This window comes from Streptomyces sp. NPDC025651, from assembly GCF_055558735.1.
Genome location: NZ_JBVHLZ010000005.1, coordinates 170,301 through 282,761, shown reverse-complemented (window position 1 = coordinate 282,761; position 112,461 = coordinate 170,301). Strand labels below are relative to the sequence as shown.

Annotated in this window: 104 protein-coding genes, 2 tRNA genes, 1 pseudogene and 1 riboswitch (2 of these 108 running past the window's edge); of the genes and pseudogenes, 51 read left to right on the top strand and 56 right to left on the bottom strand. The window is 71.1% G+C overall.

Annotated features, from left to right (window positions below; translation table 11 throughout):
- Both ACZ4D5_RS20660 and ACZ4D5_RS20655 read left to right on the top strand, forming a co-directional pair.
- Positions 1-2,130, top strand: the 3' portion of a protein-coding gene (locus tag ACZ4D5_RS20660) for a multifunctional oxoglutarate decarboxylase/oxoglutarate dehydrogenase thiamine pyrophosphate-binding subunit/dihydrolipoyllysine-residue succinyltransferase subunit (protein ID WP_467773816.1). The gene continues 1,677 nt to the left of window position 1, outside the view; the window shows 2,130 of its 3,807 coding nt (coding positions 1,678-3,807); its start codon lies beyond the left edge, outside the window; the stop codon is at positions 2,128-2,130.
- Positions 2,131-2,258: 128 nt separating this feature from the next.
- Complete coding sequence (locus tag ACZ4D5_RS20655; RefSeq protein WP_003961784.1) at positions 2,259-2,441, top strand: DUF6104 family protein; 183 nt, start codon at positions 2,259-2,261, stop codon at positions 2,439-2,441.
- On the opposite strand, the gene ACZ4D5_RS20650 is transcribed toward ACZ4D5_RS20655, so the two are convergent.
- Positions 2,442-3,365, bottom strand: coding sequence for a TIGR03620 family F420-dependent LLM class oxidoreductase (locus ACZ4D5_RS20650; protein ID WP_467773815.1), 924 nt, complete (start codon positions 3,363-3,365; stop codon positions 2,442-2,444).
- A gap of 490 nt (positions 3,366-3,855) precedes the next feature.
- Here ACZ4D5_RS20650 and ACZ4D5_RS20645 point away from each other — a divergent pair.
- Positions 3,856-4,419 (top strand): annotated as a pseudogene (locus ACZ4D5_RS20645) (TetR/AcrR family transcriptional regulator); the annotation flags it as partial.
- Positions 4,420-4,442: 23 nt separating this feature from the next.
- On the opposite strand, the gene ACZ4D5_RS20640 reads toward ACZ4D5_RS20645, so the two are convergent.
- Positions 4,443-5,267, bottom strand: a complete 825-nt coding sequence (locus ACZ4D5_RS20640) for a hypothetical protein (RefSeq protein ID WP_467773814.1) — start codon at positions 5,265-5,267, stop codon at positions 4,443-4,445.
- A gap of 170 nt (positions 5,268-5,437) precedes the next feature.
- Here ACZ4D5_RS20640 and ACZ4D5_RS20635 point away from each other — a divergent pair, with 170 nt between their 5' ends.
- Both ACZ4D5_RS20635 and ACZ4D5_RS20630 read left to right on the top strand, forming a co-directional pair.
- A complete protein-coding gene (locus ACZ4D5_RS20635; protein WP_467773813.1) occupies positions 5,438-6,424 on the top strand; it encodes a DUF4097 family beta strand repeat-containing protein in 987 nt (328 codons plus the stop codon).
- Position 6,425: 1 nt separating this feature from the next.
- A complete protein-coding gene (locus tag ACZ4D5_RS20630) occupies positions 6,426-7,616 on the top strand; it encodes a PadR family transcriptional regulator (protein ID WP_467773812.1) in 1,191 nt (396 codons plus the stop codon).
- A 197-nt stretch (positions 7,617-7,813) separates the two neighbouring features.
- On the opposite strand, the gene ACZ4D5_RS20625 is transcribed toward ACZ4D5_RS20630, so the two are convergent.
- The 4 genes from ACZ4D5_RS20625 to ACZ4D5_RS20610 form a co-directional block, all read right to left on the bottom strand.
- On the bottom strand, positions 7,814-8,410 hold the full coding sequence (locus ACZ4D5_RS20625) for a Clp protease N-terminal domain-containing protein (RefSeq protein ID WP_467773811.1): 597 nt from the start codon (positions 8,408-8,410) through the stop codon (positions 7,814-7,816).
- Entirely contained in the window at positions 8,410-8,619 is a 210-nt protein-coding gene (locus ACZ4D5_RS20620; RefSeq protein ID WP_135334012.1) for a helix-turn-helix domain-containing protein, read from the bottom strand. The genes ACZ4D5_RS20625 and ACZ4D5_RS20620 overlap by 1 nt, the downstream gene beginning before the upstream one ends.
- Positions 8,620-8,745: 126 nt before the next feature.
- A complete protein-coding gene (locus ACZ4D5_RS20615; RefSeq protein ID WP_467773810.1) occupies positions 8,746-9,708 on the bottom strand; it encodes a zinc-binding dehydrogenase in 963 nt (320 codons plus the stop codon).
- 208 nt (positions 9,709-9,916) lie between these two features.
- Entirely contained in the window at positions 9,917-11,131 is a 1,215-nt protein-coding gene (locus ACZ4D5_RS20610; RefSeq protein ID WP_467773809.1) for an NAD(P)-dependent malic enzyme, read from the bottom strand.
- A gap of 555 nt (positions 11,132-11,686) precedes the next feature.
- Between ACZ4D5_RS20610 and ACZ4D5_RS20605 the strand changes: the two genes are divergently transcribed.
- From ACZ4D5_RS20605 to ACZ4D5_RS20595, 3 genes are read left to right on the top strand one after another with little or no spacing between them, the layout of a single operon-like run.
- Positions 11,687-12,643 (top strand): ABC transporter substrate-binding protein, encoded by a 957-nt coding sequence (locus ACZ4D5_RS20605; protein WP_467773808.1) that lies wholly within the window; start codon positions 11,687-11,689, stop codon positions 12,641-12,643.
- Between the two features lie 34 nt (positions 12,644-12,677).
- Positions 12,678-13,619, top strand: coding sequence for an amino acid ABC transporter permease (locus ACZ4D5_RS20600; RefSeq protein ID WP_467773807.1), 942 nt, complete (start codon positions 12,678-12,680; stop codon positions 13,617-13,619).
- Positions 13,619-14,380 (top strand): amino acid ABC transporter ATP-binding protein, encoded by a 762-nt coding sequence (locus ACZ4D5_RS20595; protein WP_467773806.1) that lies wholly within the window; start codon positions 13,619-13,621, stop codon positions 14,378-14,380. The genes ACZ4D5_RS20600 and ACZ4D5_RS20595 overlap by 1 nt, the downstream gene beginning before the upstream one ends.
- Before the next feature lie 148 nt (positions 14,381-14,528).
- Here ACZ4D5_RS20595 and ACZ4D5_RS20590 read toward each other — a convergent pair whose 3' ends face one another.
- Positions 14,529-15,314, bottom strand: coding sequence for a methyltransferase domain-containing protein (locus ACZ4D5_RS20590; protein WP_467773805.1), 786 nt, complete (start codon positions 15,312-15,314; stop codon positions 14,529-14,531).
- Between the two features lie 91 nt (positions 15,315-15,405).
- Here ACZ4D5_RS20590 and ACZ4D5_RS20585 point away from each other — a divergent pair, with 91 nt between their 5' ends.
- Complete coding sequence (locus tag ACZ4D5_RS20585; protein ID WP_362328664.1) at positions 15,406-16,056, top strand: CGNR zinc finger domain-containing protein; 651 nt, start codon at positions 15,406-15,408, stop codon at positions 16,054-16,056.
- On the opposite strand, the gene sodX is transcribed toward ACZ4D5_RS20585, so the two are convergent.
- Positions 15,939-16,373: a nickel-type superoxide dismutase maturation protease gene (gene sodX, locus ACZ4D5_RS20580; RefSeq protein ID WP_467774041.1), complete on the bottom strand. Its 435-nt coding sequence runs from the start codon at positions 16,371-16,373 to the stop codon at positions 15,939-15,941. The two genes, ACZ4D5_RS20585 and sodX, sit on opposite strands and share 118 nt — an antisense overlap.
- Positions 16,374-16,517: 144 nt before the next feature.
- On the opposite strand from sodX, the gene sodN reads away from it, so the two are divergent.
- The 3 genes from sodN (at position 16,518) to ACZ4D5_RS20565 (ending at position 18,602) form a co-directional block, all read left to right on the top strand.
- The gene (gene sodN, locus ACZ4D5_RS20575; RefSeq protein WP_187811750.1) at positions 16,518-16,913 is read left to right on the top strand and encodes a superoxide dismutase, Ni; all 396 of its coding nucleotides are present in this window, start codon (positions 16,518-16,520) and stop codon (positions 16,911-16,913) included.
- A 231-nt stretch (positions 16,914-17,144) separates the two neighbouring features.
- A complete protein-coding gene (locus ACZ4D5_RS20570) occupies positions 17,145-17,699 on the top strand; it encodes a response regulator (protein ID WP_467773804.1) in 555 nt (184 codons plus the stop codon).
- Between the two features lie 375 nt (positions 17,700-18,074).
- Entirely contained in the window at positions 18,075-18,602 is a 528-nt protein-coding gene (locus ACZ4D5_RS20565; protein WP_467773803.1) for a response regulator, read from the top strand.
- On the opposite strand, the gene ACZ4D5_RS20560 is transcribed toward ACZ4D5_RS20565, so the two are convergent.
- On the bottom strand, positions 18,534-19,178 hold the full coding sequence (locus ACZ4D5_RS20560; protein ID WP_467773802.1) for a response regulator: 645 nt from the start codon (positions 19,176-19,178) through the stop codon (positions 18,534-18,536). The genes ACZ4D5_RS20565 and ACZ4D5_RS20560 overlap by 69 nt on opposite strands.
- Positions 19,178-21,628 (bottom strand): sensor histidine kinase, encoded by a 2,451-nt coding sequence (locus ACZ4D5_RS20555; protein ID WP_467773801.1) that lies wholly within the window; start codon positions 21,626-21,628, stop codon positions 19,178-19,180. The genes ACZ4D5_RS20560 and ACZ4D5_RS20555 overlap by 1 nt, the downstream gene beginning before the upstream one ends.
- 175 nt (positions 21,629-21,803) lie before the next feature.
- Between ACZ4D5_RS20555 and ACZ4D5_RS20550 the strand changes: the two genes are divergently transcribed.
- The 3 genes from ACZ4D5_RS20550 to ACZ4D5_RS20540 all read left to right on the top strand — a co-directional run bounded on the left by ACZ4D5_RS20550 (position 21,804) and on the right by ACZ4D5_RS20540 (position 25,957).
- Entirely contained in the window at positions 21,804-23,246 is a 1,443-nt protein-coding gene (locus ACZ4D5_RS20550) for a lysostaphin resistance A-like protein (protein ID WP_467773800.1), read from the top strand.
- On the top strand, positions 23,243-23,689 hold the full coding sequence (locus tag ACZ4D5_RS20545; protein ID WP_467773799.1) for a hypothetical protein: 447 nt from the start codon (positions 23,243-23,245) through the stop codon (positions 23,687-23,689). The genes ACZ4D5_RS20550 and ACZ4D5_RS20545 overlap by 4 nt, the downstream gene beginning before the upstream one ends.
- A 144-nt stretch (positions 23,690-23,833) precedes the next feature.
- On the top strand, positions 23,834-25,957 hold the full coding sequence (locus tag ACZ4D5_RS20540; RefSeq protein WP_467773798.1) for a GTP-binding protein: 2,124 nt from the start codon (positions 23,834-23,836) through the stop codon (positions 25,955-25,957).
- A gap of 108 nt (positions 25,958-26,065) precedes the next feature.
- Here ACZ4D5_RS20540 and ACZ4D5_RS20535 read toward each other — a convergent pair whose 3' ends face one another.
- Positions 26,066-27,136 (bottom strand): sigma factor, encoded by a 1,071-nt coding sequence (locus ACZ4D5_RS20535; protein WP_467773797.1) that lies wholly within the window; start codon positions 27,134-27,136, stop codon positions 26,066-26,068.
- 72 nt (positions 27,137-27,208) lie between these two features.
- On the opposite strand from ACZ4D5_RS20535, the gene ACZ4D5_RS20530 reads away from it, so the two are divergent.
- Complete coding sequence (locus tag ACZ4D5_RS20530; RefSeq protein WP_467773796.1) at positions 27,209-28,117, top strand: aminoglycoside phosphotransferase family protein; 909 nt, start codon at positions 27,209-27,211, stop codon at positions 28,115-28,117.
- Positions 28,118-28,289: 172 nt separating this feature from the next.
- On the opposite strand, the gene ACZ4D5_RS20525 is transcribed toward ACZ4D5_RS20530, so the two are convergent.
- Positions 28,290-28,928, bottom strand: coding sequence for an HAD-IA family hydrolase (locus tag ACZ4D5_RS20525; RefSeq protein WP_467773795.1), 639 nt, complete (start codon positions 28,926-28,928; stop codon positions 28,290-28,292).
- Between the two features lie 75 nt (positions 28,929-29,003).
- Here ACZ4D5_RS20525 and ACZ4D5_RS20520 point away from each other — a divergent pair, with 75 nt between their 5' ends.
- Complete coding sequence (locus ACZ4D5_RS20520; RefSeq protein ID WP_467773794.1) at positions 29,004-29,819, top strand: tyrosine-protein phosphatase; 816 nt, start codon at positions 29,004-29,006, stop codon at positions 29,817-29,819.
- A gap of 369 nt (positions 29,820-30,188) precedes the next feature.
- Here the strand turns inward: ACZ4D5_RS20520 and ACZ4D5_RS20515 are convergent, their stop codons facing one another.
- On the bottom strand, positions 30,189-31,046 hold the full coding sequence (locus ACZ4D5_RS20515; protein WP_467773793.1) for an EamA family transporter: 858 nt from the start codon (positions 31,044-31,046) through the stop codon (positions 30,189-30,191).
- A 25-nt stretch (positions 31,047-31,071) separates the two neighbouring features.
- On the opposite strand from ACZ4D5_RS20515, the gene ACZ4D5_RS20510 reads away from it, so the two are divergent.
- Positions 31,072-31,617 carry a CGNR zinc finger domain-containing protein gene (locus ACZ4D5_RS20510; protein ID WP_467773792.1) on the top strand — a complete coding sequence of 182 codons (546 nt, stop codon included), beginning with the start codon at positions 31,072-31,074 and terminating at the stop codon, positions 31,615-31,617.
- A 49-nt stretch (positions 31,618-31,666) separates the two neighbouring features.
- On the opposite strand, the gene ACZ4D5_RS20505 is transcribed toward ACZ4D5_RS20510, so the two are convergent.
- The 7 genes from ACZ4D5_RS20505 to ACZ4D5_RS20475 all read right to left on the bottom strand — a co-directional run bounded on the left by ACZ4D5_RS20505 (position 31,667) and on the right by ACZ4D5_RS20475 (position 38,008).
- Positions 31,667-32,539, bottom strand: a complete 873-nt coding sequence (locus tag ACZ4D5_RS20505) for a hypothetical protein (protein ID WP_467773791.1) — start codon at positions 32,537-32,539, stop codon at positions 31,667-31,669.
- A gap of 234 nt (positions 32,540-32,773) precedes the next feature.
- A complete protein-coding gene (locus ACZ4D5_RS20500; protein WP_467773790.1) occupies positions 32,774-33,043 on the bottom strand; it encodes a hypothetical protein in 270 nt (89 codons plus the stop codon).
- Positions 33,044-33,226: 183 nt separating this feature from the next.
- Positions 33,227-33,967, bottom strand: a complete 741-nt coding sequence (locus ACZ4D5_RS20495; RefSeq protein ID WP_467773789.1) for an ANTAR domain-containing protein — start codon at positions 33,965-33,967, stop codon at positions 33,227-33,229.
- Positions 33,968-34,029: 62 nt separating this feature from the next.
- A complete protein-coding gene (locus tag ACZ4D5_RS20490) occupies positions 34,030-34,689 on the bottom strand; it encodes a GNAT family N-acetyltransferase (RefSeq protein ID WP_467773788.1) in 660 nt (219 codons plus the stop codon).
- A 166-nt stretch (positions 34,690-34,855) separates the two neighbouring features.
- The gene (locus ACZ4D5_RS20485; protein ID WP_467773787.1) at positions 34,856-35,101 is read right to left on the bottom strand and encodes a hypothetical protein; all 246 of its coding nucleotides are present in this window, start codon (positions 35,099-35,101) and stop codon (positions 34,856-34,858) included.
- Positions 35,102-35,437: 336 nt separating this feature from the next.
- On the bottom strand, positions 35,438-36,499 hold the full coding sequence (locus ACZ4D5_RS20480; RefSeq protein ID WP_467773786.1) for a family 2 encapsulin nanocompartment cargo protein polyprenyl transferase: 1,062 nt from the start codon (positions 36,497-36,499) through the stop codon (positions 35,438-35,440).
- A 102-nt stretch (positions 36,500-36,601) separates the two neighbouring features.
- Positions 36,602-38,008 (bottom strand): family 2B encapsulin nanocompartment shell protein, encoded by a 1,407-nt coding sequence (locus ACZ4D5_RS20475; protein ID WP_467773785.1) that lies wholly within the window; start codon positions 38,006-38,008, stop codon positions 36,602-36,604.
- A 182-nt stretch (positions 38,009-38,190) separates the two neighbouring features.
- On the opposite strand from ACZ4D5_RS20475, the gene ACZ4D5_RS20470 reads away from it, so the two are divergent.
- From ACZ4D5_RS20470 to ACZ4D5_RS20455, 4 genes are all read left to right on the top strand, one after another.
- On the top strand, positions 38,191-40,791 hold the full coding sequence (locus ACZ4D5_RS20470) for a bifunctional lysylphosphatidylglycerol flippase/synthetase MprF (RefSeq protein WP_467773784.1): 2,601 nt from the start codon (positions 38,191-38,193) through the stop codon (positions 40,789-40,791).
- A 118-nt stretch (positions 40,792-40,909) separates the two neighbouring features.
- A complete protein-coding gene (locus ACZ4D5_RS20465) occupies positions 40,910-41,146 on the top strand; it encodes a hypothetical protein (RefSeq protein ID WP_467773783.1) in 237 nt (78 codons plus the stop codon).
- Positions 41,147-41,285: 139 nt separating this feature from the next.
- Positions 41,286-41,876, top strand: coding sequence for an N-acetylmuramoyl-L-alanine amidase (locus tag ACZ4D5_RS20460; protein WP_467773782.1), 591 nt, complete (start codon positions 41,286-41,288; stop codon positions 41,874-41,876).
- 10 nt (positions 41,877-41,886) lie between these two features.
- A complete protein-coding gene (locus ACZ4D5_RS20455) occupies positions 41,887-42,849 on the top strand; it encodes a 1-aminocyclopropane-1-carboxylate deaminase/D-cysteine desulfhydrase (RefSeq protein WP_467773781.1) in 963 nt (320 codons plus the stop codon).
- Here ACZ4D5_RS20455 and ACZ4D5_RS20450 read toward each other — a convergent pair.
- On the bottom strand, positions 42,828-44,426 hold the full coding sequence (locus ACZ4D5_RS20450) for a Na+/H+ antiporter (RefSeq protein WP_467773780.1): 1,599 nt from the start codon (positions 44,424-44,426) through the stop codon (positions 42,828-42,830). The two genes, ACZ4D5_RS20455 and ACZ4D5_RS20450, sit on opposite strands and share 22 nt — an antisense overlap.
- A 46-nt stretch (positions 44,427-44,472) precedes the next feature.
- Here ACZ4D5_RS20450 and ACZ4D5_RS20445 point away from each other — a divergent pair, with 46 nt between their 5' ends.
- The 3 genes from ACZ4D5_RS20445 to ACZ4D5_RS20435 all read left to right on the top strand — a co-directional run bounded on the left by ACZ4D5_RS20445 (position 44,473) and on the right by ACZ4D5_RS20435 (position 46,444).
- Positions 44,473-44,733, top strand: coding sequence for a UBP-type zinc finger domain-containing protein (locus ACZ4D5_RS20445; protein ID WP_467773779.1), 261 nt, complete (start codon positions 44,473-44,475; stop codon positions 44,731-44,733).
- A gap of 269 nt (positions 44,734-45,002) precedes the next feature.
- Positions 45,003-45,416, top strand: a complete 414-nt coding sequence (locus ACZ4D5_RS20440; RefSeq protein WP_062782207.1) for an ATP-binding protein — start codon at positions 45,003-45,005, stop codon at positions 45,414-45,416.
- The gene (locus tag ACZ4D5_RS20435) at positions 45,413-46,444 is read left to right on the top strand and encodes an RNA polymerase sigma factor SigF (protein ID WP_467773778.1); all 1,032 of its coding nucleotides are present in this window, start codon (positions 45,413-45,415) and stop codon (positions 46,442-46,444) included. The genes ACZ4D5_RS20440 and ACZ4D5_RS20435 overlap by 4 nt, the downstream gene beginning before the upstream one ends.
- 89 nt (positions 46,445-46,533) lie before the next feature.
- Here the strand turns inward: ACZ4D5_RS20435 and ACZ4D5_RS20430 are convergent, their stop codons facing one another.
- Positions 46,534-46,992 carry a hypothetical protein gene (locus ACZ4D5_RS20430; RefSeq protein ID WP_467773777.1) on the bottom strand — a complete coding sequence of 153 codons (459 nt, stop codon included), beginning with the start codon at positions 46,990-46,992 and terminating at the stop codon, positions 46,534-46,536.
- Between the two features lie 80 nt (positions 46,993-47,072).
- Here ACZ4D5_RS20430 and ACZ4D5_RS20425 point away from each other — a divergent pair, with 80 nt between their 5' ends.
- Together ACZ4D5_RS20425 and ACZ4D5_RS20420 are read left to right on the top strand one after the other, a co-directional pair.
- On the top strand, positions 47,073-48,041 hold the full coding sequence (locus ACZ4D5_RS20425) for a diacylglycerol/lipid kinase family protein (protein ID WP_467773776.1): 969 nt from the start codon (positions 47,073-47,075) through the stop codon (positions 48,039-48,041).
- A gap of 317 nt (positions 48,042-48,358) precedes the next feature.
- Positions 48,359-48,616 (top strand): WhiB family transcriptional regulator, encoded by a 258-nt coding sequence (locus ACZ4D5_RS20420; protein ID WP_016639615.1) that lies wholly within the window; start codon positions 48,359-48,361, stop codon positions 48,614-48,616.
- Between the two features lie 181 nt (positions 48,617-48,797).
- On the opposite strand, the gene ACZ4D5_RS20415 is transcribed toward ACZ4D5_RS20420, so the two are convergent.
- The gene (locus ACZ4D5_RS20415) at positions 48,798-50,264 is read right to left on the bottom strand and encodes a sensor histidine kinase (RefSeq protein WP_467774040.1); all 1,467 of its coding nucleotides are present in this window, start codon (positions 50,262-50,264) and stop codon (positions 48,798-48,800) included.
- Between the two features lie 355 nt (positions 50,265-50,619).
- Positions 50,620-51,237 (bottom strand): TetR/AcrR family transcriptional regulator, encoded by a 618-nt coding sequence (locus ACZ4D5_RS20410; RefSeq protein ID WP_467773775.1) that lies wholly within the window; start codon positions 51,235-51,237, stop codon positions 50,620-50,622.
- 93 nt (positions 51,238-51,330) lie between these two features.
- Here ACZ4D5_RS20410 and ACZ4D5_RS20405 point away from each other — a divergent pair, with 93 nt between their 5' ends.
- Entirely contained in the window at positions 51,331-52,113 is a 783-nt protein-coding gene (locus ACZ4D5_RS20405) for an SDR family oxidoreductase (protein WP_467773774.1), read from the top strand.
- 79 nt (positions 52,114-52,192) lie between these two features.
- Here the strand turns inward: ACZ4D5_RS20405 and ACZ4D5_RS20400 are convergent, their stop codons facing one another.
- Positions 52,193-53,293, bottom strand: a complete 1,101-nt coding sequence (locus ACZ4D5_RS20400; RefSeq protein ID WP_467773773.1) for an SIS domain-containing protein — start codon at positions 53,291-53,293, stop codon at positions 52,193-52,195.
- A 218-nt stretch (positions 53,294-53,511) separates the two neighbouring features.
- Here ACZ4D5_RS20400 and nagB point away from each other — a divergent pair, with 218 nt between their 5' ends.
- Positions 53,512-54,297 (top strand): glucosamine-6-phosphate deaminase, encoded by a 786-nt coding sequence (gene nagB / locus ACZ4D5_RS20395; RefSeq protein WP_467773772.1) that lies wholly within the window; start codon positions 53,512-53,514, stop codon positions 54,295-54,297.
- 83 nt (positions 54,298-54,380) lie between these two features.
- Here the strand turns inward: nagB and ACZ4D5_RS20390 are convergent, their stop codons facing one another.
- The 4 genes from ACZ4D5_RS20390 to ACZ4D5_RS20375 all read right to left on the bottom strand — a co-directional run bounded on the left by ACZ4D5_RS20390 (position 54,381) and on the right by ACZ4D5_RS20375 (position 59,159).
- Positions 54,381-55,895: a glycoside hydrolase family 3 protein gene (locus tag ACZ4D5_RS20390; protein WP_467773771.1), complete on the bottom strand. Its 1,515-nt coding sequence runs from the start codon at positions 55,893-55,895 to the stop codon at positions 54,381-54,383.
- A gap of 6 nt (positions 55,896-55,901) precedes the next feature.
- A complete protein-coding gene (locus ACZ4D5_RS20385; protein ID WP_467773770.1) occupies positions 55,902-56,732 on the bottom strand; it encodes a carbohydrate ABC transporter permease in 831 nt (276 codons plus the stop codon).
- Positions 56,729-57,718, bottom strand: coding sequence for a carbohydrate ABC transporter permease (locus ACZ4D5_RS20380; protein WP_467773769.1), 990 nt, complete (start codon positions 57,716-57,718; stop codon positions 56,729-56,731). The genes ACZ4D5_RS20385 and ACZ4D5_RS20380 overlap by 4 nt, the downstream gene beginning before the upstream one ends.
- A gap of 169 nt (positions 57,719-57,887) precedes the next feature.
- On the bottom strand, positions 57,888-59,159 hold the full coding sequence (locus tag ACZ4D5_RS20375; RefSeq protein ID WP_467773768.1) for an extracellular solute-binding protein: 1,272 nt from the start codon (positions 59,157-59,159) through the stop codon (positions 57,888-57,890).
- A gap of 286 nt (positions 59,160-59,445) precedes the next feature.
- On the opposite strand from ACZ4D5_RS20375, the gene ACZ4D5_RS20370 reads away from it, so the two are divergent.
- The 7 genes from ACZ4D5_RS20370 (at position 59,446) to ACZ4D5_RS20340 (ending at position 68,535) form a co-directional block, all read left to right on the top strand.
- Positions 59,446-60,228 carry a GntR family transcriptional regulator gene (locus ACZ4D5_RS20370; RefSeq protein ID WP_467773767.1) on the top strand — a complete coding sequence of 261 codons (783 nt, stop codon included), beginning with the start codon at positions 59,446-59,448 and terminating at the stop codon, positions 60,226-60,228.
- A gap of 143 nt (positions 60,229-60,371) precedes the next feature.
- Positions 60,372-62,522: a carbon starvation CstA family protein gene (locus tag ACZ4D5_RS20365; protein WP_467773766.1), complete on the top strand. Its 2,151-nt coding sequence runs from the start codon at positions 60,372-60,374 to the stop codon at positions 62,520-62,522.
- The gene (locus ACZ4D5_RS20360; protein WP_467773765.1) at positions 62,519-62,716 is read left to right on the top strand and encodes a CstA-like transporter-associated (seleno)protein; all 198 of its coding nucleotides are present in this window, start codon (positions 62,519-62,521) and stop codon (positions 62,714-62,716) included. The genes ACZ4D5_RS20365 and ACZ4D5_RS20360 overlap by 4 nt, the downstream gene beginning before the upstream one ends.
- Before the next feature lie 120 nt (positions 62,717-62,836).
- Positions 62,837-63,091, top strand: a complete 255-nt coding sequence (locus ACZ4D5_RS20355) for a DUF3311 domain-containing protein (RefSeq protein ID WP_467773764.1) — start codon at positions 62,837-62,839, stop codon at positions 63,089-63,091.
- On the top strand, positions 63,088-64,716 hold the full coding sequence (gene mctP, locus ACZ4D5_RS20350) for a monocarboxylate uptake permease MctP (RefSeq protein WP_467773763.1): 1,629 nt from the start codon (positions 63,088-63,090) through the stop codon (positions 64,714-64,716). Before ACZ4D5_RS20355 ends, mctP begins: the two co-directional genes overlap by 4 nt.
- 150 nt (positions 64,717-64,866) lie before the next feature.
- Positions 64,867-64,990, top strand: a riboswitch (cobalamin riboswitch).
- A gap of 129 nt (positions 64,991-65,119) precedes the next feature.
- Positions 65,120-67,513 carry a ribonucleoside-diphosphate reductase subunit alpha gene (locus tag ACZ4D5_RS20345; protein WP_467773762.1) on the top strand — a complete coding sequence of 798 codons (2,394 nt, stop codon included), beginning with the start codon at positions 65,120-65,122 and terminating at the stop codon, positions 67,511-67,513.
- A complete protein-coding gene (locus ACZ4D5_RS20340) occupies positions 67,513-68,535 on the top strand; it encodes a ribonucleotide-diphosphate reductase subunit beta (RefSeq protein WP_467773761.1) in 1,023 nt (340 codons plus the stop codon). Before ACZ4D5_RS20345 ends, ACZ4D5_RS20340 begins: the two co-directional genes overlap by 1 nt.
- 67 nt (positions 68,536-68,602) lie before the next feature.
- Here the strand turns inward: ACZ4D5_RS20340 and ACZ4D5_RS20335 are convergent, their stop codons facing one another.
- From ACZ4D5_RS20335 to ACZ4D5_RS20290, 10 genes are all read right to left on the bottom strand, one after another.
- Positions 68,603-69,979 carry a bifunctional albaflavenone monooxygenase/terpene synthase gene (locus ACZ4D5_RS20335; RefSeq protein WP_467773760.1) on the bottom strand — a complete coding sequence of 459 codons (1,377 nt, stop codon included), beginning with the start codon at positions 69,977-69,979 and terminating at the stop codon, positions 68,603-68,605.
- Complete coding sequence (gene cyc1, locus ACZ4D5_RS20330; RefSeq protein WP_467773759.1) at positions 69,976-71,100, bottom strand: epi-isozizaene synthase; 1,125 nt, start codon at positions 71,098-71,100, stop codon at positions 69,976-69,978. The genes ACZ4D5_RS20335 and cyc1 overlap by 4 nt, the downstream gene beginning before the upstream one ends.
- 302 nt (positions 71,101-71,402) lie before the next feature.
- Positions 71,403-72,053, bottom strand: a complete 651-nt coding sequence (gene def, locus ACZ4D5_RS20325) for a peptide deformylase (RefSeq protein WP_467773758.1) — start codon at positions 72,051-72,053, stop codon at positions 71,403-71,405.
- Between the two features lie 81 nt (positions 72,054-72,134).
- Positions 72,135-73,115 (bottom strand): tetratricopeptide repeat protein, encoded by a 981-nt coding sequence (locus tag ACZ4D5_RS20320; RefSeq protein ID WP_362328578.1) that lies wholly within the window; start codon positions 73,113-73,115, stop codon positions 72,135-72,137.
- A 148-nt stretch (positions 73,116-73,263) separates the two neighbouring features.
- The gene (locus ACZ4D5_RS20315; protein ID WP_467774039.1) at positions 73,264-74,499 is read right to left on the bottom strand and encodes an HD-GYP domain-containing protein; all 1,236 of its coding nucleotides are present in this window, start codon (positions 74,497-74,499) and stop codon (positions 73,264-73,266) included.
- A 53-nt stretch (positions 74,500-74,552) separates the two neighbouring features.
- The gene (locus ACZ4D5_RS20310) at positions 74,553-75,896 is read right to left on the bottom strand and encodes an HD-GYP domain-containing protein (protein ID WP_467773757.1); all 1,344 of its coding nucleotides are present in this window, start codon (positions 75,894-75,896) and stop codon (positions 74,553-74,555) included.
- Positions 75,897-76,117: 221 nt separating this feature from the next.
- Positions 76,118-76,426 carry a mycothiol system anti-sigma-R factor gene (gene rsrA, locus ACZ4D5_RS20305; RefSeq protein WP_467773756.1) on the bottom strand — a complete coding sequence of 103 codons (309 nt, stop codon included), beginning with the start codon at positions 76,424-76,426 and terminating at the stop codon, positions 76,118-76,120.
- A complete protein-coding gene (locus tag ACZ4D5_RS20300; protein ID WP_467773755.1) occupies positions 76,423-77,106 on the bottom strand; it encodes a sigma-70 family RNA polymerase sigma factor in 684 nt (227 codons plus the stop codon). Before ACZ4D5_RS20300 ends, rsrA begins: the two co-directional genes overlap by 4 nt.
- A 231-nt stretch (positions 77,107-77,337) precedes the next feature.
- Positions 77,338-77,973: an alpha/beta hydrolase family protein gene (locus tag ACZ4D5_RS20295; protein ID WP_467773754.1), complete on the bottom strand. Its 636-nt coding sequence runs from the start codon at positions 77,971-77,973 to the stop codon at positions 77,338-77,340.
- Between the two features lies 1 nt (position 77,974).
- Positions 77,975-78,790, bottom strand: a complete 816-nt coding sequence (locus tag ACZ4D5_RS20290) for an SOS response-associated peptidase (protein WP_467773753.1) — start codon at positions 78,788-78,790, stop codon at positions 77,975-77,977.
- 49 nt (positions 78,791-78,839) lie between these two features.
- Between ACZ4D5_RS20290 and ACZ4D5_RS20285 the strand changes: the two genes are divergently transcribed.
- From ACZ4D5_RS20285 to ACZ4D5_RS20270, 4 genes are all read left to right on the top strand, one after another.
- Positions 78,840-79,562, top strand: coding sequence for a M50 family metallopeptidase (locus ACZ4D5_RS20285; protein WP_467773752.1), 723 nt, complete (start codon positions 78,840-78,842; stop codon positions 79,560-79,562).
- A gap of 115 nt (positions 79,563-79,677) precedes the next feature.
- Positions 79,678-81,003 (top strand): 3-phosphoshikimate 1-carboxyvinyltransferase, encoded by a 1,326-nt coding sequence (gene aroA / locus ACZ4D5_RS20280; protein ID WP_467773751.1) that lies wholly within the window; start codon positions 79,678-79,680, stop codon positions 81,001-81,003.
- 17 nt (positions 81,004-81,020) lie between these two features.
- On the top strand, positions 81,021-82,031 hold the full coding sequence (gene rsgA, locus ACZ4D5_RS20275) for a ribosome small subunit-dependent GTPase A (protein ID WP_467773750.1): 1,011 nt from the start codon (positions 81,021-81,023) through the stop codon (positions 82,029-82,031).
- A 114-nt stretch (positions 82,032-82,145) separates the two neighbouring features.
- The gene (locus tag ACZ4D5_RS20270) at positions 82,146-82,469 is read left to right on the top strand and encodes a DMT family transporter (protein WP_055700431.1); all 324 of its coding nucleotides are present in this window, start codon (positions 82,146-82,148) and stop codon (positions 82,467-82,469) included.
- Between the two features lie 24 nt (positions 82,470-82,493).
- On the opposite strand, the gene ACZ4D5_RS20265 is transcribed toward ACZ4D5_RS20270, so the two are convergent.
- Genes ACZ4D5_RS20265 through ACZ4D5_RS20255 form a run of 3 tightly spaced genes read right to left on the bottom strand, consistent with a single transcriptional unit; the run spans position 82,494 to position 86,444 of the window.
- Positions 82,494-84,539, bottom strand: a complete 2,046-nt coding sequence (locus ACZ4D5_RS20265) for a dipeptide ABC transporter ATP-binding protein (RefSeq protein WP_467773749.1) — start codon at positions 84,537-84,539, stop codon at positions 82,494-82,496.
- The gene (locus tag ACZ4D5_RS20260) at positions 84,536-85,429 is read right to left on the bottom strand and encodes an ABC transporter permease (RefSeq protein ID WP_467773748.1); all 894 of its coding nucleotides are present in this window, start codon (positions 85,427-85,429) and stop codon (positions 84,536-84,538) included. The genes ACZ4D5_RS20265 and ACZ4D5_RS20260 overlap by 4 nt, the downstream gene beginning before the upstream one ends.
- Positions 85,430-85,460: 31 nt before the next feature.
- Positions 85,461-86,444, bottom strand: a complete 984-nt coding sequence (locus tag ACZ4D5_RS20255) for an ABC transporter permease (protein ID WP_467773747.1) — start codon at positions 86,442-86,444, stop codon at positions 85,461-85,463.
- 214 nt (positions 86,445-86,658) lie between these two features.
- On the opposite strand from ACZ4D5_RS20255, the gene ACZ4D5_RS20250 reads away from it, so the two are divergent.
- Positions 86,659-88,338 carry an ABC transporter family substrate-binding protein gene (locus tag ACZ4D5_RS20250; RefSeq protein WP_467773746.1) on the top strand — a complete coding sequence of 560 codons (1,680 nt, stop codon included), beginning with the start codon at positions 86,659-86,661 and terminating at the stop codon, positions 88,336-88,338.
- 49 nt (positions 88,339-88,387) lie between these two features.
- Here ACZ4D5_RS20250 and ACZ4D5_RS20245 read toward each other — a convergent pair whose 3' ends face one another.
- A complete protein-coding gene (locus ACZ4D5_RS20245) occupies positions 88,388-88,993 on the bottom strand; it encodes a TetR/AcrR family transcriptional regulator (protein ID WP_467773745.1) in 606 nt (201 codons plus the stop codon).
- Between the two features lie 143 nt (positions 88,994-89,136).
- Here ACZ4D5_RS20245 and hisN point away from each other — a divergent pair, with 143 nt between their 5' ends.
- Together hisN and ACZ4D5_RS20235 are read left to right on the top strand one after the other, a co-directional pair.
- On the top strand, positions 89,137-89,937 hold the full coding sequence (gene hisN, locus ACZ4D5_RS20240) for a histidinol-phosphatase (RefSeq protein ID WP_467773744.1): 801 nt from the start codon (positions 89,137-89,139) through the stop codon (positions 89,935-89,937).
- 210 nt (positions 89,938-90,147) lie between these two features.
- The gene (locus ACZ4D5_RS20235) at positions 90,148-90,555 is read left to right on the top strand and encodes a CBS domain-containing protein (protein WP_467773743.1); all 408 of its coding nucleotides are present in this window, start codon (positions 90,148-90,150) and stop codon (positions 90,553-90,555) included.
- A 65-nt stretch (positions 90,556-90,620) separates the two neighbouring features.
- On the opposite strand, the gene ACZ4D5_RS20230 is transcribed toward ACZ4D5_RS20235, so the two are convergent.
- Entirely contained in the window at positions 90,621-92,090 is a 1,470-nt protein-coding gene (locus tag ACZ4D5_RS20230; protein WP_467774038.1) for a catalase, read from the bottom strand.
- Between the two features lie 127 nt (positions 92,091-92,217).
- On the opposite strand from ACZ4D5_RS20230, the gene ACZ4D5_RS20225 reads away from it, so the two are divergent.
- The 4 genes from ACZ4D5_RS20225 (at position 92,218) to ACZ4D5_RS20210 (ending at position 95,700) form a co-directional block, all read left to right on the top strand.
- The gene (locus tag ACZ4D5_RS20225) at positions 92,218-92,634 is read left to right on the top strand and encodes a Fur family transcriptional regulator (protein WP_467773742.1); all 417 of its coding nucleotides are present in this window, start codon (positions 92,218-92,220) and stop codon (positions 92,632-92,634) included.
- A gap of 212 nt (positions 92,635-92,846) precedes the next feature.
- Complete coding sequence (locus tag ACZ4D5_RS20220; RefSeq protein ID WP_467773741.1) at positions 92,847-93,632, top strand: ABC transporter ATP-binding protein; 786 nt, start codon at positions 92,847-92,849, stop codon at positions 93,630-93,632.
- Positions 93,629-94,510 (top strand): ABC transporter permease, encoded by an 882-nt coding sequence (locus ACZ4D5_RS20215; RefSeq protein WP_467773740.1) that lies wholly within the window; start codon positions 93,629-93,631, stop codon positions 94,508-94,510. The genes ACZ4D5_RS20220 and ACZ4D5_RS20215 overlap by 4 nt, the downstream gene beginning before the upstream one ends.
- Positions 94,511-94,566: 56 nt before the next feature.
- On the top strand, positions 94,567-95,700 hold the full coding sequence (locus tag ACZ4D5_RS20210; RefSeq protein WP_467773739.1) for an ABC transporter substrate-binding protein: 1,134 nt from the start codon (positions 94,567-94,569) through the stop codon (positions 95,698-95,700).
- 44 nt (positions 95,701-95,744) lie between these two features.
- On the opposite strand, the gene ACZ4D5_RS20205 is transcribed toward ACZ4D5_RS20210, so the two are convergent.
- The 4 genes from ACZ4D5_RS20205 to ACZ4D5_RS20190 form a co-directional block, all read right to left on the bottom strand.
- Positions 95,745-95,818 (bottom strand) — tRNA-Met (locus ACZ4D5_RS20205).
- Positions 95,819-96,025: 207 nt separating this feature from the next.
- Positions 96,026-97,849 carry a tetratricopeptide repeat protein gene (locus ACZ4D5_RS20200; RefSeq protein ID WP_467773738.1) on the bottom strand — a complete coding sequence of 608 codons (1,824 nt, stop codon included), beginning with the start codon at positions 97,847-97,849 and terminating at the stop codon, positions 96,026-96,028.
- Positions 97,850-98,075: 226 nt separating this feature from the next.
- Positions 98,076-98,149, bottom strand: a tRNA-Met gene (locus tag ACZ4D5_RS20195).
- 51 nt (positions 98,150-98,200) lie between these two features.
- Positions 98,201-101,125, bottom strand: coding sequence for a UPF0182 family membrane protein (locus ACZ4D5_RS20190; protein ID WP_467774037.1), 2,925 nt, complete (start codon positions 101,123-101,125; stop codon positions 98,201-98,203).
- 148 nt (positions 101,126-101,273) lie between these two features.
- Here ACZ4D5_RS20190 and ACZ4D5_RS20185 point away from each other — a divergent pair, with 148 nt between their 5' ends.
- Positions 101,274-101,813, top strand: coding sequence for a PPA1309 family protein (locus tag ACZ4D5_RS20185; RefSeq protein WP_467773737.1), 540 nt, complete (start codon positions 101,274-101,276; stop codon positions 101,811-101,813).
- An 80-nt stretch (positions 101,814-101,893) separates the two neighbouring features.
- Here ACZ4D5_RS20185 and ACZ4D5_RS20180 read toward each other — a convergent pair whose 3' ends face one another.
- From ACZ4D5_RS20180 to ACZ4D5_RS20165, 4 genes are all read right to left on the bottom strand, one after another.
- On the bottom strand, positions 101,894-102,985 hold the full coding sequence (locus ACZ4D5_RS20180) for a YlbL family protein (RefSeq protein WP_467773736.1): 1,092 nt from the start codon (positions 102,983-102,985) through the stop codon (positions 101,894-101,896).
- A gap of 82 nt (positions 102,986-103,067) precedes the next feature.
- Positions 103,068-103,274 carry a hypothetical protein gene (locus tag ACZ4D5_RS20175; protein WP_467773735.1) on the bottom strand — a complete coding sequence of 69 codons (207 nt, stop codon included), beginning with the start codon at positions 103,272-103,274 and terminating at the stop codon, positions 103,068-103,070.
- A gap of 140 nt (positions 103,275-103,414) precedes the next feature.
- Complete coding sequence (locus ACZ4D5_RS20170; protein WP_467773734.1) at positions 103,415-103,879, bottom strand: molybdenum cofactor biosynthesis protein MoaE; 465 nt, start codon at positions 103,877-103,879, stop codon at positions 103,415-103,417.
- Between the two features lie 129 nt (positions 103,880-104,008).
- Positions 104,009-105,121 (bottom strand): SDR family oxidoreductase, encoded by a 1,113-nt coding sequence (locus tag ACZ4D5_RS20165; RefSeq protein WP_467773733.1) that lies wholly within the window; start codon positions 105,119-105,121, stop codon positions 104,009-104,011.
- 188 nt (positions 105,122-105,309) lie between these two features.
- Here ACZ4D5_RS20165 and ACZ4D5_RS20160 point away from each other — a divergent pair, with 188 nt between their 5' ends.
- Both ACZ4D5_RS20160 and ACZ4D5_RS20155 read left to right on the top strand, forming a co-directional pair.
- The gene (locus tag ACZ4D5_RS20160; RefSeq protein ID WP_467773732.1) at positions 105,310-106,758 is read left to right on the top strand and encodes a zinc-dependent metalloprotease; all 1,449 of its coding nucleotides are present in this window, start codon (positions 105,310-105,312) and stop codon (positions 106,756-106,758) included.
- Complete coding sequence (locus ACZ4D5_RS20155) at positions 106,755-107,279, top strand: NUDIX hydrolase (protein WP_467773731.1); 525 nt, start codon at positions 106,755-106,757, stop codon at positions 107,277-107,279. Before ACZ4D5_RS20160 ends, ACZ4D5_RS20155 begins: the two co-directional genes overlap by 4 nt.
- A 113-nt stretch (positions 107,280-107,392) precedes the next feature.
- Here the strand turns inward: ACZ4D5_RS20155 and ACZ4D5_RS20150 are convergent, their stop codons facing one another.
- From ACZ4D5_RS20150 to ACZ4D5_RS20135, 4 genes are all read right to left on the bottom strand, one after another.
- A complete protein-coding gene (locus tag ACZ4D5_RS20150; protein ID WP_467773730.1) occupies positions 107,393-108,148 on the bottom strand; it encodes an AIM24 family protein in 756 nt (251 codons plus the stop codon).
- Between the two features lie 16 nt (positions 108,149-108,164).
- Positions 108,165-108,845, bottom strand: a complete 681-nt coding sequence (locus tag ACZ4D5_RS20145; protein ID WP_362328532.1) for an AIM24 family protein — start codon at positions 108,843-108,845, stop codon at positions 108,165-108,167.
- Between the two features lie 11 nt (positions 108,846-108,856).
- Entirely contained in the window at positions 108,857-110,581 is a 1,725-nt protein-coding gene (locus ACZ4D5_RS20140) for a TerD family protein (RefSeq protein WP_467773729.1), read from the bottom strand.
- Positions 110,582-110,698: 117 nt separating this feature from the next.
- Positions 110,699-111,322: a M48 metallopeptidase family protein gene (locus ACZ4D5_RS20135; RefSeq protein ID WP_467773728.1), complete on the bottom strand. Its 624-nt coding sequence runs from the start codon at positions 111,320-111,322 to the stop codon at positions 110,699-110,701.
- Between the two features lie 203 nt (positions 111,323-111,525).
- On the opposite strand from ACZ4D5_RS20135, the gene ACZ4D5_RS20130 reads away from it, so the two are divergent.
- Positions 111,526-112,461, top strand: the 5' portion of a protein-coding gene (locus ACZ4D5_RS20130; protein ID WP_467773727.1) for a TOMM precursor leader peptide-binding protein. Its footprint extends 198 nt past the window's final position; the window shows 936 of its 1,134 coding nt (coding positions 1-936); its start codon is at positions 111,526-111,528; the stop codon falls past the right edge of the window.

Here is a 112,461-nt window from a genome sequence, read left to right as displayed (position 1 = left end):
GGCGGCGAGTCCGTCATCCCGCTGCTCGACGCCGTGCTCGACAGCGCCGCCGAGTCGCGCCTGGACGAGGTCGTCATCGGCATGGCCCACCGCGGCCGCCTGAACGTCCTCGCCAACATCGTCGGCAAGTCGTACGCCCAGATCTTCCGCGAGTTCGAGGGCAACATGGACCCCAAGTCCATGCACGGCTCCGGCGACGTGAAGTACCACCTGGGCGCCGAGGGCACCTTCACCGGCCTGGACGGCGAGCAGATCAAGGTCTCGCTGGCCGCCAACCCCTCCCACCTGGAGACGGTCGACCCGGTCATCGAGGGCATCGTCCGCGCCAAGCAGGACATCATCAACAAGGGCGGCACGGACTTCACGGTCCTGCCCGTCGCCCTGCACGGTGACGCGGCCTTCGCGGGCCAGGGTGTGGTCGCCGAGACGCTCAACATGTCGCAGCTGCGCGGCTACCGCACGGGCGGCACGGTCCACATCGTCATCAACAACCAGGTCGGCTTCACCGCCGCCCCGGAGTCGTCGCGCTCCTCCATGTACGCCACCGACGTGGCCCGCATGATCGAGGCGCCGATCTTCCACGTGAACGGCGACGACCCCGAGGCCGTCGTCCGCGTCGCCCGCCTCGCCTTCGAGTTCCGCCAGGCGTTCAACAAGGATGTGGTCATCGACCTCATCTGCTACCGCCGCCGCGGGCACAACGAGTCGGACAACCCGGCGTTCACGCAGCCGCTGATGTACGACCTGATCGACAAGAAGCGCTCGGTGCGCAAGCTCTACACCGAGTCCCTCATCGGTCGCGGCGACATCACCCTGGAAGAGGCCGAGCAGGCGCTGCAGGACTTCCAGGGCCAGCTGGAGAAGGTCTTCACCGAGGTCCGCGAGGCCGTCTCGCAGCCCGCGCAGGCCGAAGTGCCCTCGCCGCAGGCCGAGTTCCCGGTGCACGTGGACACCGCGATCTCCCAGGAGGTCGTCAAGCGGATCGCCGAGTCCCAGGTCAACATCCCCGACCGGGTCACCGTCCACCCGCGTCTGCTGCCGCAGCTGCAGCGCCGCGCGACGATGGTCGAAGAGGGCACGATCGACTGGGGCATGGGCGAGACCCTCGCCATCGGCTCGCTGCTCCTGGAGGGCACCCCGGTCCGCCTGTCGGGCCAGGACTCCCGCCGCGGCACGTTCGGCCAGCGCCACGCGGTCCTCATCGACCGCGCGACGGGCGAGGACTACACGCCGCTGATGTACCTCTCCGAGGACCAGGCGCGCTACAACGTCTACGACTCGCTCCTGTCGGAGTACGCGGTCATGGGCTTCGAGTACGGCTACTCGCTGGCCCGTCCCGAGTCCCTCGTCATGTGGGAAGCGCAGTTCGGTGACTTCGTCAACGGCGCGCAGACGGTGGTGGACGAGTACATCTCCGCCGCCGAGCAGAAGTGGAACCAGCACTCCGGTGTCACGCTGCTCCTGCCGCACGGTTACGAGGGCCAGGGCCCGGACCACTCCTCGGCCCGCATCGAGCGGTTCCTGCAGCTGTGCGCGCAGAACAACATGACGGTCGCCATGCCGACCCTGCCGTCGAACTACTTCCACCTCCTGCGGTGGCAGGTGCACAACCCGCACCACAAGCCGCTGGTGGTCTTCACCCCGAAGTCGATGCTGCGCCTCAAGGCGGCGGCCTCGAAGACGGAGGAGTTCACGACGGGCGGCTTCCGTCCGGTCATCGGTGACAGCCACGTCGACCCGTCGGCGGTCCGCAAGGTCGTCTTCTGCGCGGGCAAGCTGTACTACGACCTGGAGGCCGAGCGTCAGAAGCGCGGCGCCACGGACACCGCGATCATCCGCATCGAGCGCCTGTACCCGCTGCCGGGTGCCGAGCTCCAGGCGGAGATCGCCAAGTTCCCGAACGCCGAGAAGTACCTGTGGGCGCAGGAGGAGCCGGCGAACCAGGGCGCGTGGCCCTTCATCGCCCTCAACCTCATCGACCACCTGGACCTGGCGGTCGGCGCGGACATCCCGCACGACGAGCGCCTGCGCCGCATCTCGCGCCCGCACAGCTCGTCCCCGGCGGTCGGTTCGGCCAAGCGTCACCAGGCCGAGCAGGACCAGCTGATCAGCGAGGTCTTCGAGGCGTAGTCCTCGACGGCCCCACGTGCGGTGGGCCCGGCCCCGAGTCTTGACTCGGGGCCGGGCCCACCGGCGTATCGGGACCCGACCTGCGCCTACCATGAGGCGGAACGAACCGTCCGCATCAGGAGCATGAGTTGTACTTCACCGACCGTGGCATCGAGGAGCTGGAGAAGCGGCGCGGCGAGGAGGAGGTCACCTTCGAGTGGCTCGCCGAGCAGCTCCGCACCTTCGTGGATCTCAACCCGGACTTCGAGGTCCCGGTGGAGCGCCTGGCGACCTGGCTGGCGCGCCTCGACGACGAGGACGAGGACGAGTAGTCACCCGTCGAGCAGGGCGGGGGCCAGCTCCCGCCACTGCGGCAGCGGCAGGGCGGCCGGATCACCGGTGAGCACCTGTACGCAGACGTGGTCGGCGCCCGCGTCGAGGTGTTCGCGCACGCGCGCGTGGAGGGCGTCCACGTCTCCGTAGGCGACGATCGCGTCGACGAGGCGGCGGCTGGGCCGTCCGCCCGCGATGTCCTCGTCGCCGAACCCCAGGCGACGTACGTTCGCCGCCTGATGGGGTGCGCCCGTGACGTAGAAGCCGACGTGCCGGGCGGCCACCTCGCGGGCGCGGTCGACGTCCGTGTCGAGGACGACGGCCTGCTCGACGCCGAGGAACGCGTCCGGCCCCATGATCTTCCGTGCCCGCGCGGTGTGCTCGACGGAGACGAAGTACGGGTGGGCGCCCCAGGTGCGCTCGGCTGCCAGCTCCAGCATCTTCGGGCCGAGCGCGGCCAGGACGCGGCGCGGGGCGGGGTCGGGGGCGGGCCCGTGCGCCGGGGCGGCGTCCATGGAGTCCAGATAGCGGCGCATGGTCGAAAGCGCCTTCCCGCGCGTGGGAACGGCGTACCCGTCGACCTCGGAGACGGTGTCGTCGACGCGGTGCCCGCCGAGGCCGAGCAGATAGCGCCCGGGGAAGGCATCGCCGAGCGTGCGCTCGGCTGCGGCGAGCGTCAGGGGCTCGCGGAAGGCGATGTTGGCGATGCCGGACGCGACGACCATGCGGCGCGTGGCGGACAGCAACAACCAGGCCTGCCCGACGGCATCGCGCCCGTAGGCCTCCCCGTACCAGAGGGCCCCGTACCCCAACTCCTCGATCTCGGCCGCAGCTTCCCGCACCGCCCCCGCGGGGTGCCCCTCAAAGGCGAAGGTCCAGACTCCGACGTCGCCGAGCGCACCCTTCTCCGGCACTCCACGCATGCCGCCACCCCTTCCACTTTCCGGAGAACCTCTCCGCTTACCTGGCGGAGACACGATACGGAGAACCTCTCCGCATAGCTAGCCCCCGGCGCCCGGGGGAGGCGAGGATGACCCGGTGACGACATCCCAGGAGCGCGGCGGAGACGGAGAGAGCCCGACGGGCACGGGCGAGGCGGGCCACGCCGACCGGGCCCCCGCCGACCGGACCCGCCCGGCCACGGCGAGCGCCGACCGCCGCCCCGGCGGCGGCGAGACGTCCGCGGACCACGGGGCCCGCACCGGCGAGACGTCCGCGGACCACGGGGCCCGCACCGGCGAGGCGTCCGCGGGCCACGGGGCCCGTACCAACGAGGCATCCGCGGGCCATCGGGCCCGCACCGACGAGGCACCCACGGACCACCAGACCCGTACCAACGAGGCGTCCGCCGGGTGCCGTCGTGGCGCGCGCGACGCGTCCGCCGGGCGCCGGACCGGCGCCGACGAGGCGGTCGCCCCCCGGCAGCCCCGTGCGGACGCCCGGCGCAATCGGGAGCGCATCGTCGACGCGGCGCGTGAGGCGTTCGCGGAGGCGGGGCCCGAGGCGTCGCTCAACGAGATCGCCCGACGTGCGGGCGTCGGGCCCGGCACGCTCTACCGGCACTTTCCCAGTCGGCCCGCGCTCCTGACCGCGGTGCTCCGGGACCGCATCGACACGCTGTGCGGCCGCACGGACGAGCTGCTCGGGGCCGACTCACCCGACGACGCGCTGGCCGAGTGGCTGCGCGCCCTCCTCGCCCACGCGCGCGTGAACCAGGGCCTCGGCGGCGCCCTGCTGATCGAGGAGCTGGAGCGGCCCGACGCCCTCGGCTTCGACTGCCATCAGCGCATCGAGGAAACGGCCCGGCTCCTCCTGACCCGCGCCCAGCGCTCCGGCTCGGCCCGCCCCGACCTCACCGCCGCCGACCTGGTCCAGCTGGTGGTCGGCATCGCCCTGTCGACGGCACACGCGACGGCGGACCCGGACCAGCCGGACCGCCTCCTCGCCCTGGTCCTGGACGCCGTGCGCCGGCGCTGAGCCGCGGGAAGGGCGTCGCCGACTCAGTCGCGCGCCCTCATGCGGTCGTACGCGAGGCCCACCGCCCCCTGCACGAGGAGCAGCGCGGCCGCCGCGGCCCATCCCCCGCTGCGCCTGCGCACCGCCCACACCGCGAGCGGCAGCCCCGCCGCCACCTGCGCGGCGGCCAGCGCCCGCGCCTTGGGTCCGCGCACCCAGGGGCCGAGCGGCCCCTTCTCGACCACGTCGAACTCCGCGCGCACGGCGTCCCGCCACCCGGACCACTCGACCTGTCGCACACCCCGCTGGACCCGGGCCACCTCGCGCAGCCGGTCGGCCGGTTCGCCGGGGGCGAGGCCCGGCGGCAGGGCGAGGCCCGTACGCGTCAGGACCGCGAGGAGACCCCGCATCCTCGCCCGCGCGTCGGCCTCCGTGTCGGGCCGGGCGAGCGCCTCCAGGGACTGCATGTCCAGAACGGGGTCGAGGCCCAGGCGCGCCGCGAACGTCCGCATCGCCTCGTCCTCGCCGACGGGTGTCCCGTTCGCCAGCCATACGTAGCCGACGGTGCGCCGGAAGCCCGCCGCGAGGGTGTAGCCGGACCGGTCGGCGTCCCACCACAGGGCGAGCACGGGCCAGCCGGAGCCGACGGCCAGCGCGGTCGCCCACCCGGTGAGCACCCGGTCCACCGGCTCCTCGCCGTGCAGCCAGGGCTTCCCCTCGGGCACCAGCACGCTCCAGCCGGGCCCGGCCTCCGCGAGCAGCATCCGCTCGCGGAGCAGCTGGGCCACGGGCTCGACGGAATCGGACTCGGCGCGGCAGAGCAGCAGCGCGCCGGGAGGCACGTCAGGCGAAGAAGCATCGGACGACATGGCCCCACGCTAGGACAGATCGCAGCATTCGGCGCATAAACCCCGACGTACGGCAGCCCGTACGAGGGGTTCGTCCCGCAACTGTCTTGACTTCCGCGATCCGCGATATATCGTGAATGTCAGAGACGCGATATGGCGCGTCGCGTCCGGCCCGTCAAGGAGGTCAGGTCATGTCAGAGTGGTCCGTCACCGCGCCTCGGAAGCTCACGTTCGACACCCCCGTGACAGCACTCCACGTACGGATCGTCAGCGGCAGGGTGAACGTGGTGGGCACGGACGAAAGTTCCGCCCGCCTGGAGGTCTCCGAGATCGAGGGCCCTCCCCTGACGGTCACCCACGAGGACGGCACCCTCACCGTCGCCTATGACGACCTGCCCTGGAAGGGCTTCCTGAAGTGGCTCGACCGCAAGGGCTGGCGCCGCAGCGCGGTGGTCTCCCTGGCGGTGCCCGCGGGGACGGACGTCGAGGTCGGCGTGGTCGGCGCCGGCGCCGTGGTCTCCGGCACGCAGGGGCGCGCGGCGGTCAAGGGCGTCACCGGCGACACGACCCTGCTCGGCCTCGCGGGCCCGGTCCGCGCGGACACCGTCTCGGGGAACGTGGAGGCGCAGGGCGTCACCGGCGACCTGAAGTTCAACTCGGTGTCGGGCAACCTCACCGTCGTCGAGGCCGCGGGCTCCTCCGTCCGGGCCGAGTCGGTGAGCGGCGCGATGATCGTGGACCTCGACCCGGCGGGCCGCACGGCCGACGTCGCCCTGACGAGCGTCTCCGGCGAGATAGCGATCCGACTGCCGCACCCCGCGGACGCGGAGGTCGAGGTGGACACCGCGAGCGGCGCCGTGTCGAACGCCTTCGAGGACCTGCGGGTGGGCGGGCAGTGGGGGGCCAAGCGGATCACGGGCAGGCTGGGCTCGGGCACGGGAAAGCTCAGGGCGACGACGGTCACGGGGTCCATCGCGCTCCTGCGCAGGCCACCGATGGAGGAAGATCCATACGACGACGTCCCCTTGGACGTCGCCCCGGCGGACACCGCCGAGCCCGCCGCGAGCGCCCCTCCGACGGACACCCCACCGGCGGACGCCGAGTCCGCCGGCGCCGCCACCGCCCCGACCGACGCCCCCGCGCCGACCGACGGCCCGACCGACAAGAAGGTGCTCTGAGATGCCCCCGGTGTTCGCCCACGGCCGCCTGCGCCTGTACCTGCTCAAGCTGCTGGACGAGGCCCCGCGCCACGGCTATGAAGTGATCCGCCTCCTCGAAGAGCGCTTCCAGGGCCTGTACGCGCCATCGGCGGGCACGGTCTACCCCCGCCTCGCGAAGCTGGAGGCCGAGGGCCTGGTCACGCACACCACCGAGGGCGGCCGGAAGGTGTACGCCATCACGGACGCCGGCCGCGCCGAACTGGCCGACCGCAGCGGCGAGCTGGCCGACCTGGAGCTGGAGATCCGCGAGTCGGTCGCCGAGCTGGCCGCCGAGATCCGTGACGGCGTCCAGGGCGCGGCGGGTGAGCTGCGCCGCGAGATGCGGGCGGCGGTCCGAGAGGCGCGCGCCTCGGGCGGGGCGGGCACGGGCAAGTCCTTCCCCGACCCGGCCGACTTCTTCGAGGGCGCCTGGGGCGACAAGGAGGGCTGGCGCCAGGCGAAGGAGGAGTTCAAGCGGGCCAAGCAGGAGTGGAAGGAGCAGGCGCGGCGCGCGAAGGACGAGAGCCGCCGGGCCCGCGAGGAGGCCCAGCGGGCCCGCCGCATGGCCAAGGACGCCCAGGAGCAGGCGCGGGCCCAAGCCCAGGAAGAGGTCCAGCGCATCGCGCGGCGCGTGCAGGAGCAGGTCCAGGACCACTTCACGCGGGGTGACTGGCCGACGGGCGTGCGGGAGGGACTCACCGAACTGGCCAAGGAGTTCGGCGAGTTCGGCAAGGACTTCGGCAAGGCGTTCGGCTCGTGGCCCGAGGCGGGAAGCGGAGCCGGACGGGACTCGGCATCCGGGCGCGCGGACTGCGGCCCGGCGGGCGCGAAGAGCGCCCCGACCTCCAAGGACGCGGGATCCGAGGCGCCGCGCACCGCAGCCGCGGGGGCCGCATCGACCCCGGAATCCACGCAAGCGGCAGGCGCCGGGCCCCAGTTCAGCGCCGCCCCCGAGGATCTCCCCGTGGAACACACCCCCGAGTGGGCCCACGAGGACTCGACGGGTAACCCCGCCCGCGACCTGGACCGCCTCCTGGACCGCTTCCGGGACGACATCCGCGACGCGGCCCGCGACCACGGCGTGACGGAGGACCAACTGCGCGACGCCCGCCGCCACTTGTCCCAGGCAGCGGCACACATCGGCGCCGCACTGCGCACGCCGGGACCCTGACACCCACAAGGCACAGCCCCCCCCACTCACCCGAGGCACACCCGCGCCACAACACCCATGGGCACCACCCAGCACACACCAAGGCCTGAACACCCACGCGACGCGGCCAACGCGCCCCCTGCCCAGCCGGGGGGCGCGCGCTCGCCGTGCTGTGAGGTGGCGCTCCGGGCGGCGCGCCCGGTCGCGTGCGCCGTGCCTCAGGGTGCCTTCGTGAAGAGAGTCCGTTCCAGTTCCGCGTAGGTCACCCCGTGGTCCGCGAGGACCTCGGAGACCACGCCGGGGCGGACGGTGAGGGCCAGGAGCATGTGCTGGCCGCCGATCGTCCGGTCGCGGCGCGCTGTCGCGATGCGCAGGGACTTCGTCAGGACCTGCTTGGCGTCCCGCGTGAAGGGCAGATGGCCGGCCCGGGCCAACAGACCCCTGCGCCCCCGGCCCGCACCGCCTCCCCCGGCGGCGCCCGAACCGGCCAACACCCCGGCCCCGTGCGCCTCTTCGACCCGGGAGACGATCTCGTCGACGTCGATGCCGAGGCCGGCCAGAGCATCGGACTCGGCCTGGGAGAGGCCGCCCCTGCGCCGCGCCTCGGCGAGGGCCCGCTCGATCGACGCGCGGCGGTCCGCGGCCCCCAGGGCCGTCAGCGCGAAGGCGGCACGACTGCCGGTCCCCTGGTCGAGCTGCGCCAGCAGGGAGAGCAGCAGATGGCCGTCGTCGACCGACGCGGCACCCGCCCGCTCCGCCTGCCCGACCGCGCCCTCGACCACGGCGCGGGCGTCCTCGGTGAACCGTTCGAACATCACTGCCTCCCGTACTTCTTGTGCACGGCCTGCCTGCTCACTCCGAGCTCCGCGGCGATCTCCTGCCACGACCAGCCCTGCCGGCGCGCACTGCGCACCTGCACGGCCTCCAGCTGCTCCACCAGCTTCCGCAGCGCGGTCACGGCTCGCAGCCCGACCCGGGGGTCGCGATCACCCGCGCGCTCGGCGAGATCCGTTGCTTCGGTCATGGTGTCAACTTAGGTTGACAGAGCGGGGATGTCAACCATGGTTGACGTGAAGTGGGAAGCGAACACGCAAGAGGGGCGGCGGCCCCTTCGGCCGCCGCCCCTCCACTCCGTCCCGCACGAAGCCCCTCAGACCTCCAGCACGATCTTGCCGAACTGCTCGCCGGACTCCAGGCGCTCGAAGCCCTCGCGCGCCCGGTCCAGGGGCAGCACCTCGTCGACCACCGGTCGCACACCCGTGGCCGCGCAGAAGGCGAGCAGGTCCTCCAGCTCGTCCTTGGTGCCCATGGTCGAGCCGACGACCTTCAGCTCCAGGAAGAAGATCCGGGTGAGCTCGGCGTGCGAGGGACGGTCACCGCTGGTCGCCCCCGAGATCACCAGAGTGCCGCCCGGCTTCAGCGACTTGACCGAGTGCGACCAGGTCGCCGCGCCCACCGTCTCGATGACGGCGTCCACGCGCTGCGGGAGCCGCGCGCCCGCCTCCACCGCCTCCACCGCGCCCAGTTCGAGGGCCCGCTTGCGCTTGGCCCCGTCCCGGCTCGTGGCGAAGACCCGCAGGCCCGCCGCCTTGCCGAGCACGATCGCGGCCGTGGCGACGCCGCCGCCCGCACCCTGCACGAGGACCGAATCCCCGGGCCGCACACCGGCGTTGGTGAAGAGCATGCGGTACGCGGTCAGCCACGCGGTCGGCAGACAGGCCGCCTCAGCGAAGGACAGCTCCTTCGGCTTGGGCAGCACGTTCCAGGTGGGGACCGCGACACTCTCGGCGAACGTGCCCTGGTACTTCTCCGTCAGGATGGAGCGCCCCTCACGGGGCCCGACGCCGTGCCCCGACTGCCCGATGACGGAGTGGAGGACCACCTCGTTCCCGTCCTCGTCGATCCCTGCGGCGTCACAGCCGAGGATCATCGGCAGCTTGTCCTCGGCCAGGCCGACCCCGCGCAGCGACCACAGATCGTGGTGGTTGAGGGAGGCGGCCCTGACCTTCACGGTCGACCAGCCCGGGCGGGCCTCGGGAGCGGGTCGCTCCCCCAACTCGAGGCCGTTGAGCGGCTGGTCACGGTCGATACGGGCGGCGTAGGCAGCGAACATGAGCCGACCCTAGGCGCGATGCGGGCCCGCGCGGAACCACGTACGCCTGTGACACGCGCCGCTGCGGACGCCGCCGTACGCGGCGCCACCGGACACCTCCGTACGCAGCACCGCCGGGCGACCCCGAACGCACCGCGCCCCCTGCCGCGCCGACGAGGCACGACAGGGGGCGCGGCACACACCAGACGTGGGCACCAACCGGACGGCGTCAGCGGCGGGCGACACCCTCCGCGCGGGCGGCAGCGGCGACCGCCGCCGTCACGGCCGGGGCGACCCGCTCGTCGAACGGCGAGGGGATCACGTAGTCGGCGGAGAGCTCGTCCCCGACGACGTCCGCGAGCGCGTTGGCCGCCGCGATCTTCATGCCCTCGGTGATCCGGGAGGCCCGCACCTGCAGCGCGCCCGCGAAGATGCCGGGGAACGCGAGCACGTTGTTGATCTGGTTCGGGAAGTCCGAACGACCGGTCGCCACCACGGCCGCGTACTTGTGCGCGACGTCCGGGTGGACCTCGGGGTTCGGGTTGGCCATGGCGAACACGAAGGAGTTCGGCGCCATGGAGGCGACCGCGGGCTCGGGAACGGTGCCGCCCGAGACGCCGATGAACACGTCGGCTCCGGCCAGCGCGGCCTCCAGCGAGCCGCTGATCCCGGCCTTGTTGGTGATCTCCGCGAGCTCGCGCTTGACCGGGGTGAGGTCGTCCCGGTCACGGCTCACGACGCCCTTGCGGTCCGCGACCGCCACATCGCCGAGGCCCGCCTCGAGCAGGAACTTGGCGATGGCGACACCGGCCGCGCCCGCCCCGGAGATGACGGCCCGCAGGTCGCCGAGCGTGCGCCCGGTCAGCTTCGCCGCGTTCCGCAGCGCCGCCAGCGTCACGACGGCCGTGCCGTGCTGGTCGTCGTGGAAGACGGGGATGTCGAGCCGCTCCTGGAGCTTGCGCTCGATCTCGAAGCACCGGGGCGCCGAGATGTCCTCGAGGTTCACGCCGCCGAAGGACGGGGCGAGCCGCACCACGGTGTCGACGATCTCGTCGGCGTCCGTCGTCGCGAGCGCGATCGGCACCGCGTCCACGCCGCCGAACTGCTTGAACAGAATCGCCTTGCCCTCCATGACGGGGAGGGAGGCCTCGGCGCCGATGTCCCCGAGACCGAGCACGGCGGTCCCGTCGGTCACCACGGCGACGACATTGGATTTCCACGTGTAGTCGTGGACGAGTTCCGGCTGCTCGGCGATCGCGCTGCACACTTTCGCGACGCCGGGCGTGTACGCCAGGGACAGGTCGTCCTTGTCGCGGACCGGCACGGTGGCCTGCACGGCCATCTTGCCGCCGCGGTGCAGCGCAAACGCCGGATCGAAGGGCTCCTCCGCGCCTTCGTGATCCGTACTGCTGTCGCTGCGAGGATTGACGATCTCCGCTGCCACTTGTCTGACCCCTTAAGTCTTATTCATTCGTTGAGGGTGTCCACTCCCGGTTGAGAAGTGGGCGGGCACCGCGTCCGTTCTCCGCCTGTCGGCGGAGGGAGGTACGGACACGCGAGCGCGCCGCACACGCGCCCTGGGCCCCGGATGAGGGGTGTAAAGAGCCTTTCTACCGGAAGGCGGCGGGCACGGGCGAGTGACATTGGTTGCAGCGTCCCCGGCAGACGTCCCCCGAGGCCGGGCCGAAGGCCCCTGGGCTCGACCGGGCGCCGCCCCAACCAACCGATGTCCGAATTCTCCGGATAGGGCACTTCAGCGGTCCACATCGCGAGATTCACTGGATATCGATCGGTTGACACCGATTCGCTCGCACACCCGGATGTCCTTGCCGTACCGGGGTGTTGGGTTTCGAGGCACTCCCGTTATCCGATTTTGACATCGCGAGCACCCAGAATCGGACGGTCCGAATGGCAAGATGCCGTCATCACACGAGGTCGCGACACCCGAAGGTGTGTGCACGACTCATCGGCAACTCCCTCATCCGCCGGAGGACCCACCATGACCGCCAGCTCCCTTTGTCGTAAGACCGCCGCCAAGTCCGCAAGGTCCCGGATTGTCGCGGTCGGCGCGATCGCGGTCGCCGGCTCGCTGCTGCTGACCGGCTGCGGCGACCAGACCAAGGACAAGGGGAGCAACTCGGTCGGCAACGCGCCGCTCGCCGACAAGCTGCCCAAGGACATCCGCGACAAGGGCGTCATCAAGGTCGGGTCCGACATCGCCTACCCGCCGGTCGAGTTCAAGGACAAGGACGGCAAGACCGTCGGCATCGACCCGGACCTGGGCGCGGCACTCGGCAAGCAGCTCGGCGTGGAGTTCGAGTTCGAGAACGGCACCTTCGACACCCTCCTCGGCGGTCTGCGCTCCAAGCGCTACCAGGTCGCCATGTCGGCCATGACCGACACCAAGAACCGCCAGGAGGGCATCGACGAGGAGACCGGCAAGAAGGTCGGTACCGGCGTCGACTTCATCGACTACTTCACGGCGGGCGTCTCGATCTACACCAAGAAGGGCGACGACCAGGGCATCAAGACCTGGGCCGACCTCTGCGGCAAGAAGATCGTCGTCCAGCGCGGCACCGTCTCGCACGACTTGGCCAAGTCCGAGTCGAAGAAGTGCAAGGACGGCAAGAAGATCGCGATCGAGCAGTTCGACAACGACCAGCAGGCCCAGACCCGGCTGCGCTCCGGCGGCGCGGACGCGGGCTCGTCCGACTTCCCCGTCGCCGCGTACGCGGTGAAGACCTCGGGCGGCGGCAAGGACTTCGAGCTGGTCGGCGAGCAGGTCGAGGCGGCCCCGTACGGCATCGCGGTCTCCAAGAACAACCCCGAGCTGCGCGACGCGATCAAGGCCGCGCTCGACGCGATCATCAAGAACGGCGAGTACGAGAAGATCATCAAGAAGTGGGGCGTCGAGGACGGCGCGGTCGAGGAAGCCAAGATCAACGGCGGCAAGTGACCGCGTCCCTCCTAGTCGCTGAAAGGGCACTCCCGTGACCCCAGACATCTCCAAGAAGGACCCCGCGGACGACGTCCCGACGGCCCGCCCCGCGGAGGCCATCAAGGCCATTCCGGTCCGCCACTTCGGCCGCTACGTGGCCGCCGTCCTCGCGATCGGCGTGCTCGGCTCGATCGTGTACGCCTTCTCGCAGGGTGACATCAACTGGGGCGCGATCCCCGACAACTTCTTCGACGAGCGCATCCTCAAGGGTGTCCGCGAGACACTGATCCTCACCTTCCTCTCGATGCTCATCGGTGTCGTCGGCGGTGTGATCCTGTCCGTGATGCGCCTGTCGAAGAACCCGGTGACGTCGTCGATCGCCTGGTTCTACATCTGGTTCTTCCGCGGTACGCCGGTCCTGGTCCAGCTCTTCGTCTGGTTCAACCTCGGCTTCGTCTTCGACTACATCAACCTCGGTCCGATCTACAAGGACGAGTGGTCGGACTTCATGACGCCGTTCCTGACGGCGCTGCTCGGCCTCGGCCTCAACGAGGCGGCGTACATGGCGGAGATCTGCCGCGCCGGTCTCCTCTCGGTCGACGAGGGCCAGACCGAGGCGTCGCACGCGCTCGGCATGAGCCACAACAAGACGCTGCGCCGCGTGGTGCTCCCGCAGGCGATGCGCGTGATCGTGCCGCCGACGGGCAACGAGGTCATCAACATGCTCAAGACGACCTCGCTCGTCGCGGCCGTCCAGTACTACGAGCTCCTCAAGTACGCCCAGGACATCGGCACCTCGTCGGGCGCGACGGTGGAGACGCTGCTGCTCGCCGCCTGCTGGTACCTGATCATGACGTCGATCCTCAGCGTCGGCCAGTTCTACCTGGAGCGGTACTACGCACGCGGCTCGTCCCGCTCCCTGCCGGACACCCCCTTCCAGAAGATCAAGGCCAACATGTTGTCGCTGAGCAACCGCGCGGGAGGTGTGCGCTGATGACCGCCATGGTGAAGTCCGAAGGCGTCCACAAGTCCTTCGGCAACGTAGAGGTCCTCAAGGGCATCGACCTGGAGGTGGCGAGCGGTGAGGTCTTCTGCCTGATCGGCCCGTCCGGCTCCGGCAAGTCGACGTTCCTGCGCTGCATCAACCACCTGGAGAAGATCAACGCCGGCCGGCTGTACGTCGACGGCGACCTGGTCGGCTACCGGCAGAAGGGCGACAAGCTCTACGAGCTCAAGGACAGCGAAGTCGCCATGAAGCGCCGGGACATCGGCATGGTCTTCCAGCGCTTCAACCTCTTCCCCCACATGACGGCGCTGGAGAACGTCATGGAGGCGCCGGTCCAGGTCAAGGGCATCCCCAAGGCCCAGGCCCGCGAGCGCGCCGGCCAGCTCCTGGAGCGGGTGGGCCTCGCCGACAAGGCGGGCAACTACCCCTCGCAGCTCTCCGGCGGCCAGCAGCAGCGCGTGGCGATCGCCCGCGCGCTGGCGATGGACCCGAAGCTGATGCTGTTCGACGAGCCGACGTCGGCGCTCGACCCCGAGCTGGTGGGCGACGTCCTCGACGTGATGCGTGACCTCGCGGAGTCCGGCATGACGATGATCGTCGTCACGCACGAGATGGGCTTCGCGCGCGAGGTCGGCGACAGCCTCGTCTTCATGGACGGGGGTGTGGTCGTCGAGTCGGGCCACCCGCGTGAGGTCCTGTCGAACCCGCAGCACGAGCGGACGCAGTCGTTCCTGTCGAAGGTTCTCTAGCCTTCGACAGCCTTCGGCGCGCATTTCGGGTGCGGGTGCCTCGTGGCTCGTCGCGCGGTTCCCCGCGCCCCTGGCGGTCCCCGTGCCCCGTAAGGGGCGCGGGGACCGCGCGCTCAGCCCCCACGCACCCGCAGCCAAAGGGAACGCGCTACTTCAGGCCAAGGACCAGTGAGTCCGACGGCGACGCCCAGACGGCCCGGGCCTCGCCGAATCCCGCCTCGCGCAGAGCCTTCGCGTGCCACTCGACCGACGGCATGTCCCCGTCCGCATGCTCCCCGTAGATCTCGAACCGCTTGGCCGTGGGCGCGGCGAGGACCGGATCGGCGGCGGCCAGCTGCCACCACTCCCTCCAGTCGAGGACGCCCTCGGCCTTGGCGCGGTCCATCCGGCTGTGCCGAAGGGCGCTCTCGGCGGCGTTCAGGCGCGGGGTGGACGGGTCGGGCATGTGGTCGGCGTTCATGAAGACGCCGCCGTCACGGACGAGTCCCGCGACCTGGCCGTAGAGCGTGGCGAGCGGGCCGCTGTGCAGCCAGTGCAGGGCGGTGGCCGTGAGCACCGCGTCGTACGAGTCGTGCGGGAGCGCCGCGGTCCACTCGGGGTCCTTCAGGTCGGCGGTGACGAAGGCGACCCGGTCGTCGCCGGCGAACGTGCCCTCGGCGATGGTGAGCAGCGCGGGGTCGAGGTCCACGCCGACGCTGGTGGCGTCCGGGAACCTCTTGAGGAGGCGGTCCGTAATACTTCCCGTACCGCACGCCAGATCGAGCACGCGCGGCGCGGGGCCGACCACGGCCTCGACCATGTCGAGCATGATCCGGAACCGCTCCTCGCGGTCGGGCAGGTACCACTGCTGCTGGCGGTCCCAACTGTCCTGCCAGGCACGCCAGTCGGTGCCGAGCTTCGCCGCGGTCTCGGCTCCGGTCCCCGTTTCCGTCATCAGAACCCCTCCACTCCGTAATACCCTGGTACCGCAATCGGCTATTACCGGCCGACGAGATGACCATAACCCGCACCCGTAAGGACTACAAGTGGAACTGGCCCATTACTCGGACTTCGCCGTGCGCCTGGTCAACACGGAGGAGCCGGGGCGCAACAAGGACACGCTGACGTCGGTCGAGGTGGTCCGTGAGCTGTTCGGGCCGAGCACGCAGATGGCCCGCCGCGCCACGGACTCCGACCTCACGCGCTTCCGTTCGGTGCGGGCCAGGCTCAGGGCCGTCTTCGAGGCGGCCGACGGCGGCGACGAGACACTCGCGGTCGACCTGCTGAACTCACTGCTCCTGGAGTTCCCGGTCAGCCCACAGATCTCCGGCCACGACCACCGCGACGACGACGGCCGCCCGCTGTGGCACATGCACCTGGCGGACCACTCCTCGAACGCCACCGCCGGGTACGCCGCGATCGCCGCGATGGGCCTCGCCTTCCACCTCACCGAGCACGGCGTGGACCGCCTCGGCCTGTGCGAGGCGGCGCCGTGCCGCAACGCCTACCTCGACACGTCCACGAACCGCTCCCGGCGCTACTGCTCGGACCGCTGCGCGACCCGCGCCAACGTCGCCGCCTACCGCGCCCGGAAGCGCCAGGAGACGGAGCGCTCGGCGAGCACCGGCCGCACGGCCCCCAGCGCCCAGCGCGCCAGCGCGAACGGCGAGCGCCGGTCGGGCGCGGGCGGCCGGTAGCGGAACCTGACCTTCCCGAGGACCAGTTCCTCGGGGACGACGCCGTAGTCCGTGCTGTCCCCGCCCGCGAACGCGTTGTCGCCGAGCACCCACCAGCCACCGTCGCGGCGCTCCTTGGCCCGCTTGACGACCAACAGGTCCTGCTGGAACGGATGGCGCAGGACCACCACGTCACCCGGGCGCACCCGCGCGCCCCACCGGACGAGCAACCGGTCCCCGTGGAACAGCGTGGGCACCATCGAAGGGCCGGTCACCTCCGCCGCGCCCCACGGCACGATGGCCCTTCCTCGCTCGGACTCCTGCGACAGCTCCGGCATCACCGGCACCTCCCCGGTCCTATCCTCCACGAGTCCCAGTCTGACCCTGGACTTTTGTCCTAAGCCCATGGGGGCACTCGCGAAATCACGTCTCTCACGGAGTAATGTCCCACCTGAGAAGACGATCACGAGGAGGACAGCTACATGCTTTCCCGCCTGTTTGCCCCCAAGGTGAAGGTCAGCGCCCACTGCGACCTGCCCTGCGGTGTGTACGACCCGGCCCAGGCCCGCATCGAGGCGGAGTCGGTCAAGGCCGTGCAGGAGAAGATGGCCGCCAACGACGACGCGCACTTCCAGGCGCGCGCCGTGGTCATCAAGGAGCAGCGCGCCGAGCTCGCCAAGCACCACGTCTCGGTGCTGTGGAGCGACTACTTCAAGCCCCCGCACTTCGAGAAGTACCCGGAGCTGCACCAGCTGGTCAACGACACCCTCAAGGCCCTCTCGGCCGCGAAGGCGTCGACCGACCCGGCCACGGGCCAGAAGGCGCTCGACTACATCGCCCAGATCGACAAGATCTTCTGGGAGACCAAGAAGGCCTGATCCAGGGCTTCATGAGCACGGGGTCCGCCTGACCGGCGGGTGGTGCACCTCCGCAGGTCAGCGGGCTTTTCGAAGGGGCCCGGCCGTTCACTCGGCCGGGCCCCTTCGGCATGGCAGGCGTCACCCGCACCATCCGCCGGAGGCCGAGAAGGGGATCCGCTCCCGGAGGCGAAAGGTTTGCCCAACTGTGCATGGGAATACGGTGGGTTATGCGTGAGAGGGGACATGGATATGCCGGAGAAATCGAAGGTCCTCATCGTCGACGACCATGAGGACACGTTGTTCGCCCTGGAGAGCGCGCTGGCCTCGCTCGACTGTGAGCTGGTCCGCGCGACCGGCGGCGAACAGGCGCTGAAGGAGATCCTCCGCGGCGATGTCGGGCTGATGCTGCTCGACCTGCGCATGCCCGGCGTCAGCGGTCTCGACGTGGTGCGCTACACCCGCCGCCTCGAACAGACGCAGTCCATCCCCGTCCTCCTGCTGACCGGCTTCGGACTGACCCGCGAGGTGTCCGTCGCCGCCTACCAACTCGGCGTGGCCGACGTCATCATGAAGCCGATCGACCCTCTCACCCTGCGCACCAAGGTGCGCTATCTCTACGCCACCTCCACCGAGCTCCAGGCGCTGCGCCACCAGGTGCGCGACCTCCAGGCCCGGGTGGACGCCACGCACACCCCCGCGCCCAGCAGCGGCAACGGCCCGGTGCCGGAGCCGTCGGAAGCCCGCGTGCCGGTGCAGCCCACGGCCGCCACACGGCGAACTCCCGACTCGAAATCCGGCGTTTAGGCCACCTCCCCGCCGATTCAGGAGGACCCTCGTGGCACGGGCAGACTCCGACCGCGGTCTGCTCCCCTCCCGCGGCCGGGTCCGCCCCGCCCCTGGGCGCCGACGGCGCGGGAGTATGTCGGCGCCCAGAGGGGCCGCTCGGGTCTGCCGCTCTCGTCTACGTTTCCGTGCGCCCGAAGAACCGGACATCACGCGCCTGACCTGGAGCGCAGGCGCGTGATCAGCGATCTTTGACGCGTCGTGACAGATCGACAAGATCTTCTGGGAGAAGTCGCCATCCGCGGCGGTGAACGCACCGCGCTCCTGGAGCAGAATGGTTCTCTCAACTACGCACAGGAGTACGGGTGGTCAGGCTGCGAGGGAGGGCTCACAGCAATGCCGGAGAACTCGAAGATCCTCGTCGTCGACGACCATGAGGACACGTTGTTCGCCCTGGAGAGCGCGCTGGCCCCGCTCCACTGCGAGGTGCTCCGCGCGACCAGCGGCGAGCAGGCGCTCAAAGAGGTCCTGCGCGGCGATGTCGGGCTGATGCTGCTCGACCTGCGCATGCCCGACGTCAGCGGTCTCGACGTGGTGCGCTACACCCGCCGCCTCGAACAGACGCAGTCCATCCCGATCATCCTGCTGACCGGCTTCGGGGTGAGCCGCGAGGTGTCCGTCGCCGCCTTCCAGCTCGGCGTGGCCGACGTCATCATGAAGCCGATCGACCCCCTTCCCCTGTGCACCAAGGTGCGCTACCTCCACAGCACCTACCAGCAGTTGCGGACCCTGCGGCGGGAAGTGCACGACCTGAGGGCCAAGGTCGCGGCCATGGACGCGACCGGGAACCGGACGTCAGCGTTTCCTGGGCCTGGCCAGGCCCAGATCGTAGGCGAGGATGGTGGCCTGGACCCGGTCGCGTAGGCCCAACTTGCCCAGCAGGGCGTTGACATGGGACTTCACCGTGCCGGTCGTGACGCCGAGCGCCTCGGCGATCTCCGCGTTCGTGTGGCCTGCGGCGACCAGGGTCAGGACCTCGCGTTCGCGGGGCGTGAGGGAGTCCAGGAGCGCGGGGTCCGGCGCGGGGGCCGTGCCGGCGAAGGCGTCGATCAGGCGGCGTGTGACGGTGGGGGCGAGCATGGCCTCGCCCGAGGCCACGATGCGGATGCCGGCGAGGAGCTCCTCGGGCTGCGCGTCCTTGAGCAGGAAGCCGGAGGCGCCCGCGCGCAGGGCGTCGTGTACGTAGGCGTCCTGGTCGAAGGTGGTCAGGACGAGGACGCGCGGGGCCGACCCCGGGGCCGCGGTCAGCAGGCGGGTCGCCGTCAGGCCGTCCATGCCGGGCATGCGGATGTCCATCAGGACGACGTCCGGGGCGAGTTGGGCCCCCAGCTGGACGGCACGCGCGCCGTCCTCCGCCTCGGCCACCACCTGGAGGTCCGGCTCCGCGTCGACGATCGCCGCGAATCCGGCACGGACGACGGCTTGGTCGTCGACGACCATCACTCGGATGGTTCCAGCGCTTTGCGGGGCGGAGGCGGGGATGGGCTCGGACTTGGGCTCGGGCTCGGGCGTGGGCTCGGACTTGGGCTCGGGCTCGGACTCGGGCTCGGGCTCGGGCTCGGTAGTGATGGGGGTGCCTCCTTCGGGCTCTCGTGGGGGGTCGGGCCCTTGTGACGGGGCCGGGGTTCGCGGGGCGCCAGGGCCTCGCGGGGTGCTGAGATCTTGCGGGGCGCCGAGGGCTTGCGGGATGCCAAGGCCTCACCGGACCCGGAGACCTCGCCGGACCCCGAAGCCTCACCGGGCGCCAAGGTCTCGCCAGACCTCGAAGCCTCACCGGACCCGGAGACCTCGCCAGATCCCGAAGCCTCACCGGACGCCAAGGTCTCGCCAGACCTCGAAGCCTCACCGGATGCCACGGTCTCGTTCATCCGTGGATGCGGCTCGTGGGCGTCAGGCGCGGACGTTGCCTCTCTCAGGGCGGCCAGGAGGTCCCGCATCGCCGACAGGGCCGCCCTCGCCTCGTCCGCGACCCCCTTCAGGTCGCCCGCCTCGGCCCGGGTGACCACCGCGCCCGCGTGCCGCAGGACCTCGCCGCGCAGTTCCACGGCGATCCGGCGGCGCTCCTCGTACGCCTCCGCGACCGCCGCCCACACCGTCGCCGTGAGCGCGTGGCCCTCCATCGCCCTGATGCGCTCGCGCCGTGCCCGCAGCGCCGCGCCCAGGCCCCAGACCGCGGACATCGGCAGCATGCACGCCATGCCCAGGACGACGGCCAGGAAGAGCAGGAGGGCGAAGCCTCCGTCGTCCTTCAGGTCCGCCATGCCGTCCGCCGCCGCGAGGGCGAGCGAGGTCAGGGTGAGGCCGAGGGCGCCCGCGCCCATCGCCGGCCACGTAACGCCCGCCGGACCCGCGAACGCCGCCACCGCGTACACCGCCACGCACTCCGCGACGCCGCCCGCCGCCACGAGGCCGAGCGCCACGTCCGGTGACAGCAGCCCGAAGGCGAGACCGAGGGGGCCGAGCCAGGCCGACGTGAGGACCGCGCACAGGACGGCCCAGGGCGCCCGGCGCCGCCACAGCAGCGGCAGCGCGTGCGCGGCGGCGGGCACACAGGCCAGGGCGGTCTCGGCGGGGCGCTCGACGAGGATCGCGAAGACCGGGAGCACGGCGACGGCCAGGGCGACCGCCCCGTCGGACAGGTCGAGCGAGCGCAGGGCCCGGTGGCGCGCGGCACGGTGGCGCAGGGTCGTCGTGGCGGCGCGCGGCAGCCGTGCGCGCACGGACCAGCCGGGGCCGTCGCCGCGCGGCCCCGCGTCCAGGCTGCCGCCGAGCGCCGTCGCCCGCTCCCGCATGCCGGCGGTGCCGCGCCCCGAGCCGAGCCGCTGCCGGGCGGCGGTGCCCGAAGCCTGGCCGCCCGTACCGGCGTCCGCGGCCGCCGCCCCGTCGTCCTCGACCGTCAGACGCACCGTGCCGTCCGGGGCGACGGAGCGCAGACGGACACGGACCGAGGCCCCGGGGGCGTACCGCAGCGCGTTCGTGAGGGCCTCGCGCACGATGCCGAACGCCGCGTCGGCCACCGGGCCCGTGAGCGCCACGAGGTCCGGTGCCACGTCCACGGCGGGGCGCAGGCCCAGGCGCGCGAAGCCCGCGGCCAGTTCGTCGACGCGTTCCTCCAGGGCGCTCTCCTCGTCCGCCACGGACGTCCGCATCATCGCCACCAGGCGGTCGAGTGCCGCCAGGGTCTCGCGGCCGCTGTCCGCCGCGAATCGGAGCGCCTGAGGGGTCAGTTCGGGCTTGCGGTCGGCGAGCCGCAGGGCCATGTCCGCGGTGACCACCACCGAGGTGAGGTGGTGGGCGCTGACGTCGTGCAGTTCGCGCGCGAGCCGCCGGCGTTCCGTGGTGGCGGCCCGCCCGCGGTCGGACTCCGCCCGCGCCAGGTCGCGCGCGGCGGCCAGGCGTCCGTCGAGCCAGCGGCGGCGGCTGCGGCCGAGGCCGACGACGGTCAGGCAGATCGCGGCGTTCACCAGCGCCTCGCTGCCCGCCTCGACCACGGAGTCGATCAGCACCGCCGAACGGACCGTCCCGCACAGCACCATGACGGAGCCGATGAGCGCGGCCGTCCGCCCCGGGCGGCGCACCGCCACCGAGTACAGCGCGACCAGCTCGCCCAGGGCGTGCACCAGCGTCGCGTCCTCCGGGAGCAGAAGACCGGCGAGCAGGGCGGCCTCGACGGTGAGCGCGGCGGCGACGGGACGGCCGCGGCGCAGGGCCAGCCCGACCGTGAGCACGACCGCGACGGCGAGCCCCGCCGTCAGCTGGGCCGCGCCGATCGGCTCGCCCTCCCGCAGCGCGCGCCCCGGCCAGTAGGCCAGCTGCGCCATCGTCAGCAGCAGGGGCAGCAGCCAGTTCCGTATCCGCTCCATATCGGCCTCGATGATACGGAGGGGCACGGCTGTGTCCCCGGGGCGAGACCCGGGGCGAGACCCGGGCCGCGCCCTGAACCGGGAGCACGACCGGGGGCATGGCTGCGGGCACGGCTGAGGGCACGCCTCTATCTCTGGTTGGAGTGCGCGATCGTACGGACGGCCGACGCCCCGGCGTCCGGCCGCCGGAATGCTTGTTCCCATGACCACGAAGCCCCACGGCTCCCATCCGCCACACCCAGCACACCCGGCCCCCGACCCGTACGCATACACGTACGCGCCCCACCCGCCGCACACCCCCGAGCCCCCGTACACCGCACCGCCCCTCCCCTACCACCGCCTCGCCCTGTCCACCGGAACGCACCGCTGGTGGCGCCCCCTGGCCGGGACCGGCCTGGTGCTCGCCGGTGCTCTCGTCGTGACGCTGGCCGTGCTGTGCGCCGCGGAGACAGCGGGCGCGTTCCTGGACCGCCCCGTGGACAAGGACGGGTTCCGTATCTGGGGCGGCATCGCGGAGACGGGACAAGCCCTGCTGTCGCTCGCCCTGGTCACACCCGTGGTGTCCCTGGCCGCGCGGTGGGCGCAGCGACGTCCCGCGGGTTCCGTTTCAGCGGTGACCGGACGGCTTCGGTGGCGTTGGCTGGGGCGGTGCATGGCGGTGGGGCTTCCGCTGGTCGTCGCGTCCCTGGGGATCATGCTGCTGCCCGAGACGGGGGACGGCGCCGGGGAGAGCATGGAATGGGCCGGGCTCCCCGACTTCCTGCTCGGCCTCGCGATGGTGTGCGTGCTCGTGCCGTTCCAGGCGTCGGCCGAGGAGTACGTGTTCCGGGGCTGGCTCACACAGGCGGTCGGCGCCTGGTGCCGCTCGCCGTGGGTGGCGATCGTGCCGCAGGCCCTGCTGTTCGCCTCGGCCCACGGGTGGGGCACGGCGTGGGGCTTCGCCGACCTGGTGGTGTTCGGCCTGGTCACGGGCTTCCTGACGATCCGCACCGGTGGCCTTGAGGCCGCGATCGGCCTCCACGTCCTCAACAACCTGCTGGCGCTGGGCGCGTCGTCCGCGATAGCCGGCGCCCTGTCCTCCGACGAGACGGCCGCCGACATGAACTGGATGGCGGTGGGCGTCGACGTGACGGTGGTCTGCGCGTACGCGGCCGTGGTGCTGCGCCTGGCGGGACGGCACCGGATCGCGTCGGTGAGCGAGGGCGGGGTGCCTGGCGGGGGTGCCGCCTCGGGTGGAGGCGGTGTGCCGGGGCGGGGCGCGGGTACGCCCGGGCGAGCCGACGGTGCGCCCGGCTGGGGCGGCTTGCACGCCGGGGACAGCATGTCCGGCCGGGACGGCTCCCCGACCCGAAACGGCATGCCCAGCCGGGGCGGCTCCCCGATCGAAAACGGCACGCCCGGCCGGGACGGCCCGCACGCCGGAGGCAGCACGCCCCGACGAGACGGCTCCCCCACCGAAAGCAGCACACCCCGCCGGGACACGGCGCCCGGCACCATGGACGGGGCGCGCACGCCAGGCGCGGGAAGCGGGGGCGGTGCGCCCCGCGGCGGCGCGGGCCTCGCGGCAGGTGACAGCACGAGCGACGGTGCAAGCCCCCCGGCAGGCGGCTCAGGCGGCTGCGCCGACGCGGGAGCCGGGCGATGAGCGCCCTGGAGGCGGCGCGCGTCCGCGCCGGGGCGGAGGAGCGGGCCACGCGCTCCCTGGTGCGGCGCGGTGTCGCGGAGATGCTGCTCGCCCACGGCGTGTGGCTGCTCTACAAGTGGCTGCTGCGCGGCTGGAACGAGGTTCCGGTGAACGCGAGGACCACGCTGTCCGCGCTCACCGCGATCGCGGTGTGGGTCGCCGCGGCCGGCTTCCTGCGCGGTCGCGCGGACCGCCGGTCACGACGCGTGGCCACCGCGGCGGCGGCCGTCGCGGCGGCGGCGATCGTGACGGTCGTCGCCGTACGCCCCGAGGCCGCCCTCGGCAACGGCGTACCCGCGCCCGCCCTGATCGGACCGGTCCTCGCGGTCGCCGCGGGCCTCGGCCTGTGGGTGCGGCACACGGAGTCCCGCCGCACCGGCGGGGAGGCCCGCCCCCGGCCTTAATCACTTGCGGCGCCCGCGCCCCGGCTGCTGCACTGGCGGCAGCCGGCACACGCCCGGCGGAGTCGACGAAGGAGAAGGAAATGCGGCGTTCGTGCATGTCCCGCCCCGAAGAAATCCCCACCTCTTCAAAGGACATGACCGTACGTGCATTCATCTGCTCCGCACACCCTGAACCTGGGCATTCTGGCCCACATCGACGCCGGTAAGACCAGCCTGACCGAGCGGCTCCTGCACGCCGCCGGTGTCATCGACGAGGTCGGCCGCGTCGACGACGGCAGCACGCAGACCGACTCGCTCGCCCTGGAACGACAGCGCGGCATCACCATCAAGTCCGCGGTCGTCTCCTTCGTCATCGACGCCCCCGAGGGCGCGGACGAAGGCGGAGGTGACGGCGGAGGCGTCACGGTCAATCTCATCGACACCCCCGGCCACCCGGACTTCATCGCCGAGGTGGAGCGGGTGATCGGCGTGCTCGACGGCGCCGTGCTCGTGGTCTCCGCCGTGGAGGGCGTCCAGGCACAGACCCGCGTCCTGCTGCGCACGCTGCGCCGTCTGCGCATCCCGACGCTGATCTTCGTGAACAAGGCCGACCGCGGCGGCGCGCGGTACGAGGGCGTCCTGCGGCACATCGCCGAGCGGCTGACCCCGGACATCGTCCCGATGGGCACGGTCCCCGGCATCGGCACGCGCGACGCGCGCTTCACCCCGTTCACCGCCGACGACGACCGCTTCGTCACCCCCCTCACCGAGCTGCTCGCCGGGCACGACGACGCGATCCTCTCCGCGTACGTCGAGGACGCGGCGTCCCTCTCGTACGACCGTCTCCGCGCCGGACTGGCCGAGCAGACCCACCGCGCGCTGGTGCACCCGGTGTTCTTCGGCTCGGCGATGACGGGCGTGGGCGTCCGCGAACTGACCGACGGCATCCGGGAGTTGCTGCCGTCGTCCGCCGGGGACGCCGAAGCGCCGGTCTCCGGCAGCGTGTTCAAGGTCGAGCGCGGCACCGCCGGGGAGAAGATCGCGTACGTACGCATGTTCTCGGGCACGGTCCGCACACGCGACCGCGTGGACATCGGCACCGGACACGACGGCGAAGGCGGGGCCGCCCGCGAGGGCAAGGTCACCTCCGTCGGCGTCTTCGACCGCGGCACGGACGCGCGCCGCACGGAGGTCCGCGCGGGACAGATCGGCAAGCTGTGGGGGCTCGGCGACGTCCGGATCGGCGACGTGATCGGCGTACCCCGCAAGGGAGTTGATCCCGGTGAGCACTTCTTCGCGCCACCGACCCTGGAGACCGTCGTCACCCCGCTGCGCCCCGCCGACCGCGGCGCGCTGCACGTCGCGCTCACCCAGCTCGCCGAGCAGGACCCGCTGATCGACCTGCGGCAGGACGAGATCCGCCAGGAGGTGTCGGTCTCGCTCTACGGCGAGGTGCAGAAGGAGGTCATCCAGGCCACGCTCGCCGAGGACTTCGGGCTCGACGTCTCCTTCAGGGAGACCACGACGATCTGCGTGGAGCGGGTCGTGTGCACGGGCTCGGCGTTCGAGATCATCGACAAGGACCCCAATCCGTTCCTCGCCACGGTCGGCCTGCGGGTGGAGCCCGCGCCGGTCGGCGCGGGTGTGGAGTTCCGGCTCGGCGTCGAGCTCGGTTCGATGCCGTACGCGTTCTTCCGCGCGGTCGAGGAGACCGTCAGGGAGACGCTGCGGCAGGGCCTTCACGGCTGGCGCGTCCCCGACTGCGTCGTCACGATGACGCACGCCGGGTACTGGCCGCGGCAGAGCCACGCGCACGGCACGTTCGACAAGAGCATGTCGAGCACGGCCGGCGACTTCCGCAATCTGACGCCGCTGGTCCTGATGGACGCGCTGCGCCGGGCGGGCACGGCGGTGCACGAGCCGATGCACCGCTTCCGGCTCGACGTCCCCGCCGACACGTTCGGGGCGGTGCTGCCCGTCCTCACACGGCTGCGGGCCGTGCCGCACACGCCGACGACGAGCGGAGCGTCGTACCTGCTGGAAGGGGACATCCCGGCGAAGCAGGTGCACGCGCTGGAGCAGATGCTGCCCGGACTCACGCGTGGCGAGGGCGAGTTGGAGACCGCCTTCGACCACTACGAGCCCGTGCGCGGCGGCACGGTCCCGACGCGCGAGCGGACGGACAACGACCCGCTCCACCGCAAGGACTATCTGCTGCGGGTGGTGCGCAGGACGGACGGCGGGGGAAGCGGGAGAGGCAAGGGGCGGGAGGGTGCCGTCCATGCCTGACAGCGCCCTCGCGCACACCGGGGCCCAGACCGGCGTCACCTGGGCCCCGGCCTCCGATGCCTGCGCCCAAGCCCCCGTTACCCGGGCCCAGGCCTCCGATGCCTGCGCTCAGGCCCCCGCCGTCGGAACGCCCAGGCTCCGCAGCCGCTCGCGGTCCGCGATGATGTCGATCTCCACGATCCTGCCGTCCACGACCGTGAAGGAGCCGAGCGAGACCACCTCGCCGCCCGGCGCCGCGGCCAGGCCCGGCAGGCCGTTGACGAGCACCACGTACTGGTGCTCGGCGAGCTGCGCGAACATCGCGGCCTGCCCGGCCACCGTCGCCGCACCCCGCACCAGCTTCGACAGGCCCGAGGACAGCTCGCCGGTGTCCGCGCGCAACACGACGTCCGGGTCGAGGAGTTCGAGGAGCGCCTCGAAGTCACCGGCGCGCGTCGCGGCCATCCAGGCCTCGACGACCTCGCGCTGCTTGGCGACGTCGGTCTCCGGCGCGGGGGCGGAGCCCTGCACACGGCGGCGGGCCCGGCTGGCCAGCTGGCGCGTCGCGGCCGCCGAGCGCTCCACGACGGGCGCGATCTCGTCGAAGGGCACGGCGAACATGTCGTGCAGCACGAACGCGAGGCGTTCGGCGGGCGCGAGGGTGTCCAGGACGACGAGCAGCGCGAGGCCGACCGAGTCGGCGAGCAGCGCCTCCTGCTCGGGGTCGACCACGTCCACCCGGCTCACGACCGGATCCGGCACGTGTGACTCCCACGCGGCCTGTGCCGTGGTGTCCAGGAAGTCCTCGCGCCGGGACTGCCGCGAGCGCAGCAGATCGAGGCAGATCCGGCCGACGACGGTGGTCAGCCAACCGCCCAGGTTCCGCACCTCGCCCGGGGCCGAGCCCGAGCCCGAGTACGAGTCCGAGTACGAGTCCGAGTCCGAGGCCGAGGCCGAATCCGAGGCTGAGCCCGAGCCCGAATCCGAGGCTGAGCCCAAGTCCGCGGCCGAGCCCGAAGCCGAGTTCGCCCCCGAGGCCGAGCCCCGTTCCGTGCGGCTCAGGCGCAACCACGCCTCCTGCACCGCGTCCTCGGACTCGCTCAGCGAGCCGAGCATGCGGTACGCGACCGCGTTCAGGCGGGGCCTGTGCTCCTCGAACCGGGCCGCGAGCGCGGCCTGCGCCGATCCACTGTCGTTCATCTGTCGCATTCTCCCATGTCCGGAAACCGCCCCCGCCGACCAGAACCCGCCCCCGCCGAGCAGGAGTTGCCCGTGAAGATCGAAGCCGACCTCGTACGCCGTCTGCTCGCCGAGCAGTTCCCGCAGTGGGCGGACCTGCCCGTCGCGCCGGTACCGCTGCCCGGCATGGACAACGCGACGTTCCGGCTCGGCGACGACATGTCCGTACGCCTGCCGCGCCACCCCCGGTGGATCGGGCAGGTGGAACGGGAGCAGCGGTGGTTGCCGTGGCTCGCCCCGCAGCTGCCGCTCACCGTCTCCACGCCGATCGCCAAGGGGCGGCCCGGCCAGGGCTACCCCTTCCCCTGGTCGGTCTACCGCTGGCTGGAGGGCGAGGCCGCGACCACCGAGGGGCTCGCCGACCCGGTGCGCACGGCGGCCGAACTCGCGGAGTTCATCGGCGCCTTGCAGAAGATCGACGCGACGGGTGGCCCGGCGCCGGACGAGAGCAACGCCTTCCGCGGCGAGCGCGTGGGCACCGAGTGCGACTCACTGGCCGCCGACTCGCTGGTCCGTGCCAAGATCGCGAAGCTGGACGGCGTCGTCGACACGGACGCCGTGACGGCGGTGTGGGACGCGGCGCTCGCGGCACCGGCCTGGGACCGCGCCCCGGTCTGGCTGCACGGCGACCTGGCGACCGGCAACCTCCTTGCGGTGAACGGGCGGTTGAGCGCCGTCATCGACTTCGGGACGCTGGCCGTGGGCGACCCCGCCTGCGACCTCATCCCCACGTGGATGTTCCTGCCCGCGCAGGCCAGGGAGACCTTCCGTGAGGCGGTCGCGATGGACGACGCTACCTGGGCACGGGCCCGCGGCATCGCCCTCGCGGGATCGCTGCCGGTGCCGGACGACCCGTTCTTCGCGATCCCGGCACGGGTGACGGCGGCGCTGCGCCATCTGAACGCGGTACTGGACGACTTCGCGGAGCACGGGGGCTGCTGAGGCCTGGGCGGGCACGGCCGGAAGAGCGGCTGGGACGCGAACAGCGGTTGGGACGGGAACAACAGCTGGGACGGGAGCAGCGGCGAGGATGGGAGCAGCGGCCAAGGCGCGAACAGCGGCCAGGACGGGGACAACGGCCAAGGCGCGAACAGCGGCAGGACAGGAGCGGCGGCTAGGACAGGAGGAGCAGCGGCTCCAACACCGCCCGCAGATCCTCCGGTTCGCGGTACAGAAGCCCCGTCATGCCGAGCGCCCTCGCCGCGTCCACGTTCTCCTCGCGGTCGTCCACGAAGAGGCAGCGGTCGGGGGCGACCCCGGCCCGGCGCGCCGCCGTCTCGTAGATGTCCCGGTCCGGCTTCACGACGCCCAGGTCCGCGCTGCTGATCACGTCGTCCACGAGCCCGTCCGGTCCGGTGAGGCCGAGGAGGGCCAGGTCGTCGGCGAGCCACGGCGTCGCGTTCGTGACGAGCAGGACGGGCAGGCCGGCCGCGCGGACCTGCCGCAGCAGGCCCACCACCGTCTCGTCGGCCCGGAACTTGGCCTCGGCCAGTGTCGCCCCGAGCGCGCGACCGCGCACCGGCGGCACCCGGTCCGCGAGTCCGCGGGCGATCGACTCGATCCACTGCTCCTTGGTGATCTCGCCCCGCATCAGCGGCAGATCGGTCTCGGGCGCGAAGGCGACCTCGGCGGTGGCGCCACGCGGCAGTCCCGCGTCGCGCTCCGCCTGCTCCAGTTCCGCCATGTCGTAGAAGCGGATCACGCCGTCGAGGTCACTCAGTACGGCGTCGAACGCTCGGCCGGAGATCGTCATCGCATGTGTCTATCACGCGGATCCTGCACGGATATCCGTGGCCCGGCCCCGGGGCCTCCCGTAGGGTCCGGCGGTGTGAGCACCGGAGACAGACACATACCGTTCGCCCGCCTGCACAACTTCCGCGACCTGGGCGGCCATCGGGCCGACGACGGCCGCACGGTGCGGTGGGGCGTCCTGTACCGCGCCGACTCGCTCGGCAAGCTGCGCGCCGACGAGGGGGCCTCCGAGGCCGAGCGCGCGGACTGGGACCGCTTCCTCGGACTCGGCGTCCGCGCCGTCGTCGATCTGCGCTACGACTGGGAGATCGGCGCCAAGGGCCGCGTACCGGAGGTGCCCGGGCTCGCGTACCACCACCTGAGCATCGAGCACCGGCCCTACGACCAGCCCGCCCTCGGCCCGGACGTCGCGCCGGGTCCCTACCTCGCCGAGCGGTACGTGGAGGTGGCGTACGACGGCGTCAAGGAGATCCGCGGCGCGCTCGACGTCATCGCGGCGGCGGGCGCCGAGGACGCTCCCCTGGTCTTCCACTGCGCTTCGGGCAAGGACCGCACGGGCCTGATCGCGGCCCTCGTCCTGGCGCTGCTGGGCGTCTCCGAGGACGACATCGTGGCGGACTTCGCACTCACCGAGCTGGCCTCGGAACGCCTCCTCACCGACTGGCGCGCCGCCCACCCCGACGCGGGCGACATCTGGCCGGGCTACGGCAGGGCCCCCGCCGAGGTGATGACCCTGTTCCTCGCCGAACTGACCAGACGGCACGGGTCGGTTCGCGCATACGCGGAGGAACTCCTGGGAGTGGACGACCAGTTCGTCGGAGCACTGCGCGATGCGCTGCTGGAGGGGGAGGCGGAGAGGACAGCAACGTCCGGGGCTGGGGCCGAGGCCTGAGCCGACGACGCGGCGGGGCCTGATCGCGGGCCGGTCGGAAACTGCCACGCGGCGGGAGTCCGGCCAGCACGGCCAAGCACGTACTGGCACGCGACCGCGCCGGAGCCGCGCCACGGCAGGGCCCGCGCGGCCGGACAAAGGCCACGCCACTGCGGAAGACCGGCCAGCACAACCAAGCAAGTACGGACACGCGGCCTCGCCGGAGCCGCGCCACAGCAGGGCCTGGTCGGCGAAGCCCGGCAAGAGCCACGACACCGCCCGGCAGAAGCCACGCCGCTGCCCCGCAGAAGCCGCCGCTCTTGCCGGGCAGAAGCCACAACCTTGCCCGGCAAGAACCACGGCACCGCCCCGCCACGGCTTCCCGCCCCCTCACTCCCCCGCCCGCACCGACCACACCCCCGCCGCGACCACCAGGGCGACCGCCACGCACTCGCGCGGCCCGAGCCGTTCCCCCAGCACCGTGAACCCCACCCCGGCCCCCACCGCGGGCCCGAGCGCCAGCAGTACGCCGAAGCCGCGTGCGCCGATGCGGCGCAGGGCCAGCATGTCCAGGGAGTACGGGATCAGGGACGACAGCAGCGCGACGAGGAGCCCGATGCCCAGAACCGCCGGATGCGCCGCGACGGACCGCCCCTCGGCCACCGCCGCCACCGGCACCAGCAGGCAGGCCCCGATCCCCAGGGCCGCGGTGAGCCCGTCCCAGCCGGGGAAGAGGCGGCCCACGCGCTGGTTGAGGACCACGTAGCCGGCGCGGCACAGCGCGGCCGCCGCGCCCGCCACGATGCCCGCGCCCGCCGACTCGCTGCCGGGCACGGCGAGCAGCAGCACCCCGGCGAGGGCGAGCAGCCCGCACAGGAGGTGCGCCGCCCTGCGGGACAGGGCGAGCGCGAGGGTGAGCGGACCGAGCAGTTCGAGGGTGGCGGCGAGGCCCAGGGGAAGGTGCCGTATCGCCTGGAAGTACGCCGCGTTCATGCCCGCGAAGACCACGCCGAGCCCGGCCGCGGCCCGCCACTGCGCCGCCGTGAGGGCCGTGAGCCGCGGCCGGACCACCGCCCACAGGACGAGCGCCGCGAAGCCGAGCCGCATCCCGGCCAGAGCGGTGGGCCCGACCTGCCCGTACGCGCCCTTGGCGACCGCGGACCCCAGCTGCAGGCTGACGATCTGCGCGAGCACGAGCCCGGCGGCGACCCGCCCGCTCCGCCCGCTCTCCCCCTCCGCATGTCTCACGCCCACACCGTGATGTCATGCCCTTATGCATTTCAACCATTACGGAGGCGAGGCCGCCCTGCTCGCCGCCGCGCTGGTCAACTCGCTGCCACAGGCGCCGCCGCTGTCACCGCTGCTCGCCGCGCACGGCGTCGTGGACCACGCCCTGACCGATGCCCAGGAGAGCGACCTGCGCGACTGGGCCGCGCTCCTCGCGGAGTGCTTCGGCCCGCAGGAGCTCCGGCGGCGCTGCGACACCGTCAACTCCCTGCTCGCCCAGGCCTCCAGCAGCCCCCGCATCTCCCTGCACGACGGCCGCCCGCACTTCCACTACAGCGCCCCCGCCGCCGATCCGGCCGCCCACGTCCGCGCCCTGACGGCGGCGGGACTCGCCTACGTCGTCTGTTTCGCCGACGCCCACCGCCTGGGCCGCTGCGCCCGCGCGGGCTGCGGCCTCGCCTTCGTCGACACGTCCCGCAACGGCCGGCGCGCGTACTGCTCGGTGCGGTGCGCCAACAACGACGCGGTGGCGCGGCACCGGAGCCGGGGGCGCGGCCACGGGGCCGACCGGAGCAGTCACGGGAGCGGTTAGAGCGGTCACGGGAGCGGCCGGAGCCGAGGCCGCCTCCTGAGCCTCGGCCTCACTCCTCGCCGAGCACCTCGCGCACCGTGGCCCGCACCCGGTCCTGGTCCTCGCGCACGGCGTCGTACCGGTCCTTGTGGCGGCGCAGGTCGGCGCGCTGCTTCTCGTCGGCGACGACCCACCACACCCCGGCGGTGTTCAGCTCCCGGTTGCATTCCACGTCGGCGACGGCCGTACCCAACTCCCTTGTCGTACGAGAGGTGTTGCCGCCGTTCACACCCTTGCGCCACGCCTTGTCGCGAAAGGCGTGGGCCGGGCTCTCGTACCGCTTGAAGCCCTTGCCCTCGACGCAGAGCGACCAGTCGCGGAAGGCCTTGCGGACGCGCGCGTCCTTGGCGACCTCCTTGTCGAGCTTCCGGGTGCGCTCGGCGACGTACGCCCATAGGCGCGCCGTCTTCGTGACGTCCCCCATGACCTTCCGCGCGGCCTCTCCGGAGCAGCCGCCCTTGGGGACCTTGCGGCCGCGCACGACAGCGGTGGCGCCGTCCTCCCCCGCGCCGAAGGTGCCGTACAGCACCTCGAACTCGCCCTGCCGCAGGGCCCGTCCCCTCGGCGCCGCGTCCGACCGCCAGGTCCGCAGGCCGTCCGGGTCGAAGCCGTAGCCCCAGCGGCGGACGTGGCCGAGGTCGAGCATGCCGTAGGGGGACACCGTGGAGATCGCCAGGAAAGCGCTGCCGCCGCCGCTCCCCTCGCCGCCGCCCCTGCTCGCCTCGCCGCGCCGCCTGGGATGGAGCGGGAAGTCGGCGTACCCGAAGGAGCGCATGCACCGCTGCGCGAGACGCGACTGCGCTTCCCCCATCCGCTTGTTGTCCTTTGCGCTGAACTCATAGCGGTCCAGAGGGAATTCGGGGACGTCCTCTTTGCTCTTCACTCTCGGCACCCCGGGCCCGTGCGCAGAGCCCTGGCCGGTCCCTGAACCGGATCCGGCACCGGATCCGGCACCGCACCCCGCCAACACCGCACCCACCAGCGCCAGTACAGCCCACCGCACCTTCATCGCACCCCTCCCCAGGCGGATCCACGGATCCGTCGGACCTTACGCCGTGGGTGCGGTGTGTACGCACGGAGGGTCGGCCGGGGCATACCAAGTCAGCGGCCGGGGCGCCTACTTGACGGCTTCGCCGCTCTTGTCGTCGCCGCTCTCGCCTTCGCCGCTCGCGTCGTCACTTCCCTCGTCGCCGCTGACGTCGGCACCGGCATCGACCCCGTCACCGCCGCTCCTGCCGGTGGCGCCACCCGGCGCCGCGTGCCTCCTGCCGTACCGGGAACGTGAACGCCTCGCGACCGCGCGCCCCTCGGCCTTGGCCGTCTCCTCGACGCACGCCTCGCACTGCGCGTTGCGGCACGGCCCGGGGCCCCACACAGGGACGAACACCCCGAGCACCTTGCGCCTCCGGATCGTCGTGCCCACCGGTCGTCCACAGAGTGCGCACACAGGCTCATTCTGCGGGCCGGGGCCGGACCGAGGCCCTTCGTTGCCCATACCTCCAGGTTATTCCGGTTCGGCCCGGCTGGGCAGTCCCGCGACCGCAGCTTCCTCAGCGCGACCGCAGCTTCCTCAGCGCGGCCGCAGCTCCGCGACGTCCCGCTCCCGCGCCACCACCTGCCGGGCGACCTCCGTGAGCCGCAACCGCCGGGACCGCGCGTACTCCCGCAGCACCGCGAACGCCTCGTCGACCGAGCACTGCCACCGCTCGGCGAGCACGCCCTTGGCCTGCTCGATCACGACCCTGCTGGTGAGCGCCGCCTGCAGCTGCCCGCGCTGCACGTCGCTCTGCTCCAGGGACCGCTGCCGCAGGACCACGGCCGCCGCGAGATCGGCGAGGGTCTGCGCGAACGCGAACCGGTCCGCGCCGGACCCGCGCTCCCCATGGAAAGGGCCGGGCCCGCGCTCCCCATGGACCGGGCCGAGCCCGCCCTCCTCACGGAACGGGTCGAGCGCACCCTCCCCATGGAACAGGCCGAGCGCGCCCACGACCCGCTCATCGCCCGCCGCCTCGTGCCGCAACGGCAGGGCCTGCATCGCGGTGAAGCCCGCGGCCCGCGCCCGCGCCGCGTACCGCGGCCATCGCGCGGCCGCCTCCGCCCCGCCGAGGTCCACGTCCGTCAGCGCCGCACCGGAGCGGCAGCTCTCCAGACAGGGGCCCTCGCCCTGGCGCAGCGCGGACATTTCGAGCGCCCGCGTCCGCTCGTCCGACGCCTCGACGACACCGCCCGGATCACACATGAGCAGCACCACCGCCCCCGAGACCCCGAGCAGGCCCACACAGCGAACTGTCAGGTCCTGCAGGAACTCCATGCCACCCTCCGATCCTGAGTGAGTACGACACTTCGGTTCGCGGGGGGGGGGCGACAGCGGGGTCAGCGGGCCGCCCCCACCGCGCGCGGCTCACGCCACATGGGCCACATGCGCGGCCCGTCGGGCAGGTCGAGCGCCGTCCCCATGAAGGCGAAGCCCAGGCGCGTGTACAGGTCACGGCTACGCGCGTTGCTCGCCTCCAGATACGCGTGCAGACCCTCGCGGTCGCAGCGGTCGAGCACGGCGGAGACCAGCGCCGTGCCGAGCCCTTCGCCCTGCCGGTCGGGGTGCACGGCGACCAGGTGCAGATACTGGTGCGCCCGGTCGGTGGGGTGGATCGCGTCCGTCAACCGGCCGATCATCTCGACCCGTTCGTTGTCCGGGTCGACGGCCTGGCGCAGCAGCGCGGGACCGTCCGCCGCGCCCTCCCCTTCTTCGCCTTCGCGCACGCCTTCGTCTCTCTGCCCGCGTTCGTCTCCGTGCGCACCGGCGGGCACCGACCACCACATCGCCACGGCGGCGCCGTCCTCGGTGACGTCGACGTACCCCTCGTCGAGCGCGATGTCGAAGAAGGCTCCCATCAACGCACCGTGCGTCCGCAGGCGGTACGCGTCGCCGGGCAGGACCCAGCTGCTCACCGGGTCCTGCATGAACGCCGCGTCGAGCAGCCCGACCACGTGGTCGCGGTCGCCCTCCCCGGCTCTCCGGATCGCCACACCCACAGCCCGCCCCTTACCGATCGCTCACGTTCGACGGCGCGCACCCGCTGTCCAACTCGGCTCCCGGGCCCGCCGGTTGCAGCCTAAGTGATCGTGTCCACGCGCAGGGAAGGGCCCCGCAGCCTGGCCGGATCGCGGTGGCGTGCGGGGCCCTTCGGACCGTGCGGGGTCAGCCGCCGAGAGCACTCTGACTGAGCTTGTCGTTGCGGTGCGTGGCCAGCTTGTCGAGGGCCTTGTGCACGGCCTCGGGCACGGACTCCAACTGGGCCGCGTCGATTGGCTTGTTCACTTTCGCAACAGCCGGGACATAGGCCGTGGTCAGCTCCTCGCCGTCGGCATGCGCCACGGCGGGGGCGGCGAGCACGGCCAGGGTGGCGGAGGCGACGGCTCCGAGCGCTCTGCGGGCAGATGGCATGGCATGTCCTCACTGGGGAGGTCCGGGGTTCCGGACCAGGGGGTCCGGAAATCCGGACGGGGGGTGAACGCGGCTGTTCTAGCCGTCCCCGGCCCCCCGTATCCCCGGATGGGCCTCCCGTGGGCGCGCCATGCGCACTTCCCCGTCATCATCTCGTACCGCTATCGGCTCCTCTTCTCCTCAGCGCGTACGCCTCACCGCACGCGTCTCGCCACATACGCCTCACCACACATGTCTCACCACACATGTCTCACCACGTACGCCTCACCACGTACGCCCCATGCACACGTCTCACCACGTACACCCCACTGCGCCCACCCCACCGCGTACGTCTCCTCATTGCGTGCGCCGTGTCACGAACTCGGCGAGTGCCAGCAGGCCGCCCGCCGACTCCGGGTCCGGAACCGCCGTGGCGAGCTGGCCGATCGCCAGGGACATCCGGTCGGCGGCGTGCACCTGCGCCCAGTCGCGACCGCCCGCGCGCTCCACGGCGCCCGCCGCCCGCGCGGCGTACTCCAGGCCGCCTGTCCCGCCGGGCGGCCGCGCGTAGAGCTCGGCGAGTTCGGCCGCGGCCGGTGTGCCCGAGGCCAGGGCCGCGACCACCGGCAGGGACTTCTTGCGGGCCGCGAGGTCGGCGCCCGCGGGCTTGCCGGTGTGCCCCGGGTCGCCCCAGATGCCGATGACGTCATCGATGAGCTGGAAGGCGAGCCCGGCTTGGCGGCCGAACCCGTCCAGCGCGTCGACCTCGTCGCGGCCCGCGCCCGCGTAGAGCGCGCCGAGCGCGCAGGCGCAGCCGAGCAGCGCCCCCGTCTTGGCCTCGGCCATGGCGAGGCACTCGTCGAGCGTGACCTCGTCCGGGCCGCGCCGCTCCAGGGCGCAGTCCGCGTGCTGGCCGGCGCAGAGCTCCACGACGCAGGCGGCGAGGCGGGCGGCCGCCGCCGGGGCCCCCGGGTGGGGGTCCTCGGCGAGCAGCCGCTGCGCCAGGGCCTGCAGGGCGTCACCGGCGAGGATCGCGTCGGCGTCGCCGAACACGGTCCAGGCGGTGGGCCGGTGCCTGCGGGTGGTGTCGCGGTCCATCACGTCGTCGTGCAGGAGCGTGAAGTTGTGGATCAACTCCACGGCGGCTGCCGCCCGCACGGCCGTGGCGGGTTCCCCGCCGAGCGCCCGCACCGCGGCGAGGACGAGCGCCGGCCGGATGGCCTTGCCCGCGTTCCCCGCCGACGGTGTGCCGTCCGCGTGCTCCCACCCGAAGTGGTAGAGCGCGATCCGGCGCATCGATCCGGGCAGCGACTCGATCGCCCTGCGCAGCTCCGGATCGACGTACGCACGCGTGGAGGCCAGGATCTCCGCGGCCTCGTGGGCCGTGTCCGTCGTCGTGTCCGTCGTCGTGTCCGTCATGGACTCACCCCGGGAAGGATGCGAACGGTGGCGGTTCCTCGACCTGTGGGCGCGTACGCAGGGGGTGTACCCCGTGCCAGGGGCACGGACACGGGCCAGGGCTCACCTCCAGCGGCCGATCTCGACGTTCTCCAGGACGCCGAGCGCGTCGGGCACGAGCACCGCCGCGGAGTAGTAGGTCGACACCAGGTACGAGATGATCGCCTGCTCGCTGATGCCCATGAACCGTACGGACAGGCTCGGTTCGATCTCGTCCGGGATGCCGCTCTGGCGCAGGCCGACGACGCCCTGCTCCTCCTCGCCCGTACGCATGCAGATGATGGACGTCGTACGGGCCTCGGTGACCGGGATCTTGTTGCACGGGTAGATCGGGACGCCCCGCCAGGTCGGGATCCGGTTGCCGCCCACGTCGATGGTCTCGGGGACGAGACCGCGCTTGTTGAGCTCGCGGCCGAACGCGGCGATGGCGCGCGGGTGGGCGAGGAAGAGCTTGGACCCGCGCCTGCGGCTGAGCAGTTCGTCCAGGTCGTCCGGGCTGGGCACGCCGTCGTGCGGCTGGATCCGCTGGTCGTACTCGCAGTTGTTCAGGAGGCCGAACTCGCGGTTGTTGATGAGCTCGTGCTCCTGGCGCTCCTTGAGCGCCTCGACGGTCAGCCGCAGCTGCTGCTCGGTCTGGTTCATCGGCTGGTTGTACAGGTCGGCCACGCGCGTGTGGATGCGCAGCACTGTCTGGGCGACGCTCAGCTCGTACTCGCGCGGCGAGGCTTCGTAGTCCACGAAGGTGCCCGGGAGCACGGCCTCGCCGACGTGGCCCGACGAGAGGTCGATGGGTGCCTCGCCGAACGTGTTGGTGCGCTGGGCCGGGATGGAGCGCAGCTGCTGGAGGTGGGCGCGCAGCGACTCGCTGCGCTCCGCGACCTGTTCGAGGTCCTGGCGGGGCAGCGTGAGGACCGTGCCGGAGGTCACCGCGCGCGCGGTGTACTCCCAGATGGACTCGGAGTCGACGAGCGCCTGCTCTCCGAAGTAGGCGCCGTCGGCGAGGGTGCCGAGCACCGTGTCGTCGCCGTACGGGCCGGTGCCGATCTTCTCGACGCGGCCGTGCGCGAGCAGGAACACCTCGTCCGCCGGGCTGCCGAAGGAGGTCAGGACCTCGCCCGCGACGAACTCCCGCTGCTGACAGCGCTGGGCGAGCTCCGCGAGGACGTCCTGGTCCTCGAAGTCCCGCAGCACCGGCAGCTCTCCGAGCTCGGCGGGGATCACCTGGACCTGGTCGCCGGTCTTCACGAAGGTCACCCGGCCGTCGCCGACCGAGTAACTCAGCCTTCGGTTCACCCGGTACGTGCCGCCCTGCACCTGCACCCAGGGCAGCATCCGCAGCAGCCAGCGGGAGCTGATCTCCTGCATCTGCGGGGCCGACTTGGTGGTCGTGGCCAGATTCCGCGCGGCCGACGTACCGAGACTCTGCTGCGGCTTCTCGGACTCCGTACGGATCTCTTCGCCTACCGACATGGACTGTGCCTCCCGAGTGCCTGCGGTGATCTGCACGCAGAACCCTTCCAGCACGGAACGTGCCGGCGCCATTACACAAAAGAGCGGGAATGGATCACGCTCCGGCTGGGCAGGAGGGGCGTTTCCACTCGTTCGGCCCAACTCGGGATGTGCCGGACGGGTCGGGCTGGTGGGCTCGGGAAATGAACACCTCCGAGGCCTCTGCCGACGCCGCCGCGCAGGAGCCGGGCCCGGCGGCTCCGCTCGCGCCGCCGGGCGAGCGCGGTCCGGTGCGCTGGCTGCGCGCCGCGGGCCGGGCCTTCGAGCCGGTCCGCCGCGCGCCCGTGACCGTGTTCGTCGTCGTGGCGCTGTGGGCCGTGGGCGCCTTCACCGGCAGCCTCGGCGGCGGCCCGCCCCTCGCCCTCCTGAACGACATCGGCGTGGGCGTCCCCGCGCTCGCCGACGGCCGCTGGTGGACCCCGCTGACCTCGGTCCTGTGGTGCTCGGGGATCGGCAACTACATCGGTTCCACGCTGCTGTTGCTGCTCCTCGGCTCGGCGGCCGAGCAGCGCATGGGCTCGGTGCGCACCGCCGTCGTCCTGGTCCTCGGACAGGTGCTCGGCGCGCTCCTCGGCACCGGCGTCGTCAAGCTGGGCGCGCTGGCCGGCGAGGACTGGCTGAACGACCTCTCGCAGGACCTGACGGCGACGCCCGGCATCGGGGCCTGCGCCGTCGGCGCCTTCCTCAGCTTCCGGCTCAACGCCCTGTGGCGGCGCAGGCTGCAGCTGTGCCTGATCGTGTTCCCGCTGATGCTCGCGCTGTACGTCGGCCACCTCCAGGGAGTGCTGCGCCTGGCCGGCACGGTCGTGGGCCTGGGGCTGGGCGCCCTCGCGCACCGGCACACGCACCGCCTGCGGATGCCGCACGCCTCGCACTCCGAGGGCCGGGTCCTGGTCGCCCTGGTGGTGGCCGCCTCCGCGATCGGCCCGCTGATCGCCACGCTCTACAAGGACGCGCTCGGCCCCTTCAACGTCCTCGACCTGTACGTCTCCGGGGGGCCCGGCGCCCAGGACATCGCGGACGCGTGCGTGCGGGCGGCCAGTGCCGACTGCGCCCGCGTCCACGCCCAGGACCACTTCTACGGCTCGCCGGCGATGCTCATGGGGATCGCCATCCCCGCGCTGCTGCTCGTGCTCGCCGAGGGGCTGCGGCGCGGTCTGCGGCTGTCCTGGCGGATCACGGTGGCCGCGCAGCTGGTGTGGCTCGGGCTCATGGCGTTCCTGCTGAGCGACATCGCCTCGCACCCGGACCGGTACGTCCTGGAGGGCAGCGACCTGTCCGACCAGAAGGCCGCGATGATCCAGGCGGTGGTCGAGCAGATGATGCTGCCGCTGCTCGTCCTGGTGCTGCTCTTCCTCACCCGCCGCCTCTTCGACCAGCGGGTCTCGCGCGCCACCGTGACGTGGCTCGCCGGAACCGTCGGGGGCACGCTGCTGCTCGCGTGCGTCGCGTACGTGGGCATCGGTTACGCGGTGCGCGACCAGTTCACCCCGGACGCGACGTTCTCGAAGCTGGTGTCGGGCCTGCCCACGCAGTTCTTCCCGCCCAGTTACGAGCCGTTCTTCTTCCGGGGCCAGGCACCGGTCCCGGTGGGCGGCACCGCCCTGTCCCTGTACGAGTACTGCGGGATGCTCTTCTGGGTGGTCACTCTGATCGCCCTCTTCGTGGCGTTCCGGCGCCCTCTGATGCACGCCGACCCGGACGCGGCCACGCGCGCGCGTGCCCTGCTCTCCGCGCACGGCGGTTCCACGCTCTCGTATCTGACGACCTGGCCCGGCAACCACTACTGGTTCTCGGCGGACGGCAGGGCGGCGGTCGCCTACCGCGTGCACTCCACGGTCGCGCTGACCACCGGCGATCCCTTCGGGGTGCCCGCCGCGCGCGCGGACGCGATCGACGGTTTCGCCGAGTACTGCGACGAGCGCGGCTGGACGCCGTGCTTCTACAGCGTGACGGCGGACGCCAAGTCCCGTACGGACGCGCTCGGCTGGAGCTCGGTGCAGGTCGCCGAGGACACCGTGGTGCCGCTCCCGGAGCTGGCGTTCACCGGCAAGAAGTGGCAGGACGTCCGCACGGCCCTCAACAAGGCCAAGAAGCAGGGCATCACCGCGGAGTGGCACACCTTCCCCGAGGCGCCCATCGCGCTCACCGACCAGATCCGTTCCATCTCCGAGGAGTGGGTCGCCGACAAGGGCCTGCCGGAGATGGGCTTCACGCTCGGCGGCCTCGACGAGCTCGACGACCCGCATGTGCGGTGTCTCCTCGCGGTCGACGAGGACCGCACGGTGCACGGCATCACGAGCTGGATGCCGGTGTACGGGGACTCCTCCGAAGGCGGCTCCGCCGAACCCGTGGGCTGGACACTGGACTTCATGCGCCGCCGCTCCGACGGGTTCCGCGGCTCGATGGAGTTCCTGATCGCGTCCGCCGCGCTCGGCTTCAAGGAGGAGGGCGCACAGTTCCTCAGCCTCTCCGGAGCACCGCTGGCCCGCTCCGAGACCGGTGAGCCGCCCGCGGCCCTGCAGCGCCTCCTCGACTACGCGGGCCGCACCCTGGAGCCCGTCTACGGCTTCCGTTCCCTGCTCAACTTCAAGGCGAAGTTCCAGCCCCAGTACCGGCCCATGTACATGTGCTACCCCGACCCCGCCGCCCTGCCCAACATGACGCGGGCGATCGGCAAGGCGTACCTGCCGCACATGAAGCCGTCCCAGGGCGTACGCCTGATGCGCAAGCTCACCGCGTAGGCGAGGCGGCGGGCCGCGGACAAGGGCCCCGGGAACTCCAAGATCTACGCACCCGTTGAACCCCACGCGGGGCATCCGTACCGCCCGCACCCTTCGCACCAACCGGCAGGAGACAGCAATGGCAGGCTTCCTGGACCGCGCCAAGGAACAGGCGCAGAGCGCCCTCGCCCAGGGCAAGCAGAAGGTCGACGAGGTCCAGGAGAAGCGCGCGGGCGACGCCCTCCTGAAGAAGCTCGGCGCCGCGTACTACGCCGAGCGGCGGGGCACCGGCTCCCCGCAGGCCACCCAGCAGGCGCTGCAGGCCCTGGAGTCCCACGTCGCGACGCATGGCGACGGCTTCCTGCACGGCACCTGACCGGATCGGCTCGCACGGCGCCCGAACAGGCCGCGGTTTATTTCCGAACAACTGGTCCGGGCACCGGAGCTCCGGTACAAGCAGGGCATACGAGGCGGTCCGCGACCGGCGGCCGTCGCGCCCTGCAAAGGAGGCGGTCATGGCCCCACCCATGTCCGCGGGCAGCTTCCTTCAAGCCCTGCGGGACGAAGGCGTGACCGTCGTCGAGGTCGGCGACTGGGAGCATCACAACCGCAACCACAAAGGCCCCTGGGGCCCTGTGCACGGCGTGGTGATCCACCACACCGTGACATCGGGCAGCCAGCGCACGGTGGAGATCTGCCGCGACGGCTTCGCCTCGCTGCCGGGACCGCTCTGCCACGGCGTCATCACCAAGGACGGCCGCGTCCACCTCGTCGGGTACGGCCGCGCCAACCACGCGGGCCTGGGCGACGACGACGTACTGCGCGCCGTCATCGCCGAGAAGCGCCTGCCCCCGGACAACGAGGCGAACACCGACGGCAACCGCCACTTCTACGGCTTCGAGTGCGAGAACCTCGGCGACGGCGAGGACCCCTGGCCCGAGGCCCAGCTGGACGCCATCGAGAGGGCGTCCGCGGCGGTCTGCCGCGTCCACGGCTGGACGGAGCGCTCGGTGATCGGCCACCTGGAGTGGCAGCCGGGCAAGATCGACCCGCTCGGCTTCACGATGGACTCGATGCGGGAGCGCATCGCGGAGCGCCTCAAGTGACAATGGCGGGGTGCACCACACCCCGCCCGCCCCGCTCGCGCCGCCCCCGCGGCTGCCGTCGCCCCTGCAGCGCATAGAGGACGACCGTTTCGGCCCGCGTGGCGTGGAGCTGCTGCTCAAGCGGGACGACCTGATCCACCCCGACCTGCCGGGCAACAAGTACCGCAAGCTCGTCCTGAACCTGCGGGCCGCGTCGGACGCGGGTCACGACACCCTGCTCACCTTCGGCGGGGCCTACTCCAACCACCTGCGCGCCACCGCCGCCGCGGGCCGCCTCCTGGGCCTCGCCACGGTCGGCGTCGTCCGCGGCGACGAACTCGCGGGGCGCCCCCTGAACCCGTCCCTGGCCCGCTGCGCCGCCGACGGCATGCGCCTGCACTTCGTGGACCGGTCGACGTACCGCAGCAAGGGCGAGCCCGAGACGCTGGCCGCGCTCCTGCGCGAGACGGATTCCCAGGACGCGTACGTGATCCCCGAGGGCGGCAGCAACACCCTTGCCGTACAGGGGTGTACGGCCCTCGGCGAGGAACTGCGCGGGCACACCGACGTGGCGGCCGTGGCCTGCGGCACCGGCGGCACCCTCGCGGGCCTGGCCGCAGGACTCGGCCCGGACCGGCGGGCCCTTGGCATACCGGTCCTCAAGGGCGGCTTCCTGGGCCCCGAGATACGGGCCCTGCAGCGGCGCGCCTTCGGCGAGCCGACCGGCAACTGGCACCTGGACGACCGCTTCCACTGCGGCGGCTACGCCCGCACACCCCCCGAACTCATCGCCTTCGCCGAGGACTTCGAGGCCCGCCACGGCCCCGCGACCGGCCTCTCCGTAGAGCGCCTCTACGTCGCCAAGCTGCTGTACGCGCTGACCGCCCTCTGCGAAGAGGGCGCCTTCCCGCCGGGCACCCGCCTCACCGCGGTGATCACCGGCACCCGCGAGGCCCCGGACCCCGGCCCCGCTCAGTCCTCGACCTCCCGGTAGGCGGCCGCCTCCTCCAGGTCCAGCTTGCGCAGCAGCGTGCGCATCATCTCGTCGTCGATGCGCCGCTCGTCCCGCATCTTCACGAACACCTCGCGCTCGGCGGCGATCGCCTCCCGCGCGAGCCGCCGGTAGGTGTCGTCCGCGGACTCCCCCGTCACCGGGTTGGGCTGGCCGAGCCGCTCCCACACGGAGTTGCGGCGCCGTTCCAGGACGGTGTGCAGACGGTCCTGGAGGGGCTGTGGAAGGCGGTTGCGGTCGTCCTCCATGAGTTCCTCCACCCGCGCCTCCGCGGCCTGCGAGGCGGCGTTCTGCGCCTGCGCCTCGGCGAGCGTCCGGGTCTGCGCGTCGCGCCCCGGCAGTTTCAGGACACGGATCAGCCACGGCAGCGAGAGCCCCTGCACGACGAGCGTGCCGATCACCGTGGTGAAGGTAAGAAACAGGACAAGGTTGCGCGCCGGGAAGGGCTCGCCGTCGTCCATGACGAGCGGGATCGAGAAGGCGATGGCCAGCGAGACCACGCCCCGCATCCCCGCCCAGCTGACGATCAGCGGCCGGCGCCAGTCCATGTCGTCCTCGCGCTCCCTGATCCGCGCCGACAGGCGGCGCGGCAGATAGGTCGCCGGGTACGACCACACGAAGCGCGCCACGACCACGACCACGAAGACCCCGACCGCGTACCAGACCGCCTGCGCGACGCTGTACTCCCCGAGCCCCTTGAGCACGACGCGCAGCTGCAGTCCGATGAGCGCGAAGACCGCCGACTCCAGGATGAACGCGACGACCTTCCACACCGCGGCCTCCTGGAGCCGCGTCTCGAAGTCGACCTGCCAGGAGCGGTGCCCCAGATAGAGGGCGACGACGACCACGGCGAGCACTCCGGAGGCACCGACCTGTTCGGCGGCCGCGTACGCGACGAAGGGGATGAGCAGCGACAGCGTGTTCTGCAGCATCGCCTCCTTCAGGTGGGTGCGCAGCCAGTGGATCGGCACCATGAGGAGCAGCCCGACGCCGACGCCGCCGACCGCGGCCACCAGGAACTCCCGGACGCCGCCCGCCCAGCTCGCGCCCTCGCCGATGGCCGCCGCGAGGGCCACCTTGTAGGCGGTGATCGCGGTCGCGTCGTTCACCAGGGACTCGCCCTGGAGGATCGTGGTGATCCGCGAGGGCAGCCCCACCCTGCGCGCGATCGCGGTCGCCGCGACCGCGTCCGGGGGCGCGACCACGGCGCCGAGGACGAGCGCGGCGGTCAGCGGCAGATCGGGGATGAGCAGATAGGCGAGCCAGCCGACGGCGACCGTGGCGAACAGGACGTACCCGACGGAGAGCAGCGCGACGGGCCTGACGTTGGCGCGCAGGTCCAGATAGGAGCTCTCCAGAGCGGCCGTGTGCAGCAGCGGAGGCAGGATCAGCGGCAGCACGACGTGCGGATCGAGGTGGTAGTCCGGCACTCCGGGGAGGTAGGAGGCGACGAGCCCCGCGCCGACCAGGAGCAGCGGCGCCGGTACGGGGGTCCTGCGCGCCGCCCCCGCCACCGCGGCGCTCGCCGCGACCAGCGCCACCAGCGGCAATACATCCATCGGCAGACCCCTCCGCCCTCCGTGTTCCCGTCGTAACCTGGCAATCATGAACGAGTGCCCGCACGTCGCAGCGCTGCCGCACCCCGAGGTGACCCCGCTCGGTGAAACGTGCCCCGAGTGCCTGGCCGTCGGCAGCCACCCCGTCCAGTTGCGGCTCTGCCTGACGTGCGGCCACGTGGGCTGCTGCGACTCCTCGCCCTTCCGGCACGCGACGGCGCACTTCAAGGACACGGGACACCCGGTGATGAGGACCTTCGAGCCCGGCGAGAGCTGGCGCTGGTGCTTCGTGGACGGTTCGATCGTCTGACGTCTGGGTACGTCACCCCCCTGTTGAAGTGACCGCCCGTTCTTTTCAATTGGGCCTGCGAGACCCCTAGCCACTGTCCGTACTCATAGGCTTACTATGAGTGACAGCATCGGGGCGGGGTCCACGGGACTCCCCGGGACACGGAACTGGGGAGCGCGGTAGCGTCACCGCAGAACGACGTGGTGCGTTACCCGTGTGACGCAGTCCGGACCGCCGCTGCCCGGCGGTCCCGGAGCCCCGAAAGTGCTTGTACCACCTTGGAGGTGAGGGTGTCCCAGATCGCAGGCGAGCCCGGGAATCAGGACTTCGTGGAGGTCCGCCTTCCGGCTGCGGGTGCCTACCTGTCGGTGCTGCGGACGGCGACGGCCGGCCTCGCGGCGCGTTTGGACTTCACCCTCGACGAGATCGAGGACCTCCGCATCGCGGTCGACGAGGCCTGCGCGATCCTGCTCCAGCAGGCCGTGCCCGGCTCCGTGCTCAGCTGCGTCTTCCGGCTCGTCGACGACTCGTTGGAGGTGACGGTCTCGGCGCCCACGACCGACGGCCGGGCCCCGGAGCGGGACACCTTCGCCTGGACTGTGCTGTCGGCCCTCGCGGGCCAGGTCGACTCCGCCGTCGCCGAGGACAACACCGTCTCGATCAGCCTCTACAAGAAGCGCGGCGCGGGACCCGGGCCGGCGTGAGGAACGGGGACGGGCCGGTGCGGGACGAAGAGCGCGGCACACGAGGTCTGCCCGCCGGCGGCAGGGAGGGGATGCGCCGTATGACCACCGGAATCCCCGAGCAGCAGGCCAAACCGCACCCGGAGGACCCGGAGCAGTCGGGTCCGCTGACGGTGGCCGATGTGTCGGAGCAGGCAGAGCCGACCGCCAAGGAAGAGCTCAAGCAGCTCTCCGGCCGGGGCGGCGGGCGACGGGCGGGAAACATGAGCGAGCACGAGCACGGCCGGCACGATCCCCAGGACCGCAGCGGCGCACGCGCGATGTTCATCGAGCTGCGCACCCTGAAGGACGGCAGTCCGGAGTACGCGGAGCTGCGCAACCAGCTGGTCCGCATGCACCTGCCGCTCGTCGAGCACCTGGCCCGCCGCTTCCGCAACCGCGGCGAGCCCCTCGACGACCTCACCCAGGTCGCCACGATCGGCCTGATCAAGTCCGTCGACCGCTTCGACCCGGAGCGCGGCGTGGAGTTCTCCACGTACGCGACACCGACGGTCGTCGGCGAGATCAAGCGGCACTTCCGCGACAAGGGGTGGGCGGTCCGCGTCCCGCGGCGCCTGCAGGAGCTGCGCCTCGCGCTGACGACGGCGACGGCCGAGCTGTCCCAGCTGCACGGCCGCTCCCCCACGGTGCACGAGCTCGCCGAGAAACTGGCCATCTCCGAAGAGGAGGTCCTGGAGGGCCTGGAGTCGGCCAACGCCTACTCCACGCTGTCCCTGGACGTCCCCGACACGGACGACGAGTCCCCGGCCGTCGCCGACACCCTGGGCGCCGAGGACGAGGCCCTGGAGGGCGTGGAGTACCGCGAGTCCCTCAAGCCCCTCCTCGAGGACCTGCCTCCGCGCGAGAAGCGCATCCTGCTCCTGCGGTTCTTCGGCAACATGACCCAGTCGCAGATCGCGCAGGAGGTCGGCATCTCCCAGATGCACGTCTCCCGACTGCTCGCCCGCACGCTCGCGCAGCTGCGGGAGAAGCTCCTCGTCGAGGAGTAGTCACTCCCCGTAGCCACTCTCCGTAGTCGCTACGCCCGACCCCGGCCGTCACTTCCGCTCGAGGTCGATACTGAGGTCGTTACTTCTGATCACTTCTGATCCTGTACGTCGCCGGGGCCCCGGATGCCGAGGGCCTCGGTCGTCGCCGGATTGACCAGGAGGACGAGCGAGGTGACCGCGACGACCGCGAGGACGATGCCGGCCGGGATCGCCGCGCTGTCGGCCTGCAGCAGCTGCCAGGCCACCGGAAGCGCCATGATCTGCGTGATGATCGCGGGCCCGCGGCTCCAGCGGCGCAGCTTCATGAGCCCGCGCGCGGCAAGGAGCGGGAGCAGCGCGAGCACGATCAGCGTGATGCCGCCGGTCTCGGCCTGCCGCGGATTGTCGGGCGAGCCCGCGAGGCCCATCACGAGCATGTAGACACCACCGCCGAGGAGGGCGAGCCCTTCGAGACCGGCGAGTGCCGCGGCGGCGGTCAGCCGTGCGGGACGCGGCCCCGTCTCGGGCGTCTCCGGGGCTTTGGGGGTGGGTTTCCGCTCAGTGCTCACTCCAGCAGGGTAGCTCTGCGTGTGCGCGGCCAGGCACCTCGGTCTGGGCCAGGTAAAGACCGCTAGGTAGTCTGCTGCGCATGCGTGCACTTCTCGTGGTCAACCCGGCGGCAACCACCACCAGTGCGCGTACGCGTGACGTCCTGGTCCACGCGCTGGCGAGCGAGATGAAGCTCGAGGCGGTCACCACGGAGTACCGCGGGCACGCCAGGGACCTCGGCCGGCAGGCCGCGGAGAGCAAGGACATCGAGCTGGTCGTCGCCCTCGGCGGCGACGGCACCGTCAACGAAGTCGTCAACGGCCTGCTGCACCACGGCCCCGATCCGGACCGCCTCCCCCGCCTCGCCGTCGTCCCCGGCGGCTCCACCAACGTCTTCGCGCGCGCCCTCGGCCTGCCGAACGACGCCGTGGAGGCCACCGGCGCCCTGCTCGACGCCCTGCGCGAGGGCAGCGAGCGCACGGTGGGCCTGGGCATCGCGGGCGGCACCCCGGGCACGGAGGACGAGGCCGTGCCGTCGCGCTGGTTCACGTTCTGCGCGGGCCTCGGCTTCGACGGCGGCGTGGTCGGCAGGGTCGAACAGCAGCGCGAGCTCGGGCGGCGCTCGACACACGCCCTCTACGTGCGCCAAGTACTCCGTCAGTTCATCGACGAGCCCCACCGCAGGCACGGAATGATCACGCTGGAGCGGCCCGGCGAGGACCCGGTGACCGACCTGGTGATGTCGATAGTCTGCAACACCTCCCCGTACTCCTACCTGGGCAATCGCCCCCTGTACGCGTCCCCGCAGGCCTCCTTCGACACGGGTCTGGACGTGCTCGGTCTGAAGAAGCTCTCCACGGCCGCGGTGGCCAGGTACGGCACCCAGCTCCTGACGTCGACACCGGAGCGCGGACCGCACGGTAAGCACGCGGTCACGCTCCACGACCTCACGGACTTCACCTTGCATTCGAAGGTGCCCCTGCCCCTCCAGATGGACGGTGACCACCTGGGGCTGCGGACGAGCGTGACGTTCACAGGCGTACGCCGTGCACTGCGTGTGATTGTGTGAGTGGAAGGGCCTAAAGTCCTTTCACTCGAACGTTTAGGCCAGGATCCACCCCATGGAAGTACGGCTGTGACCCAGCCGACACTGAGGAATCAAAAAAAACTTTCCGGAAGGGGTTGTATCCGCCGCCGAGGTTTGCGAATCTCTACATGGCGATCGGGACGGCCCGCAACATCGGCCCCACAGAGAGCCAGAACCCCTCCTCCACCACAGGTCCGCAACCAGGCAACTGGGCGTCGGCCCTTCCCGTGCGGGGGGATTCGTGAAAGCGTTCACATTCACAAGCAACCTGCATGTAATACCAAGGAGAGGTAGCAGCCATGGACTGGCGTCACAACGCCGTTTGCCGCGAGGAAGACCCCGAGCTCTTCTTCCCCATCGGCAACACCGGTCCTGCGCTGCTGCAGATCGAGGAAGCCAAGGCCGTCTGCCGCCGCTGCCCCGTCATGGAGCAGTGCCTGCAGTGGGCGCTCGAGTCCGGCCAGGACTCCGGCGTCTGGGGTGGCCTCAGCGAGGACGAGCGCCGCGCGATGAAGCGCCGCGCCGCTCGCAACCGTGCACGCCAGGCCAGCGCCTGACGCCCACGCCCCATACGAGCCTGAGCCCGGCGGCGCGTACAGCGAGTACGCAACTCCCGCCCCCGAGCCGCAGCCGCGCAGTACCCCCGATGCGCATCGCAACGTGAGCAGTGAGCCCCGGACCCTTCGGTCCGGGGCTCACTGCTGTGTCATGACTGTTTGCCGCCGCTACGGACAGCCCCTACTTGTCGCCGCGCACCGGGACGTCGAGGATGACCTGCGTGCCGCGCTCGGGGGCGCGCACCATGTCGAAGGTGCCGCCCAACTCCCCCTCGACCAGGGTCCGGACGATCTGCAGGCCGAGGTTGCCCGAGCGGTGCGGATCGAAGTCGTCGGGCAGGCCGACGCCGTCGTCCTGGACGGTGATCAGCAGCCGCGCGTCCTTGGTGGTGCCGCCGCGCACCGCGGAGACCTCGACCGTGCCGGTGTCCCCGTCGCGGAAGCCGTGCTCCAGGGCGTTCTGCAGGATCTCCGTGAGCACCATCGACAGCGGGGTGGCGACCTCCGCGTCGAGGATGCCGAAGCGGCCGGTGCGCCGGCCCGTGACCTTGCCGGGCGAGATCTCGGCGACCATCGCGAGGACCCGGTCGGCGATCTCGTCGAACTCCACGCGCTCGTCGAGGTTCTGGGAGAGCGTCTCGTGGACGATGGCGATGGAGCCCACGCGGCGCACGGCCTCCTCGAGCGCCTCGCGGCCCTTGGCGGAGTCGATGCGGCGGGCCTGAAGGCGCAGCAGCGCGGCGACCGTCTGGAGGTTGTTCTTCACCCGGTGGTGGATCTCCCGGATGGTCGCGTCCTTGGTGATCAACTCCCGCTCGCGGCGGCGGAGTTCGGTGACGTCGCGCAGGAGTACGAGTGAACCGATGCGAGGGCCCTTGGGCTTGAGCGGGATCGCGCGCAGCTGGATCACGCCGTCGCCGCCCTCGATCTCGAACTCACGCGGCGCCCAGCCGCTCGCGAGCTTGGCCAGGGCCTCGTCCACCGGGCCCCGGGACGGGGCGAGTTCGGCCGTCGCCGTGCCGAGGTGATGGCCGACGAGGTCGGACGCGAGACCGAGACGGTGGTACGCGGACAGGGCGTTCGGCGACGCGTACTGCACGATGCCATCGGCGTCGAGCCGCAGCAGACCGTCGCCCACGCGCGGGGACGCGTCCATGTCGACCTGCTGCCCGGGGAAGGGGAACGACCCGGCGGCGATCATCTGCGCGAGGTCGGACGCCGACTGGAGGTAGGTCAGCTCAAGGCGCGAAGGGGTGCGCACCGTCAGCAGGTTGGTGTTGCGGGCGATGACACCGAGGACGCGCCCTTCCCTGCGTACGGGGATGGACTCGACGCGCACCGGGACCTCTTCGCGCCACTCCGGGTCGCCCTCGCGCACGATGCGGCCCTCGTCCAGGGCGGCGTCGAGCAGGGGGCGGCGACCGCGCGGGACGAGGTGGCCGACCATGTCGTCCTGGTAGGAGGTGGGGCCGGTGTTGGGCCGCATCTGCGCCACGGAGACGTAGCGGGTGCCGTCGCGCGTGGGGACCCAGAGCACGAGGTCGGCGAAGGAGAGGTCGGAGAGCAGCTGCCACTCCGAGACCAGCAGATGCAGCCACTCGAGGTCGGAGTCACCGAGGGCGGTGTGCTGGCGTACGAGGTCGTTCATGGAGGGCACGTGTGCGAGCGTACCTGTCGCGTCCGGCGGGCCCGCTGCCCGAGTTCCCCGCCGGGAGACCGGCGCCGCCCGAGGGGCTCCGGGGCCTCCCGACGAGCCGCGGCGCCAGGGCGGGACCCTCAACCCGCCCACGGCACCGCAGCCCTTCAGGTGCATCGGCCGCCAGAATGTGCGGTACTGGTCGGCCGATCGGGAGGATCCGACGCGGTCAGGGCAGAGAGCGCCGGGTCCTCGGTCCGCTCTCCTGTGCGGGAAGAGCGGAGGCTTTACCCACGCATTGTGGACTAGACCATTCTCCCATGTCTATGCGTCGGCAGATGTTTGTTGTCGTCTCTTCCTCCGGCGGTCAGGCGTCGTTCGCCGCCCGCCGGCTCCGCGGCCACACCTGCATGGCGAGATCGGCGACCGCCTCCAGATCGTCCCTGGTGGCGCCGTCCCTGGCCTGTTGCGACATCCCCTGGAAGACCGCTGCCGTGTAACGGGCGAGGGCGGTGGGGTCGGTGCCCTCCGGCAGCTCCCCCGCCGCGACGGCCGCGCGGATGCGGGACTCGATGTCCGTCACGTTGGCGTTCCGCCGCTCCCGCAGGGCCTCTTCCACCTCCGGCGTCGTGCAGTTGGTGGCCGCCGAGACGACCAGGCAGCCGCGGGGGCGGGTGGGGTCGGTGAACTCGGCCGCGGCTTCGTGCAGCATCCGGGACACGGCGTCGCGCACCGTCGGCTCCTCGTCGAAGGCGCGGCCGCTGAAGGCTCCGTGGGTGACTCCATACCGCACGACGACCTCGTCGAAGAGCTTCTTCTTGTCGCCGAAGGCCGCGTACAGGCTGGGCGCGCCGATCCCCATGACGCGCGTGAGGTCGGAGACCGACGTCCCCTCGTACCCGTGCTCCCAGAAGGTTCGGATCGCCTGCTCCAACGCCGTGTCGCGGTCGAAGGAGCGGGGGCGGCCGCGCTGTTTCGTCGCCATGGAGTGAATTGTATAGCGAGCGCTAGCAAATGAGGCGGGGATCGGGTACGGTCATTTCTGTAGCGACCACTAGAGAAAGAGGGGGCGCCTGACATGGGTGCATCGGCCTGGAATCAGCAGGGGAAGCTCGCGGGAAAGACCGCACTGGTCACGGGCGGCAGCCGGGGCATCGGGCGCGGCATCGCCGAGCGGCTCGGGCAGGACGGGGCACGGGTCGCCGTGCACTACGGCAGCAATGAGGCCGCGGCGAAGGAGACGGTCGCCGCGATCCAGGCGGCGGGCGGGGAGGCCTTCGCGATCGGCGTGGAGCTGGGCACCGAGGGGGACGCTCGGGCACTGTGGTCGGCGTTCGACGCACATGCGGACGGCCTGGACATCCTGGTGAACAACGCCGGGGTCGGTACGTCGAGTTCGTTCACCGAGACGGACGAGGAGGAGTACGACCGCCTGTTCTCCGTGAACGTGAAGGCTCCGTACTTCATCACGCAGCTCGGCGCGGAGCGACTGCGGGACGGCGGCCGGATCATCAACGTCTCGTCCGGTCTCTCCCGCGCCGCGGCGATGCCGGAGATCATGGCGTACGCCATGACCAAGGGCGCCCTGGACGTGTTCACGCGCAACCTCTCCAAGGAGCTCGGCCCGCGCGGGATCACGGTCAACTCGGTGGCGCCGGGAATCATCGACACCGACAACAACGCGGCCTGGCTGCGGGGCGAGGCGAACAAGGCCGCGTGGGAGAGCTCGGCCAAGATGTCGGCGCTCGGCAGGGTCGGCCACCCGTCGGACATCGCCGCCGTGGTGTCCTTCCTCGCGTCGGACGACGGCCGGTGGGTGACCGGGGACTGGATAGACGCGACGGGCGGGTCGCTGATGTGACGCTCCGGAGCGACGGGGCCCGCTCCCCCGCCCCGACGCCCGTCGCCACGTCACATCGGTCGTCTCGCCCCGCCCCGCCTCAGCGCGTCTCGGTGACCTTGGCGAGCGCCCTGGGCGCGTCCGGGTCCTGGCCGCGGGCGATCGTGACCTCGTAGGCGAGCAGCTGGAGGGGGATGATCTCCAGGATCGGCTGGAGCTCCTCGGCCACGGTGTCCGTGGGCAGGACGAAGCCCGCCGAGGCCTGCTCGACCTGGGCCTTGGGGCCGATGACCACCAGGTCCGCACCGCGGCCGCGCAGCCGGTCCAGGACGGGCTGGAGCGCCTCGCCGCCCCTGCCGTCCGTCACGACCGCGATGACCGGGGAGATGTTGTCGACCATCGCGAGGGGGCCGTGCAGCAGGTCGGCGCCGGAGTAGGCGAGCGCCGGAATGTAGCTGGTCTCCATGAGTTTCAGCGCCGCCTCCTTCGCGGTCGGGTAGCCGTAGCCACGGGAGGTGATCACCATGCGTTCCGCGAAGCGGTAGCGGGCGGCGAGGGTCTTGATCTCGTCCTGGCGGGCGAGGAGTCCTGCCGCGAGGTCGGGCAGCGAGGCGGCGGCCGCGCCGGCGGAGTCGCCCGCGCCGCCCAGTGACTCGACGAAGAGATGGAGGGCGAGCAGAGCGGCGGTGTACGTCTTCGTCGCGGGGAGCGCCTTCTCCGGTCCCGCGAGGACGTCGATGTGGTGCTCGGAGACGGCGGCCAGCGGTGAGTCCGGATTGTTGGTCACCGCGAGGGTGATCGCGCCGGCCTCGCGGGCGGCCTGGGTGGAGGCCACCAGGTCGGGCGAACCACCGGACTGGCTCACGGTGACGGCGAGGACGTCCTTGAGGTCGGGCTTGGCGCCGTACGCCGTGATGGTGGACATGGAGGTCAGGCCGCAGGGCAGGCCGAGGCGTACTTCGAGGAGGTACTTGGCGTAGAGCGCGGCGTGGTCGGAGGTGCCGCGGGCGGTGAGCAGGACGAAGCGGGGCCCGCGCTCGGCGACCTTCCGGGCGGTCTCGCGGATCTGCGGGGCGCCCTCGTCGAGGATGCGGCGGAGGACCTCGGGCTGCTCGGCCATCTCGCGGGCCATGATGCGGCCCGGCCGCTCGCTCTGCGGGTCCTCGGGGTCCTGCGCGCCCTGAGGAGTCATCGCGGTCATGCCTTCCACTCTCCCCGCTCCGGGCGCAGGGCGCCTCTGCGGGCGATGGGCGGCGGGGGGGCTCGACGGGCGCGGAGTGGGCGGAGCGCCGAGCATGGACGGCAGGAACGGACAGCAGGAAGGGACGGCGGGAATCGACTGTTCTGGCGGCACAGCTCTGCTAGATTGGTCTATACCACCAGTCCTCTTGAGCCCCTCTCCAGATCGGCAGGCCCAGCGTGGAAGTTGTCATCGTCCCGGACGCCAAGGCAGGCGGCGAGCTCATCGCGGAGGCCATGGCCGCCCTGGTGCGCCGTAAGCCTGACGCCCTGCTCGGTGTCGCCACCGGCTCCACCCCGCTGCCCATCTACGAGGCGCTGGCCGCCAAGGTCTCGGCCGGTGCCGTGGATGCCTCGCGCGCCCGCATCTGCCAGCTCGACGAGTACGTGGGGCTGCCGGTCGGGCACCCCGAGTCGTACCGCTCCGTGGTCCTGCGTGAGGTCGTCGAGCCGCTCGGTCTGAGCGAGGCGGCCTTCATGGGGCCCGACGGCAGCGCGGACGACGTGCAGGCCGCCTGCGAGGCGTACGACAAGGCGCTCGCCGAGGCCGGGGGCGTCGACCTCCAGCTGCTCGGCATCGGGACCGACGGGCACATCGGGTTCAACGAGCCGTGCTCGTCGCTGGCCTCGCGTACGCGGATCAAGACACTGACGGAGCAGACGCGGGTGGACAACGCGCGCTTCTTCGACGGGGACATCGAGCAGGTGCCGCACCACGTCATCACCCAGGGGATCGGGACGATCCTCGAGGCGCGGCATCTCGTGCTGCTCGCCACGGGTGAGGGCAAGGCGGATGCCGTGGCCGCGACCGTGGAGGGGCCTGTCGCCTCCGTGGTGCCGGCTTCCGCGCTGCAGTTGCACCCGCACGCCACGGTCGTCGTGGACGAGGCCGCGGCCTCGAAGCTGAAGCTTGCGGACTACTTCCGGCACACCTACGTCAACAAGCCGGACTGGCAGGGCCTGTAGGGCAGTCGGGCTGTACGCAAGGCGGAGGGGCGCCCCCTGGTGGGGGCGCCCCTCCGCCTTGTCGTCTGCGTTGCCCCGCTGCGTTACCCCGCGACGACGGCCTCCGCCGCCGCCTCGCCGCAGACCCTTGCCGCGCCGCGTGTGGCGATGTGGAGGGCGCCCGTCGGGGTGGACTGGGGGACGCCCATTTCGACCACGATCGTGTCCGGGCGGGCCGTCACCAAGGTGTGCAGGGCGTCCGCCATCCAGCCGTGGCGGTGGGCGTCGCGGACCACGGCCACGATGCGGCGCTCCCCCGCCGCCGCGAGGGCCTGCGTGCCCGCGCCCTCGCCGGAGAACGTGCCCGACTCCGTGCCGGGGAAGCGACGGCTCAGCTCGGCGGTGACGCCCCAGGGGGTCTCGTCGCCGACCGCGATGTTCGGGAGCGGCGAGAAGGTGGCGACGTAGGGAGCCTCGGTGACCGGGGCCGCGTACGTGTCGCCACGGGTGACCGTCAGCGCGCGGCGGGCCGCGACCAGGCCGATCCCGGTGTCGGGCGCGCCCCCCGAAGGACCGACCGCGCCCGAACCCCTCGACACCGCTGCCCAGTTCGCCAGGGACCGCACGCGCTCGGCGGCGTCGGCGAGCCGCTCCTCGGGCAGTTCGCCCGACCGCACCGCCGCGACGAAGGCGTCCCGCAGCCGCAGCACGGTGCCCTCGTCCGAGGGGCCGCCGCCCGTGCAGATCGCGTCGGCGCCCGCGGCGATGGCGAGCACGCAGCCGCGCTCGAAGCCGTACGTCCCGGCGATGGCCTGCATGTCCATTCCGTCGGTGACGATCAGGCCGTCGTAGCCGAACTCCTCGCGGAGCAGGCCGGTGAGGATGCGGCGGGAGATCGTCCCCGGGTTGTCCGGGTCCAGGGCCGGGGCCAGGACGTGGGCGCTCATCACGGCGCGCGTGCCGGCCGCGATCGCCGCGCGGAACGGCGCCAGGTCACGGGAGTTGAGAACGTCCCGGTCGACGTCGATGACCGGCACGGAGTGGTGCGAGTCGACCGCGGTGTCGCCGTGCCCCGGGAAGTGCTTGGCGGAGGTGGCGACGCCGGAGGACTGCATGCCCTCCACGTACGCGGCGGTGTGCCGGGCCACCAGGAGCGGGTCCGAGCCGAAGGAGCGTACGCCGATGACGGGGTTGTCGGGGTTGGCGTTGACGTCGGCCGACGGCGCCCAGTTCAGGTTGATGCCGCAGGAGGCGAGGCGGCGGCCGAGGTCGGCGGCCACGTCACGGGTGAGCGCCGTGTCGTCGACGGCACCCAGCGCGTGGTTGCCCGGGTAGGAGGAGCCGGTGCGCACCTCGAGGCGGGTGACGTCGCCGCTCTCCTCGTCGATGGCGATCAGGAGGTCGTCGCGCTCGGCACGCAGCTGCGCGGTGAGGGCGGCGACCTGCTCGGCGGTCCGCACGTTGCGGCCGAACAGACTGACGGAGGCGAGGCCTTCGCCGATCCGGCGGCGCAGCCAGTCCGGTGCGGTGGTCGTGCCGTCGAAGCCGGGCTGGAGGACGGCCAGGGCGTTGCGGGTGAGCGTGTCGCCCGCGTGCGTGAGCGTCGGCGAGTTCGTCATCGTGTGTTATCCCTTCACTGCGCCGTCGGTCAGGCCGCTGACGGCCCTGCGCTGCAGGAAGACGAAGAGGATCAGGATCGGGATGGCGAAGAGCGAGGCCGCCGCCATCGTGGCGCCCCAGTCGTCGCCGAAGGCGGTCTGGAAGCTGGACAGCCACACCGGCAGGGTCTTGGCGTCCGCCTCCTTGTTGAGCACGAGGACCATCGGGAACTCGTTCCAGGCGGTGATGAAGCCGAAGAGCGAGGTCGACATCAGGCCCGGCGCGAGCAGCGGCAGGATCACCCGGCGGAAGGCCTGCATGCGGGTGCAGCCGTCGACCATGGCGGACTCCTCCAGCTCCCTGGGCACGGCGGCGACGAAGCCGCGCAGCGTGAGGAGCGTGAAGGGCAGGATCATCACCATGTAGAAGAGGGTCAGCGGGATCAGGCTGTTCAGCATGTCCGCGTCGCGCACGATGATGTAGATCGCGATGACCATGACTTCCCACGGCGCCATCTGCGCCAGCATGAAGCCGATGATGAAGCCGCGCCGCCCCTTGAAGCGCATGCGGGCCAGCGCGAACGCCGCGGTCACGCCGATGATGAGCGAGAAGAGCACCGCGAGGACCGTGACGGTGATCGAGTTGCCGACCATGGTCCAGAAGTGGTCCACGCTCATCGCCGTCTTGAAGTGCTCGATCGTGGCGTCCGTCGGGAACCAGACCGGGTTCTCGCTGATGATGTCGCCGGTCGGCTTGAAGGCCGTCGCGAACATCCAGTACACGGGGAAGACCGACAGGACGAAGAGAACGACGGCGGTCAGGTTGGGCCAGATGCGGCCGAACAGCGAGCGCTTCACAGCTCGTCCTCCTCTTGCTTGAGCACGATCCGCAGGTAGTACGAGGTGATGGCCAGCAGGATGACGATCGTGAGCATCGCGATCGCGGCGCCCATGCCGAAGTGCTGGTTGCCCATGCCCTCGATGTAGGCGTAGACGGGCAGGATCTCGGTGAGCCGCTCAGGGCCGCCCTCGTTGAGGGTGAAGACCTGCACGAACGCCTTGAAGACCCAGATGATCTCCAGGAACGTCGTGGCGTAGAGGAAGGGCCGCAGATACGGCATCGTCACCGAGGTGAACTGCTTCCAGGCACCGGCGCCGTCCAGGGAGGCCGCCTCGTACAGCTCCTTGGGGATGGTCGTCGTGGCGGCGTACAGGTTGATCGCCACGAAGGGGATGGACTGCCAGACGATCAGCAGCAGGACCACGAAGAAGGTCGAGTACTGCGAGGCCAGCCAGTCGTGGTCGGCCATCGACTCGAAGCCGATCTTGGCGAGCACCCAGTTGATGACGCCGTAGCGCTGCGCGAACAGCCACTGGTAGACGGTGGTCGACGCGACGACCGGCATCGCCCAGGCGAGGACGAGTCCGATCATGAGGAACGTGCGCATCTTCCGGCCGAGGCGCGCGAGGAGCAGTCCGACCAGCGTGCCGAGGATCATGATCAGCACGACGTTGACGGCGGTGAAGGCGACCGAGCGGCCGGTGACCCGCCAGAAGTCCTCGCCGGTGAGGATCTCCTTGTAGTTGTCGAATCCGTTCCACTCGGTCAAGTGCAGAATGAACTGCCGCATGTTGAGGTTCTGGAACGACAGGATCCCGTTGTTGACCAGCGGCCAGCCGAGCAGCAGCAGGGTGGCGATGATCGCGGGGGCAAGGAGCAGATAGGGCGTCAGGCCGGCGAGACGTCCTGGGGTTCTGCGCGGTCCTGCTGGTCGTGACCCGCCGTCCGGTGTCTGCACCTCCGTCGGGCCGGAGGGCGGCCGTTCGGTCTTCTGCACGGTCATGCTCGCCATCTCTTTCGTGGGCAACGCGAAGCGCTGTGTCCAGCGCGGAAGAACGCTGTGGTCAGCGCGGAGAACGCGGAGAACTCAGCGGGGCGCGCGGAGAACTCATGGGTACGCCGGGGGCAGCGGGGTCACGTCACCCGCCACCCCCGGCAAGAGGACGCGTCCTTTACTGCTTCTGCGCCAGGCGCTTGTTGAGCTCGCCCTCGACCTGCTCGGCGGCGGCGGCAGGCGACTTACCGTTGAGCACCGCGGTCATGTAGTTCTTGATCGGGTTCGGCGGGTTCTCGACCGCGCCCCACTCCGGGATCAGCGGGGTGATGCCGCCGCCGGGGGTGGCCGGCGACATGGCCTTGGCGGCCGGGTTGCCCTCGAGGGCGGACTCCAGGGACTTCTTGTTCGGGATGACGCCGCCTTCCTTGGCGAACTGGCTCTCGAACTTGTCGCTCAGCGCGATCTTCAGGAACTCCTTGGCGAGCTCCTGCTTCTTGCTGGTCGCGGCGATGGCGAGGTTGGAGCCGCCGAGGAAGACGCCCTCGGGCTTGTCCGCCGTGGCGCCCGGGATCGTGAAGTAGCCGATGTCCTTCTCGATCTTCTTGTCGGCCTTGATCGCCAGGGCGGCCTCCCACGGCATGGCGATCATCGTGGCGGTCTTGCCCTTGCCGAAGACCTCGCCCTGCTGCGGCGTGGCCTCGTCCTTGTTCTTGGGGGCCTTGGAGAGCTTCTGGAACTCCTGGTACGTCTTCATGGCCTTGACGACCTTCGGGTCGTCCAGGTTGGAGACGTACTTGTCGCCGTCCTTCTTGACCAGCTCGGCGCCCTCACCGATGGTCAGGCCGACGAAGTGGTACCAGAACTGGCCGGGCATGTAGATCGGCTCGGCGTCGGTCTTCTCGCCGATCTGCTTGAGGTCCTTGAGGAACTCGTCGCGCGTCTTGGGGGTGTCCTTGATGCCGGCTTCGGCCCAGATCTTCTTGTTGTAGATCACGACGCGGTTGAGGACGAACCACGGGGCGGCGTACTGCTTGCCGTCGACGACCGAGGCCTTGTTCATCGACTCGGTCCAGTCGGCGCCGATCGTCTCCTTGAGGTCGCCGAGCTCGGCGAGGCCGCCGGTCTTGGCGTACGCGGCGGTCTGGGTGTTGCCGATCTCGAAGACGTCCGGGGGGTTCTCCTCGGAGAGAGCGGTGGTCAGCTTCTGCTGGATGCCGTTCCACTGCTGGACTTCGAACTTCAGCTTCGCGCCGGTCTTCTTCTCGAAGGCCGCGGTGACGTCCTTCTGCCACTTGTCCGGCGTCGAGCCGTCCATCGCCCAGAGCGTCAGCGTCTCGCCCTTGAAGCCGTCGGCTCCGCCGGACTTCTTGTCGTCGTCGCTGCCACAGGCCGCGACCGAGATCAGCATGCCCGCGACACCGATGGCCGCTATGAGCTTGCGCTTCACGTCACCCTCCTCAAGGGATGCCAGTCAACCCCCCACCCGCAGCGACCGAATGGACCGAGATCTGCCCGTGGGACTGGAACCTGGTCTTTAATGGTGTAGACCAGTACGGGGAGCTTGGCCTAGACCTTTAGGGGTGTCAAGGGTGTATAAGAAGGGCAGTCACGTCCGTTATCGGACCGACACCTGAGCAGGCAGAGTCTGCTCGGCCCGTACCGTGCCACGATGTGAGCCGCGACAGACGGAGGAGCCGGTGACGGCAGCAGCACAGGAGCCGGGAAGGCGGACCATGGGCACCGAAACGGGTGGCACGGGGACCGATGTGGGCACGCCTCCGGAGGGTCCGAGCGTCGGCCGCACCGCGCGCGTGCCCAAGTACTACCGCCTGAAGCGGCACTTGCTCGACATGACGGAGACGCTGCCGCCCGGCACCCCCGTCCCCCCGGAGCGCACGCTCGCCGCGGAGTTCGACACCTCCCGCACGACGGTGCGCCAGGCCCTGCAGGAGCTGGTCGTCGAGGGGCGCCTCGAACGCATCCAGGGCAAGGGCACGTTCGTCGCCAAGCCGAAGGTGTCGCAGGCCCTCCAACTCACCTCGTACACCGAGGACATGAGGGCCCAGGGCCTGGAGCCGACCTCGCAGCTCCTGGACATCGGCTACATCACCGCGGACGACACCCTCGCGGGCCTGCTGGACATCAGCGCGGGCGGCCGGGTGCTCCGCATCGAGCGCCTCCGGCTCGCCAACGGCGAGGCCATGGCGATCGAGACGACCCATTTGTCGGCAAAGCGCTTCCCGGCGCTGCGCCGCTCCCTGGTCAAGTACACCTCGCTCTACACCGCACTCGCCGAGGTGTACGACGTGCACCTCGCCGAGGCCGAGGAGACCATCGAGACCTCCCTCGCCACCCCGCGCGAGGCCGGCCTGCTCGGCACCGACGTCGGCCTGCCGATGCTGCTCCTGTCCCGCCACTCGCTGGACGGGGACGGCCAGCCGGTGGAGTGGGTGCGCTCCGTCTACCGCGGCGACCGGTACAAGTTCGTCGCCCGCCTCAAGCGCCCCACGGACTGAGCCCGACCGGGATCCTCCCGCGAGGACCCGAGATCCTCCCGCAAGGACCCGAGATCCTCCCCGCACGGCCCGGGGTCTGGCGCGGATCACCGCGCTGTTCTACGTTCCTCCCGTCATCGCATGATGAGCGGGAGGACGACCCGGTGCGCAGAGCAACTCCTCGATCCATCGTCATCTGGTCCCTCGTCGCGCTGATCGGCGCCGCGAGCTGGACCGTCCTGGCACTCGCGCGCGACGAGGAGGTGTCGGCCGCCTGGATGGTGGCGGCGGCCCTTGGCTCGTATGCCATCGCGTACCGCTTTTACTCCAAGTTCATCGCGTACAAGGTCCTCAAGGTCGACAAGTCGCGGGCCACTCCGGCGGAGCGGCTCGACAACGGCATCGACTTCCACCCGACCGACCGGCGGGTGCTGCTCGGCCACCACTTCGCGGCCATCGCGGGCGCGGGACCGCTGGTGGGGCCCGTGCTCGCCGCACAGATGGGGTATCTGCCGGGCACCATCTGGATCATCGTCGGCGTGATCTTCGCGGGCGCCGTGCAGGACATGGTCGTGCTGTTCTTCTCGACGCGGCGCGACGGCAGGTCGCTCGGGCAGATGGCGCGCGAGGAGATCGGCCCCTTCGGCGGCGCGGCCGCGCTGCTCGCCACCTTCGCCATCATGATCATCCTGCTCGGGGTGCTCGCGCTGGTCATCGTCAACGCGCTCGCCGAGTCGCCGTGGGGCACCTTCTCCATCGCGATGACCATCCCGATCGCGCTCCTCATGGGCTTCTACCTGCGGGTCCTGCGGCCAGGACGGGTCAGCGAGGTCTCGCTCATCGGCATCGCGCTGCTGCTGCTCGCGCTCGTCTCGGGGCGCTGGGTCGCCGAGTCGTCCCTCGCGGACACCTTCACCCTCGCGCCCTCGACGCTGGTCGTCTGGCTCGTGGCGTACGGCTTCATCGCGTCGATCCTGCCGGTGTGGATGCTGCTCGCGCCGCGCGACTACCTGTCGACGTTCATGAAGATCGGCACCATCGTGCTGCTCGCGCTCGGTGTCGTGATCGCGCTGCCCACGCTGAAGATGGATCCGGTGACCGACTTCGCCTCGCGCGGCGACGGGCCCGTCTTCGCGGGCTCCCTCTTCCCCTTCGTCTTCATCACCATCGCGTGCGGGGCGCTGTCCGGCTTCCACGCGCTGATCTCCTCGGGCACGACGCCGAAGATGATCCAGAAGGAGACGCAGGTCCGGATGATCGGCTACGGCTCCATGCTGATGGAGTCGTCCGTCGCGATCATGGCGCTCGTCGCCGCGTCGATCATCGACCCCGGCCTGTACTTCGCGATGAACGCGCCGGCGGGTGTCGTCGGCGACACCGTGCAGGAGGCCTCGAAGGCCGTCGCGAACTTCGGATACTCCATCTCCCCCGCCGACCTGGCGCAGGCGGCCAAGAACGTGGAGGAGTCCTCGCTGCTCTCGCGCACCGGCGGCGCGCCCACGCTCGCGGTCGGCGTCTCGGAGATCTTCTCGAAGGTCACCGGCGGCTCGATGCGGGCGTTCTGGTACCACTTCGCGATCATGTTCGAGGCGCTGTTCATCCTGACCGCGCTCGACGCGGGCACGCGCGTGGGCCGCTTCATGCTGCAGGACATGCTCGGGAACGTGTACAAGCCGTTCAGGAAGGTGAGTTGGAAGCCCGGACTCGTGCTGACCAGCGCCGCCGTCACCGGCCTGTGGGGCTACTTCCTCTGGGTCGGCGTGCACGAGCCGCTCGGCGGGATCAACCAGCTCTTCCCGATCTTCGGCATCGCCAACCAGCTCCTCGCGGCCGTCGCCCTCGCCGTCTGCACGACGTTGCTCGTGAAGTCCGGGCGCCTCAAGTGGGCCTGGATCACCGGTATTCCGCTCGCCTGGGACGCCACGGTGACGCTCACCGCGAGCTGGCAGAAGGTGTTCTCCAGCGATCCGCGCGTCGGCTTCTTCCAGCAGCGCTCGAACTACCAGGACGCCATCGACGAGGGCAAGGTCCTGCCGCCCGCCAAGACCATGGACGACATGCACACCGTCGTCACCAACTCCACGGTGGACGGCGTCCTTTCGGCGGCGCTCGCCCTGCTCGTCGTCGTCGTGATTCTGGACGCCGGGCGGATCTGCGTCAGGCACATCCGCAACCCCGGGGCCTCGCGGCTGAGCGAAGCACCGTACGTGGAGTCGAAGTTGACGGCGCCCGCCGGGCTCTTCCCGACCGAGGAGGAGAAGCAGGAGGCCCGCAAGGAGCGGGAGGACCGGAAGAAGCGGGAGCTCGCGCCATGACCTGGCTGCTGCGGGGGCTGCGCTGGATGCGGTGGTACGTCCGCGAGCTGACCGACGAGTCGGCGTACGACCGCTATGTGGCGCATATTCGCAGGGAGCATCCGGCGGCAACTGTCCCCAGCCGCCGCGTATTTGAACGGATGCGGACGGAACAGGCGGAGTCGGACCCGAGGCAGGGCTTCCGCTGCTGCTGAGCAGGCAACTCGCCCTGCCCACCCCTGTCCGTTATCCGGACAGGGGTTCCAAACCGCGAGACCGTGGCTTAGATTTCCCGCACGTTAAGCATGGGATGAGTGAGGGAACGGAGCCGCGATATGTCAGATGCGCCTGAAGTGAACAGACCGGTGGTCACGCCGGTCCGTGTGGTCATCGCAGCCTGCCTTGTCGCACCCTTCGTGGCAATGCTCTGGGTGAGTTCGTACGCGAAGATCGAACCGACCTTCATAGGCATCCCGTTCTTCTACTGGTACCAGATGCTGTGGGTGCTCATCTCGACGGCGCTCACGATGACCGCCTACAAGCTGTGGCAGCGTGACCAGCGCGCCCGCAAGGAAGGTGCGCGGTCATGAACGACGGGGTCAACGGCGTCGCGCTCGGCGTCTTCATATTCTTCTTCGTCGCGGTCACCGTCATGGGCTTCCTCGCCGCCCGCTGGCGCAAGGCCGAGAACGACCAGAGCCTGGACGAATGGGGCCTGGGCGGACGGTCGTTCGGCACCTGGGTCACCTGGTTCCTGCTCGGCGGCGACCTCTACACCGCGTACACCTTCGTGGCCGTCCCCGCGGCCATCTACGCGGCGGGCGCGGCCGGCTTCTTCGCCGTGCCGTACACGATCCTCGTCTACCCGCTGATCTTCACCTTCCTGCCGCGCCTGTGGTCGGTCTCGCACAAGCACGGCTACGTGACCACCTCCGACTTCGTGCGCGGGCGCTTCGGCTCCAAGGGGCTCTCCCTCGCGGTCGCGGTCACCGGCATCCTCGCCACGATGCCCTACATCGCGCTCCAACTGGTCGGCATCCAGGCCGTCCTGGACGTCATGGGCATCGGCGGCGGCCCCGACACCAACTGGTTCATCAAGGACCTGCCGCTGCTGATCGCGTTCGCCGTGCTTGCCGCGTACACGTACTCGTCGGGCCTGCGCGCGCCCGCCCTGATCGCGTTCGTGAAGGACGGCCTGATCTATCTCGTCATCGCCGTCGCGATCATCTACATCCCGATCAAGCTGGGCGGCTTCGACGACATCTTCGCCAAGGCGGGCGAGGCGTTCGGCGTGGTCAACGAGGACACCGGCAAGCCGCGCGGCGCCCTCGCGCCGCCCGAGGCCGGGCAGTGGACGTACGCGACGCTCGCGCTCGGCTCGGCCCTCGCGCTGTTCATGTACCCGCACTCGATCACCGCGACGCTCTCCTCGAAGAACCGCAACGTGATCCGCCGCAACACCACGATCCTGCCGCTGTACTCGCTGATGCTGGGCCTGCTCGCGCTGCTCGGCTTCATGGCGATCGCGGCCGGGGTCAAGGTCGACAACGGCCAGCTGGCGATCCCGCAGCTCTTCGAGGACATGTTCCCCGACTGGTTCACGGGCGTGGCCTTCGCCGCGATCGGCATCGGCGCGCTCGTGCCCGCCGCCATCATGTCCATCGCGGCCGCGAACCTGTTCACCCGCAACATTTACAAGGACTTCATCAAGCCCGACGCGACGCCCGAGCAGGAGACCAAGATCTCCAAGCTGGTCTCGCTGATGGTGAAGGTGGGCGCCCTCGTCTTCGTCCTCGGCATGGACAAGACGGTCGCGATCAACTTCCAGCTCCTGGGCGGCATCTGGATCCTGCAGACGATGCCCGCGCTGGTCGGCGGCCTGTTCACCCGGTGGTTCCACCGCTGGGCGCTGCTCGCCGGATGGGCGGTCGGCATGGTCTACGGCACACTGGCCGCGTACGGCGTCGCCTCGCCCACGCAGAAGCACTTCGGCGGCTCCTCCGACACCATCCCCGGCATCGGTGAGATCGGCTACATCGGCCTGACCGCGTTCGTCCTGAACGTGATCGTGACGGTGGTCCTCACCTTCGTCCTGAAGGCGCTGAAGGCCCCCGAGGGCGTCGACGAGACCTCCCCCGAGGACTACACCGCGGACGCGGGCGACAAGGGCGTCTCGGTCGAGCTCCCCACGGTGGGCGCGGGCTCCGGCCACTGACCTCGCACCACCGCCGAAGGGCCGCCGGGAGGATCCGGCGGCCCTTCGCCGTGTGTACGGGAGTTGACGTTCCGTGGCCCGCACCGGGCGGGCGGCCCCTCGCGACCGACACAAGATGTGGGCCTGCTTCAGAAACCCGGCACAAGATGTATGCTCGTGCTCGCTGTCGTCGCAGGGGAATCCGGTGCAAGTCCGGAACTGTCCCGCAACGGTGTATGTGTACGTCTTTGTCGTACCCGCAAGTCCGAGGACCTGCCGACAGTGCGCCCGAGCCGCCCGGCCCGGGCGCCGACCGTCCGGGCCTCGTGGAATGGGCCGGTGGACGCGGTGAGCCGCCCTGCCCGGGTGCGCCCGTGTGTGCCGTCCCCCTCCCCAGGCCCAGAGCCGAGCGAGGGAGAGCCACGTGACCATCGCGCCTGCCGAACCTGCGTCAGCGAAGACCGCGCCGACCGACGAGGGTACCGACGGGCCAGGGACCGCGCTGCTGCGCACCCTGACCGACCTCACCGCCGACCTCCCCGACGCCGACCCGGGACGGGTCGCCGCCGCCGCGCTGCGCGGCCGGTCGGCGAACGCCGACGAGGCGGAGCTGCGGGAGCTCGCCACCGAGGCGGCCGCGGGGCTCATCTCCGAGGACCCGGCGTACTCGAAGCTCGCCGCGAGGCTCCTGTCGATCGGCATCCGCGAGGAGGCGGCCACGCAGGGCGTGCGCTCCTTCACCGACTCCATCGCGGTCGGCCACCGCGAGGGCCTGATCGCCGACCGCACCGCGTCCTTCGTGACCGAGCACGCGGCCCGCCTCGACGCCCTGGTGGACAACGCGCTCGCGGACGGCGCCGACTTCCGCTTCGGCTACTTCGGCCTGCGCACCCTGCACAGCCGCTACCTCCTGCGCCACCCGATCACCCGGCAGGTCATCGAGACCCCGCAGCACTTCATGCTGCGCGTGGCGAGCGGCCTCGCGGAGGACGGGAGCGCCCGCGCCGTGGACGAAGTCGCCGCGCTGTACGGCCTGATGAGCCGCCTGGACTACCTGCCGTCCTCGCCGACGCTGTTCAACTCCGGCACCCGGCACCCGCAGATGTCCTCCTGCTACCTCCTCGACTCCCCGCTGGACGAGCTCGACTCGATCTACGACCGCTACCACCAGGTCGCACGCCTGTCCAAGCACGCGGGCGGCATCGGGCTCTCGTACTCCCGCATCCGTTCCAGAGGCTCGCTGATCCGCGGCACGAACGGGCACTCCAACGGCATCGTGCCGTTCCTGAAGACCCTGGACGCCTCGGTCGCCGCCGTGAACCAGGGCGGGCGCCGCAAGGGCGCCGCCGCGGTCTACCTGGAGACCTGGCACTCCGACATCGAGGAGTTCCTGGAGCTGCGCGACAACACCGGTGAGGACGCGCGCCGCACCCACAACCTCAACCTGGCGCACTGGATCCCCGACGAGTTCATGCGCCGGGTCGCCGCCGACCAGGACTGGTCGCTGTTCTCGCCGGCCGACGTGCCCGAGCTCGTCGACCTGTGGGGCGAGGAGTTCGACGCCGCCTACCGCAGGGCCGAGGCCGCCGGGCTCGCCAAGAAGTCCATGCCGGCCCGCGACCTGTACGGCCGCATGATGCGCACCCTCGCGCAGACCGGCAACGGCTGGATGACCTTCAAGGACGCCGCCAACCGCACCGCCAACCAGACCGCGGAGCCCGGCCACACCGTCCACTCCTCCAACCTCTGCACGGAGATCCTGGAGGTGACGGACGACGGGGAGACGGCCGTCTGCAACCTCGGCTCGGTCAACCTCGGCGCCTTCGTGGTCGACGGGGACATCGACTGGGAGCGGCTCGACGAGACCGTCCGCACCGCGGTGACCTTCCTCGACCGCGTCGTGGACATCAACTTCTACCCGACCGAGCAGGCCGGGCGCTCCAACGCCAAGTGGCGTCCGGTGGGCCTGGGCGCCATGGGTCTGCAGGACGTCTTCTTCCAGCTGAAGCTGCCCTTCGACTCCCCCGAGGCCCGCGCCCTCTCGACGCGCATCGCCGAGCGCATCATGCTCGCGTCGTACGAGGCGTCCGCGGACCTCGCCGAGCGCAACGGCCCGCTGCCGGCCTGGGAGAAGACCCGCACCGCGCGCGGCGTCCTGCACCCCGACCACTACGGCGTCGAGCTGACCTGGCCGGAGCGCTGGGCGGCCCTGCGGGAGCGCATCGCCACCACCGGCATGCGCAACTCCCTGCTCCTCGCCATCGCGCCGACCGCCACCATCGCGTCCATCGCGGGTGTCTACGAGTGCATCGAGCCGCAGGTCTCCAACCTCTTCAAGCGCGAGACGCTGTCCGGCGAGTTCCTCCAGGTCAACTCCTACCTGGTGGAGGAGCTCAAGCGGCTCGGCGTGTGGGACGCGCAGACCCGTGAGGCGCTGCGCGAGTCCAACGGCTCGGTGCAGGGCTTCGGCTGGGTGCCCGAGGAGGTCCGCGCGCTGTACCGCACGGCCTGGGAGATCCCGCAGCGCGGCCTGATCGACATGGCCGCCGCGCGCACGCCGTTCCTCGACCAGGCGCAGTCCCTGAACCTGTTCCTGGAGACGCCGACCATCGGCAAGCTCTCCTCGATGTACGCCTACGCCTGGCAGCAGGGCCTGAAGACCACGTACTACCTGCGCTCGCGCCCGGCGACGCGCATCGCCCGCGCGGCCGGCGGCACGTCCGCCACCGCCGCCGCCCCCGTCCCCCAGCAGGTGGCCGACCCCGACGCCGTCGCCTGCTCCCTGGAAAACCCCGAGTCCTGCGAGGCCTGCCAGTAATGTCCAGCACCACCAACGCCGAGAAGAACCTGCTCGACCCGGGCTTCGAGCTGACCCTGCGCCCCATGCGGTACCCGGACTTCTACGAGCGCTACCGGGACGCCATCAAGAACACCTGGACCGTCGAGGAGGTCGACCTCCACTCGGACGTCGCCGACCTCGCGAAGCTGTCGCCGGGCGAGCAGCACATGATCGGCCGTCTGGTCGCGTTCTTCGCGACGGGCGACTCGATCGTGGCGAACAACCTCGTGCTGACGCTGTACAAGCACATCAACTCCCCCGAGGCGCGGCTGTACCTGAGCCGTCAGCTCTTCGAGGAGGCCGTGCACGTCCAGTTCTATCTGACGCTGCTCGACACCTATCTGCCCGACCCGGAGGACCGCGCGGCCGCCTTCGCCGCCGTGGAGAACATCCCCTCCATCCGTGAGAAGGCGCAGTTCTGCTTCAAGTGGATGGACCACGTCGAGGAGATCGACCAGCTCCAGACGCAGGCCGACCGCCGTCGCTTCCTGCTGAACCTGATCTGCTTCGCGGCGTGCATCGAGGGCCTGTTCTTCTACGGTGCCTTTGCGTACGTCTACTGGTTCCGCTCGCGCGGTCTGCTGCACGGCCTCGCGACCGGCACCAACTGGGTGTTCCGCGACGAGACGATGCACATGAACTTCGCCTTCGAGGTCGTGGACACCGTCCGCAAGGAGGAGCCCGAGCTCTTCGACGACGCGCTCCAGGTCCAGGTCACGGACATGATCAAGGAGGCCGTCGAGGCGGAGCTCCAGTTCGGCCGCGACCTGTGCGGCGACGGCCTGCCGGGCATGAACACGGACTCGATGCGCGAGTACCTGCAGTGCGTCGCCGACCAGCGCCTGCAGCGCCTCGGCTTCGCGCCGGTCTACGGCTCGTCGAACCCCTTCTCCTTCATGGAGCTGCAGGGCGTGCAGGAGCTGACCAACTTCTTCGAGCGGCGGCCCTCCGCGTACCAGGTCGCCGTCGAGGGCTCGGTCTCCTTCGACGACGAGTTCTAGCCCTGGCGCAGCACTGTCTCGGTGTGCCCGCCCCGTTGAACGGGGGCGGGGCGGGCACACCGTCCGCTCAGCGCGGTTCGGCCCGCAGGGCGAGCCGCTTGGGGTGCAGGGTGATGCCGATCCGGGTTCCGGTGTCCGTCTCCCCGACGGGCGTGAGGCGCCACCTGGGGACCACCGTGCCGAGGATCAGGGCGAGTTCTGCCAGGCTGAAGTGGTCGCCCGGGCACTTTCGGTTGCCGACACTGAACGGCATCATCGCGAACTCCGGTACGTCGGCGGCGCGTTCCGGATTCCAGCGGTCCGGGTCGAACTCCAGGTGCCGCTCGAAGGAACGCGGGTCGCGCTGCATCGCGTAGACGCTGTAGACGATGTCGGCGTCCGCCGGAATGCGATAGCCGCCCAGATCGGTTTCGGCCACGGACCTGCGCGTGAATATCCAAGCCGCGGGTCGTATACGCATGGCCTCGGTGATGACATTGCGGAGGTGCCGCAGCTCCTTGAGGTCGGCGAATGTGATCGCGCGATCCGGGGCCACAGCATTTACCTCTTCAACCAACCGCCTTTCCTGCTCCGGGTGTTCGGTGAGCAGATGGAACGTCCACGCCAGCGTGGACGCCACATTCTCCGCACCGGCCACGACGAGGGAAACCACGTGGTCGTGGATCTCCTGGTCGGCTATGGGCTCCCCCGATTCGTCCCTGGCCCGCAGCAATTCCGCGAGCAGGTCGTCCGGGCCGCCGGGGCCGGCCGCGCGGCGCTCCGCGATGATCTCGTCGACCAGCGCGTGCAGATCGGCGAGCGCGTTCTCGAAGCGCCGGTTGGCCGGGGTCGGCACCCGGTACAGCGGTCCGACCGAGAGCACCATCCGGCGGTAGAGCCCCTCGAAGACCGTGTGCAGCGAGTCGGCGATGCGGTCCGCCTTCTCGCCGATCGAGTCGACCTCGAGGAGCGAGCGCGAGACGATGCGCACGGCCGTGCGGAACATCTCCGCGCTGACGTCCACCGTGCTGCCGGGGCGCCAGCGCTCCGCCGTGGCGCGTGCCTCCTGCTCCATGACCTTCGCGTAGTCCGCGATCCGCTCGGGCCTGAACGCGGGCTGCATCATGCGCCGTTGACGCCGGTGCAGCCTGCCGTTGCTGGTCGCGACGCCCTTGCCGAGGAGCACTTCGAGGGTGTCCCACAGCGGTCCGCCGACGATGTACTCGGGGCTCTTGAGCATGGCGCCGACGAGCGAGGGGTCGCAGACCGCGTACGCCGTCTTGGGCCCCAACCTGATCCGTACGAGATCTCCATGGTCCCGCAGGTCGGCGAGGAACCCGAGCGGGTCGCGCACGAGGTTCCAGGCGTGGCCGAGCAAGGGCACACCACCGCCCACGAGGGGCGGGGTGCGCAGCGGGCCCGGTCCTTGTGCGGCGGGCGCGGGTATCGCGGATTCGACGCTCATTCCTCACCTACCAGTTCGTTTTCCGCCAGGACGTCTTCCGACACATACGGGGGAAGGGACCTGTCGTCCCAGCTGTCCACCCGATATCGGCCGGATTCATGATGGAACCAGTACACGGAAGAGAACCAATTCCGCATGTTGAAGACGCATGATTTCACCGCGTCCGAGAGTTGCCTGCCCCGCAGACTTCCGTCCGCCAATTCCTCGGCGAGCAACAGCACTTCCGGCTCCGCCGCCAGGAAATCCGTGACGCAGCCCGTGACGCGCCGGTGCACTTCGCGCACTGCTTCTTCGAGCCGCATTCCCTCGTGGTGAATGAGGCTGATCCCGAGATTGTGCAGTTCGTCTCCCGCGAGTTCTTTCGGGAGCGAGCACAGGTCGTTGTACCAGGCCGAGAAGTCCTGGGTCGCCAGTGCCGCCCTCCGGTACGCGGGGTGTTTCCTTATGGCGCGCGGCAGTTCGCGCCGCGCGGTGGGTTCGAGCAGGTCGATCCACGCCCAGTGCGCGAACGTGAGGCGGCGCAGCTCGACGTACGCCTCGACGGTGGGCACCGTGCCGCAGCGCCGGTTCCTGAACTCCTGGTCGTACGCCTCGATCACCGGGTGGAAGTGCCGGGCGAAGCGGGCGTTCCAGCTGGGGCCCAGGAAGGAGTACAGGCGCAGGACGCAGTCCGCGAAGCCCGCGACCAACGGATCCCTGTGGTGCAGGTACTGCCGGGGGTCGACGAGGGTGCCGTGCAGGCCCCGGCACAGCCGCCGCCACTGTGCCGCCCTGCCGTGCACGGAGTCCCTGTCGTGCCGGTCGTCCCAGGCGAAGAACCAGCTGCTGAGGTCCGCTATCGCGGTGAGCAACTCGTCCGGGGCGCCAATGTAGTAGCCCGCGACCAGATCGGTGTAGCAGAGGCTGTCCGCGTACCGCTCGACCTTGTCCGGGGGCATGAGCCGCATTTCGCGCAGCCAGGTCCTCGACTTCTCCTGAAGCTTTGGCCAATACGGATGCAGACGGCGAGGAAACGCTGCCTCGATCACCGGAACGGCCAGCGCCGGTGGAACCGATACCGCCGGTGTGCGTGGCTGCGTGTGTGGTTGTGTCGGTGAAGTGCTCCCGGAATATGCAGGCACGAACAAACCCCTTTCAGCCGCGTGATGACACACGCCCCTCCCGCCGTGCCGGGCGCGCGCCGTTGCGTATCCCCGCGCTTTCCATTCAGCACCACAACTGACCGTTCAGGGAACAGATTTGCGCCATTCACTACCCCCCAGTGCCGAGAACCTCCCCTTACGTGACTGAATATGGATCACCAGCAGCCGATTCTGCTCGCACACGCGAGCGGCTCACGCCAACGGCCCCTGGTCGGGAAGGAGTTCCCGACCAGGGGCCGCTCGCGTCACGCGGTGCCCACGCCGCTCAGGCGTCGCGTGGGTCAGTCATTCGCCACCACGGGGTAGCGCGGGGTTCCCTCTTCCATCTGGCGCAGTGCGTCCTTGCGCTCCCTCTTGGAGAGGCGGTCGATGTAGAGGTAGCCGTACAGGTGGTCCGTCTCGTGCTGCAGACAGCGCGAGAAGTAGCCCGTGCCACGCACCTTGATGGGGTTGCCCTTCTCGTCCTGACCGGTCACCTCGGCGTAGTCGGGGCGGGCCAGTTCGGCGTAGGCGGTGGGGACGGAGAGGCAGCCCTCGTTCGAGTCGTCGAGGCGGCGGCGCTCGGCGGGCAGCTCCCGCAGGACCGGGTTGCAGACCACGCCGACGTGGCGCACGCCCTCGTCGTCCATGCAGTCGTAGACGAAGACCTTCAGGTCGACGCCGATCTGGTTGGCGGCGAGGCCCACGCCCTGCGCGGTCCGCTGGCTGGCGAACATGTCGTCGACCAGCTTCGCGAGCTCGTCGTCGAAGGCGGTGACGTCCTTGCACTCCTTGTGCAGCACCGGGTTGCCGACGACCGTGATCGGCCGGGACGTGCCGCGCTCGCGGTGGGCCGTCTCCCGCTCCTCGCAGTCCTCCGTGTCGATGACGAAGCCCTCGTCGTCGACGGGGAGCACCCCGCCGGAGGCCTGCTGCTCAGTGTCCTGCGCCATGTCCGCCGTACGCCTTCCTTGGAACCCTCAAGAGTTTGTGCCGGTACAGCCTACGGCGAAGTGCCCGCGGGTCTCCTCGGGTCAGCAGACCTCTTCCAGGTCCCGCCAGTCACGGGAGTCCGGGCTGTCCGCGACCCAGCCGTCCAGCAGACCGCGCACAAGGCCCGCGGGCGCGGCGATGCCGCACTCGCGCTCCGGTACCCAGAGCGCTCCGGGGCTGCGGTGGCCGAGCGGGCCCGGGTGGCCCGGCTCGCTGTGGTCGTGCGGGTCGAGGTGCTCGCCGTCGCCCTCGTCGCTGGGCATCCGCGACTCGGAGCACATCCGGCAGAGCAGCCGCACGGAGGACGACCAGTCCTCGGCGGCGAAGCCCGCATCCGCCGCGAGCTGCTCCAGGGCGTCCCGGTCGGCCTCGGTGGCGGCCTCCAGGAGGACCACCCAGGTCGGCACGGGCGAGGGCGCCCAGAGCTCGATCTCGTCGAACACGGGGTACGAGTGCCCGGCCGCCGTCGTCCGCTCGCCGTGCGGGACGCCGTCGTGCAGCACGACCTCGCCCCAGCGGCGCCCGGAGGAGGGCAGCGGGATGGACAGGACCTCGATGCGGGCCGGGTCGAGCCGACGGCCCCACACGACCTCCGCCTCGCCCTCCGGGGAGAGCCGCACGGCGGCGCTGCCGAGCTCCATGCCCGTGGGCTCGCCGGACGCGGCCACACCGCCGGGCACCCGCAGGCCGTACGCCTGCCAGGCGCGGCGGGCCAGCGGCCAGTCCTGCAGGGCGGTCGCCGCGATGCCCACGTTCCACCAGTCGGGGGCGCCGGCCGAGCGGTCAAGGAGCGCCACGGCGCGCAGCCCCGCGGCCCGCGCCTGCTCCCAGTCGTGCCGGAACTTGTGCAGCAGCGCGAGGTTGAACCAGGACTCGGACAGCCAGGGTTCCAGATCCGCCGCGCGCGTGAGCAGTGCCCCCGCGTCCTCGTACCGGCCGTCGCCGATCAGCGTGAACGCGCGGTCGGTCGCCTGCCGCCATGAGGCGGAGGGCCGGTGCCGTCCCTTGCCGAAGATCCTCACGATTCCCGCCTGATTCCCGCCTGCACGTTTTCGGAAAGTTTCTCGGAAGCCATTTGTCGAGAAGGCGCGCCGTCGGGTCCGTGCCCCCGTGCACCCTCTTCTTCGCATCCAACCACGTACGGTCGGACGGCCGCTCATTACCCATGGGTTACCCAGCGACAGGCGAGGTATGGCCGTCCCTGCCGACCACCCGCGCCAGCGACTCCACGACCTCGGGCTGATAGTCCCTGCCGGTGGCCAGCCGCAGCCTCTCCAAGGCCTTGAGCGGGCCTCCGAGCGCCGCCGAAGGACCTTCTCCCCGCGCCATCTCGTCGTACGCGTTCGCGGTGCGCACAATACGTGCGGTGAGCGGCTGATCGCGGTACGGGTCGGCTTGACGCTCCACGACGACGGCGACCGCGGAGTCCACCCCGGTCTGCCGTACGACGGCGCCGCCGAGCAGTGCTATCCGGCGCTGTTCCGCCTCGGGGAGCGCGGCGGTGGCGCCCGCGGGGACGGGGTCGACGAGGGACAGCTGACCGATGTCGTGCATCAGCGCCGCGTGCTCCAGAACGGTGAGGTCCGGCTCGGAGAGCCCGAGGTCGCGCCCCACGGCCCGGCTCAGGCCCGCCACGCGGTGGGCGTGGCCCTGCGGGGTGTACCCGGCGATCTCGGTGGCCCTGGCCAGCGACGCGATGGTCTGCCGGTAGGTCGCCCGCACCGCCGCGTACCGCCCGAAGGAGAGCTGGGTGAGGAGCAGCGGGAGGCTGAACACCGGCAGCGCCCACAGCCCCGCGACGGCCACGGAGAGCGCCATCACGGCGCCCGTCGCGCACACGGCGGAGCCGATGCCGAGCATGGCCCGCAGCTCGTCCCGCAGCAGCGGCCCGAACGGCCACCGGGTGCGGGCGCGGGCCGTCGCCGCGGCGAGGACGGCGTCGCAGAGCGCGGTCAGGACGAGGACGGCGACGATGACGAGCGCGAAGCAGGGGCCGTGCCCTACCCACTCGGCCAACTTCCCCGAGTTGTAGAGGGGTTGGAAGCAGGCCGCCGCGAAGCCGACGGTCAGCACGCGCCGCGCCATGTGCTCCAGGGCGGGCCCGCGGCCGAGCGCCACGTGCGGCACGGCGCCGACCAGGGCGGCCGCGACGACCACGGCGATCACCTGCAGGACGCCGTGGTGCGTGGCGCGCCCCGCGTTCTCCCCCAGCAGGGCGTACGCGAGCGCCCCCGCGGCCCCGAGCGGCGCGGGCTCCCGCTCCCGCCCGCTCCCCCACCGGGCGAGCTCTCCCAGCGCGACCAGCACCCCGAAGGCCAGCGCGACCCGCCCTTCGGTGACGCCGTGCCAGAGGGTCCAGAAGAGGGAGAGCAGAGCGAGCAGGCCTGCGATGCCGTAGGTGACCACCGTGGTGCGTGCGCCCGCCGGGGAGCGGCACGGGAACGCCGGTACGGAGTCGCTCACCGCGCCGCCGAGCCCCGCGCCGCGGGGACGGGCACGACCCCGCCGGCCCCCGCGTCCCCCTGCTCCGGCACATCCGACGTCACTCCCGGATGCCACCCCTGCGAAGCCAGCGCCCGCGCCAGCGCCGAGACCATCGCCGGATCGAACTGCGCTCCCGCGCACCGGTCCAGCTCCTCCAGCGCCGCCCGCACCGGCCGCGCCCGCCGGTAGGAGCGCGTGGACGTCATCGCGTCGAACGCGTCCGCCACCGCCACCACCCGCGCGCACTCGGGGATCTGCCGCCCCGCGAGCCCGTACGGGTACCCGCTGCCGTCGATCCGCTCGTGATGGTGCAGGATCGCCGCCCGCGCCTCCCCCAGGAATCCGATGCCGCGCACGATCTCGTGCCCGTACTCCGGGTGCAGTTCGATGACGCGCCGCTCCTCCGGCGTCAGGGGTCCTTCCTTCCTCAACAGCCGTGTCGGTACGCCGAGTTTGCCCACGTCGTGCAGGATCCCGGCGAACCGGAGGACCTCGACCCGCTCGTCGTCCATGCCCAGCTCGCGCGCGATCATCACGGACGCGCGGCCGACCCGCTCGCTGTGCCCGCGGGTGTACCTGTCCTTGATGTCGACGGCTTGGACGAGCGCCCGGATGGTGGCCTGGTGGGCGGCGCGCTCGCGGTGGTACTGCGCGAAGAGCCAGCAGGAGACGCCCATCGGGAGCAGCACGAGCAGCGCGGCCGCGGGCCCGTACGGGCTGGTCCAGAGCACCGCCATCATCAGCCCGGCGAGCCCGTGCACGGCGACGGACGCGAGGGAGCGCGCGAAGAGGCCCCGCCAGGCGGAGCGCACCGGCAGCCGCTCGGCGGTCGCGAGGACACCGCCGTCCAGGACGGTGAGGACGCAGGAGAACGCGAGCACGGCGGCTCCGGCGGGCCCGAGGACGTACGGGAAGTCGGGCGCGGCACAGGCCGCGGGCCCGCCGAGCGCGGCGTACACCCGCGCCGACACCCAGGCGGCCAGGGCGAGTTGGGCCGCGCGCCAGAGCCTGCGCACCCAGCGGGGATGCCGGTCGACGCGGGCGAGCAGCGCGCCCGGCACCGCGACGAGGGCGGCGGCCGACGGCGGCAGCAGGAACACCCCGGCGAGCAGCACGGGGAAGAAGGTGCCGAGGCCGCGCGGGGCTCGGCGGCCGACGAAGCGGCACCGGGTGACCTGCTCGCACGCGGCGTAGAGCACGGCGAGCAGCGCCACCGCGGGCCACGGCGTGCGCGCCACGAGGGCGGGCGCGCAACAGGAGGCGCCGGCCAGGGCGACGCACAGGATGTAGACGCGGGCCCACGCCGGAAGCGACCGCATGGAGTTCTCCTCCCCGTTCAGGTCCGGAGACTAGAACGGCGGCCTGTCGGGCCAGCGCCCGCCCGTCGCGAATTAGCACGTTCGAGTGACGGGAGAGGAGAGCGGGGAGAAAAAGAAGAACAGACCGCTCACACTGCACTGCGGTGACGCGGTCTGTTCGGGTGCTCAACCATCGGGCAGCGCCCGGGAGTTGAGGCTTCTCACGGCGTGTTCCGGCTGGTTCAGGCCTCGGAAGCCGTCACGTCCTGCGTGACGTCCTGGTCCGGCACGGCCTGCCCGGAGCGGATGAGGTCGATGCGCCCCATGACCTTGGCCCGCAGGTCGACGGGCACGTCGTCCTGGCCGCAGCAGCGCTTCACCAGCTTCTTGACCGCCTGCTCGAGACCGTACTTCTCCAGGCACGGAGAGCACTCCTCGAAGTGCGTCTCGAACTTGGTGCAGTCGCTGTCCGGCATCTCGTGGTCCAGGAACTCATAGAGATGGTCCAGGACTTCACTGCAGTCAGTCTCGTGCGGCTCTCCGCAGCTCATGAGCCCGAGCCTTTCGTTCCGTTCGACTCCCCGGCACCCGCCGGGACCAGCCCGCGCTCACGGGCGTAGTCCTCCAGCATGCCGCGCAGTTGGCGTCGGCCCCGGTGCAGTCGGGACATCACCGTACCGATGGGTGTCCCCATAATGTCCGCGATCTCCTTGTACGCAAAGCCCTCTACGTCCGCCAAATAGACGGCGATGCGGAATTCCTCGGGGATCGCCTGCAGCGCCTGCTTCACGTCCGAGTCGGGCAGGTGGTCAAGCGCCTGCGACTCGGCGGAGCGCAGACCTGTGGACATGTGCGACTCGGCGCGCGCCAGCTGCCAGTCCTCGATCTCCTCGGCGGCACTGCGCTGGGGCTCGCGCTGCTTCTTGCGGTACGAGTTGATGAACGTGTTCGTGAGGATGCGGTACAGCCACGCCTTGAGGTTGGTGCCCTCGCGGAACTGGTGGAACGACGCGTACGCCTTCGCGTAGGTCTCCTGCACCAGGTCCTCCGCGTCAGCCGGGTTGCGCGTCATGCGCAGCGCCGCCGAGTACATCTGGTCGAGGAAGCCCAGGGCGTCCCGCTCGAAGCGGGCCGTGCGCTCCGCGGCCGTCTCGGACTTCTCCGCACTCTCTCGGGGCTGCTCCGCCTGACCGTGCTCGGTCCCTGCGTCGGTCCCAGTGACCGGACCCACCTCCTCCAACGACGGGGTGAGGCCGAAACCAGCCCCACTCGAATCGGAGGATAGACGACGACCCGTGCCCCGCGCCGCCCGAATAGATGCGGTTTTGGGTGCGCTCAGCACCGTCCACTCCAGGTCAGACGACGTGGAGCGGTTCGGGCAGATGGTCGAACCCATGCGGCGGACTCCCTCTCGTACGAACAGCTGGCGACGGCGTTTGCCATCTGTTCGCCACAACAGAGGTCACCCGCTCAACATTCCCGCCCAGCGCGTCACGGCGTCCGTGATGCGCTTCACTGCCTCCTCCTGCGAGATCTCCGCCCGTTTCGGCACAGCGAAACCGTGATCTCCGTACGGGATTTCCACCAGCTCGTAGGGCCCGTCGGGGAATTCCGCGGGCTTCCCGAAGGGGTCGTTGCCGCCCTGCACGACGAGCATCGGCGCCCCCGCGCCGAGCAGCTCGTCCGCGCGGGACTTCTCCGGCTTGCCCGGCGGGTGCAGCGGGAAGCTGAGGGCGAGCACGGCCGCCGCGCCCAGCTCGGTGGCGGTGCGGCAGGCGACGCGGGCCCCCGCGCTGCGGCCGCCCGAGATCACCGGGAGCCCCTTCCTCGCCAGCGCGGGCCAGACGCCCCGCCACCCCACGTCCAGCGTCTTCGGCGCGGGCGCCACCTTCTTGCCCGCGACCCGCCAGGGCTGCTCGACGAGGGCGACGGTCACGCCGTGGGCGGGCAGCGCGGCGGCGATGCCCTGGAGGTCACGGGCCTCGATGCCGCCGCCCGCGCCGTGGCTGACGGCGAGGACGAGGCGGGCCTTCTTCGCCGCGTGCCAGGTGATCCTCGCCTCACCGGCGTCGGTCTGGATGATCTCGCTCTTGGTCACGTCAGAAGAGTGTGCCCTCTTCGGGGCCCTCCAGCTCCTTCAGCAGCTCCGGACCGTTGTTGCGTACGTTGCTGACGGCCGTGGAGACCGGGTACGCCCGCATCAGCCCGTGCGCCGGCGGCTCCAGGAGCGTGCGCAGGTCCTCGACGTCCGTGCGGGACGGGTCGAGCCAGGCGTCCCAGCGGTCCGGCGTCAGCATCAGCGGCATCCGCGGGTGGATGTCGGCCAGCGAGCGCGGGCCCTCCTCGGGGCCGACCGCGAGGGGCGCGGTCTCCGCCTCGGTGGTGATCACCGTGCACGTCACCCACCAGGCCAGGGGGTGCTCGTCGGGCAGGGTCCTGTCCCGCCAGAACTCGTAGAGCCCGGCCATGGCGAAGACCGAGCCGTCGGCGGGCGTCACGAAGTAGGGCTGCTTGCGGGGCCGCTTCTTCTTGCCCTCGACCTCCAGCTGCCGCTCGTCGGGCGCGGTCACCCACTCGTAATAGCCGTCGGCGGGCAGGACGCAGCGCCGGGTGGCGAAGGCGCGGCGGTAGGACGGCTTCTCGTGGACGGTCTCGGCGCGGGCGTTGATCATCCGGGCGCCGCCCTCGGGCGTCTTGGACCAGGAGGGCACGAGGCCCCACTTGAGCGTGCGCAGCTGGCGAACCGGACGGGGGTCCTCGGCGTCTTTCAGGGGACGGTCCAGTACCGCGTAGACCTCTTTGGTGGGCGCCACGTTGAAGTCGGGTGCCAGGGCCTCCTCCGGCTCCCACTTCTCGATCTCAAAGATCCCCGCGAGATCCTCGGGCCTACGACTGGATGCATACCGTCCGCACATACGTGCCAGACTGCCAGACCGCGTACGACCCGAGGGAGCCGTCCGAGCAATGGAAAGCACCGCCAACGCCAGCCTGGCCGACCTCTGGGACCGTGTGTTCGGTACGCAGGCCGCGCCGGAGCAGTGGCTGGTGATCGCGGCCGGCGTCGCCGCCCTCGCCGTCGTCGTCCCGCACGGCATCTGGCGCCTCGCCCGCAACGCCATCACCATCGCGCACGAGGGCGGCCACGGCCTGGTCGCGCTGCTCACCGGGCGCCGCCTCGACGGCATCCGGCTGCACTCCGACACCTCCGGCCTGACCGTCTCGCGCGGCAAGCCCACGGGCCTCGGCATGATCCTCACCGCGGCCGCCGGCTACACGGCGCCGCCGCTGCTCGGCCTCGGCGGCGCGGCCCTGCTCGCCTCCGGGCGCATCACGGCGTTCCTGTGGATCGCGACCGCGCTGCTCGTGGCGATGCTGGTGATGATCCGCAACGCGTACGGCGCCCTGACCGTGGTCCTGACCGGCGGCACGTTCCTGGTGGTCTCCTGGCTTGCGGGCACGGACGTCCAGGCCGCGTTCGCGTACGCGGTGGTGTGGTTCCTGCTCCTCGGTGGTGTACGTCCCGCCTTCGAGCTGCAGTCCAAGCGCAGGCGCGGGGGCGCGGGAGACTCGGACGCGGACCAGCTGTCGCGGCTCACGCACGTCCCCGCGGGGATGTGGCTCTTCCTCTTCCACGCGGTCTCGCTGTGCTCCCTGATGGGCGGCGGGCGCTGGCTGCTCGACGTGTGAGACGTGTGAGCGGCCGCCACCTCCGGGACGAGGTCTCTACCAGTTCTCTGTTTCGCCTGGGTTTCACCACTTTTGATCAAGATTCCGGGCCACCGGCAGCCACTAAAGTGAAGGCATGACCGAAACCCCGGCGAACACCGCCCTCTGGCCCGCCCCGCACGCGAGCGGAGCCGTCACCGCGACGGTTCACGTCCCCGGTTCGAAATCGGTCACCAACCGCGCGCTGGTCCTGGCCGCGCTGGCCGCCGAGCCCGGCTGGCTGCGCCGCCCGCTGCGCTCCCGCGACACCCTGCTGATGGCGGGCGCCCTGCGCACGATGGGCGTCGGCATCGAGGAGGGCGTGGGCCCCGACGGCTCCGGCGAGGCCTGGCGCGTGATCCCCTCGGGCCTGCACGGCCCCGCCACGGTCGACGTCGGCAACGCCGGCACGGTCATGCGCTTCCTGCCCCCGGTCGCCGCCCTCGCCGACGGCCCGATCCGCTTCGACGGCGACCCCCGTTCGTACGAGCGCCCCCTGCACGGCGTGATCGACGCCCTGCGCGTGCTCGGCGCCCGCATCGACGACACCTCCGTCGGCAGCCCCGGCGCGCTCCCCCTGACCGTGCACGGCGGCGGTGCCCTGGAGGGCGGCCGGGTCGAGATCGACGCCTCGTCCTCCTCGCAGTTCGTGAGCGCCCTGCTGCTCTCGGGCCCGCGCTACAACCAGGGCGTCGAGGTACGTCACGTGGGCGGCGCCCTGCCGTCCATGCCGCACATCCGGATGACCGTCGACATGCTGCGCTCGGTCGGCGCCCAGGTCGACGAGCCGGAGTCGGGCGGCGAGCCGAACGTGTGGCGGGTCACCCCCGGTGCCCTGCTCGGCCGCGACCTGACCATCGAGCCCGACCTGTCGAACGCCCAGCCGTTCCTCGCCGCCGCCCTGGTCACCGGTGGCACGGTCACGATCCCCGACTGGCCGACCCGCACCACCCAGCCCGGCGACGCGCTGCGCCAGATCTTCACGGAGATGGGCGGCTCCTGCGAGCTGACCGAGCAGGGCCTGGTGTTCACCGGCTCCGGCTCGATCCACGGCATCGACGCGGACCTGAGCGAGGTCGGCGAGCTCACCCCCGGCATCGCGGCGGTCGCGGCCCTCGCGGACTCCCCCTCGACGCTGCGCGGCGTCGCGCACCTGCGCCTGCACGAGACGGACCGGCTCGCCGCGCTCACCAAGGAGATCAACGAACTGGGCGGTGACGTCACCGAGACGGCCGACGGGCTGCACATCCGCCCGCGCCGGCTGCACGGCGGCATCTTCCACACGTACGACGACCACCGCATGGCGACCGCGGGCGCGGTCATCGGCCTGGCGGTGAAGGACGTACAGATCGAGAACGTCGCGACGACGGCGAAGACGCTCCCGGACTTCCCCGACCTCTGGACCGGGATGCTCGGGAACTGACGGGCGGATCGAGAACCATGCGCCGCTACGGCAAGAACCCCGACGAGGACGACATCCGCGTCCGCCCCAACCGCAAGGGCAACCGCCCCCGCACCCACATCAGGCCCAAGCACGAGGACGCGGCCGAGGGCATGGTCCTCACCGTCGACCGGGGCCGCCTGACCGTCCTGGTCGAGGACCGGGTCGTGATGGCCATGAAGGCCCGCGAGCTGGGCCGCAAGGCCGCCGTGGTGGGCGACAGGGTCGCGGTCGTCGGGGACCTGTCCGGCAAGAAGGACACCCTCGCCCGCATCGTGCGGATCGAGGAGCGCTCCTCCGTCCTGCGGCGCACCGCCGACGACGACGACCCGTACGAGCGCGTGGTCGTCGCCAACGCCGACCAGCTCGCCATCGTCACCGCGCTCGCCGACCCCGAGCCCCGCCCGCGCCTGATCGACCGGTGCGTCGTGGCGGCGTACGACGGCGGCCTGGAGCCCATCCTCGTCCTGACCAAGTCGGACCTGGCCCCGGCCGACAAGCTCCTGGAGACGTACGCCGCGCTCGACATCCCCTACGTGGTCACCAGCCGCGAGGAGTTCACCGACGGCGCGGAGCTCGCGCGGGTGCACGAACTGCTCGACGGCAAGGTCACCGCGTTCGTCGGGCACTCCGGTGTCGGCAAGACGACGCTGGTCAACGCGCTCGTGCCGGAGGAGCGGCGGCGCACCACCGGGCACGTCAACGCGGTCACGGGCCGCGGCAGGCACACCACCACCTCCGCCCTCGCGCTCCCCCTGACGGGCGCGGAGGGATGGGTGATCGACACCCCGGGCGTGCGGTCCTTCGGGCTCAACCACGTCGACCCGTCGCGCGTCATCCTCGCCTTCCCCGACCTGGAGCCGGGCACGGTGGACTGCCCGCGCGGCTGCAGCCACGACGAGAAGGACTGCGCCCTGGACGCCTGGGTGGCCGACGGGCACGCGGACCCGGCCCGCCTCTACTCCCTGCGCAGGCTGCTCGCGACCCGGGAGCGGCGCGACGGCGACTGACCTGCCCGTTGTTTACGCCCTGACGGCAAAGGTAAATGCATAATCGCACCAAGCCGGATTCAAGCCAGACGAAGCGGTCGCGGATCGTGGACTACTGCGGGAGGCAGGGACAGCATGGCGTGGCTGCTGGTCATCGTGGCGGGCATTCTTGAGACCGGCTTCGCGGTCTGTCTGAAGCTCTCGCACGGCTTCACCCGGCTCTGGCCGACGATCGCGTTCGCCGCCTTCGCGCTCGGCAGCTTCGGTCTGCTCACCCTCGCCCTGAAGAAGCTGGACGTCGGGCCCGCGTACGCCGTCTGGACGGGCATCGGCGCCGCGGGCACCGCGATCTACGGAATGATCTTCCTCGGCGACCTGGTCTCCACGCTCAAGATCGTCTCGATCTCCTTCGTCATCATCGGCGTGATCGGTCTGCAGCTGTCCGGCTCCGCGCACTGAGACCGGCACACCCGGCCCGGCGGTTCACACCACTTCCCGCGCCTTCGGGAAGTGGCACGCGGCCGCATGCCCCTCGCCCTCCGCGGCCACCGGCACCTCCGTCTCGCAGCGGGCCCGTTCCGCGTCCGTGCCGAGGGCCGCGTGGACGGGGCAGCGGGCCCGGAACCGGCAGCCCTCGTGGCGCCGCGTCGGGCTCGGCGGGTCGCCCGCCAACAGGATCCGGGCGCGCGCCCGTTCGCGTACGGGATCGGGCACGGGCACGGCGGAGAGCAGCGCCTGGGTGTACGGATGGCGGGGCCGCTCGAAGACGTCCTCGACCGCTCCCGTCTCCACCGTGCGCCCCAGGTACATCACGCTCACGCGGTCGGCGATGTGGCGGACCACCGACAGGTCGTGCGAGACGAAGAGGAACGCGAGGCCGAGCTCGGCCTTGAGCCTGCGCAGCAGATTGAGCACCCCCGCCTGCACGGAGACGTCGAGGGCCGACACCGGCTCGTCGAGGACCAGCAGGTCGGGCTCGACGGAGAGGGCCCGCGCGATGCCGACGCGCTGGCGCTGACCGCCGGAGAACTCGTGGGGGAAGCGGGAGGCGTGGCCGGGGTCGAGGCCGACCTGTTCGAGGAGCCCGGGGATCCGGGCGGCGATGTCCCGCTTCGCGGCCCCCTGGGCGCGCAGCGGCTCGGCGACGATGTCGCCCACCGTCATCCGCGGATCGAGGCTCGCGAGCGGGTCCTGGAAGACGATCTGCACCCTTCCGCGCAGGGCCTGCCGCTCCGCCCTGCCCAACTCCCCCACGGGGCGCCCGAAGAGCTCGATGTCACCGCCCTGCGGCGCCGCGAGGTCCAGGAGCTCGAAGAGCGTCGTCGACTTGCCCGATCCCGACTCCCCGACCAGCGCGAGGGTCTCGCCGCGCCGCACGTCGAGGTCGACGCCGTCGACGGCGTACACGCTGCCGACGCGGCGCTTGAAGGCCGCGCCCTTGAGCACGGGGAACGTCTTGGTGAGGCCGCGCACCCGCAGCACGGGGGCGCGGTCGCTCTCCACGGGGGCGGGCTCCGGAAGCTCCGGCACCGGAAAGACGTCCAGCGGCCCGAGCCGCCGCTCCGCGACCTCGTCGGCCCGCAGGCACGCCGCCAGATGGTCCCGCCCCGCCTCGTCGAGCGAGGGCGGCCCGCCCTTGCCGCACCGCTCCTCCGCCAGCGGGCAGCGCGGCGCGAAGGCACAGCCCTCGGGGTGCTCGGCGGGGGCGGGCGGCGCGCCGGGCACCGGCACCAGGACGTCCGGGCCCGCCCCGTCCACGCGCGGGACGGCGCCCAACAGGCCGAGCGTGTACGGCATCCGGGGCCGCCGGAAGAGCTCGTCGACGGGCGCGGTCTCCACGATCCGCCCCGCGTACATCACGGCGACCCGGTCCGCGGCGCCCGCGATCACCCCGAGGTCGTGGCTGACCAGGAGCAGGGCGGCGCCCGTCTCGCGCCGTGCGGTGTCCAGGACGTCCAGGACCTGGGCCTGGATGGTGACGTCGAGGGCGGTGGTCGGCTCGTCGGCGAGGATCACGTCGGGGTCGTTGGCGACCGCCATGGCGATCATCGCGCGCTGGCGCATGCCGCCGGAGAACTCGTGCGGGAAGGAGCGGGCCCGCGCCCGGGGTTCGGGGATCCCGACCAGGTCGAGCAGGTCGACGGCCCGCTCGCGCGCCTTCTCCTTCGACACGTCCTGGTGGGCGCGGACCGCCTCGGCTATCTGGTCGCCGATGCGGTGCACGGGCGTGAACGCGGACAGGGGGTCCTGGAAGACCATCCCGATGCGTCCGCCCCGTACGCGCGACAGTTCGCGGTCGGAGGCGCCGAGCAGTTCCGTGCCGTCCAGGCGCACGGAGCCGCCGACCGCCGCCTGGTCGGGCAGCAGGCCGAGGACGGCGAGCGCGGACGCGGACTTGCCCGAGCCCGACTCGCCCACCAGGCCGAGGACTTCGCCGCGACGCAGGTCGAAGCTGACGCCGCGGACCGCGGGACCTCCCCCGAAGTCGACGGTCAGATCGCGTACTTGGAGCACGGGCGCGCTCGTCATCGCATCTCCTTCTCGCGCTCGGCGCGCTTCTCGGGCACGGCACGCTTGGCCCGCTTCGTGCGTGACGTCGGATCGAGCGCGTCCCGCAGCCCGTCCCCCACCAGGTTCACCGCGAGCACGAACAGCACCAGCAGGCCCGCGGCGAAGAAGAACATCCAGGGGTAACTGATCGCCGCCGCCGTGTTGTTGGCGATCAGCGTGCCCAGCGAGATGTCCGGCGGCTGCACCCCGAAGCCGAAGTACGAGAGCGCGGTCTCGCTCATCACGGCGCCGCCGACCGCGATGGTCGCGTCGATGATGAGGAAGGACGCGATGTTCGGCACGACGTGCCGCCAGATGATCCGGAAGGGCCCCACCCCCATGTACACGGCGGCGCGCACGAACTCGCGCTCCTTGAGGGAGAGCGTCATCGACCGCACGACGCGCGCCGTGATCATCCAGCCGAAGACGGCGAGCAGCCCGACGAAGGCGAGCCAGCCGCCGCTCTTCAGGCGCGGCGAGACGATCGCGATGATCAGGAAGGCAGGGAAGACCAGGAGCAGATCGACCAGGAACATCAGGCTCCGGTCGACCCAGCCCCCGAAGTACCCGGCGCAGGCCCCGACGAGCGCGGCCACCCCTGTGGCGAAGAAGGCCACCAGCAGGCCGATGAGCAGCGACTTCTGGAGGCCGCGCGCGGTCTGCGCGAAGACGTCCTGGCCGATGCGGTTGGTGCCCCACCAGTGCTCGGCGGAGGGCCCCGAGCGCAGGGCGGTGTAGTCGATCTCGCTGTACGACCAGCCGCAGACGTGAGGGCCGACGAAGGCGAACAGGAAGAGCAGCGCGAGCACCGCGGTTCCCGCGAGCACCCCGGGGGCGCGCAGGAAGCGGCGCGTGCGGACGGCGGTCATCGGACCGTTCCCATCAGGTCGTTACCCCCACTCACGCGTGGCGCACGCGCGGGTCGAGCGCGGCGTGCAGCAGATCGGCGAGGAAGCCGGAGAGCAGCACGACCACGGCGGCGAAGATGTTGACGGCGACGACGGAGTTGATGTCGTTCTTGTTGATGGAGCCGATGAACCACTCGCCCATGCCGTGCCACCCGAAGATCGTCTCGGTGAAGGTGGCACCGGTGAAGAGGCCGAGGAAGCCGTAGGAGAAGAAGGCGGACATCGGGATGAGGGCGGTGCGCAGGCCGTGCCTGAGGAACGCGGCCCGCCGGGTCAGCCCCTTGGCGCGCGCGGTGCGCAGATAGTCGGAGCCGAGGACGTCGAGCATGGCGCTGCGCTGGTAGCGGCTGTAGCCGGCGATGGCGCCGAGCGCCACGGAGATCGTCGGCAGGAGCAGATGGACCGAGCGGTCCTTCAGGACGGCGAGGAAGCCGCTGTCGACGCCGGGGCTCTTCTCGCCGGTGAACTGGATGACGTCCGTGCCGGTGGCCTGGTTGAACCAGATCGCCCCGGTCTTCAGCAGAACGGCCAGCAGGAACACGGGAGTCGAGAGCAGCGCGAAGGAGGCGAGCGTGACAGCCCGGTCGGAGAACGTGTACTGCCGCACCGCCGTCCACGCGCCGATGAGCACGCCGAGCACGGTCCCGCCGATCGTCCCCACGACCAGCAGTCGCAGGCTCACGCCGAGCCGCCGCCCGAACTCCTCGCCCACCGACTGCCCGTCGATGGTCCGGCCCAGGTCGCCACGGATCGCGTGGCCGGCCCAGGTCGCGAACCTGCCGAGCAGCGGCTCCTCGTCGTTGACACCGATCGCGGTGAGGTGGTGGTCGACCGCGGTGGGCGAGAGCGGCGGCTGCCTGCCCTCGTAGTACGCGCGCGGATCGAGCGCGTACGAGGCGAGCAGATAGGACAGGCAGACGGCGGCCAGCAGCAGAACCACGTAGTAGCCCAGCCGTCTGGCCAAGTAGGCCGACACGGTACTCGCCCTCCAGTCAGGGTCTCTGGGGCCGGGCCAAGCACCGGACGTGCAGGTCATCGGCGTACGGAAGCCATCATGATCAGCAACTGTTGCGGCAGCGTGAAGAGCGCATGTCAGTCATATCGACAGCGGTCCGATCGTGATCGCGCGGGCTTACGGTCGGCCCTGAACTCGCCCGCTCAGCACCGCAGTCCGAAGGAAGACCAGACCCATGCGCAGATCCACCGCAACCGCGATAGCCGCCGCCCTCTCGGCCACCCTGGTGGTGGCGGGCTGCGGCTCTTCCGAGGACGAGGCGCCCGAGAAGAAGGCGGGCCCCGCGGCGGACGGGCAGGACATCAACCCCCGCCCGCTGAGCGACATCAAGCAGGGCGGCTCGCTGCGCATCGGCATCGAGCAGTGGATCACGCAGTACAACATCAACCAGGTCGACGGCCAGCAGGGCGACGCCCAGTCGATCATCAGCCTGGTCCTGCCGGACCTCTTCTTCTCGGACGCCAAGGGCGCCCACCACATCAACAAGGACTTCCTCACCTCGGCGAAGGTGGTGTCCACGAGCCCGCAGGTCGTCGAGTACCAGCTCAACCCGAAGGCCAGGTGGTCGGACGGAAAGCCGCTGTCCTGGCGGGACTTCGAGGCGCAGTGGAAGGCCCTGAACGGCTCGGACAAGGCCTACGAGGCGGTCGACACCTCCGGCTACGACCAGATCTCCGAGGTCGAGAAGGGCAAGGACGCACAGGGCGTCAGGGTCACCTTCGACAAGCCGTACGCGGACTGGCAGCGCCTGTTCGACCCGCTGTACCCGGCGGACTACATCGACTCCCCGAAGAAGTTCAACGGCGGCTGGGCGGAGAAGGCCCCGATCACCGGCAACGCCTTCAGGATCGGCAAGTACGACAAGACGGCGCAGTCCATCACGGCCGTCGCCGACCCCAAGTGGTGGGGCCGGGGGCCCAAGCTGGACTCGATCGTCTTCCGCGTCATGGACACCCGGGCCAAGACCGACGCGTACCTGAACAACGAGATCGACTACACCAACGCGATCCTGCCCGAGGACTACAAGCGCCTGCACAAGGCGGAGAACACCGACATCCGCCGGGGCGCGCGCTGGGACGAGGTGCACATCACCTTCAACGGCGCGCACGGCGCCCTGAAGGACGTGAAGGTGCGCAACGCCCTGCAGGCCGCGATCGACCGCAAGGGCATCAACGCCTCCTTCTCCAAGGACCTGGGCTTCGAGCTGAGGACCCTGGACAACCACTTCTTCATGCCCAACCAGGAGGGCTATCAGAAGAACTCGGGCGAGTACGCGACGTACGACCCCGAGAAGGCGAAGAGGCTGCTCGACGAGGCGGGCTGGAAGGGCGGCGAGGGCGAGACCCGTACCCGCGGCGGCAAGCAGCTGAAGCTCGAGTACGTCATCGACGCGGACGCGGTGTCCGCCTCGGTCGACCAGGCGCAGATCGTGCAGCAGCAGCTCGGCGCGGTCGGCGTGAAGGTCGACATCAAGCGCGTCCCGTCGAACGACTACTTCAACAAGTACGTCAACACCGGCAACTTCGACCTCGTGAGCTTCCGCAACGTCGACCAGGTCTACCTCTCGATGGCCTACGGCACCTACCGGCAGCCCCAGGGCAAGAACCTCTTCCAGAACTTCGGCTCGGTCGGCTCACCCAAGATCGACGAGCTGCTCACCAAGGCCGCGCAGACCACGGACCGCGCCGAGTCCGTCAAGCTCTACAACGAGGCGGACAACGAGATCTGGAAGCTCGGCCACTCCTTCATGCTCTACCAGCGCCCGCAGATCTACGCCGTCCGCTCGGGCCTCGCCAACTTCGGCGCGGAGGGCCTGGCGGACCGGGACTACCTGAAGGTGGGCTGGCTCAAGTAGCCGCCCCGTACGCCCACTTCACGCCGTATGCCTACTTCGCGGCATACGCCTACTTCGCGCCCACCCAGCGCCCGATGGCCCCGCGGACCAGCTCCGCGGGGTCGTCGTCGTTCCCCGCGGGGGCGACGACGTACGACAGGGCGAGGCGCACCGCGCTCTCGCAGGCGAGGGCGAGCTCGGGGTCCCTGCCCCGCGCCCGGCCGCCGAGCGCGAGCACCGCCCGGTCCCGCACGAGCGCGAGGAGCTCCGCCGACGAGGGCACCCCGGCGTCCGCCCTGCGCTGCGCGGGCACCGACGAGGTGGACCCCGCTCCCCTGCTCGGCGCGGGCAGCCGCTCGCTCCAGCAGCCGGTGAGCGCGGCCCGCACGAGCGCGTTGCCGCGCGCGGAGCCGACCGTCCACGCGGCCACGGCGGCGAGCCGGTCGGCCGGCTCGCGCTCCTCGGCGAGGGCCCGCTCGACGCCGTGCAGATAGCCGTCGGTCTCGCGCCGCAGCAGGGCGCGGGCGAGCCCGTCCTTGCTGCCGAACTCGTTGTACAGGGTCTGCCGGGACACCCCGGCCACGGCCGCGACATCGACCATGCGGACGCCGGGCCACGGTCGCCGGGCGAGCGCCGTGTAGGCCGCGTCCAGTAAGGATTCCCGTGCTGCAGGCATCGTCGCCTCCCCGGGGCCGAAGCGGCTCCGGTGCCAGAGTTGACGCGCTCGGCGGCACTGTCAAGGGGTCCCGCGAGAGCACGGTCGATGCCTCGCACATGGGTGCTGTGGCCCGGCCACTTCGAGATCGATACTGTTCACTCATGCCCGACTACCACGATGATCTGCGTCTCGCCCATGTCCTCGCGGACGCCGCCGACGCCCAGACCATGGACCGGTTCAAGGCGCTCGACCTGAAGGTCGAGACCAAGCCGGACATGACGCCGGTGAGCGAGGCCGACAAGGCGGCCGAGGAGCTGATCCGCTCCCAGCTGCAGCGCGCGAGGCCCCGCGACGCGATCCTCGGCGAGGAGTACGGCATCGAGGGGACGGGCCCGCGCCGATGGGTGGTCGACCCGATCGACGGCACCAAGAACTACGTACGCGGTGTCCCTGTCTGGGCCACGCTGATCTCCCTGATGGAGGCGGGCGAGGGCGGCTACCAGCCGGTGGTCGGCGTCGTCTCCGCGCCCGCGCTCGGCCGCCGCTGGTGGGCGGCGAAGGGCGGCGGCGCGTACACCGGACGCAGCCTCACCTCGGCGAGCCGGCTGCAGGTCTCCAAGGTCTCGCGGCTCGCGGACGCGTCCTTCGCGTACTCGTCGTTGAGCGGCTGGGAGGAGCAGGGCCGCCTCGACGGCTTCATGGACCTCACACGCTCGGTCTGGCGCACCCGCGGTTACGGCGACTTCTGGCCGTACATGATGGTGGCCGAGGGCTCGGTCGACATCTGCGCGGAGCCGGAGCTCTCGCTCTGGGACATGGCGGCGAACGCGATCGTGGTGACGGAGGCGGGCGGCAGCTTCACCGGCCTCGACGGCAGGCCGGGCCCGCACAGCGGCAACGCGGCGGCGTCGAACGGCCTGCTCCACGACGAGCTGCTCGGCTACCTCAACCAGCGCTACTGAGCGCGCGCCGAGAGGCGCGCCCGCCGATGTACGCCACGCGCGCGTACGCCCTGAACTGACCGCGCGCGCCCCCTTGTTGGCACCCTGCATGGCTGCGACTCTGAGAGTCCCCCCACTTGTGAACTTGTGAATCCTTTCTCCAGCAGGTAGCGGAGGCAATCCTTCGCCCACCGGGAGACCTCGGCTTCACCAAGGAGGTGGCTCACGCCCATGCTCGTCCGCGACGCCATGAGCACGGTGGTCCTCACCATCGGCCCCGCCCACACACTCCGCCAGGCCGCCCGGCTGATGTCGGCCCGCCGCGTCGGCGCGGCCGTCGTCCTCGACCCCGACACCTGTGGACTCGGCATCCTCACCGAGCGCGACATCCTCGTCTCCCTGGGACTCGGCCAGAACCCCGACCTGGAGACCGCGGGGACCCACACCACCACCGACGTCGTCTTCGCGACCCCCGCCTGGACCCTGGAGGACGCCGCGGACGCCATGTCGCACGGCGGCTTCCGTCACCTGGTCGTCATGGACGGCAACGAACCGGCCGGGATCGTCTCGGTCCGCGACATCATCCGCTGCTGGGCGCCGGTGCGGCGCGCGGCCACCACCGCCACGATGGCGGGCTGACACACGGCGGCGGGCCGGCCCCGCGAGGGGACCGGCCCGCCGCACTCAACGACAAGGGGTACTGGTCAGCCGCGCAGGGCCTGGACCGCGGCCTCCAGCCGCTTGCCGAAGTCACCGTCCGCCTTGCGGAAGTTGTCGATCGCGCGCTCGGCGATGTCGTCGCGCGAGACGCCCGCGATGCTGCCCGCCAGGTTCTCGATCAGACGCGCCTTCTCGTCCTCGGACATCAGCCGGTAGAGGTCGCCCGCCTGCACGAAGTCGTCGTCCTCGGCGTGCGAGGGCGTCGCGTGGTTGCCCGTGCCGCCGGAGACGGCGGTGGTCACCCAGAGCGGACGGTCCGTCTGGTGCGGGCCGCCGAAGGAGTTGGGCTCGTAGTTCTTCGCGCCCTTGTGGCGGCCGTCGTACAGGAAGCCGTCACGGCCGTGCGAACGCGCCTCGGTGGCGTGCGGGCGGTTCACCGGCAGGTGGTCGGCGTTGATGCCGACGCGGTAGCGGTGGGCGTCGCCGTACGCGAAGAGGCGGCCCTGGAGCATCTTGTCCGGGGAGGGGCCGATGCCCGGCACGAAGTGGGCGGGGCTGAAGATCGCCTGCTCCACCTCGGCGAAGATGTTCTCCGGGTTGCGGTTGAGCTCCAGCTTGCCGATCTCGATCGGCGGGTAGTCCGCGTGCGGCCACACCTTGGTGAGGTCGAACGGGTTGAAGCGGTAGTTCGCCGCGTCGGCCGCCGGCATGATCTGCACCTGCACGGTCCAGGTCGGGAAGTCCCCGCGCTCGATGGCCTCGCGCAGGTCGCGCTGGTGCGAGTCGGGGTCCTTGCCCGCGAGCACCTCGGCCTCGGCGGCGGTGAGGTTCTTGATCCCCTGGTCGGTCTTGAAGTGGTACTTGACCCAGAAGACCTCGCCCGCCTCGTTGTTCCACTGGAACGTGTGCGAGCCGAACCCGTCCATGTGCCGGTACGACGCCGGGATGCCGCGGTCACCGAAGAGCCAGGTCACCTGGTGGGTGGCCTCCGGGCTCAGGCCCCAGAAGTCCCACACGTTGTCGGCCTCCTGCGAGCCCGTGTACGGGTCGCGCTTCTGCGTGTGGATGAAGTCCGGGAACTTGATGGCGTCCCTGATGAAGAAGACCGGGGTGTTGTTGCCGACGAGGTCGTAGTTCCCCTCCTCCGTGTAGAACTTCAGCGAGAAGCCGCGCGGGTCGCGCACCGCGTCGGCCGCGCCGAGGTTTCCGGCCACGGTGGAGAAGCGCAGGAACGTCTCGGTCTGCTTGCCGACCTCGGAGAGGAACTTCGCGCGCGTCCACTGCGAGACGTCCCGGGTCAGGGTGAAGGTGCCGTACGCGCCCGCACCACGCGCGTGCACGATGCGCTCCGGGATGCGCTCGCGGTTGAAGTGCGCGAGCTTCTCGAGGAGCAGCTGGTCCTGGATGAGCATCGGCCCGCCGACGCCCGCCGTCTCGCTGTTCTGGTTGTCGGCGACCGGCGCGCCGGCCTCCGTGGTGAGCGGTCCCTGCGTCACGTGCGCCTCCTGCGTCATTTCCTGCAAGTCCTGTCCCTTGGCGTTTGCCGTACTCGATCCTACGATGGACTTTGTCTAAGTCAAGTAAACATCTAAAGTCACACCCGGTCGGGACTTAGGTCCCTCGCCTGTTAGGCTGGTCTTTATGAGTGACCTGTTGGAACGACTGCGCGGACGCGGCTGGCGCATGACCGCACAGCGCCGCGTGGTGGCCGAGGTCCTCGACGGGGACCACGTCCACCTCACGGCCGACGAGGTGCACGCGCGCGCCGTGGACAAGCTGCCCGAGATCTCCCGGGCGACCGTCTACAACACCCTGGGCGAGCTGGTCTCCCTCGGCGAGATCCTCGAAGTCTCGACGGACCGCCGCGCGAAGCGGTACGACCCGAACGCCCACCGCCCCCACCACCACCTGGTCTGCGCCCAGTGCGGCGCCATCCGAGACGTCCACCCCACGGGCAACCCCCTGACCAGCCTCCCCGACTCGGAACGCTTCGGCTTCACGGTCGAGGCAGTGGAGGTCACGTACCGGGGCACCTGCCCGAACTGCGCCGCGACGTAAGCCTTTTACGTACGCACCTGAAGGCCCCCGGCACACCAGCAGCCGGGGGCTTTGCGGTTTCCGGGCGACAGCCCGCTCGCTCTGCGGGCAGGCGTTCCGCACGGCGAGTGGGGCCTCCCCCGCTTGAGCGAGGTCACACCCCTTCCAAGACCTGACGGTGCGTCATATTCTCGGCGACGCCAGAATCCACCTGCCCTCCGCAAGGAGACCCCGTGGAAGATCCGCACCCCACCCGCCCCAAGATCCAAGCCCACGCAGTGAAAAGAACCTTCGGCCGGGGAGCCGGGGCGGTCCACGCCCTGGGCCCCGTGGACCTGACCGTCGCCCCCGGCGAATTCACCTGCATCGTCGGCCCCTCGGGCTGCGGAAAATCAACCTTCCTCCGCATAGCCGCAGGCCTCCTCCGCCCGAGCAGGGGCGAGTTGACGATCCGCACCGCGGCCACGCGCCCCGCCGCGATGATCTTCCAGGACTACGGCATCTACGACTGGAAGACCGTCCGGGCCAACGTCAGATTCGGCCTGGACATCCAGAAGGTCCCCCGCCGCGAGGCGAACACCAGGGCCACGGACTGGCTCACCCGCATGGGCCTCGCGGACTTCGCCGACGCCTACCCCGCCACCCTCTCCGGCGGCATGCGCCAACGCGTCGCCATCGCCCGCGCGCTGGCCGTCGAGCCCGAGATCCTCCTGATGGACGAGCCCTTCGCGGCCCTCGACGCCCAGCTCCGCACGATCCTGCAGGACGAACTCCTCGCCCTCACCCAGACGACCCGCACCACGACCCTCTTCATCACGCACAGCCTCGAAGAGGCGATCGTCCTCGGCGACCGCGTCCTGGTGATGTCGGCACGGCCGGGCCGCATCATCGCCGAACGCCGCCCCCCGTTCCCCCGCCCCCGCACCGGCGAGGTCCGCGACACCCCCGAATTCACCGCGCTGAAGAGCGAGTTGTGGGACCTGCTGCGCGGCGAGGTCGGCACGGAGGCGGCGGCATGAGCACAGTCACGGACAAGAGCCGTACCCCCGCAGAGCACGGGGAAGACCTCCTGATCAGAAGCCCGGGACCCCAGGAACTCCACCCCACCCGCACCCACCGCAGGCGCCGCGCCCTGGAACTCTCGCTGGCCATGGGCGTACCGGCCGCCCTGATCCTGCTGTGGCAGCTCGCGGCGGTGAGCGGCTGGATCGACGACCGCGTCTACCCCGCGCCCCAGACCATCATCGAGGACGGCTGGCAGCGCGCGGCGGACGGCGACCTGTGGCCGGATGTGCGAGCCACGCTCCAGCGCGTCCTCGCCGGGTACGCGATCGGCACCGTCGCCGGGTACGCGCTCGGCCTGCTGATGGGATCGCTCTCTTTCGTACGAGCGGCACTTGAGCCCACGCTCGACGCGCTGTACGTCGTCCCGAAGCTGGCGCTCCTGCCCGTCTTCCTCAACATGTTCGGCCTCGGCGAGGGCCCGCAGATCGCGCTCGTCGCCACCACGGTCTTCTTCTTCGTCTGGATCTCGACGATGGCGGCGGTCCTCGCCGTCCCGTCCGGACACCGCGACGCGGGCCGGGTCTTCGGCGCGTCGCCCTGGCAGATGTTCCGCCACGTGCTGCTGCCCGCCTCGCTCCCCGCCGTCCTGGTGGGCGCGCGGATCGCGGCCGGGGTCGCGGTCCTGGTGATCGTCGCCTCCGAGCAGATCGCGGCGGCGGACGGCCTCGGCCATCTCATCTTCGACTCGCGCGCGCTCTTCCAGAACGACGTGATGTTCGTCGGCATCGTCTGCGTCGCCGTGCTCGGCGTCGTCTTCTCCGAACTGGTGCGGATCGCGGGCCGGTTGCTCACTCCCTGGGCCCCGCGCGACCGCGGCCGAAGCCAGTCATGACATCGAATCCCGTACGTACGGCGCGATCCGTACGCGGAAGAGTGCTCGGAGGCACCATGCGCACCCGCACCACCGCACTCACGCTGCTCGTCGCGGGCACGCTGCTCGCGGCTTCGGGCTGCGCGAAGGAGGACGACAAGCCTCCACCCGCCCCCGCGAAACCCCGCGCCGTCACCGCGGTCTCCGGTTGCGGCAAGGGCAGTTGGACCGATCCCGCCGACCTGTCCCCCGACCGCGAGCCGGCCCGCTGCGCCCCGAACACCCCCGCCCCCGAGCCGCTCCCCGACAAGCGCCGCCTGACGATCGCGACCGGCACCCTGAGCGCCGAGTACGTCGCGCCGCTCCAGATGGCGGTGGACAAGGGCGAGTTCGCGAAGGAGGGTCTGGACGTCCAGCTGAAGGTCCTCCCCACCCCCGAGGCCCTGCCCCTCCTGGCCAAGGGCGACGTCGACGCCCAGTGGGCGGCCCCCGAGGCCGCCGTGATGAACGGCATCACCAGCGGCTTCGACATCAAGTGGACGGCCGGCAACTTCTCCCCCGACCCCAGGTCCAAGAGCGGCCTGTGGGTGAAGCTGCGCGAGAACGAGACCGCGGCCCACGTCCCCATGGCGGGCCGCAAACTCGGCACGATGATCGGCAAGGGGTCCGTCATCGCGTACCCCATGAACAAGGCACTGAAGAAGCACGGCGGCGGCCTCGACGAGATCCAGTTCCAGCAGCTGGGCTCGGCGGACGTCCTCACCGCCCTGCAGAACGGCGGCACCGACTCGGCCTGGCTGCTCGACCCGGTCTGGCGCAAGGTCGACGGCGACAAGCGGTACGCGTTCCTCGGCGGCCAGCCACGGGCCGAACCGCTGGGCGGCCTGCTCTTCGGCCCGAACCTCCTGCGGAAGGACCCGGACGCGGGCGTGGCGCTGCTGCGGGCGTACATCAGGACGGTGAACACGTACTTCGCGGGCGACTACAAGGCCGACAAGGCCTTCGCGAGAGACCTCGCCAGGCTGCTCAAGACGGACGAGGAGGTGCTGCTCTCCACCCCGTCCCTCCGCATGGACTGGGAGATCCGCGCGGGCACGACGGACCGCCTGCAGGACGCGTACCGCGCGGCGGGCGTCACGAAGGGCGACCAGGTCCCGGAGAGCAGGGCGGTGGACCGCGAGCTGTACGAGGAAGCGGTGGGCCACAAATGAATCGAGGGCCGGAAGCCAATCGGCTTCCGGCCCTCGACCGTCAGTAGCGGGGACAGGATTTGAACCTGCGACCTCTGGGTTATGAGCCCAGCGAGCTACCGAGCTGCTCCACCCCGCGTCGGTGAACCCAACACTACGTCAACGCCACGACCAGCGCAAATCCGTTCCGGCGAGCTGGCCGCACCGTCTGGGGGCAGGCGTTCCGCACGGCGAGTGGGGTCTCCCCTGCTCGAGCGAAACCGAGAGCTTGGGGAAGGGTGGTCACAGACCACCCACGACCTGCACCCGCCCGACGACCACAAGAACCCCCCAGCGGAGGCGTGCCTCACGCAGACAGTTCCTGCTGCAACGCTTCGCGAAGCCTCGCCGCCCGCTCGGAAACCTCCGCAGGCCCAAGATCAACCGCCCGCGAAGCCCACCGCTGCCCCTGAGCCAGCTGCCCGCGCCGAGCGTAGAGCAGCGCAAGCCGCAGCGCCGCCCGCCCGTGCCCCGCATCGGCCGCCCGCGTCCACCACAGCGCGGCCTCCGGCTCGCTCCCCTCCCGCGCGAGCAGCAGCCCGAGATTGAACGCGCCGTTCCGGCTCCCGGCCTCCGCGGCCTGGCGGTACCACCGCGCGGCCTCGACGACGTCGCCCCGCCCGGCGGCCAGCATGCCGACCCGGACCTGGGCCCGCCGATGCCCCTGCTCGGCGGCCCGCTCGTACCACTCCTCGCACTCCGTCTTCTCCGCGGCGGGCTCACCGAGCACCGGCGGCCCCGCCGACGGGCGCCGCGCGTCGAGCACGGTCCCGAGCCGGTACGCCGCCTCCGCGCTGCCGCCCCCCGCCGCGCACCGCAGATACCGCTCGGCCGCCTGGTCGTCGCCCTCGCGCAGCCGCGCCGTGCCGACCTGGAGCGCGGCGTCGGTGTGCCCGGCGGCGGCCGCGCGCTCGTACCACCGCAGGGCGGCGGCCTCGTCGTCCCGGCTTGCGTACAGGATCCCGAGGTTGAACGCGGCGTCCACGCTGCCCGCCTCCGCGGCCTTGGAGAACCACGGCTCGGCCCCGGCCGCGTCGCCGCCCTGGAGCAGCAGCACGGCGAGCGCGTTCGCCGCCTCGCGGTGTCCGGCGTACGCGGCACGGCGGTACCACTGGTCGGCCTGCGCGGTGCGGTCCTGCTCGGCGCAGAGCAGCCCGAGGTTGTACGCGCCGTTCACGTCGCCCGCGTCCATCGCGGCGCGGTACCAGCGCTCGGCGGTCTGGGTCTCGCCGCGCTCGGCGTGCAGGGCGCCCAGCGCGTTCGCGGCGTTCCCGTCGCCGTCCTGGGCGGCCTTGAGCCACCACGCGGCGGCGCTCTCCTCGTCGCCCGCGTCGCGCAGCAGGAAGCCAAGGGCGCAGGCGGCCCTGGCCTCGCCGTCCTTGGCGGAGTTGAGGTACCAGCGGCCCGCCTCCTTCAGCTCGCCGCGGCGCTCCAGGATCGCGCCGAGGTGCAGCGCGGCCCGCCGGTGCCCGCGCGCGGCCGCCTGGCGGTACCACTGCTCGGCCTCGTCGGCGGGGGAACGCGTCCCCTCGTCCTCGCCGGGTGCGGGGCGCGCGGGGCGCTCGCCGCGCTCCGTGGTCGCCCGCCGGTCGAGCGCGCGCGCCAGGCGGTAGGCGGCCTCGCGGTGGCCGCGCTCTGCGGCGGTGCGCATCCAGCGCTCGGCGCCGACGTCACCGCGGTGCTCCAGGAGGTCGGCGAGTGCGTACGCCCCCAGGGTGTGCCCCTGCTCGGCGGACTGCCGCAGCCAGTACTCGGCGGCGGGCTCGTCGCCGCGCTCGCGGTGGTGGCGCCCGAGGGCGTGCGCGGCCGCGGCGGAACCGGCGACGGCGGCGACCCGCCACCAGCCGGCCGCCTCGTCCGCGTACCCGCGCTGGTGGAGGAGGACGCCCAGGTTGTTGGCCGCGGCGCGGTCGCCCTCGGCGGTCGCCGCGCGCAGCAGGGATTCGGCCCCGTCGAGATCACCGCGGCGCAGCAGGAGGCTGCCGAGCACACTCATCGCGTCCACGTCGCCGGCCTCGGCGGCCAGCCGGTGGCGCATCTCCTCGGCGGCCGCCCCGGGATCCTCCCGGTCGGCCGGCTGCACAAACCGCCCTGTCTCCAACAGAGTTGCCTTGTCCCCCATAACGTCCATCGTCGCACCACCTGCAACCTGGGTACATCTGGTATACCGCAGCCAGTGAGGTCACTTCAGCGTTTTGTCGACATGCCCACAGAGAGATAAGTGAAACACAGATCCCCCAACTCTCCCCCGACCGCGCACCGTTCGCATCGGTTGGCATAGGACACCCGCACACGACGTGAACCATCACGCACGACGAAGGCCCGGATCCGTAAGGATCCGGGCCTTCACCTTGCAGTAGCGGGGACAGGATTTGAACCTGCGACCTCTGGGTTATGAGCCCAGCGAGCTACCGAGCTGCTCCACCCCGCGCCGTTGTGACGAAACCGTACCACGGCGCGGGGTGGCCGCTTGACCACTCGGTCAGCTGCCCTGGTCCCCCTGCTTCTCCTTGTCGGCGTTCTTGTCGCCGCCCTTGTCGTCCTTCTCGGCGGCCTTGTTCGAGGCCTCCTCGGCCTTCTCCAGCGCCTTCTGGAGGCGTTCCTGCGCCTCGCCGTACGCCTTCCAGTCGCCGTCCTTCATGGCCTTCTCGCCGTCCTCGAACGCCTTCTGGGCGTCGTCGAGCGCGGCCTGGACCGTCGGGTCGTTCGTCTTCGGCGGCTTGGTCGGCTCGTCGCCGCCCGGATCCTCGTCCGGCGGCTCGGTAGCGCCGTCGGCCCCGAAGACCTGGTTGAGGCCCTCGCTCAGGGTGTCCGCGAAGGCGGTCTCCGTGCCGTACGACACCGCGACCTTCTTCAGCAGCGGATACGCCGACTTGCGTCCCTGTACGTAGACGGGTTCGACGTACAGGAAGCCGTCGTCCAGTGGCACGGTCAGCAGATTGCCGTAGAGGACGTCGGAGTCGGCGCCCTTCATGTCCCGGACGAAGTTGCCGACCTCCGTCATGGAGTTCAGCTTGTTCTGCACCTGCTCCGGGCCGTCGACGTCGCCGCTCACTCTCAGGAGCTGCATCTTGCCGTAGTTCTTGCTTCTGGCATCGGCGTCGACCGACATGAAGGCCCTCAGGTTGGGCCGCTCACTGGGGGTGAACGTCGTCGTCAGCGAGAACTGCTGCTGCGTCTGGCCCGGCGACTTCATGGACAGGTAGTACGGCGGGACCGCGCTGTCGTCCTTCTTCGTCGGGTCGTTCGGCACCTGCCAGGCGTCACTCGCGTTGTAGAACTGGCCGGCGTCCGTGACGTGGTACTTCGTGAGCAGTTCGCGCTGCACCTTGAACATGTCCTGCGGGTAGCGCAGGTGGTCCATCAGCTTCGGCGGGATGTCGCTCTTGTCCTTGACCGTGCCCGGGAACGCCTTCTTCCAGGTCTTCAGGACCGGGTCCTTGTCGTCCCAGGTGTAGAGCTTGACGTCACCGGTGTACGCGTCGACGGTCGCCTTCACCGAGTTGCGGATGTAGTTGACCTGGTTCTGCTGGGCGATCACCGTGCGCTGGCTGTCGGCCTGCGACAGCGAGTCGGCCGTGGTGTCGCCGAGCGTGGTCCGCGAGGCGTAGGGATAGCCGTTGGACGTCGTGTAGGCGTCCACCACCCACTGGATGCGGCCGTCGACCACCGTCGGGTAGACGTCGCCGTCGATCGTCAGCCAGGGGGCCACCGCCTCGACGCGCTCCTTGGGGGTGCGGTTGTAGAGGATCCGCGAGCCCTCGCCGATGGCGCCCGAGTACAGGATCTGCGGCTCCCCGAAGGAGACCGCGTACGCGGCGCGGTTGATCGGGTTGGAGAGGTTGACCCCGCTGTCGCCCTTGTAGCTGTAGGTCTTCTGGCCGCCGCCGGACTCCTCGTAGTCGAGCTCCTTCTGGGGCCCGCCCACGATCGAGTACTGGGTCGTCTTCTCGCCGTAGTAGATCCGCTGCTCGTACTCACCGAGGTCGCCGGTGGTGGGCAGGCCGGACTCGGTGAACGCCGGGGCGCCCTTGGAGCCCTTCTTGGTCTCCGTGCCCTTGGCCGCGACCATGCCGTAGCCGTGGGTGTAGGCGAAGTGGTCGTTGATCCAGTTGCGCTTGTCGAGCTTGTTCACGTCGATCTCGCGCAGGCCGACGATGGTGTCCTGGCCGTTGTAGCGGTCCACGTCCAGCGTCTTCGGGAACTGGTAGTAACTGCGCTCCTGCTCCAGCTGCTGGAACGTGGGCGAGACGATGTTCGGGTCGTTCAGCCGGTAGTTGGCCGCCGTGTCCGCGTCCTCGCGCTTCTTCTTCGGGTCCTCGTCGACCTTGCCGGCGCCCTTGTAGGCCTCGGCCTTCACATCGCTGATGCCGTACGCGTCGCGGGTGGCCTCGATGTTCTTCTCGATGTACGGCGCTTCCTTGGCCTGCTCGTTCGGCTGGACCTGGAACTTCTGGACGATCGCGGGGTAGAGCCCGCCGATGAGGATCGCCGAGAGCACCATCAGGCCGAAGCCGATGACCGGCAGCTGCCAGGTGCGCCGCCACAGCGTCGCGAAGAAGAGGACGGCGCAGATGACGGCGATGCAGAACAGGATCGTCTTCGCCGGAAGGTAGGCGTTCGCGTCGACGTACTTCAGGCCGGTCCAGTTGTCCGTCGCCTTGAAGTCACTGGACTTCACCGCGAGGCCGTACCGGTCGAGCCAGTACGCGATGGCCTTGAGCGACACGAAGACACCGAGCAGCACCGAGAGGTGGCCGGTGGCCGCGGCGGTCGCGCGCGCGCCCGGGCTGGTGATCCGCAGCCCGCCGTACAGGTAGTGCGTCAGGGCGGCGGCGACCAGGGAGAGCACCGTGGCCGCGAAGCCGAAGCCGAGCAGGAAGCGGTACCAGGGCAGGTCGAACGCGAAGAAGGACACGTCCAAGTGGAACTGGGGGTCCTTCTGGCCGAAGGACACGCCGTTGATCCACATCAGCCACGTACGCCACTGTCCCGCGGCGGAGGCGCCCGCGATCAGTCCCACCAGGGCGGTGATCCCGATCAGCAGCCACTTCTTGTACGGGGCGATGCCCATGCGGTACCGGTCGAGGCTCTGCTGCTCCATCGACATGGCGCTCAGCGGCGGGCGCAGCCGGTGCGCCAGCCAGATGTTCACGCCGACCGCGGCCGCCATCAGGAGGCCGAAGACGAAGAACAGGCCGATCTTGGTCCACAGGGTGGTCGTGAAGACCGATGAGTAATGGACCGAGCGGTACCACAGCCAGTCCGTCCAGAACCCGGAGAACATGACGAAGGCCATGGCCAGGACGGCCAGCACCCCCAGTGTCATGAGCAGGGTCCGGACGCGCCGGGAGGGTCGGCCCACTCTGATCCGTGGCCCCGTCGGGCCTCCGCCGCGGTCCGGCATCTGGAAAGCCAAGGTGCGCACCTCGAAGTTCGCTGTTGATTCGCTGTTGGTCCGTCAGGCCCCCGAGATCGCGGACCCACACCTATGCAACTTACCTACGCTTTACTCGGTTCCCGTTTCTCGGGACGAACGAGGCAGGATTGTGACCATGTCCAACACTCCCATGGCAGCGAGTCCCCTCACCCGGGCCGTGCTCGAGATCGACGAGTACGCATCCGGCCTCGGCTGGGACCGGCCCGCCCGCCTCTTCGCGCTGGTCGACACGGCGCGACTGCGTACCCAAGAACCCGGCCTCGCCTCCCAGCTCGGCCTCGACGACGGCGTGGAGCACGCCGGCCTCACCCCCATCGAGCAGGAGGAGATCCCCGCGGACAAGCCGCTGGACGAGTTCCTCGGCACCATCGCCTGGCCGGACGCGGTGGCGGGCTGCGCCCTCACCGTGGAGCGTCTGATGCTGCCGCCGTCCGCGGAGACGTCCGTCCCCGAGGGCCTGAACGACGCGCAGCTCGCGAAGTGGGTGGCCAAGCACCCGGACCGCCAGGAGGTCCGCATGACGGTCGCGGTGCTCCGTGACGGTGCGCGCGAGTCGGCACTGCGGCTGCGTGAGAAGGACTCGCCGACCGAGGTCCTCACCGGTTCGGACCTGGTGCCCGGCCTCGCCGACGCGCTGGCGGCGACGTTCGCCTAGCGGTTCGCCGGGTCCGTTCTTCCTTTCGTACGCGGGTGGGGTCCTCCTCACCCGCGTACGTCCGTCCGTGGGGTCGTCCGTCAGCTCGCCGTGCACTTCGGCAGGTCGTCGGTGTCGCCCTTGCGGATCTTCGCCAGGGACTTCACGGCGTCGTCGATGGTGTTCACCTTCACGAGCGTGAGCCCGTCGGGGACGTCGCTCGCGGCGGCCGCGCAGTTGGCCTTCGGCGTGAGGAAGTACTCGGCGCCCTTCTCGCGCGCGCCGACGGTCTTCATCTCGATGCCGCCGATCGGGCCGACCTTGCCGTCGTCGGTGATGGTGCCGGTGCCGGCGATGAACTTGCCGCCGGTGAGGTCCTCCGGGGTCAGCTTGTCGACGATGCCGAGCGCGAACATCAGACCGGCGCTGGGCCCGCCCACGTCGGCCAGCTTGATGTCGATCGTGAACGGGAAGGTGTGGTCCGTTCCGGCCTGGATGCCGACGATCGCGCGGTCCTTGTCGTCCTCCGCCGCCTTCGTCCTGATCTTGATGTCCTCGGTCGCGGTCGCTTCCTTGCCCGCCTTCTCGGCGGCGGCCGCCTCCTTGACCGGGACGACCGTGAACGTGACCGTCTCGCCGGGCTTGTGCCGGGTGACGAGCTTCGCGACGTCGGTCATCTCCTTGACGGGCGTCCCGTCGACCTCCTTGATGACGTCGCCCGCGTGCAGCTTGCCCTCGGCCGGGTCGCCCTTGATGACGGTGGAGACGATGACCTGGGACTTCACCGGGAGGTCAAGCTCCCTGAGCGCCGCGACCTTGGCGGCCTCCTGGGACTGGCTGAACTCCTCGGCGTTCTCCTGGGTGGACTGCTGCTCGGTCTTGCCGTCCGGGTAGAGCGTGTCGTGCGGCACCACGATGTTGTCGTGGGCCAGCCAGCCGTACACGGCCTCCGCGAGGTTCATGTTGTAGTCGGCGCTGGTGACCCTGACCGTCGTCATGTTGAGGTTGCCGGTCGTGGGATAGGTCTTGTGCCCGGAGATCTGCAGCACGGGCTCGCCGTCGTGGTCGCCGAGGGTGTTCACCGTGGGTCCGGGCGACATCTCCGAGTACGGCACTTTGATGAGCACGCCGGCACAGAGCAGCGCGATCAGGATCAAGGTGGAGGCGAGCATCGTCCCGGTACGGCGTGGCATGGAACGACAGTACGGGACCAGCCTGTGAACGCACCTGTGGGGCCGGTCCGTACGGGGAACCCCCGACCGTCCTACGGGGAACTCACGTACCGGAGTGCGACTTCTCCATCGCCTTCTCCAGCGTCACGGAGTGGGACTTCTCCATCGCCTCGCGGAACGCGGCGTACCCGTTGAGCTCCGAGACGTCGCCCGTCCTGCCCGACTTGCGGTTGCGGGCGGCCCAGCTGCCCCACAGACCCGCCCCGACGGCAGTCAGCAGCGGAATCAGCAACCAGGCAAGTGATGCCATGTCGACCTCCCGACCCCATGAGCCACCGCAACTGACTGATCAGCAGATTAACCATCCGCATGGTCAACGCTCACGGCAGGGGTCGGGTTACGCAACCGGAGCCACACGGGTCAATCAGGCCCCAGTGGCCGAGCCACGCCTCAACAGGCGCCGACCCACTCCTCCTTGCCGTCGGAGAACCTCTGGTGCTTCCAGATCGGCACCTCGTGCTTGAGGTCGTCGATCAGCTTGCGGCAGGCGGCGAAGGCCTCGGCGCGGTGCGGGCAGGAGACGGCGACGACCACCGCGAGATCGCCCACGGCGAGGTCCCCGACGCGGTGCACGGCGGCCAGCGCGCGCACGGGATACTCCGCGACGACCTTCTCGGCCACCCGGCGCATCTCGGCCTCGGCGGTGGGGTGCGTCGAGTACCCGAGCTCGTCGACGTCCGCGCCGCCGTCGTGGTTGCGCACGGTCCCCACGAAGAGCGCCGTGCCACCGGCCGCGTCGTCGCCGACGGCCCGGAAGACCTCGTCCAGGGAGAGCGGGGTCTCGCGGATCGCGAGGAGGCGGATCGGGTCCTGGGCGGCCTGCTCGCCGGGGTGGTCCATCGTGGTGCGTGCCATGCGGCCATGGTGCCGCACGGCACGGACATCGCGGAATAGACCTTTCGCCCGGCACGCGCGCGTGGGGTCTTGGAGTTCCCTACAGGGGCGCGTTTTCCGGGCGCCTCGGATCCGCGTTCTCCGGAGGCCTCAGATCCGCCGCCTCGCCTTGCGTGCCCTGCGCACCACGGCCGCCGCGCCGAGCAGCGCGACCGTCGCGCCCGCGGCGCCCGCGGCCGTCGCGTCCTTGCGCCCGAGCCGGCGTCCGGCCACGGTCCGCCGGCCCGAGACCTCTTCGAGCAGCTCCGCGAGGACCTCCTCGTTGGTCCACTGCGGCCGCCACCCGGCATCGTGCAGCCTGCTGACGCTGACCACCCAGGGGTACATCGTGTACGCGAGGTCACCGGCCGGCGACGGGGTGAGACCGATGCGGTGCAGCCGTGCGGCGGCGCCGAGCGCGACCGTCGAGGGCAGCTCCATGCGGCGGATGCCGCTCAGCTCCTCGACCTCCTCCTGCTCCAGCCAGCCGTCGCAGCCGACGGCCAGCTCGCCGTCGACCTTCTCCAGGACGGCGTACTCCAGAGCGCTGCACAGGTCCTCGACGTGGCAGAACTGCCATGCGGGGCGCGAGCCGGCCACCACGAGGAGGCGCGGCGACTCGAAGTAACGGGTCAGGGCCGTGTCCGTGCCGCCCACCAGGGTCGCGGGCCGCACGACGGTGACGTTGAGGCCGGGGTGCGCGCGGGGGGCTCGGCGGGCGAGCCGCTCGACCTCCAGGAGGTCGCCGACGCCGGTGGCCTCGGCGGTCGCGCGCAGTTCGGCGTCTTCGGAGAGGGGCAGTTCGTTGTCGGACAGCGCTCCGTAGACCATCGCCGAGGTGCACAGCACGACGCGGTGCACGCCCGCGGCGGCGGCAGCGGTCAGGACGGTCTGGGTGCCGCGCACGTTGTACGCGGTGCGGGCGGCGCCGTCGGTCTCCAGGTCGAGATCGAGCGCCAGGTGCACCACGACGTCCGCGCCGCGCAGCTTCTCGGCGATGGCCGGGTCCCGCACGTCCAGGATGTGCCACTGGGCCTGGGAGCACTCGCCCCGGCGCTCGTCGATGGCGATGACCTGCTTGATCTCCTCCGACGCGGCAAGGCGCTCGGTCAGCAGCGCGCCCACGCCTGAGGCGGCGCCGGTGACGGCGACTACGGGCCCACGGACGGGCGCCGGGGTTGAGGGGTTTCGCGCTGCGCGAACCTGTGGATCTGGGGAACTCACCGGGCGTCTCCAGCGGTTGTCTTCAGTACGAACGCGAATGACGCGTACGTACCAGGTGGCATCCATCCTGCCGCAGGCCATGAGTCGGCGAAGCACCGAGGCCCGATCCCGTCACGGTGTCTACGCTGGGTGGTGTTGTAGCGCCGCCGCCGGAACGATACCGGCGGCCTGACGAGCCGAGGAATCCCGTGAGTGACACCCCATTCGGATTCGGCCTTCCGCCGGAGGAGCCGGAAGACGGCGACGAGGGCAAGAAGAAGGACACCCCCGGAGGGGGAGGGCAGGGGTCCGGTGGACCTGCCAACCCGTTCGGTTTCGGGGGATTCCCCGGAGCGGGCGGCCCCGGCGGCGGTGACAATCCGTTCGCCGCGATGTTCGGTTCGATGAACCCGAACGACCTGGGCGCGGCCTTCCAGCAGCTCGGCCAGATGCTCTCGTACGAGGGCGGCCCGGTGAACTGGGACATGGCCAAGGACATCGCCCGCCAGACCGTCTCCCAGGGCACGGCGGACGGCGTCAAGGACACCAGCGTCGGCCCCGCCGAGCGCTCGGCGGTCGAGGAGGCCGTGCGCCTGGCCGACCTGTGGCTCGACGACGCGACGTCGCTGCCCTCCGGGTCCGGCACGGCCGTGGCCTGGAGCCGCGCCGAGTGGGTCGAGGCGACCCTGCCGGTGTGGAAGGAGCTCGTCGACCCGGTCGCCGAGCGCGTCGGCCTGGCCATGGGCGACGTGCTGCCCGAGGAGATGCAGGCCATGGCGGGCCCGCTGATCGGCATGATGCGCTCCATGGGCGGCGCCATGTTCGGCCAGCAGATCGGCCAGGCCGTGGGCGTGCTCGCGGGCGAGGTCGTCGGCTCCACCGACATCGGCCTGCCGCTGGGCCCCTCCGGCAAGGCCGCGCTCCTGCCGGTGAACGTCGAGACCTTCGGCAAGGACCTGGGCATCGACAAGAACGAGGTGCGGCTCTACCTGGCGCTGCGCGAGGCCGCCCACCAGCGGCTCTTCGCCCACGTCCCGTGGCTGCGCTCGCACCTGTTCGGCGCCGTCGAGGGGTACGCCCGCGGGATCAAGGTCGACACGGCCAAGCTGGAGGACGTCGTCGGCCAGCTCGACCCGCAGAACCCCGAGCAGCTGCAGGAAGCGCTGCAGCAGGGCATGTTCCAGCCGGAGGACACCCCGGCCCAGAAGGCCGCCCTGGCCCGCCTGGAGACGGCTCTCGCGCTCGTCGAGGGCTGGGTGGACGCCGTGGTGCACGCCGCCGCCAAGCCGCGTCTGTCGTCGGCCGACGCCCTCCGGGAGACCCTGCGCCGCCGCCGTGCGACGGGCGGCCCCGCGGAGCAGACGTTCGCCACCCTCATCGGCCTGGAGCTGCGTCCGCGCCGTCTGCGGGACGCCTCGCGCCTGTGGGCCTCGCTCACGGACGCGCGCGGTGTCGACGGCCGCGACGGCCTGTGGGAGCACCCGGACATGCTGCCGACGGCCTCCGACCTGGACGACCCCGACGGCTTCGTCCACCGCGAGCAGCTGGACTTCTCCGAGCTGGACAAGATGCTCGGCGAGGCGGCCAAGGGCGGCGAGACCAAGAGCGACGACGACGGCGACAAGGGCGACAAGGGCACCGAGGACGGCGGTAAGTGAGCCTGTACGACGACGCCGTACTCGTCCTGAAGGGGTACGACGACCAGACCGAGCTGCGCCAGGCCTACTTGGACCACCTGTCCGAGCACGGCGAGGCCGGCATGTGGAAGCCCTGCACCGCGGGCCACGTGACGGCGAGCGCCCTGGTCGTCGACCCGTCACGCGGGCGCGTGCTGCTGACCCTGCACAAGAAGCTGCGGATGTGGCTCCAGATGGGCGGCCACTGCGAGCCGGGTGACACGACGCTGGCCGCGGCCGCGCTGCGTGAGGCCACCGAGGAGTCCGGCGTGCCGGGCCTGACGCTGCTCCCGGGCGGCCCCGTCCGCCTGGACCGGCACCCGATCCCGGGCCCGTGCACTCAGCACCTCGACGTCCAGTACGCCGCGCTCGCCCCCGCCGACGCGGTCGAGGCGATCAGCGACGAGTCGCTGGACCTGCGCTGGTTCGCGTACGACGAGGTGGCGGGGGTGGCCGACGACTCGGTCGTACGCCTTGTAGAGGCAACCAGGGCACGCCTGTAGCTCCTGCAGCTGGAGGCGCGCCCCGGAAAGGGGCGCGGGGAACTGCGCGACCAGCCGCAGCCGGCCCGCAGTTCCCCGCGGCCTGGTCCTCTTCCCGTCACCGGGAGAAGGGCTCAGCTCCAGACGTTGCCCTGGTTCTGGCCCCTGGCACCCTGCTGCCCCATCCCGAACTGGGCCCTGGCGCCCTGCCCGATGTTCGCGTTCTGCGGCGGCAGCATCTCGCTGGGCTGGACGAGCGCGTAGCCCTGGCCCATGAAGCTGAGCTCCCAGCCCTCACCGGTGTTGCCGCGGCGCCGCCAGACGCCCGAGGAGTGGGTCTGGGCCTGCATCTGCACGCGCAGGCCGTTGGACCAGGCGACGATCGCGTCGGCGTCCGCGTTGACGTACCGGTCGGGGGTGACCTGGAGCATCAGCGGCTGGCCCGACGTCATCAGGGCGACCTTGCCGCGGCCGTTGATGTTGAGCTGGTACTTGCCGGAGCCGGAGATCCCGTACTGACTGTCCACGGCGATGACCTGGTGGGTCAGCGACGAGTCCATCGCGAGGACGTAGCTGCTGTCCACGGTCAGACCGTCCTGGTCCACGTCCACCACGTGGATGTACTGGGCGAGGTTGGCGAAGTAGACCGTGCCCTGGCCGTGACAGCGCATCAGGTCCAGGCCCTCACCGGTGTGGGCGCGGGCCCGCTGGTTGCCCCGGCTCTGGTACTCGGCATCGAACTCGATCAGCCCCTGGTAGGCGACCATCGCGCCCTTGCGGGCCAGTACGTCGTCGTGCCCGTCCAGGGCGACCCGCAGCAGCTGCGGGTTCTGGACGGAGTAGCGCTCCTGGGTCTGCTGCTCGGCGTGTGCGAAAAGTGAGCTCTGCATGGTGTGTTGCTCCCCCTCAGCCCCGTGCTCGGAGACGGTCGGTGCTGTCCTCGCTGGGCTGTACGACGACGATGCCCTCTCCGGAGAAGCCCATCTGGTAGGCCTCACCGCTGCCGCGCCCGATGAGGGAGCCGGCCTTGAAGCTGCGCTTGCCCTTCACCTTGAGGTTCGGGGACCAGGCGATCAGGGCGTCCGGGTCGACGTACGTCTCGTCGTCGCCACGGCCGCAGTCGACGACGATCGGGGTGCCGCGGGAGGTCAGCGCGACCCATCCCTGGCCGGAGATCTTGATGTTCCACAGGCCCTGGCCCGCGAACTTGGCCATGCCCTTGACGCGCTCGACGCCCCACTGGAGGGACGCGTCGAAGGCGAGCAGGTTGGTGCCGTTCACGGAGAGGGAGTCGCCCGCCAGGTTGATGACGACGACATCCGCTCCGTAGTCGGCGAGGTAGAGCAGGCCGTCTCCGGAGCACTTCATCAGGGGCGCGCCCTCGCCGGTCATCCACTCGCGCGCGACCTGGCGGACGGCGGGCGGATTCGGCTCGTACTGCACGAACCCTTCGTAAGCGACCATCGAACCCACGCGCGCGAGGAGGTCGTTGCCGGTCTGCATGGCCACCTTGACCATGTGGTGCCCGTGGTTCTCCATGCGGGCGGCGACGGGTGCGGGGGCAAAGCCCGCGAGCTGCTGATTCATGACGGGCTCCCTCAGACCTCGTACGGCTGGACGACGATGAAGTTTCCGGGCGCACCACGGAACTGGAGGTTCACGCTCTCGCCCGTGGAACCGGCGTACGCGTTGCTGCGCAGCCGAACCTGGCTGGAAACGATCGCCTGCGCGGCGGCCGACCAGGCGACCACGGCGTGGCAGTCGGCGAACGTCGTCGGCGTGACGGGCAGGACGACGGGCAGACCGTGGGTCTTCACGACGACGGTGCCGGTGCCCTGGAACTGCATGACGAACAGCGCGCCACCGGGGATGCCGTGGCCCTCGATCCTGCGCACCTCGTGCTGCAGCGTCTCGTCGAAGGCGAGGACGTTCTCCGCGGAGACGCAGATCGCGTCGCCCTGGAGCTCGATGGGGTGCAGGTGGGTACCCTCCTCGGCGAGGAAGACCTGGCCGCGGCCGGAGCAGCGCATCAGCTGCATCTCCTGGCCGGTGGCGTTGCCCACGATGCGGCCCGCGAAGCCCGCGCCCTTGTAGCTGAACTCGACCTTGCCCTGGTAGAGCACCATGCTGCCCTGGCGGGCGAGGATCGGCTGGTCGGCGACGCCCAGGTCGACACGGACGAGCTTCTCGTTCTGCTGCGTCCAGCGCTGTCCCGTGGGGGCCTCGCGGTACTTCTGGAGGGCCGCGGCCACACCGGCGCCTTGGGGAGCGGCGCCCTGCGGCACGCCGTGCGGCATCCCCTGCGGTGCGCCCTGCGGGACGCCTTGCGGAGCCTGGGGCTGGCCGGGGAACTGGCCGGCGGGGGGCTGCTGGCCGTAGCCGGGAGGCACCGGCGCGGGGGGCTGCTGGCCGTAGCCCGGAGGCGCCGCGGCCTGGGGCTGCTGGGCGTAGCCGGGCGGCAGCGGAGCGGTCTGGCCGGGGGCCTGCTGCTGGCCGGGCACCTGGCCGAACTGCGGCTGGTCCATCGGGGCGGCGATGGTCTGCGCGGCGTGCACCGAGGGGTCGACGGGCGCCGGGGGCGGGGTCGCGCCCTGGGGCGGGGCGAAGCTCTGCGCGGGCGCCGGGGCGGGGGCCTGCGGAGTGGGAGCCTGCGGGGCGGGCGCCGGGGTCGGCGCCGGAGCGGGTGCCTGGGCAGGAGCGGCGGCGGCCGGGGCGCCGAACGCGGGCGGCGCCGAGGCCTGTGCGGGCGGCGCGAAGGACGGCGCGGCCTGCGGCTCGGGAGCGGCGGGCTCCTCCTCGGCGACCTCGCCGCCGAAGTTCCTCAGCAGGGCTTCGAGCCCGCCGTCGAAGCCCTGTCCGATCGCGGCGAACCGCCAGACGTCCTTCAGGTAGAAGTCGCCCAGCATGACGGCGCGCTCCGTGGAGAACTCCGCGCCGTTGAAGGCGTAGCGCGCCACTTCCTCGCCGCCCGCGACGATGCGGATGTACCCGGAGGCGACCTGCGACATCTGGCCGGCGCCGTCGATCGTCGCCGTGAACGACAGGCGCTGGATCTGCTGCGGGATGCGGTCGAGCGTGACACGGAAGGACTCGGTGTCGCCCGCCTGCGCGCCCAGGAGCTGGATCGACTCCTCGGGCGACTTGGGCTGGTTGAAGAAGATGAAGTACCGGTCGTCCGAGAGCCGTTCGCTCGCGTCCAGGCCGAAGCAGCTGATGTCGAAGGTCAGCCCGGGGGCGGAAATCTGTACACCTACGTACAGATCGGTCCCCGCGGTGAGGTCACTGATCTTGGCCTTGTGGCCGCGTTGGAATTCCCTGGCCATACGTAACGACCGTCCCCCATCCCGAATGTGAATGCGTCGCGTCAGGCTAACCGCAAAGTCCGACGGCGAGCGAAGCCGGTACAGACCCGCTACACAACCGCGGGATCCGGCGGACGTTCACTCCTCGCGCGCGGCGGGGAGGTGGGGCAACCGGTCGGCCGCGACCACCCCTTCGAGGTACCCCCTGGCCCGCTCCGTACGGGGGTAGGCCTCCAGGAGACGCCAGAAGCGGGGCCCGTGGCCGGGCACGAGAAGGTGGGCCAGTTCGTGGCAGAGGACGTAGTCCACGACGTACTCCGGCATGCCCTGCAGCCGGTGCGAAAGACGGATGCTGCCCTCCGACGGGGTGCAGGAACCCCAGCGGGTGTTCTGGTTCGTGACCCAGCGAACGGAGGCGGGTCTGGCCCGGCCCTCGAAGTACTGCTCGGACAGCTGCCCGGCGCGCTCGGCGAGCTCCGCGTCACCGAGGAGGCGCTTGCTCTCCTGGGCCGCGAGCTTGTCGAGCATCACGTTGACCCAGCGCTGCTCCTCCGCCTCGGACATGCGGGCGGGGATGAGGACGACGGTGCGGTCGCCCTCCCGGTACGCGGAGACCGTTCTGCGGCGGCGGGCGCTCCGTCTGACCTCGACCGCGCTGGCCCGGGCGCCGGACGGCGGCGGACTGGTCGTGCTGCGCTGTGGAGTTCCGGCGCGATGCGCTGAGGTCTCCCCAGCGACGCGAGGAGACGGGTCGGCGGGCACGCCCCGACGTTACCCGCTGGGCATGGGGGAAGTCCCGCCTCCGGGACGGTTCGGCGCTGTTCCGCTCCCCGTCCGCTTGATTAGTACGACGAACACCCACCGCCTGTGGACAACGCGACGCGGGGGTCGCGAGAGGCGGGCATTCTGGCAGTCGATCGGGGCGGCGGACGGGGCCGCGCCGACCGGCCGACGGGGGACGAACCATGCATCCGATCGTGAAGCCCGCGCTGCGGCGCGGCTGGCGGGACCTGAGCACCGTGCAGTTCGGGGTGGCTCCCGCTCACGCCTTGGTACTCGGTCCGATGGACACGGCGACGAGCAGCTTCCTGACCCTGCTCGACGGCACCCGCGGGCTGCCGCTCCTGCGCGAGGAGGCCCGGCGGATGGGTCTGCCCGAGGGGCATGTGGACAAGCTGATGGGCGAGCTCTCACGGGCCGGCCTGCTCGACGACTCGACGGGAGGCGGGCCCGCGGCCGATGCGCTGCGCGGGCGGAGCGACCTCATGGACCGGCTGCGGGCCGACCTCGCCTCGCTGTCGCTGCTCTCCCCCGAACCGGCCGGTGCGCTCGCGAAGGTGGCGGCGCGGCGCGCGATGCGGGTGCGGGTGCAGGGCGCCGGGCGGGTGGGCGCCGTCGTGGCCTCGGTTCTCGCGGGCGCGGGCGTGGGCCGGGTGGACGTGCTGGACGGCGGGCATGTGGAGCCGTGGGACGTCGCGCCGGGCGGGCTGCCTGCCGAGTCCATCGGGGAGCGCAGGGACACCACCGCGCGCCGGATCGTGCGGCAGTCCGCGCCCGGCCGCCCGCCGCGCCGCCCCGCGGAGCCGGAGGGCGAAGCGGGGCTCTCCCTCCTGATCATCGCCCCGCGGGACGGCCTGGACGCATACGCTCCCGCCCCCGCCGCGGCCGAGGAGCTCCTCGCCTCGGGCATCCCTCATCTCTACGCCGGAGTGATCGAAGGGACGGGCGTGGTGGGCCCCTTGGTCCTGCCGGGGACGACCGCGTGCGCGGGCTGCCTCTTTCGTCAGCGCGCGGACCGCGATCCCACCTGGCCGCGGATGCTGGCCCAGTGGCGTTCCGGACACGCGCGCCCCGCACCCGCGTGCGACCTGGCCCTGTCGACCTCGGTCGCCGGGCTGGCC

Coding starts and splice junctions, on each gene's coding strand:
- ACZ4D5_RS20140 (WP_467773729.1), bottom strand. CDS start 110,581: ATGGCCAGGGAATTCCAACGCGGCCACAAGGCCAAGATCAGTGACCTC.
- ACZ4D5_RS20470 (WP_467773784.1), top strand. CDS start 38,191: ATGAACACCTCCGAGGCCTCTGCCGACGCCGCCGCGCAGGAGCCGGGC.
- ACZ4D5_RS20635 (WP_467773813.1), top strand. CDS start 5,438: ATGTCAGAGTGGTCCGTCACCGCGCCTCGGAAGCTCACGTTCGACACC.
- sodN (WP_187811750.1), top strand. CDS start 16,518: ATGCTTTCCCGCCTGTTTGCCCCCAAGGTGAAGGTCAGCGCCCACTGC.
- ACZ4D5_RS20380 (WP_467773769.1), bottom strand. CDS start 57,718: ATGACCGTGCAGAAGACCGAACGGCCGCCCTCCGGCCCGACGGAGGTG.
- ACZ4D5_RS20250 (WP_467773746.1), top strand. CDS start 86,659: ATGCGCAGATCCACCGCAACCGCGATAGCCGCCGCCCTCTCGGCCACC.
- ACZ4D5_RS20625 (WP_467773811.1), bottom strand. CDS start 8,410: ATGTTCGAACGGTTCACCGAGGACGCCCGCGCCGTGGTCGAGGGCGCG.
- ACZ4D5_RS20450 (WP_467773780.1), bottom strand. CDS start 44,426: ATGGATGTATTGCCGCTGGTGGCGCTGGTCGCGGCGAGCGCCGCGGTG.
- ACZ4D5_RS20200 (WP_467773738.1), bottom strand. CDS start 97,849: ATGGACGTTATGGGGGACAAGGCAACTCTGTTGGAGACAGGGCGGTTT.
- ACZ4D5_RS20570 (WP_467773804.1), top strand. CDS start 17,145: ATGCCGGAGAAATCGAAGGTCCTCATCGTCGACGACCATGAGGACACG.
- ACZ4D5_RS20410 (WP_467773775.1), bottom strand. CDS start 51,237: ATGGCGACGAAACAGCGCGGCCGCCCCCGCTCCTTCGACCGCGACACG.
- ACZ4D5_RS20590 (WP_467773805.1), bottom strand. CDS start 15,314: ATGACGGAAACGGGGACCGGAGCCGAGACCGCGGCGAAGCTCGGCACC.
- def (WP_467773758.1), bottom strand. CDS start 72,053: ATGGCGCAGGACACTGAGCAGCAGGCCTCCGGCGGGGTGCTCCCCGTC.
- ACZ4D5_RS20370 (WP_467773767.1), top strand. CDS start 59,446: ATGGGCACCGAAACGGGTGGCACGGGGACCGATGTGGGCACGCCTCCG.
- ACZ4D5_RS20215 (WP_467773740.1), top strand. CDS start 93,629: ATGAGCACAGTCACGGACAAGAGCCGTACCCCCGCAGAGCACGGGGAA.
- ACZ4D5_RS20235 (WP_467773743.1), top strand. CDS start 90,148: ATGCTCGTCCGCGACGCCATGAGCACGGTGGTCCTCACCATCGGCCCC.
- sodX (WP_467774041.1), bottom strand. CDS start 16,373: ATGCCGGAGCTGTCGCAGGAGTCCGAGCGAGGAAGGGCCATCGTGCCG.
- ACZ4D5_RS20465 (WP_467773783.1), top strand. CDS start 40,910: ATGGCAGGCTTCCTGGACCGCGCCAAGGAACAGGCGCAGAGCGCCCTC.
- ACZ4D5_RS20260 (WP_467773748.1), bottom strand. CDS start 85,429: ATGACCGCCGTCCGCACGCGCCGCTTCCTGCGCGCCCCCGGGGTGCTC.
- ACZ4D5_RS20230 (WP_467774038.1), bottom strand. CDS start 92,090: ATGACGCAGGAGGCGCACGTGACGCAGGGACCGCTCACCACGGAGGCC.
- ACZ4D5_RS20605 (WP_467773808.1), top strand. CDS start 11,687: ATGACCGCCAGCTCCCTTTGTCGTAAGACCGCCGCCAAGTCCGCAAGG.
- ACZ4D5_RS20310 (WP_467773757.1), bottom strand. CDS start 75,896: ATGCGGTCGCTTCCGGCGTGGGCCCGCGTCTACATCCTGTGCGTCGCC.
- ACZ4D5_RS20290 (WP_467773753.1), bottom strand. CDS start 78,790: ATGTGCGGACGGTATGCATCCAGTCGTAGGCCCGAGGATCTCGCGGGG.
- ACZ4D5_RS20460 (WP_467773782.1), top strand. CDS start 41,286: ATGGCCCCACCCATGTCCGCGGGCAGCTTCCTTCAAGCCCTGCGGGAC.
- ACZ4D5_RS20145 (WP_362328532.1), bottom strand. CDS start 108,845: ATGAATCAGCAGCTCGCGGGCTTTGCCCCCGCACCCGTCGCCGCCCGC.
- ACZ4D5_RS20535 (WP_467773797.1), bottom strand. CDS start 27,136: ATGAACGACAGTGGATCGGCGCAGGCCGCGCTCGCGGCCCGGTTCGAG.
- ACZ4D5_RS20170 (WP_467773734.1), bottom strand. CDS start 103,879: ATGGCACGCACCACGATGGACCACCCCGGCGAGCAGGCCGCCCAGGAC.
- ACZ4D5_RS20510 (WP_467773792.1), top strand. CDS start 31,072: ATGCATTTCAACCATTACGGAGGCGAGGCCGCCCTGCTCGCCGCCGCG.
- ACZ4D5_RS20210 (WP_467773739.1), top strand. CDS start 94,567: ATGCGCACCCGCACCACCGCACTCACGCTGCTCGTCGCGGGCACGCTG.
- ACZ4D5_RS20480 (WP_467773786.1), bottom strand. CDS start 36,499: ATGACGGACACGACGACGGACACGACGACGGACACGGCCCACGAGGCC.
- ACZ4D5_RS20405 (WP_467773774.1), top strand. CDS start 51,331: ATGGGTGCATCGGCCTGGAATCAGCAGGGGAAGCTCGCGGGAAAGACC.
- ACZ4D5_RS20545 (WP_467773799.1), top strand. CDS start 23,243: ATGAGCGCCCTGGAGGCGGCGCGCGTCCGCGCCGGGGCGGAGGAGCGG.
- ACZ4D5_RS20245 (WP_467773745.1), bottom strand. CDS start 88,993: ATGCCTGCAGCACGGGAATCCTTACTGGACGCGGCCTACACGGCGCTC.
- ACZ4D5_RS20190 (WP_467774037.1), bottom strand. CDS start 101,125: ATGCCGGACCGCGGCGGAGGCCCGACGGGGCCACGGATCAGAGTGGGC.
- ACZ4D5_RS20630 (WP_467773812.1), top strand. CDS start 6,426: ATGCCCCCGGTGTTCGCCCACGGCCGCCTGCGCCTGTACCTGCTCAAG.
- ACZ4D5_RS20415 (WP_467774040.1), bottom strand. CDS start 50,264: ATGAACGACCTCGTACGCCAGCACACCGCCCTCGGTGACTCCGACCTC.
- ACZ4D5_RS20495 (WP_467773789.1), bottom strand. CDS start 33,967: ATGGAGTTCCTGCAGGACCTGACAGTTCGCTGTGTGGGCCTGCTCGGG.
- ACZ4D5_RS20615 (WP_467773810.1), bottom strand. CDS start 9,708: ATGTTCGCTGCCTACGCCGCCCGTATCGACCGTGACCAGCCGCTCAAC.
- ACZ4D5_RS20595 (WP_467773806.1), top strand. CDS start 13,619: ATGACCGCCATGGTGAAGTCCGAAGGCGTCCACAAGTCCTTCGGCAAC.
- ACZ4D5_RS20360 (WP_467773765.1), top strand. CDS start 62,519: ATGACCTGGCTGCTGCGGGGGCTGCGCTGGATGCGGTGGTACGTCCGC.
- ACZ4D5_RS20565 (WP_467773803.1), top strand. CDS start 18,075: ATGCCGGAGAACTCGAAGATCCTCGTCGTCGACGACCATGAGGACACG.
- ACZ4D5_RS20420 (WP_016639615.1), top strand. CDS start 48,359: ATGGACTGGCGTCACAACGCCGTTTGCCGCGAGGAAGACCCCGAGCTC.
- ACZ4D5_RS20180 (WP_467773736.1), bottom strand. CDS start 102,985: ATGCCACGCCGTACCGGGACGATGCTCGCCTCCACCTTGATCCTGATC.
- ACZ4D5_RS20340 (WP_467773761.1), top strand. CDS start 67,513: ATGTCCAGCACCACCAACGCCGAGAAGAACCTGCTCGACCCGGGCTTC.
- ACZ4D5_RS20650 (WP_467773815.1), bottom strand. CDS start 3,365: ATGCGTGGAGTGCCGGAGAAGGGTGCGCTCGGCGACGTCGGAGTCTGG.
- ACZ4D5_RS20550 (WP_467773800.1), top strand. CDS start 21,804: ATGACCACGAAGCCCCACGGCTCCCATCCGCCACACCCAGCACACCCG.
- ACZ4D5_RS20560 (WP_467773802.1), bottom strand. CDS start 19,178: ATGGTCGTCGACGACCAAGCCGTCGTCCGTGCCGGATTCGCGGCGATC.
- ACZ4D5_RS20335 (WP_467773760.1), bottom strand. CDS start 69,979: ATGAGCGTCGAATCCGCGATACCCGCGCCCGCCGCACAAGGACCGGGC.
- ACZ4D5_RS20150 (WP_467773730.1), bottom strand. CDS start 108,148: ATGCAGAGCTCACTTTTCGCACACGCCGAGCAGCAGACCCAGGAGCGC.
- hisN (WP_467773744.1), top strand. CDS start 89,137: ATGCCCGACTACCACGATGATCTGCGTCTCGCCCATGTCCTCGCGGAC.
- ACZ4D5_RS20620 (WP_135334012.1), bottom strand. CDS start 8,619: ATGACCGAAGCAACGGATCTCGCCGAGCGCGCGGGTGATCGCGACCCC.
- rsgA (WP_467773750.1), top strand. CDS start 81,021: ATGCGCCGCTACGGCAAGAACCCCGACGAGGACGACATCCGCGTCCGC.
- aroA (WP_467773751.1), top strand. CDS start 79,678: ATGACCGAAACCCCGGCGAACACCGCCCTCTGGCCCGCCCCGCACGCG.
- ACZ4D5_RS20445 (WP_467773779.1), top strand. CDS start 44,473: ATGAACGAGTGCCCGCACGTCGCAGCGCTGCCGCACCCCGAGGTGACC.
- ACZ4D5_RS20225 (WP_467773742.1), top strand. CDS start 92,218: ATGAGTGACCTGTTGGAACGACTGCGCGGACGCGGCTGGCGCATGACC.
- ACZ4D5_RS20485 (WP_467773787.1), bottom strand. CDS start 35,101: ATGCCATCTGCCCGCAGAGCGCTCGGAGCCGTCGCCTCCGCCACCCTG.
- ACZ4D5_RS20425 (WP_467773776.1), top strand. CDS start 47,073: ATGCGTGCACTTCTCGTGGTCAACCCGGCGGCAACCACCACCAGTGCG.
- rsrA (WP_467773756.1), bottom strand. CDS start 76,426: ATGAGCTGCGGAGAGCCGCACGAGACTGACTGCAGTGAAGTCCTGGAC.
- ACZ4D5_RS20175 (WP_467773735.1), bottom strand. CDS start 103,274: ATGGCATCACTTGCCTGGTTGCTGATTCCGCTGCTGACTGCCGTCGGG.
- ACZ4D5_RS20525 (WP_467773795.1), bottom strand. CDS start 28,928: ATGACGATCTCCGGCCGAGCGTTCGACGCCGTACTGAGTGACCTCGAC.
- ACZ4D5_RS20285 (WP_467773752.1), top strand. CDS start 78,840: ATGGAAAGCACCGCCAACGCCAGCCTGGCCGACCTCTGGGACCGTGTG.
- ACZ4D5_RS20270 (WP_055700431.1), top strand. CDS start 82,146: ATGGCGTGGCTGCTGGTCATCGTGGCGGGCATTCTTGAGACCGGCTTC.
- mctP (WP_467773763.1), top strand. CDS start 63,088: ATGAACGACGGGGTCAACGGCGTCGCGCTCGGCGTCTTCATATTCTTC.
- ACZ4D5_RS20185 (WP_467773737.1), top strand. CDS start 101,274: ATGTCCAACACTCCCATGGCAGCGAGTCCCCTCACCCGGGCCGTGCTC.
- ACZ4D5_RS20640 (WP_467773814.1), bottom strand. CDS start 5,267: ATGTCGTCCGATGCTTCTTCGCCTGACGTGCCTCCCGGCGCGCTGCTG.
- ACZ4D5_RS20265 (WP_467773749.1), bottom strand. CDS start 84,539: ATGACGAGCGCGCCCGTGCTCCAAGTACGCGATCTGACCGTCGACTTC.
- ACZ4D5_RS20390 (WP_467773771.1), bottom strand. CDS start 55,895: ATGACGAACTCGCCGACGCTCACGCACGCGGGCGACACGCTCACCCGC.
- ACZ4D5_RS20475 (WP_467773785.1), bottom strand. CDS start 38,008: ATGTCGGTAGGCGAAGAGATCCGTACGGAGTCCGAGAAGCCGCAGCAG.
- ACZ4D5_RS20355 (WP_467773764.1), top strand. CDS start 62,837: ATGTCAGATGCGCCTGAAGTGAACAGACCGGTGGTCACGCCGGTCCGT.
- ACZ4D5_RS20400 (WP_467773773.1), bottom strand. CDS start 53,293: ATGACCGCGATGACTCCTCAGGGCGCGCAGGACCCCGAGGACCCGCAG.